Here is an 81,210-nt window from a genome sequence, read left to right as displayed (position 1 = left end):
GCTTCCTCACGGAAAGCAGCATCATATTTTCTTCTGGGCCCGGTCATCTGAAGTCGATCTCCCATCAACCTGTCTCAGAAAACCATACGACCGCAGTTGAGCAAAAAGGGCTATTTGGTGAGAGAGCGTTGGGCAAAAGGGGGCATTTGGTGAGAGAGCGTTGGAAGGGGACGCGCGCCCGAGACCGCGCGGCGGGCGTCCGGCAGCGTGCGTCAAAGCGACGAAGGAGCAGCACGCCGAGGACGGCCGCCGCGCGGGCGGACCAGCCAACCGGCCACCCGCCGCGGCGGCGGACTCGACGGAGAACGCTTAGCCCTCCGCTTTGCCTTGGCGCCAGTAACCCATGAAGGCAACCTGCTTCCGGTCGATGCCGACGTCCCGCACCAGGTAGCGGCGCATTTCCTTGATCACGAAGGCTTCACCGGCGATCCACGCATAGAACGGCAGGGCACCGGCGGGGAGGGTGGGGTTCTTGGTGGCTTCGATGGCTGCGGCGTCCATGCGCTGTGGGGTTTCCCACAGGATGTCCTGGTCCACGTTGACGTCCTCCGGCTCAGGACCGGCCGCTGCGTCGGCACCCTTCAGGCCTACCCAACCCGGAACGGGGACAGCCTTTGCCACGGCTTCCTTGAGGAGTTCACCGTGCGGGCGGGAGCGTCCAATCGCGGCGCCACGGGCAAGCCACGTAATTTCGATGTCGGCCGCCGTGCTGATGTCCTGGAAATCAGCCGCCGAGGGGACTTCAAGGAAAGCGTGGCCCGTCATGTCAGCGGGAAGGCTTTCCAGGATGGCGCTGATGGCCGGCACGGCAGTCTCGTCGCCGGCGAGCAGCACACGCTGGGCAAGGCCGGGACGCCATTCGATGCCACCGTAGGCACCGGCGGTGGTGCATTGGGCCGCGCGGTTGTTGGGGCCGATGATGGTCAGCGCATCGCCCGGCTTGGCTGCCACTGCCCAGTTGGCGGCCGGTCCACCGTGGCCGGAATCGTCAAAGTGCATGACGAAGTCGATGTCGATTTCCGGGTACACGGCGTCGAGGCGCTCGGACCGGACGGTGTAAGTACGCATGGATCCGCGGACCGCTGGGTCCATGGCGAGCCACTCCTGGTACCAGCCGGCCTCGTCCATCTTGAACTCCGGGAGCGGGATGATGCCGCCGTCCTGGTCCAGGGAAGGAATCATGAGTTTCACGCGCAGGTCAAGGGTGTCCCCTGCCACCCCGAAGTCGCGGAGGGAGTAGCCGCCGAAGGTGATGCGGCGGAAGTTGGGGCTCAGCTCCTGGACCGCGGTGACGGTCACGTCGAAGGCCAGGGTCATCGGTTCCACTGCGGCGCTCGCTTTGGCCCGGGTGGGTTGTGCACTCATGAGGCGATCTCCAGTTCGTTGGCGTGACGGGCGTGATGTTCGGTACGTGTCGGAGCTTGGGCGTGGTGGCGGCCAATGGGAACGATCAGCGGCGTGCCGGAGATCGGATCCGGAACCACACGGGATTCCAGGCCAAAAACGGTGTGGACCAGTTCCTCGGTGACCACTACCGGGGCCGGACCTTCGGCGACGATGCAGCCGCCCTTCATGGCAATCACGTGGTCCGCGTAGCGCGCCGCGAGGTTGAGGTCGTGGAGCACGATCGCCACCGTGGTGCCGCGGCTGCGGTTCAGGTCCGTGACCAGGTCCAGGACCTCTACCTGGTGCGCGAGGTCCAAGTACGTGGTGGGCTCATCGAGCAGCAGGACCTCGGTCTCCTGTGCCAGGGCCATTGCGATCCACACGCGCTGGCGCTGTCCACCGGACAGTTCGTCGACGCTCCGCTCAGCGAGTTCCAGCGTTGCGGTGGCTTCAAGCGCGCGCTGCACAGCGGCGTCGTCCGTGGCGCTCCAGCTGCGGAAGAAGCCTTGGTGCGGGTACCGCCCGCGGCCCACCAGGTCCCGCACGGTGATGCCGTCCGGCGCGGTGGGGTGCTGCGGGAGCAGGCCGAGGGTCCGCGCGAGTTCGCGGGCGGGGCGCGAATGGATGTCCTTGCCGTCCAACGTCACGGCACCGCCGGCAGGCTTCAGCAGCCGGGACAAGCCGCGGAGCAGGGTGGACTTTCCGCAGGCGTTGGCGCCCACGATCATGGTCACCTTGCCCTCCGGAATCTCCGTGGTGAGGCCTTCCACCACCTTTCGCTGCTCATATTGGAGCGTCAGGTCCTTGGCATTAAGGATCGCCATGTCAGGCTTCCTTTCGGTTCGACGTGAGCAGGAGCCACAGAAGGAAGGGGGCGCCGAGGGCACCCGTAACGACGCCAACAGGGAGGACGGTTCCGTCGAGGATAACCGGCGCGATGTTGGAGGCAAAGAAGTCGGCGGCCAGCACAATCAGCGCACCGGTGAGGGCCGACGCCGGAAGGCTGGGTTTGCGGACGATGCGGCGGGCAATGGGCCCGGCAAGGAAGGCGACGAAGGCCACGGGACCTGCCGCGGCAGTTGCGACGGCGGCAAGCCCGACGGCGGTCAGCACGAGTCCCAGCCGCGCGGCGTTGACCTTGATCCCCAATCCAGCGGCAGCATCGTCACCGAGTTCGAGCATGCGCAGCGGTCCCGCGAGGGCGATAACGGCCGGAACGAGGATCAAGAGCGCAACGGCCAGGACGCCCGTTCGTTCCCAGTTGGCAGAGTTCAGCGAGCCGTTGAGCCATACCAGGGCATCCGCGGCCGTGCGGATGTCCGCCCTGGTCATGAGGAAGTTCACGACGGCATGGAGCGCTGCGGCGATGCCCACGCCGGCAAGGATGAGACGGTTTCCGGCAGCATTGCCGCGGCTGCCGGACCCGGAACCGGTCTTGCGGGAAATGGCATAGATGATGGCAGCGACGCCCAGTGCGCCACCCAGGGCAGCACCGGAGATCACGGCGCCGGAAGCACCGAACACCACGATCGCGGTGACGGCTGCAGCACTTGCTCCGTAGCTGATGCCGATGATGTCCGGGCTGGCCAGCGGGTTGCGGAGCATGGTTTGGAAGAGCGCACCGGCAAGGCCGAAGGCAACGCCGATCAGCGTCCCCACCATGGCACGGGGAAGCTTGTGTTCCATGACGATGAAGGTGGCGCCCGGAATCTTCTCGCCCCCGGTCAGGTGGTTGATGACGATCTTGAAGAAGTCGGGGATGGTCACGGTGTAGCTGCCCAGCAGGACGTAGACCGCGAACATCACTACGAGGGCCAGCACCAGGAAGATCGTGGGGCTGAACGCGCGGCGGGATGGCAATTGATGCGGATGCTCGCCGGAGCCATTGCCATTAGTTGCCGGCTCGGCGGTGGATTTGAGGGTGGTCACAGTCCGGCCCCCTTTCCGCGGCGGATGAGCCAAACGAACACGGGAGCGCCAACCAACGCGGTCATGATGCCCGCGGGAACTTCGCCCGGGAGGAGTATGACGCGGCCGATCACGTCCGCCACGATCAGCAGGATGGGCGCCGACACCATGGAGAACGGCAGGATCCAGCGGTAGTCCGGTCCGGTCAGCAGCCGGACGGCGTGCGGAATGACCAGGCCGAGGAAGCCGATGGGACCGGCCAGCGCGGTAGCGGAGCCACACAGGAGCACGATGCCCAGGCCGATGATGCCGCGGGACAACGCAACATTCTGGCCGAGGCCCCGGGCAATGTCGTCGCCGAGGGCAAGGCTGTTGAGTACGCGGCCACCGCCCACCACAATCAGGGCGCCAATCACCAGGAACGGCAGGGCGGGCAGGAGGACGGACCAGTCACGTCCGCCGATGCTTCCCACCTGCCAGAAACGGAAGCGGTCCAGGGTGTCCTGGCTGGAAACGAGAATGACGTTCATCAGCGAAAACAATCCAGCGCTCAGCGCCGCGCCTGCCAAAGCGAGCTTGACCGGCGTCGCACCGTCACGTCCGCGGGACGCAATGGCGTAAACGACGACGGCGGCCGCTGCGGCGCCGATGAAGGCGAACCAGATGTAGCCGGTCAGGGAGCCTATGCCGAAGACATAGATGCCCACCACCACGGCCAAGGCAGCACCGGCGTTGAGGCCGAGGATGCCGGGATCGGCCAGCGGGTTGCGGGCCACGCCCTGCATCGCAGCGCCGGCCAAGCCAAGGGCCGCTCCGGCAAGAAGACCCAGCACGGTGCGCGGAATGCGGGCGATAACCACCGCGTGGTCGCCGTCGGCCGGGTTGAAGTGCGTGATGGCTTCCCAGATGGTGGAAAGGGGAAGCCCGCGCGCGCCGATCGCCAACGACGCGGCGCACGCAGCTGCGAGTACGACGACGGCGACCAACAGCCAAGCGGTCCGCTTGCCTGCGCTCCGCGGCCGGGTTCCCCTTCCGGCCGTGTCGCTGCCTGGGGCGATGCCTCGCTGGTTACCCGGCACCGAAGTGCCACCAACCCGCCCCGCGGTAGCCGCCGTCGTCGTACTCAGTTTCATTGCTTTACTTGGCCGCGACCTTGTCGGCGGCGGCACCAAGCTGAGGCAGGAACGTGTCCAAAGCCCACGGGAGGCTCAGCGGCGACGACGCGGAGATGGACAGCGTCAGGGTCTGGTTTGCGTCGGCAACCAGTGCGCCGGACTTGATGGCCGGGATCTGGCTCAGGAGCGGGTCGGCCTTGATGGCATCTGCGGTTGCAGCCTCGGGAACCCAGGTGACGAAGACGTCGGAGGTCAGTTCGTTGGCTTTCTCAGCAGACCACGGGATGAAGAAGTCCTTGTTGGTCTTGGTGTTCTCGGTGACCACAGGTGCCAGCTTCATGCCGATTTCGGAGAGGAAACGGGGGCGGTTGTCGATGGCGGTGTAGACGTTGACGCCGTCACCCTTGGCGGGCTCGAGGTTGCCGTAGATGAAGGTCTTGTCCTTGATCTGCGGGTACTTGGAGACCTTGTCCTTGATGGTGGACTCGGTGTCCTCGATCAGCTTCTTGGCTTCGGCTTCCTTGCCCAGGGCCTTGCCGATCAGGGTGGTGCTTTCCTGCCACGGGGTACCGTAGGCGAGCTCCGGCTGGGCCACGACGGGGGCGATTTCGCTGAGCTTCTTGTAGTCGGCTTCTTCGAGACCCGAGTACGCGGCCAGGATGACATCCGGGCTGAGCTTGGCGATCTCGGTGAAGTTGATGCCGTCAGCTTCGGAGAACTGGACCGGCGCCTTGTCGGTACCGAAGCCGGCGCCGAGCTTCTCGAGGGCTGCGTCCTTCCACGGCGTGGAGCCCTTGTCGTTGTTGCCCCACTCGTTCTTCGGAACACCAACCGGGACAACGCCCAAGGCGATCGCGATGTCGTCATTGACCCACGAAACGGTAACTACGCGCTTGGGCTGTTCCTTGATGGTGGTCTCACCGAAGACGTTCTTGATGGTCACGGGGAAGGCAGTGGACTCGGCCTGCTGGGAGGCCGGAGTGGAAGTGGCGGGTCCAGTGGAGCAGCCAGTGAGGGTGAGGGCGACGGCGGCAATTGCGACCGTCGCAGAACCTGCGGTCTTCAGCAGGGCGCGGCGTGGGAGAAGGGAAGCCACGGGACTCCTTAAGTAAGTGATGCGAACCTAAGTAAGGCTAGCCTAGCCTCTCGATAATTACGAAACGTTTGCGTCGCCTAATCCCCTCATGACGCCAAAATACCGTTCAGCGTGCCCCAATTCACACCCTCTCTCACCGAACCGCCCCTTCCCACCGACCCTCTCTCACCGAACCGTCCCTTCCGGCCGACCCTCTCTCACCGAACCGCCCCTTCCGGCGAACCCTCTCTCACCGAACCGCCCCTTTCCGGCGACCCTCTCTCACCAAACACCCCCTTCTCGCCGTTCCTCTCGCAGTGGACAGTCCCCCGCGGAATTTGGGAGGATAGCGGCAGCGGACTACCGCTTCCAAGGAAATGACGAGGGGATGAGCGTGCGCACTGTTCCAGTTGCTGCAGCCATGGTTGGCGAGGTGGCCGCTTTGGCCTGCTTGGCACACCCTCTCGCGTCGGCATCCTCCAATTAGCACCAAGAGCATCGAACCCCAGCAACCGCTGGGGTTCATTGGCGCCCCTTGGTGCACTTCGGTGACCGACGCCTCCCGTGCCATGACGCAGCGCCAGGCGCGCTGCCGACGTCGTCAATTTCCGAAAGAAGCTTCGCCATGCAGAAAATCACTGCGCAACAAATCCGTTCATCCTTCATCAATGCCAGCCGCTCAGAAGCCGCCAAGCTCAACCTCCCCCGCGACTTCGACGCGATCGAGTGGGAATCCTTGGAGTTCCTGGGCTGGCGGGACGAGAAAATGCCCCAACGCGGGTACCTGGTCCTGCCGTCCAACGGCAAGCTGACAGGCATCATGCTCCGCGCCCCCGAGGGTGGCTCCGGCAAGAAGCGGGCTGTGCTCTGCGAACTGTGCCGGGACGTATTCTCCAAGGCCGATGTCTACCTGTGGGTCGCCAGGAAAGCCGGGCAATCCGGCAAGGACGGCAACACCGTGGGGACGTTGATCTGCGCCGAGTTTGGTTGCAGCGCCAACGTGCGCAAGGAACCACCGGTCAACGAGATCAATCCCGACCCGGCCGCCGTCGTCCTCAAACAAATCGCCGGGCTGGAGTTCCGCACTGCCCAGTTCCTGGACAGGGTCCGCGGGTAGGCCAATGTGGCTGGCAGTAGTGGTTGCTATGACGGCTCATAACAACCGCTACTGCCAGTCAGTTGGGCGGCGGAGGCCCTAGCGGAGCACGATGTCCACGGGATTGGCTTCCGAACGCCACGCGCCAGGGACGCCCGGTCCGGCGATCACCGGAGCGGTGAGGACACCGGACCGGTTGGTGCGCTTGTCGCGAAGGATTTCCGTGACGGAACCCAGGTGGCGCGAAAGATCGATCACGTTCTCGGGCGCCGCCAGCAGCAACTGGAAGCCGAACTCGTGGAGCGCCTTGATGCCTGCGCCAGCAAACTCCTCGGAGGCAAGCACGAAGGCCTCATCCATCATCACCGTGCCGTAAGTGGTGAACCCCTGCTCGGCGATGCCCAGCTGGTAGCTCAACGCCGCGGCCATAATGAAGGCCGTAAAACGCTGGCGTTCGCCGCCGGACATGGACCCGGTGTCGGCGTGCATGAAAACCTCGGTCTTCGGCTTGCCCGATTTGCCGGTCCTGCCCGGCACTTCGCGGTGTTCCTTGCATTGGATGAACAGGTGCCCGCGGACGTCCAGCACCTCCGCACGCCAGCGCCGGTCTTCGGGCGTCTGCGAGCCGAGCCGCTTCACCAGGGTTTCGAGCGACTTGTACCGGGCCGTGAGCTCGGCATCCTCGTCGGTTTCCGTTGCGGCCGCAGCATTGCGGGACGGCCGGGTGTGCTTCGCCTTCAAAGCGTTCTGGATAGCATCCTTGAACTGCTTCGCCGTAGCCGGCAGCGTCTGTTTGATGTCCAGCTCCAGGTAGCTGCCCTCGTGGAAATTCACGTCGGACAGGATCCCGTTCAGCGGCAGGATACGGCTGGTGATGGTGCGGCGTTCCTCATCGAGCAGGTGCAACAGCGTGCTGAAGGACTCGTGCGTCCGCTGGTTGAAGAACAGGCGGAATTCGGCTTCCTGGGCGGGCAGGCCGTCGTTCACGATCGCGTGGTACCGGGACTCGAAGTCACCGGCTGCACCGATCGACGTGCCGTGGTCGGCGCTGATGGCGCTGCCCCAGTCGCGCACGAACGCTTCGAAGATGCGGGTCAGGCGTTCAGCTGTGGCTTGCCCCCGCGACTCGGCAGCGTGAAGCTCGTCGAGCAGCGTGTTGCGGACGCCGTTGGCCAGATTGTCCAGCTCATGGAGTTCGGAAACGTCCGCGGCGCCGGCGAAGTACGGCTCCAGTGCCGCAACGGTGGAGCCCGACGGCGGTGCTTGCTCAAGCTTCAACCTCGCCGCGTCCAGCAGGCCGTCAGCCGTGGTCATCTGATGATCGAGCGCTTTGTACTCGCTCTGCAGCACAGCGGCAGAACCTGTGGAGGACTGGTGTTTTTCCCGTACGGCCTCAATGTTGGCGCGCAGGGGCTCAAGGTCGGCCTGGGCGGCGAGTGCATCGGCAAGGCGCTGCTCGATCCGGGCCAACTCGTCAGCGGCAACAGCCGCGGAAACCTGTTCCCACGGACGTTCGTCCTCGGCCACGCGGCGGAGGGCTTCCAACTGACGGGCCATTCCCTGGTGCGAATCCTCGCGGCTCTGCGCAAGTTCGGCAGCCTTGGCCAGCTCGTTTTCCAGCTCGCCCACGCGGGCAGCAACGAGTTCCAGCTTGGAGGCATTGTCGAAGCCGAGCACGTAATCCTGCCGGCTGGTGAAGCGATCGTCCTTCTCCACGGTGTGCCTGTTGCGTTTGACCACGCCGCCCAGGCTCAAGCCCTTGTCGAGGGAGGCCAGCTCATCAGGGTCCTCCACGCATGGGTACGCGAAGTCGACCGCGATCCGCTCGCGTATCCACTCCCCCGCGTCCGCATTGGCACCCGAGGTGAGGATGCTCAACTTGGTCAAGAGGTCGCCGTCGGACACGTCCTCCACAGCGAGCGCGCCGCCGGCCAGTGGCTTTGACACATCAACGGCGCGCAGGGCGCCGCGGACGGTGTTGTCGTTGAGGTACCGTGTGACGGCCGTGAAGTGTTCGCCCGGCACCAGGAGTGTGGTGGCGAGGTTGCGCAGTGCACGCTCGGCCGCCGGGCGCCATTGCTCCTGGCCTTCCGCGAGGTCGATCAGTTCGCCGCCGAAAGGCATCCGCTCTTCCGGAACGCCGGTCGCCGCTGCGATCGCCGCGCGGTTCTCAATGCTCGACGGCGGCAGGAGGGACTTGCGCGACCGCAGCGACAAGAGCTCCTGCCCGGCCGCTGCCAGTTCGCGCTTTTTGGTGGCGTGCGCATCGAAGGCTTCGAAGCGGAGCTCCTTCAGTGACTCCGAGTCATCCTGCAAAGCCGCTGACCGGGCTGCAGCCTGCTCGTGGGCTTGGTCCCAGCCCTCCGCCGACCATTCCAGGTCCAGGCCGGCATCGCTCAACGCCTTCCTGGCGGATTCCTCCACCTGCTGGCGGAGCTTGAGACCCACCCGCGCATTCTCCAGAGACTGCTCAATGGCGGAGATCGCGTTGCCACCGCGGTTGTTGTAGTCCGACTCGAGCTCACGCAGTTCCTTGGCCAAGGCGTCCCGCACGGTCCGCTCGGCCGCAAGCTCCTGGGCCTTTGACTGGGCCAGCTCCTTGAACCGGGCCAGCGTTTTGGCGTGCACCGTCACCGCAAGTTGCTGCTTAAAGGCGACGAACTCCTCCCCGGCGAGCTCGCGCAACCGGTTCGCGTCCAGGAGGGCCTGTGCGTAATCCTTGTTCAGCCCGGGAACCGGCGCCAACTGGTCGCGCTGCTGGCGGACGTCCTCCAGTCGCTGGCGGATGGACATCAGGTTGCTGAACTCTTCCACCACATCGTCGGCGGCGGCCAGCGTGGCCGGGGCATCGAGGACTTGGTCGCGGAAGAACGTGTTCACGCTGCCGCCCAGGCCCTTGCCGGCCTGGATCACGCGTAGCAAAGGGAGCGCCTGGTCCGAGTTGATTCCCAGGAGCCTGCGGAACCTCTCCGCGAAGGCCTTGTGGACGTCGAACACCTGGCCTTCGGGGAAGATCGACTCCAGCGCTCCCTTGGTAAAACGCTTCTGGGCGATGCCCTCAATGGCCTCCAGGTCCAGGGGCTTGCTGTCGATCACATAGAAGCGACCAACGCTGGACTCAGTGCCGTTCTTGGGCAGGTCGAAAAGCGCAGAGACCGTCACTTTGGTGCCGGCAGCGTTATCAAACGTCAGTGCGACGGCGGACCACGTGGCACCAGGGCGCTGGAAGGCACTGGCCGAGCCATCGCCGACAGCCTTGTCACCCACCTTGCCGCGCATATAGGTGAACGTGGTCCTCTTGTCCTCCACAGCACCGCCCGAACGCTGGGCAGCGGCCTCGTTGGAACGGGGACGGGCATCGAAAACGCGAAGCATCGCGTCAAACAGCGTCGACTTGCCAACACCGGAGTTACCGGTAAGCAGGGTGCCGTTGCGGTCCACGTGCATGGTGTGGGCGCCATGGAAGGTGCCCCAGTTGACCACCTGGACGAGCGACAAGCGCATCTGGCCCGGGTTCGTCTGTTCTCCCAACGGGAGCATGGTTGCGATCGTCACTTGGCTGCTCCTTCGCCGTCGGAGGTGGCTGAGTCCGCGGCGGTACTCACCGTGGAGGGCCCGTCACTGTCCGTGTCGTCGTCCAGGTCGTCATCTGAAGGGCTGGTTTGGTTTGAATCAGAGTCCAGGTCCAGCAGCGGCTCTGTTCCTGATTCGTCGGTTGCTACTGCTACCAAAGACTCGATGTGGGCCGGGATGTCGCCGATGTTGTCGAACGGGAGGGCCAGGGGCAGGGCGTTGCTGATGGTGTAGGTGTCGTCGAGTGGCGTAGGGAGAAGGAGTTGGCGCGCCAGGAGTTTGGTGATGGTGCGCGTGACTACGTCCGAGTCGCGCAACGCGTCCTGCTGGCCTGCGGGTGTGTAGTTCGCCACGAGGTCCGAGATCTCTTCGCGGGTGATGCTTGGGTCTGTCTGGGCTGTCACGTGGCGGTCCAAAAGAAGGCGCAGGCGCAGCAAAACGATTGTTTCCACGCGGCTGAGGGCCCTTTGCTGCCGCAGGATGCTCGAACGTGAGCTGGCTCCGATGATCTCGGGATCAACGGGGCGCAGGACTGCGATCTTGCGGTCATGGTCAAGCTGAAGGGTGAGGAACAGCTCCGAGAGGCGGCTGCGGAGGATCATCTGGTTGTCCAGGAGGGTGGTCCACAGTTTCTCGTCCCGGCCGCCGTCGATGTACGGACCCTTGAGCAGCTTGACCAAGGCGTGGCGTACCTTCATCGGCAGGACGCCGGTGTCCCCGGGGAACAGCGCGGCACCGTCCACGAACGTGTCGCGCGGGGTGATCCGGAACGGGTCCGCGGCGTGTTCAACGGGAACCGAACCAGCGGAGGCAGCCTCGTCGGTGACGTCTTCCGCTTCGGCGGCGTCCGTCGTCGTGATTTCCTCAGTCATCAGAATCCTCATTCAGCGAGACGACCGGCAGGTACGCCGTGCGGATGCTGCCGTCGATTTGTTCGAAGTCGATGTGTTCCCACGTGGCCCGGTCAAAGGCCGCACCTGACTGCAGCGCCATGGACAGGAGGGAACGGACAGTGTTGATGTGCCGTTCTTCGGGTGGCAGGTTCTCCCACGCCTCGCCGATGGTGGCCGAACCGGCCATGGCGGCACGCACGACGGCGGGCCTCGCCTTTCCGGTGCGGGCGGACTTCACGCGGTCCGAGTCGCTGAAGGCGATGGGGTCGGCCAGGCGCGGCGGAGTGGCAAACTCGTCGGGGTCGAAGAGTTTGACCATGGCGAGCGATTCGAACCCCGCGTTGTACAGGACGGGGCCGGGAACCAGTCCGGGCCGGTCGCGTTCGTAGGGCAGCGACCTGATGGCATGCTCGGCCTCGGCGAGGACCTTCCGCAGGCTCACGGATTGACGGACATCGTCACTCTGGATGTACGTGTTGAGGCTCTCCGAGAGCTTGCCGTAAATCCGCTGGATCTGGCTGTGCTGGGTGCGGAGTTCGGCCACGAGGTTCTTCAGCGTTTCGCGGTCCTCGTGCGAGAGGTCATCCGCGAACTGGCGGCTCAGCACCTCACCGATGGCTGAGCGGAAGCGCAACTGCTGCTGAGGGTCTTCCAGGAACGCCGTGAAGGAACGGAACGTACGGCCTTCCGGGCTTTGCCGGAGCCGCTTGTCCGCTTCCAGCACCTGGGCCATGGTGGCGCCTTTGCTGAGCGATTCCTCGATGATCTGGTTGCGCAGCTCGCCTACGAGTTCCTCGATGCGGTCACGCATCTTCTTGTAGTCGGCAGGCAGGCTCGCGGCGAGGTCGAGGATGTTGCCGGCTGCTTCTACGGCTTCGTCATCGTCAAGAAGACCATCGAACTCACCCGAGCTGATGTCCTCCACAAGCTGCTGCCGCTCCTGGATCTCTTCCTCGAGGGCCTCCAGGCGTGCGCTTTGGTCCGGGTTGGTCTCGTTGGCGAGCTTTTCGACGTCCCCGAGCAAGGTGCCCAGCCGGGAACCGTTAAGGGTGGAGCGTTCGCTGGAGAGGCTGTCCAGGAACGCGAGCACGCGGGCCGCGGCTTCAGTGACTTCATAGACGATCTGGCCGGACTGGTTGCGGCGCGTCAGGAACTGCTTCCGCGTCCATTCGTCGCCAAACGCCTTGCCGTTTTGCTGGCCGCCCAACGTTGGGTCCTGGCGGCGGAGCTGCTCAAGGAAAGCGTCGACGTCGGCATGGAACTCTTCGAGCGGAAGCTGCGGCCGGGTGCGGGTGAAGGAGGCCTGGAGAACGGCGATCACCCAGGGCGCCGAGCGGGTCAGCGCCCAGGCAGGTCCCTTGGTCAGCTGTTCGAGGTCGCGGAGCCGGGCACTGATGGCGTCGGCGGAGGACATGGCTGAACGGGACAACTACTCTCCTTCAGCTGCTGCGAAACCTGACCGGCAGCGAAAACTGCCCCGTACAAGGTTAACGCAGAGTGTCATCGCCCAAGTAAGTCGCAGTTGTGCGCGTTTTGAACCGTCAAAACGCGCACTGCTGCGACCCAGTTGGGCGGGGCCGCGCGCCCGAGTGCGTGCCGCCGTCGTGCCCTTTCCGTGACCTACCGTGCGGTATGGTTTCGATCCCGTATCAACAGCGTTTCCCTGCTGGCCGCAAAGGGCCGCCAGCCCTAAGGTCAGATCATCGACGCCGGCAACGCCGCGTCTACCCACGCACTGTCGCATAGGGGGGCACTATGAACTTCGACTTTACTGCGCTTGAAACCGGAACATACGTCTTTATCGGAACGCTTGGCTTCGCTGCACTCCTGGTCGCGTTCATCGCGGCGGCAGCCGTGGCCGCAATAGTTTTCATCGGCATCCTGAGCTTCGTTTGGTACGTGGTCAAGAGCGTGCTCGGAGGCCTGGTCCACGGCATCAACTTCGCTTGGGACAGCCTGGTCCACCACGCCGGACAGGTGGAAATTCCGGTGGAGTTCCAGCCCCAGGTTTCCACTGGTACGGGAAGCTACCCGCGGGTAGCATTGAGGGACAGCTGAAGGGTTCCCACCCGAGGCGGACCCTGGCTCCATCCGGCACAACCGGCTAGAGGAGTTATTCCATGACGTCCGCCACTGACAACAGTCTCTCCGCAGCAAGCGTCAACGCCACCGCCGAGGAAGCCCGCGCCGTCGCCGAAGCCGCGCGCGAAACCGAATGGAACCGCCCCAGCTTCGCCAAGGGCCTCTATTTGGGCAGCTTCGACCTGGACCTGATCCACCCCTGGCCACAAGCCAAAGCGGAGGATGTTGAGCGCGGCGAAGAGTTCATGGCCAAGCTTGAGGCGTTCTGCAGGACCATGTCCGGCCGGGTGATCGAACGTGAGGCCAAGGTGCCCGATGACTACCTGGCCGGGCTCGCCGACCTCGGCGTCTTCGGCATGAAGATCCCCCGCGAATACGGCGGCCTCGGCTTATCACTGGTGTACTACGGCCGTGCCCTGGCGCTGATCGGTTCCGTGCATCCAAGCCTCGGAGCGCTGATCTCGGCCCATCAATCCATCGGCGTACCGGAGCCAGTCAAGGTTTTCGGAACCCCGGAACAAAAACAGGAGTACTTGCCGCGCTGCGCCGCGGGAGCCGTCACTGCCTTCCTGCTCACCGAGCCCGACGTCGGCAGTGACCCCGCCCGGATGGGCGCCACTGCCGTATTGTCCGACGACGGCGGTTCTTACGTCGTGGACGGCGTGAAACTTTGGACCACCAACGGCGTGATCGCTGAACTCGTAGTGGTCATGGCCCGCGTCCCCGCCCACACCGATGCGAACGGCACCACGCACAAGGGCGGCATCTCCGCTTTCGTCGTGGAGATGGACTCCCCCGGGATCACCGTGGAGAACCGGAACACGTTCATGGGCCTGCGCGGCATCGAGAACGGTGTGACCCGGTTCCACCAGGTTCGTGTTCCAGTCGCCAACCGCCTGGGCCGCGAAGGCCAAGGCCTGAAGATTGCCCTCACCACGCTGAATACGGGACGCCTTTCCATTCCGGGGTTGTGCGTTGCGGCCGGCAAATGGAGCCTCAAGATCGCCCGCGAATGGTCCAACGCCCGCACTCAATGGGGCCGCCCCGTTGGCCAGCACGAGGCAGTGGGCAAGAAGATCGCGTTCATCGCTGCCACCACGTTTGCGTTGGAGGCCGTCTTCGAGTTGTCCGCGGAGATGGCCGACGCAGGTGCCAGGGACATCCGCATCGAGGCAGCCTTGGCCAAGCTCTGGTCCACGGAGTTGAGCTGCAGGATCGCCGACGAATTGGTCCAGATCCGCGGTGGACGGGGCTTCGAAACGGCGGACTCCCTCGAGGCGCGAGGCGAACGGGCTGTCGCTGCCGAACAGCTCCTGCGCGACCTCCGCATCAACCGGATCTTCGAGGGATCCAGCGAGATCATGAAGCTCCTGATCGCCCGGGAAGCCGTTGACGCGCACCTTGCCGCTGCCGGCGACCTCGCCTCAGCGGATGCGAGCCTGCAGGACAAGGCGAGGGCCGCCGTCGGGGCTTCAGGTTTCTACGCACGCTGGCTGCCCAAGCTTGTGGCCGGCGCCGGGATGGATCCGCGGTCCTACGCCGAATTCGGCAGGCTCGCCAAGCAGCTCCGGTTCGTGGAGAGGTCTTCGCGGCGGCTGGCGCGGCAGACCTTTTACGGCATGGGACGCTGGCAGGCGAAGCTGGAACACAAGCAAGCGTTCCTCGGCAGGATCGTGGACATCGGAGCCGAACTCTTTGCCATGGCCGCTTGCTGCTCCCGGGCGGAGAACCTGCTGGGCACCCAGCCGGAACAAGGCGCCGCCGCCTTTGAATTGGCCGAGGCCTATTGTGAGCAAGCCAGGGTGCGGGTGGACGAGTACTTCGACCAACTCTGGCGCAACACGGACGACGCCGATCACGGGCTCTCGCGCAAAGTCCTCGCCGGTGACTACACCTGGCTCGAGGCCGGCGTGCTGGACCAGTCCGAGGGAACAGGGCCGTGGATCGCGGATGCGTCACCGCATGAGTCCGCCAAGGAGAACCTGCACCGGAAGTATCGGTAGCGGGCCGTCAGGCTAAAGCACGTCGCCGTCCACGTAGTACCAACGCTTGTCCTCCCTGACGAAACGGCTGTGCTCGCGCTGGACTCCGCGTTGGCCGTCGTGCCTGTAGTGGGCAGCAAACTCAACCGTGCCCTGCGTGTCCAACGGACCTCCGCCAGTGGCGCCCAGGATGTCCAGGCGGCGCCACTGTATGTCCGGATCCAGCTCCATCGCTCCAGGGCGGGTGCTGGTGTGCCACGTGCGCAACAGGTACTCCGCATCCAGGACGACGAAAGCTGAATACCGGGAGCGCATGAGCTGTTCTGCAGTAGGCGCGTCGGCGTCGCCGCTGTGGAAGCGGCCACAACAAGCGGGGTACTGCTCGCCCGACAGGCAGGGGCAAGCGCCGTTGCGGAGGCGGCTGGTATCAGGCGTCAAAATGCCCCTTTCCGAGTCTGTAAATGAGAGCTGCGCAACATATTTTCCCACGCCGTATAACAGCTTCGAAACAACCGCGCCAGACCCCTGAGCCGCGCGTGATTCCGTCAGTGCTGAACCGTAGGCTGGATGGAGCAAGCTGGGTGGGCACCGCGCGCATCACAAAACGACGGCCAGGGGAGGCTAAGTGGAGGATCCGACAACACTCGCCATCAACCTGACGTATCTGGGTACTTTGGGGATGGCTGTCCTCATGTTCCTGGGACTCGGGTTGGTCATCATCATCACCCTGGTCGTGGCTGGAGTGGGGCGCCTGTTGTCGATTGTCCTGCTTGCCATGGTTGGGATTTTCCCCAAGAAGGACACCACTCCCATCGTCCGCTTGCCCCGTCGTCCGGCGCGTGGACCAGTGGAGGTGAGTCCCGGCGTCGTAATTCCCGCAGAGGTTGCCACAGAGGCGGCCGCATCCCCGCTGGACCAGCTGGCAACAGGCCCCCATCCGGACACCGCCCAGGTTGAGGCCGTCGCGGCTGCCGCCGTGGCGGACCCTTCGACGCCGCCGGCACCGGCGCTCGTGGTGGAAACGCCCCCTGCTCCCGTCCCGCCGAAGCGCGACCTCTTGGGAAATGCCCGACGCCGGATCGCAGAGGCGTCCGCGGCCGTCAAGGACGGCGCGTGGAAGTCAGCGATCGATCCCAGAAAGCTGCCGAACCCTGAACAGGTCAAGGATGCGGTGGAAAACCAGACCTCCCACCACCCCTTGCTCATTGCCGCCGCCAAAGAGCCGCCGGTCCTGGCCAAGGACTGGGCAGACGCCGTGGCGGAGGCCGACGAGCGCGCGGCCGCCCGGGCCAAGGCCGATCAGCCGCCGGCCATCAAGGTGACGGTCCGGGACATCGATGAGAACGACTCGCCCGCCAACCCCTCCACGGGGAACGGTTCCGCCCCCGACTCCAGCGCGGCGTCGGCAGCCAAGCCCACGAAGGATTCATCCGGGGGCAACGGAGCGAAAAAGCCCGAAGCCGCCAAGACAGCCCAATCTGCCGGAAAGACAAACGGCGCCACTGGATCGGGCCCGAAGACTTCCAAGAACGGAAAGTCTCCGAGCCCCATTCGTAAAGGTTCGTTGAGCGGCGCGAGCCGCAACTCCTGACTGCTAGGCGGCCAGCCTGTTGAAAGCGGCGCCGTGGTAGATCAGCGGCTTCGATTCGTGGTTGACCGTGGTCGATTTGACCTCAAGCACCACAATCGCGTGATCCCCTGCCGGCGTCTCCGAAACAACTTCGCATTCGAACCCGAGGACAGCGCCGTCGATCAGGACCGCGCCCGAGTCGGCGACGCTGGTGGACAATCCTTCAAAGCGATCACGGGTTTTTGAGGCCAACTGGAGTGCCGCGGTTTCCTGCCCCTCCGCCAGCACGGAGACCCCAAGCCTGCTCGCCTGCCGCAACTTCGGCCAGGTAGTAGAAGAGTTCTGGACGGCGAACATCACCAGCGGCGGCTCCAGGGACACTCCCACAGTGAAGGATGACGCCACCAACGCTTCCGGGGTGAAGTCCACCATCGCACTGAACGCAGCCACGCCGGACGGGAACTGCGCAAAGGCAGCCTTGATGGCGGCGGTTTCTTCCACTGTTGTCTGCGTCATTTTCGCTGTCCCCTTCGTGCGTCGTTTGAACTCATTTCCCATGATTCACGCGATCCACAGAAGCTCCATATTTGTTGATTCCCGCGTCATTTGTATTGCCGAATGTCAAGAAATATCGCGAAGTAAGGCTCGTTCCATTACTTCCCAAGACGAAAAACGAAGAAGTTCTACCGCTTGCGTTTCTGCCCACGGCACCGCTGTGTAGCCTCGATGGGACATCCAGACCCACCACAGGAAGCCAACATGAGCCTCAATGAGCTACGGACGCTTGGACGCACTGGCGCCCTGATCAGCCCACTGACCCTGGGCACCCTGAACTTCGGCACGGGAACCGCACCCACCGGCCCCGCGGACAGCATCCGCATTATCAAGGCCGCACTCGATGCGGGCATCACGAGCATCGATACCGCCGACATCTACTCGCAGGGCGAGGCCGAAACCGTGGTGGGACAGGCCATTCACAGCCGGCGGGACGACGTCTTCCTTGCCACCAAATTCCACGGCCAGATGGGTTCCAACCCGGCCCATGCCGGTAACTCGCGCCGCTGGATTGTCCGGGCCGTCGAGGACAGCCTGCGCCGCTTGAACACGGACAGGATTGATCTCTACCAAGCGCACCGGCCGGACTACAACACCGACCTGTTGGAAACCATCACGACCCTCAACGACCTCATCCGGCAAGGCAAGATCCTCTACTACGGCACGTCCGTGTTCAGCCCCGCCCAGCTGGTGGAGGCGCAGTGGATCGCCAACACCAACCACCTCACCCCGCCCGTGGTGGACCAGGTCCCTTATTCGCTCCTGGTCCGCGCCAATGAACGCGACGTTTTCCCCATCACCCAGCAGTACGGCGTCGGGGTTTTGAGTTACGGACCGCTCGACGGCGGCTGGCTCGCCGGAGGCTACCGGGTGGGCGCCGGCCAGCCGGAGAGTTCGCGATATTCCGCGCTGCCGGGCCGTTTCGACGTCACCCAGCCCTTCAACCAAGGCAAGCTCCACGCCGCCGATGCCCTGGGCCAGCTTGCCGCCCGGCACGGGCTGACGTTGATCCAACTCGCCGTTGCTTTCGCTTTGAACCACCCCGCGGTGACCAGTGTGATCATTGGGCCGCGCACGGAGGAGCACTTGACGGACTATCTGAAGGCCGCCGACGTGGTGCTGAGTGAGGCCGTCCTGGACGAAATCGACGACATCGTTGCTCCCGCCGTCAACTTCCTGGAGCGCGATGCCGGCACCGTGGCCCCGCACCTGGAGTATCCGGAACTCCGACGCCGGTAGTCTCCTTGCGTTGTGTGGCCCGCCCTGCGTGCTTGCCCGCTTGTTTGAAACGTTCAGCGGGCTCGCAACGGGCTATTGACGGCATTCGGGTGCGGCGTGATCCTTGACCTAAGTGCTGCTGGTCCCGCCGAGGCGTCACGCCCGCAGCGTCAGGTACCAGTAGAACGCCGCCGCCCATGTCCACACCCCATATTGAACGTGGCGTCGCAGCCACTCCAGGCCAGCCGACGCAAGACGCCTTGACCCAAGAAGAACTCCAACTCGCGGGGCGCAACCACTCCATGCCACTCGAAGCGTTGCAGGAGGACATCACCCCGGCAGGCCTGCACTACCTGCTGGTCCACTTCGACGTGCCGTTCCTTTCCGCGGAATCCTGGCGGTTACGGCTTGGCGGAGCGGTCTCCAACCCCTTAGAACTGAGCCTAGAAGACCTCAAAGCCCGACCTGCCGTGACCATGCCCGTGACGTTGGAGTGCGCAGGAAACGGGCGGGCGCTCCTGCAACCCCGGCCCCTCAGCCAGCCATGGACGCTCGGCGCCGTGGGCACCGCCGAATGGACCGGGACTCCCTTGGCGCCCCTGTTGGAGGAGGCGGGGTTGGCGAGTGACGCCGTCGAACTTGTCTTTACCGGCGCGGACCGCGGTATCCAGGGAGGTGCCGAAGAGCAGTACGCCCGCAGCCTGACCGTAGCGGAGGCCAGGCACCCGGAAGTCATGCTGGTCTATGCGATGAACGGGCAGCCCCTGCCGCCGCAACATGGATTCCCTGTGCGGCTGCTGGTGCCGGGTTGGTACGGGATGGCGAGCGTGAAGTGGCTGACGTCGATCGAGGCTGTGACGTCGCGGTTCATGGGATACCAGCAAGCGGTCGCCTATCACTATCTGCAGGGTCCTGACGGTCCGGGCCTTCCCGTTTCGCACATCAGGGTTCGGTCGCTGATGGTTCCTCCGGGTATCCCCGATTTCTTCACGCGGCGCCGGGTGGTGGACGCGGGTCCCGTGATGATTCGTGGCAAGGCGTGGTCCGGGCACGGTGACATTGAACGGGTCGAGGTGGGGATCGACGGAGAGTGGATGCCCGCCCACCTCGATGATCCGCTGGGCGACTTTGCCTGGCGATCCTGGTCCATGGTGTGGGTGGCAAGGCCCGGTGAGCACGTGCTGCGATGCCGGGCGATGGACTCCTCCGGCGCGCTGCAACCCCGTGAGCAGGTGTGGAACTACCAGGGCATGGGGAACAACATGGCGCAGCGGGTTGAGGTGACCGTTCGGTAGTCCTTGGGCTGCCTTGCCGCCGCGTTCGCGGTGCCTGGCCGCAGCGTTCGCGGGAAGCCTGCTTGTTCGCTGGAGCGTTCCGGCGATCTCGAGTGGTTTCCCGCTGTTTCGTGACCTCCCGCCCTTCGCTAGACTCGACTGAATCATGAACAGCCTGCCATCCTCCCCCGCGACCGTCCGGGTCGACGCCTGGCTGTGGGCCATCCGCGCCTACAAGACCCGCTCCGCCGCGACCGCTGCCTGCCGCGCTGGACACGTGCGACTCAATGGCAACCCGGTGAAGGCATCGCAGACCGTGATCGTTGGCGACACTATCCGTGTCCGCGAATCCGGGTGGGAGCGAATCTTCGAGGTACGCCGGCTCATCGCGAAGCGCGTTGGCGCGGAGGCTGCGTCACACTGCTTCACCGACCACACGCCTGCGCGGCCGGTTCTTCCCGCGTTGGGCCTCCCCCAGCGCGACCGCGGCGCTGGCCGTCCCACCAAGAAGGACCGCCGGGACATGGAGAAGCTGCGGGGATAGTTCCTGGCCTGGAGTTATCCACAGGGCCCTCATTGCTGCGTGATTCTTGTGTTCCCTCCTGCCTAGACTGACGGGCACTACGCCAAAAACAGTCACTGGGGAGTCTGATGTTCCGCCGTTCATTTGCCCTAATTCCGCATGCCCATTTCCGGTCCGTCGCCGTCGGAGCCTTGGCTCTCGTGCTGCTGAGCGGTTGCCAAGGCGGCAGCACACCTCCCGAAACGAGCACGACGACGGCGACACCCACCTCGAGCGCGTCGGAGGCGGGAACCCGGACACCCCCGCCCACATCTAGCGGCCCATACAAGCCAGCGGATGCGACGGGCAAGGCTCAGAACGTGCCCGTGCCGGTGATGCCTGCTCTGGCGAAGGAGAACACGAAGGAGGGGCTGGAGGCGTTTATCCGGTATTGGTACGCGGTCGGCAATTACGCTAATGAAACAGGCGACATTTTGGAGCTCCGCTCGCTCAGCACACCCGAGTGTCAGCCCTGCGCGTACTTCCAAAGGGCATCATCCGATGGCTACACGAATGGCCGCTGGCTGGTTGGTGGACGCGTTCACCTACCAAGTGTCAACGTTATTTGGAATGTCGAAGATGAAGAGCACCAGGCGACCGTGCAAGTAGTTCAGGACGCAGTTTCTTACTACAACGCCGATGGCTCACCCGGTCGACTATCGGACCCGCCCAGCAATGACGCGTTCGTGATTGTTGCGTCCTTCCAGTCGGGATGGAAGGTTGTTGATACAGGTGTCATTCGTTAGAGGGGCACATGGAATCGTTGGCGCCGTGATTTTGTATGGCTTCTTGACCTCGGTGTCAGCGCCGGGCGCGATAGCAGACGGATCGAACGAGTGGGCCACGGCAAATAAAGCGGCCGGAACCCTCGATGTCGGGTCTACCTGGGAGTTCGATCCGTCGACCGGAAAGTCAACTCGCCGAACCGGGTCCACTGACGCCGCCGATGATCCCTATCAATACAAAGCAGACCACCGCTGTCAGCTTGGTGGCCCCGGCGCCAAGGAAATGGGCTGCCTCACGCTCGAATGCCCAGCCATCACGCCCGGCGGCGAAAAGGGTTCGCCGGTCATATGGATGAAAGCACCCAAGGGAATCACCAACCCGACCTACACAGACTGGCAACCTGTTTCCGGGAAACCAACGTGTCTCTACGCAGCAGAACCCCAGAACGTCCTCGCCGACATCGCAGCCCGGATCCTCACCGACTTCCAACAACTCCCCGTCAACCCAGGAACCCTCGAAGCCCAACCCTTCCCCAACACCCTCAAAGGCGGACCCACCAACTTCTACACCACCACCACCGAACAGCAATTCGACACCACCATCCTCGGCCAAGCCGTCCACCTCACCGCCACCCCCACCACCCACACCTACACCTTCGGCGACGGCACCACCCTCGGCCCCACACCAGCCACCGGCTACCCCACCCCAGCCAACACCTGGCTCACCACAGAAACCCGCACCAGCCACACCTACACGGCCACCGGCAACTACCCCACAACCCTCACCACCACCTACACCGGAACCTACTCCGTCAACAACGGCCCACCCCTGCCCATCAACGGAACCCTCAACCTCACCACACAACCCAAAACCATCCACGTCTGGAAAACAGAAACAGCCCTCGTCGCCGACACCTGCGAAGAAAACCCCAACTCCTGGGGCTGCCCCGGTGTAGACACCCCAACCAAGCACTGACGAAGCGCGCCAACCACCAAGAAGACCGGCCGCTAAGGGCACCAACCACAAAGGGAGACCAACACTTAAAGAGACCAACCGCCAAGGGAAACCAACAACCCACCAAAAACCCCGGACCCCCGCCACCCACATTGACCCCGAAAACCACCCAAAACACCGGAAAACCCCACATTCAGGCCCCAAAGTGGGTCGCGAAGGAACATCGTGGCGTGGCGTGACGTTCGCCCGGGTCCATTTGCGTCAGAGGAGCCCGGACGACTTTGCCGCGGGCAGTGGACGACTTGTCCACATAGCTCACTTCGGCAGTTCCAGCCAAGACCGACCCTTCATAGCGTGGATTCGTGATCCCACCATTTCCCAACCCGATCGATGTCAACCTTCACAGTGGCCCCGCCGAGTGGTGGCAATTCCTTGCAAGCCTTACGCCTCTGGCCGCTTTGATAGCAGCCGGCATTGCGGGGTGGATTGCGTGGAAGTCCCTCCGTCAGAAGACCGCAGCTGACAACCGGGCAGAATGGTGGCGACGCGCCCAGTGGGCCTTCGATAGCATCCTCTCGGACGAACCGCGACGGGCGCAGACAGGCCTCCGGATCATGGCCGTTCTCGCTCAAGGCCCTCCAAGCGCGGAGGAACTAAAGATCATCGAAGGCGCAACTGACGATTCGCTGGGGGTTGCCGAGGGGCCAGCCCTTAGACCGTTCAGCCGTCACGATTACCCGGTTGTCGACACAAGCAATATGGAATCAAATGCCCGCCCCGAAGTCCCATCGGCCGGTTCCGGGCGGGACAGTTGCGAAGCGGGAAGACAACCCGACTAACGAGGAGTGCAAAGAATGGAGTCTCAAGGAATGCATGCCGACGGAGCCGCGGAACGAGAATCCAAGTATCCCATCAAACATCTGGCATCCTCATACGACCGCGGTGTTCAAATTGCCGCTGCCCGGGTCCGCATCATCACAGATCGGGGGCTGGGCAAACGGACCCCCGACTGGATCCTCCAACTTGCCGCGGAGAAATTGGCCGGCGACTACTAAAGGTTCTCCCCGCCGCTGTTTGTCACAGCGGACGAAGCGGCCCCTACGAGAACCACGTATCCGGCGGCCCCATGTACAGCAGGAAGCTGAACACGGCCGCCACACCAACAAGCACTACACCGGCAGCCAGAATCGGCTTGGCCAAGATCCAGGCCTGAAGCTTCTCCAAGGCCCCAACAGGCTCTGCTCCGCCAGCGGCAAGCCGCCATCCGCCACGCAGCAGGCCGCGACGATCGAGTGATTTCTCAACCGGGATCGTAGCGTACGGGATCACGGCGGACGATACAGCCAAAAGCCCGGTACCCGGCGACCACTTCTGGTTGACCCAGGTGAACGCTGCCGTAAAGGCGTAGCAGAGGAACACAAAGCCGTGGATTCCACCCGCGATGCTGACTCCAACATCCGTTGTCTTCGTGACGTATTTGAGGAAGAGCCCTATCAACAAGAGCGTCCACGTCACGGCTTCGGCAAAGGCAACAGTACGGAAGAGGGCGCGGGGCAGCATGGAAAACCTCACATCGGGAACAGGAGTCGCCTTAGACAACGGACGGAAGCGATGCCTCGTTCCTGATCCGCGAAGAACCGAACTCCAAAGCCACAGTTTCGAGCTCCAGGGGTTCCTGGTGCTTGGAGCGTGCCCGGCCGACGGCTACATGCGGTATCCAACGGGGCGATCTGTACCCGAGGGCCGGCGAACTCAGGATGAAGTCGTCGATGTTGTCCAGGCCGAGGTCGTCCAAAAGTACGTGGAGCCCTTGGACAAGCAGGGTTTGGTAGTCATGAACAGCTTGCGGAACCTCTACTTCCAGGCTGCTGACACGGCCGCCACCCAGGGTGACCAGCTTCGCGGATTTGCCCAGGAATCCGTCCAACACCGGCAGTCCTCTCAGCCAACTGGAGACTTCCCGAATCACGAAGTCCGTACTGGCAACGCCACCAGTCCAGGCAACGATGTCCGCGGCCAGCCGATCGAGGATGCCCACGTGCAACAGCGTCATGTGGAGGCCCTCCGGTTTTCGCACGGAGTCGACGTATCGTCCGAGCGACTCCAAAGGCGCCCCGACGTCGAGCACCGGCACCTCGACGGTAATGCGGGGTAAGTGTTCAGCAGTGGGGTGACCGGCCCTCATGCCAGCCATTATCCGCTTCCGACTCAAGCGTCAACAATGGGATCGTCCAGTTCAGCGAGCCACGCCGTCGCAAGTGCGTGGCCCGCCAGCAAGCTCGAGTTCAACCCACTAAACTCGCATGAGTGATCACAGGTGAAATCAAGTCCCAAGTAGACAAAGTCTGGAATACGTTCTGGAGCGGCGGCATCTCCAACCCGCTGGAAGTCATCGAACAGATCACATACCTTCTGTTCCTCAAACGCCTGGACGAGAACCACACGCGCGCAGAGAAGAGAGCAAATCTCCTAGACGAGCCCATCGAGAACGCCGTTTTCCCTGACGGCCTTGATCCTCTCGGACGCCCATATTCGGACCTCCGTTGGTCCAACTTCAGGGACTTCGGGCAAACGGAGATGTACACGGTCTTCCAGCAGAACATCTTCCCGTTCCTCCGCACTGAGTTGACCAAGCAGTCCAATGGCGAAGACTCCACGTACAGCCATCACATGAAGGACGCTCAGTTCAAGATTCCGAACGCAGGCGTCTTGAAGCAGGTCGTGGACATCATCGATTCAATCAAGATGGACGGACGCGACACCAAGGGCGACCTCTACGAGTACATGCTCTCGAAGCTGGCTTCGGCTGGCACCAATGGCCAGTTCCGGACTCCCCGTCACATCATCGACCTCATGGTTGCGATGACGGCCCCTCAACCGCTCGAGGCCATCTGTGACCCGGCCGCAGGCACCTGTGGCTTCTTGGTTCAGGCCGGGGAGTTCCTTCGCGAGAACAACGCAAATCTCCTCACCAATGATGAAACCAGCAAGTTCTTCCACCACTCTCAGTTCCACGGTTTCGACTTCGACTCCACAATGCTGCGCATCGGTTCCATGAATATGCTCCTGCACGGCGTGGAAAACCCGGACGTCTCCTACCGCGACTCGCTCGCCGACCTCCATTCCAGCGAGGAGGAGAAGTACCACGTCATCCTCGCGAACCCGCCCTTCGCCGGCAGCCTGGACTACGAGAACGTGGCAAAGGACCTCCTCAACGTCGTTAAGACGAAAAAGACGGAACTTCTGTTTTTGGCACTCTTCATCAAGCTCCTCAAACCGGGCGGCCGAGCCGCCGTCATCGTGCCCGACGGCGTTCTCTTCGGATCAACAGGTGCCCACAAGTCACTGCGCAAGACATTGGTTGAGGGCCACAAGCTCGATGCTGTAGTAAAACTCCCCTCGGGCGTCTTTAAGCCCTACGCAGGTGTCTCCACGGCGATCCTCTTTTTCACGAAGACCAACTCCGGCGGCACCGACAACGTCTGGTTCTACGACGTGAAGTCGGACGGCTTCAGCCTCGATGACAAGCGCACTCCCCTTGCTTCTTCCGACCTTAAGGACGTCCTCTCGCGTTGGAATCAGCGCACGACGGCGGAACTCGATCGGGCGCGCACGGACCAGTCCTTCTGCGTTCCCCTTTCCGAAATCGCAGCGAACGACTACGACCTGTCCCTGAACCGGTACAAAGAGATTGAGTACGAAGAAGTCGAATACGCCGCCCCGGAGGAGATCCTCGCCGCGCTTGATGACCTCGAAGCCGAAATCACGCAAGGTATGACCGAACTTCGGGAGCTGCTGAAGTGAATCATGTAACGCTTGGAGATGTCTCCACCCAGGTACGGGGGGTCAGCTATGACAAGTCCCTCGTACAGAAACGTCCGGAGGCGGGTTACCTCGCGCTCCTTCGCGGGGGCAATATCGGGGAACACGGATTGAAATGGGACGATCTCCAGTACGTACCCGAGAACATCGTTCGTGACGAACAACGGCTCCGCCCCGGCGACGTGGTTATCGCGACATCGAGTGGAAGCATTAACGTCGTTGGCAAAGCCGCTCAGTTTGGATCGCACAGTCCAACGACGTTCGGTGCATTCTGCCGAGTTGTTCGGCCGAATCATTTTGTGGATCAACGCTACTTCGGCCACTACTTCAAGACGAGTGCCTATAGAGCTCAAGTGTCGTCGCTCGCAGAGGGCGCGAACATCAACAACCTCCGGAACGAACACCTTTCTAAGCTCAGCCTCAAGCTACCGTCTCTGGACGAGCAGCGGCGGATCGCGTCGATTTTGGACAAGGCCGACGAACTCCGCACCAAGCGCCGCCAAGCCATCATCCTCCTCGACAGGCTGGCGCGGTCGATTTATGACGAATTGTTCGAGCTCGAAAGCCACGTCTGGCCGGAGGTGGAGCTGCGGGAACTCTGCGCCGTCACTTCCGGTATCACGAAAGGCCGCAAGACAACGTCGGAGACTCTCACTGCCTACCCGTATCTCGCCGTATCCAACGTGCAAGACCGGTCACTGAGTTTGGATGTTGTGAAGCAGATTGAGGTGACTCCGCAGGAGGCAGCTCGATACCGGCTACAGCGCGGAGACCTACTGCTTACTGAGGGCGGCGACCCAGACAAGTTGGGTCGAGGCACAATCTGGAATGACGAACTTGCCTGGTGCCTTCACCAGAATCACGTCTTTCGAGTCCGCCCGACTTCAAATCAGGTCATCCCAATATTCTTGAGCTGGTATCTGTCAGCGCCAGCGGCGAAGTCATATTTTCTGCGGATGGCGAAACAAACAACGGGAATTGCCTCGATCAACAAGTCCCAACTCAGTGCTACGCCTGTACGGTTGCCCCCTTTCGAAATGCAGCAAACCTTCGCAAAGCGACTTGGCGCCGTCGAGCGCTTGAAGGAAACTCACCAGAAACACCTCACCGAACTCGATGCGCTTTTCGCTTCACTGCAAAGCCGCGCGTTCAAGGGAGAACTCTGATGACCGAAGAATCGACCCAGGCACCGTCGACGGAAGTGCCCATCTGGCCAGCCCTCATAGTTCCTGTTCTCCAGGCGCTCTCGGACGGGGCGACTCTCCACCGCAAGGATCTGTTTCATCAGGCGGCCGATCAAGCTGGCCTGTCCGAGACAGCACGTGAGGAGACCCTAAACTCGGGAGGGCTCCGTTATGAACAGCGCATGGGCTGGGTCCTGAGTCACCTGACGCGGGCCAGTTGGATCGACCGCCCCGTTAAGGGCCACTACTGCATTACGGACACGGGTCGACAGTGGCTGCAGGACAATCCAGATGGAATCAACTACAGCCAGGCTCACACGATCTTCGCTCAATACTGGCCTAAATCCGAAAACCCGGGCGCGCCCACGGCAACCGCTCCGGTGGACGGGCTGTCGGCGGCGGAAGAGCTGGAACCCGTCGAACAGATCGAAGATGCAATCAACCGTATCCATGAGGAGGTTGGCGCCTCACTGCTCCAGCGCCTCCGGGACGGACACCCGGACTTTTTTGAAGACGCTGTTGTGAAACTCCTACTCAAGATGGGCTACGGAGGTGCCGAGCAGCGCGGCCGACGGATCGGAGGCTCCGGCGATGGCGGCGTAGACGGCGTCATCGACCAGGATGCCTTGGGGCTGGACCGTGTTTATATCCAAGCGAAGCGTTATAGCGCCGATAACGCTGTTGGCAGGGAAGCAATCCAGGCTTTCGTTGGCGCACTTCACGGCTTCTCAGCTTCGAAAGGTGTCTTCATCACCACCAGCAGGTTCTCTCAAGGCGCTAAGGACTACGCAGCAGGCGTGGGGACTCGCACGATTCTCATAGATGGCGCGCGTTTGGTCAGCCTCATGATCAAGTACCGGGTTGGCGTGCAGGTCAAGCGGAGCTACGACGTAGTGGAGCTCGACGAGGACTTTTTCGAGTAGCGATGGAGGCAGCCGAGGGCTTCGTCGACCTTACGGGGTGGATGCCCGCAGAAGATGAGCCTGCGGGCGAGAACGAGAAGACGTGGTTCGTCGCACCCGATGGATCCAGATGGATCTTCAAGCGCAACCGACCGCAAAGAAGTCCCAACGAGCACTCATCAGAGTTTGTAGCGAGCAAAGTAGCCCTACTATTGGGAATCCCCGCTGCAGAGATCCGGCTCGCCACGATTTCGGGTGAACTCGGGTGCATCTCCCGGGACGTGAAGTCGCAGCCCCGTCATCAGCTGAACTCAGCATCGCTGTTCATAGCGGAGTATGCGAACGATTTCGATCCCCGGGCACGGGACGGTGTGGGGCATTCGTTGGAGAACATTCAACGCGTCCTGCAGGACGTCTCGCCGCCAATCGGACACGAGGGTGAGGGACTCACGTCCGCGGCCTGGTTCGCCGGCTACCTTGTCTTCGATGCACTGATCGGCAACCAGGACAGGCACAGCGAAAATTGGAGCTTGGAACTGGACCTCAAAGGCACCTACCATCTGGCGCCCTCATACGATCATGCAACCAGTCTGGGCATCGTACAGCGCAACGACGAAAAACTTGGACGACTCCTTGGCGATCGCGAGGCCCTCAACACCTTTGTGGCACGAGCACGGGGCACGCGTTTTGAGAACCAAACAAAGACCAGCTTGGTGGATGTAGCTGCTGCGTTCTGTGAAATACCCGGCATCGATGCAGGGATACACTGGGGCCAAAAGGTTGACGAGATCGATCTCCTCGAAGTCGAAGAAATCGTTGCGTCCTCAAGAATGTCGGTGCCCAACGATAAGTTGGCTATAGAAGTTGTTCGACTCAACAAAGAGAGGCTCATGAGATGTCTGCTTCCGTGATGGATCTTCGGCCTGCGGCAGTCCAACATGGAGCCCCGGCCCTACTCATTGCCTGGCAACATCCCGAGACTCGCCGTTATCGACTCTTGGGGCGCGCGGTTGCAGCGCCTGAGGGGTACGAGTTTTCATACTTCCCAGCAGCTGTGGAAGCCCAAGACTTCCGGCCCATACCGGGATTCTCTGATACAGCCCGCACGTACACGTCCGCGGTTCTATTCCCTCTGCTTTCAGGACGCATCATGAGCGCCTCCCGTCCAGACCGGGAGGAGTGGCTGCATAAGCTCGATCTTCCCGCGGACGCAGCGCCCTTTGAAGTCCTGGCCCATTCATTCGGCAAGCGCGCCTCGGACACGTATGAGTTTTTTGAAGAACCGTCCGTTGATCTCGTTCAAGGAACCCTCACATTTGTTGTGCCCGTACACGGTCTCCGTTACATGTCTGAGGACGCTCTTCGGCATGTGGATGACGCGGTTACCAAGGGGCAGGATTTGGATACTGTGCCGGACCCCGAGAATTACAACGATCCGCGCGCTGTAGGTCTTTGGTCTAATGGGCATAAGATCGGGTTCGTTCCAGCACCCGTCTTGGACTACATCGAAATGATGCAGACTGCCGGACAATTCTCGGCGCGGGTGATCCGAAAGAATCCTAAGTCCGACGGCGCTCACCTTCGACTCATTGTCGAGCTTCGGTGGACTCAGATCCGCTGACACAGTCGCTTTGTACTAGGCATGTCCGCTTGGATGTCGGAGCCTCTTCCTACGATCGGTGCAACCTACAAAGGAGCACCATTTCATGCCGATCATCGACGTCAACGATTTCTGGACCCAAGCGCTGGCCGCCATTTTTGCTGCGGCAGTCATGCTGTTGGTCAGACCGCAATGGCTGAAGCGCCCAGACAAGCCGAACGCTGCCCCAGAAAATTCGAGCCCCCAGGTAAATAATCACGGAGGCAACCAGGCCGTGCTCACAAGCAACACGGTGAAGGGAGATATCCATCTCGATCAGAGCTACACGGATAACAGCCAGCAACTGACCATCATCCAGAACTTGGACTCGGCCCCTGCTCCCACAACGTCCGATGACTCCGGAAAAATGGTGGTGGCCTTTGTAGCTGCGATTTTGGCTGCATGCCTTTTCGTCATTGCATTGCCGATCTTCGCAGCTGTCTCAATAGGAACTGTTGGGGCGGTCGCGCTCATGGTCATTGTGGCGGCGCGCCGCACCAAACGCATGTCCGTCGTGGAGCCGGGCAAGCGGCCAGCAAAGTGGCCGAGAAAGACGTTGGCCGCCATCGTCATTGGCTCTCTTGCTTGCGCCACGTCGATGTTCACGTGGACGTCCTCTGTCTCTCTTGAGCGGGAAGGAATGTCGTTGAGCACCATCGCAGCGTCCATCCCCAAATTGGGCGCAGAAGCCCGCATCCAAGACTTTCCGGACTATGTCATGTCCGGCGTCCTCCCGGCATTCTTCGGCAATGGTGAACTCACACTGCCTTTTGTCTTGTTCTTGGTCTTGGGTGCGTTTAGTGCCTTTATACTGACCATATTGGCCTGGCGAGAAGCTTCGGAATGGCACTCGTTCCTGCGGTTCAATCTTGGTTCACGACAATCCAAGCGCACCACTGCCGAAGCACGAGCGTTTAGAGACGGCGGAGCAGCCAGCTCGGTCGTTGCAGCAGTGGTTACGAGTGGAGTCGCAATTCTCTGCAGCATCGGCATCCCGTATGACTTGCTGCGTCAACTCATGCGTTAGGACCCAAACAGTCACTCCCACGTGGTTGACTATTGCCGAAGCCGCACAAAGCAAAGGATCGGAGAGAACTGCATGGGGGCAGTGAACAGCAATTTTGGGTTCTTGCTGGGCGAATGGCCGGAGTTGGCTCAACAGGCCCGGCGTGCTGAGCAGTTCGCACGAATCGATCCTCGCGCTTCGGTGTTCTACGCCCGCTACACCATCGAACGCATCGTTGAGTGGCTGTATCAAATAGAGCCCGGGCTGGTGACGCCCTACAAGGACGATCTCAACGCCCTTCTGAACGACCCTTCGTTCAAGAACCTGGTGGGCAGCACCATAGGGAACAAGCTGACCATCATCCGCAAAGCCGGAAACAATGCCGTGCACAACTCAGTCAGCCCCACCAGCCAAGGCGCTGAACTTGTCTTGCGCGAACTGCACCATGTCTGCTACTGGCTGGCACGAAACTACGCCAAGACGGGAAGCCAGCTTCCGCCATCGTTGGCGTTCGACCCCAACGTTCTTGCCCCCAAGCCGAAGACGCCGGTACATCTGCATTCGCAGGAAGAGCTTCGGGAGTTGGAGGGCGAGCTCAAGGCCAAAGACGAGGCGCTTGCACAGGCAACGGCGCACTCTGCCGAACTAAAGTCGCAACTGGAAGCCTTGCAAGCCGAGATTGCTGAAGCCAAGAAGAAGAATCAGACCGTCCCGGACCACCACGACTATGACGAGGCCCTGACCCGTCGGCACCTCATTGATCTGGAACTCAACGAGGCAGGCTGGCCATTGAGCAACTCCGAGGACCGCGAGTTCTTGGTTGACACTATGCCCACGTCGACTGGAACACTCACGGGCGTTGGCTACGTCGACTACGTTTTGTGGGGCGCTGACGGACTGCCGTTGGCCGTTGTGGAAGCAAAGCGGACAACAAAGGATCCGCATGTGGGCAAACAGCAAGCCAAGCTGTACGCCGACTGCTTGGAACGGCGATACGGTCGACGCCCCATCATCTATTACACGTCGGGGTACGAGACGCGGATTTGGGACGACGCCATGTATCCCGAGCGCGAGGTGCAGGGTTTCCACACCCGGGACCAGCTGCAACTGCTCATTAACCGCCGGCATACTCGGAAGCCACTCACCGAACAGCAGATCGACAACTCGATCGTCGAGCGCCCGTATCAGCACAATGCCATTCGGGCCGTGACTGAAGCCTATGAGAAGGATTTTGAGCGCAAGGCTCTGGTAGTCATGGCAACGGGCACCGGCAAGACGCGTACCGTCGTCGCGCTCACCAAGCTTCTGCAAGAAGCCAACTGGGCAAAACGCGTTCTGTTCCTTGCCGACCGCATCGCCCTCGTCAAGCAGGCCGCAAACGCCTTCAAAACACACCTGCCCGGATCGGGTCCAGTGGTCTTGAGCGCCGACGAGGATGCCGAGAGCCGCATTCATGTGGCGACTTATCCCACCATGATGAACCTCATCAACAAGACCGAGGGGAAGCTTGGAAAACGAACATTCGGCATCGGCCACTACGACCTCATCATTGTTGATGAGGCGCATCGGTCTGTCTACCAAAAGTACCGGGCAATATTCGAGTACTTCGACTCGCTCCTCATCGGTCTGACAGCAACACCACAATCGGAAGTAGACCGAAACACTTACAGTCTTTTCGGCATTGAAGATAACGTCCCCACCTTCGCGTACGAGCTGAATGAAGCAATCGAGGCCGGCTACCTGGTGCCGCCACGGGTTGTGCCGGTCCCGCTGAAGTTTCCTGACCAAGGGATTACATACGAAGACCTTTCCGATACTGAGAAGGAACAGTGGGACGAGCTCGAGTGGGACGAAGACGGCGAAATACCGGATTCAGTGGATTCGAGCGTCATCAACACGTGGCTCTTCAACACTGACACCGTGGATAAGGCCTTGGAAGTCCTCATGACCCGCGGCCATAAGGTGGCAGGAGGGGATCGGCTGGGGAAGACCATCATCTTCGCCAAGAACAACCGGCACGCAGATTTCATTGCGGAGCGGTTCGACAAGAACTACCCCGCTTACCAAGGCCATTTTGCACGGGTGATCACTTACCAGGTGAACTACGCGCAAAACCTCATCGACGAATTCTCCCGGACGGAAAGCAACCCTCATATCGCCATCTCGGTGGACATGCTTGATACAGGCGTGGACGTTCCCGATGTGGTTAACCTTGTCTTCTTCAAGATGGTCCGGTCCAAGACAAAGTTCTGGCAGATGGTGGGCCGCGGTACGCGTCTCCGTCCCGAACTCTATGGACCGGGGGAGGACAAGAAAGACTTCTTCATCTTCGACCTCTGCCGGAATGCTGAGTATTTCAATGCGGATATGCCCAGCAACGAGGGGTCACTGGGCAAGTCCTTGGCGGAAAGCACCTTCGCGGCAAGGGTGCGCCTGTTAAGGACGTTCAGCGATTTGCAGTGGGATCCCCAGGACACGGTTGTCGCCGACCTTCGCGAGGCATTGAAGCACACCGTTGATCACCTTCCGTTGAATAACTTCCTGGTGAAGCCGGCACGGAAATGGGTGGACAAGTTTGCGGAAGAATCTGCCTGGACGTCCTTGAATTCGGACGACTTCGAAGCGCTCGAATCAAAGATCGCCCGGCTGGCTTCGATCGGCGCTCCGGCCGACACGGAAGAAGCGAAGCGGTTCGACTACCTCATGCTCCAAACCGAGCTGGCGTCTCTGCAGAAAGCGGCGATAGCTCCTTTCAAGGCGAAGATTCAGGCAGTCGCTTCCGCCCTGCAGGATCAGCAAAACATCCCGGCTATTGCCGCCCACTTGCCCCTGATCGAAACCATCCTGCACGACGAAGAATGGGAGTCCGTCTCACTGGAGTGGCTGGAGGAGATCCGCCGAAGGCTGCGTGGGTTGGTCCACCTCATCGAGAAGCGGAAGCGCAAGGTGGTGTACACAAATTTCCAGGACGAGCTTGGCGAGCTCCAGGAGGTCGAACTTCTGGGAGCCACGAACGGGATCGTGGACCTCAACCGCTACAGGGACAAGATCCGCACGTATCTGGCCCAGTACCAGGAGCACGCAACCATCCAACGACTCCGACGCAACAAGCAACTTACGGCCTTGGACCTCGCCGAGCTTGAACGCATTCTCCTGGAGAGCGGCCTGGGCTCAGCCGAAGACTTGAATCGCGCGGCTAACGACGGCCTTGGATTGTTTGTGCGAACCCTTGTTGGCTTGGACCGCGAGGCAGTCGAGGAGGCCTTGGCGGAGTTCGTAGCCGGGACCACCCTCACGGCCCAGCAATTGGACTTCCTCCAGGTGCTCACCAACCACTTGGTGGAGAACGGCAAAGTCAACCCGAGGGCATTGTTCGACTCCCCCTACAATGAACTGGCTCCCTCGGGGCCCGACGTCCTTTTCGGCGATGAGAAGATCGGACAGCTCATCACCATCCTTCGATCCATCGAAAATCACGCAAGGGTCAGCTAGGACCTGCACCCAACCCGCACCGTGGCAGCCCGCCAGCCAAACCCAACCACCCGCCGTCGAACCTCAGCCAAACGCCCAAACCGTGAAGCGGTTCTTTCAGCGTTGACAGCCCCTTGTGACCCGTGCCATATTCAATAACGTGAACCTGTCAGACAGCCGGACAGCCGGACAGCAAGGGCAAGAACAAAGCCGCGCAACGCCCACCCCCATCTCCCGCATCTCCGCAGCTGAGGCGGTCTTCGCGGCGCTCAGGCGAGCCATCGAGGGCGGGCAGTTCGATATCGGCACCAAGCTCAGCTCTGAAGCGACGCTTGCGGCGCAGTACGGAGTGAGCCGCTCGGTCATTAGGGAGGCGCTGCGGAGTTGCAACACCCTTGGCCTGACAATCACCAAGACCGGCAAGGGCACGTTCATTGTGGCCAACAAGGTTGCTAATGACCTTACCTTGGGCCAGTACAGCGCGCGCGATCTTAACGAAGCACGTCCTCACATCGAGATTCCCGCGGCAGGCCTCGCTGCCGAACGGCGCACCGACGAAGAACTCGAACACCTCAAGGACATCGTCCAGGAGATGCTCAACGAAAACGATCCCGAAGCCTGGGTGAACCTGGACGCGAGCTTCCACTCCGCCGTCGCGCGCGCCAGTGGCAACCGCGTGTTCGCGAGCGTCGTCCAGGATATCCGCGACGCCCTGGCCCACCAGTCCGAAACCCTTAACCTCGTGGCCGACCGCCAGCACCGCTCCGACGAAGAGCACGTCGCCATCCTCGACGCCATCGAGTCGGGCGATTCCCAGGCCGCGAGCATAGCCATGGCTGAACACCTGCAGGCCGTCAGCGTGGCCCTGGACACGATCCTCAGCAAATGAACCACCCAAAGGACACCATGCCCAGCCCCAAAGTGGCCCACCAAGCAGCGCCCAACCACGTCCCCCTCGTCGAGCAGACCCGCGACGGCTTGGTGGAGAGCGTCCACTACGGCTCGTTGATCGCCTTGAATAAAGACGGAAGCACGGCACTGGAAGCCGGCCAGCCGGATGCCCCGATGTATCCCCGGTCGAGCCTGAAACCGCTGCAAGCCGTCGCCCTCCTCAAAGCCGGCCTGGACATCCCGGAAGAACTCCTGGCCCTGACCGCGGCGAGCCATTCGGGCAGCAAGAAACACCGTGACGGTGCCGCCGAAATCCTGAAACTGCACGGCCTCACCGAAGCAGCGTTGGGCAACAGCTCCGACCTTCCCTATGGGGTCGAAGAACGCAACGAATGGCTGCGGGACGGCAACGGTCCAACGCAACTGGCGCAGAACTGCTCAGGCAAGCACGCCTCCATGACAGCCGTCTGCGTCATCAACGGCTGGCCTGTGGAGGGATGCCTGCACCCTGAACATCCGCTGCAGGTCCTGGTCCGCGACACCATCACCGAACTGACCGCCGAGGAAGCCGCCGCAGTGAGCACGGACGGCTGCGGCACGCCGCTCTTCGCCCACTCGCTCCACGGCATGGCCCGCGCCTACGGCCGTCTTGCCTCAGCAGAGCAAGACACCAACGAAGGCAAAGTCGCCCACGCCATGCGCCGCTTCCCGGAGATGGTCGCCGGTGAGGGCCGCGACGTCACCGCCCTGATGCGCGCCGTTCCGGGCCTGCTCGCCAAGGACGGCTTCGAAGGCCTCCAGCTGGTGGGCCTCGCGGACGGCCGTGGCTTGGCCGTAAAGATTTCCGACGGCGGAGACCGGGCGCGCATGCCGATTACCGTCGCTGCCCTGAAGGAGTTGGGGCTCGACGGCGGCAGCCTGGACTCGCTGCAGAGCCCACCCGTGTTGGGTGGCGGCCTTCCGGTCGGCGAACTCCGCGCGGCACAGATTTTCAGCACTAACTAAAGGACAGCTATGACCACCGTCGATCAAGCGATCCCCCTGCGTTCCGAGCACGACCTCCTGGGCGACCGCAACGTCCCCGCGGATGCGTACTGGGGCGTCCACACGCTAAGGGCCATCGAGAACTTCCCCATCACGGGGCAACCCCTCTCCACCAACAAACACCTTGTCAGGGGTTTGGCAGCGGTCAAGCAGGCGGCCGCGCGCACCAACCACGAGCTTGGTTTGCTGGATAAGGAACGGGCAAATGCCATCGAGCAAGCTTGCCAGGACATCCTGGACGGCAAGCTCCAGGACCAGTTCATGGTGGACGTGATCCAAGGTGGCGCGGGCACCAGCTCCAACATGAACGCCAACGAGGTCATCGCCAACCGTGCACTGGAAATCCTTGGCCACCCCAAGGGTGACTACGCGAAGCTGCACCCAAACGACCACGTCAACCTGAGCCAGTCCACCAACGACGTCTACCCGACGGCGGTAAACCTCGCCACAATCTTCTCCGTGAAGGAACTCCTGGAAGCCCTGGAGGAGCTGGAAGTTGCCTTCGCGGAAAAGGGGCGGGAGTTCCGGACGGTCGTGAAGATGGGCCGCACGCAGCTCCAGGACGCGGTGCCCATGACGCTCGGCCAGGAGTTCGGCGGATATGCCGTAACCATTGGTGAAGACCGGGCCCGCCTGGACGAGTCCCACATGCTGATCCACGAGATCAACCTCGGTGCGACGGCCATCGGCACCGGCCTGAACGCCCCGGCCGGGTACGCCGAAGCCGCCTGCCGGCACCTCGCTGAAGTCACGGGCCTGCCCCTCCTCACGGCGGCCGACCTCATCGAGGCCACCCAGGACGTGGGCGCGTTCGTCCACCTGTCCGGCGTACTGAAGCGCGTGGCGGTGAAGCTTTCGAAGATTTGCAACGACCTCCGCCTGCTGTCCTCTGGACCGCGTGCGGGACTGGGCGAGATCAACCTGCCGGCGGTACAGTCCGGCTCGTCGATCATGCCCGGCAAGATCAACCCGGTGATCCCGGAAGTGGTCAGCCAGGTGGCCTACGAAGTCATCGGCAACGATGTCACGGTCACCATGGCCGCGGAAGCAGGGCAGCTCCAGCTGAATGCTTTCGAACCGATCATTGTGCACAGCCTGCACAAGAGCATCTCCCACCTGGAAGCAGCCTGCCGCACCCTCACGGCACGCTGCGTCCGGGGTATCACCGCAAACACCGAGCGGCTACGGCTTACCGTGGAGCAGTCGATCGGTCTCGTCACGGCATTGAACCCGCACATCGGTTATGCCTCCGCCACAGCCATCGCCCAGGAGGCGTTGGCCACCGGCAAGGGTGTAGCAGAACTCGTCTTGGAACACGGTCTCCTGACCGCAGCCCAGCTTGAAGAACTGCTCAGCCCCGAACGTCTGGCAAACCTGAGCAAGTAGGCCAATCCGGCCAGTCAGCCCAGCGGCTTTGAAAGCCGTCCCGCCCGATGAGGCACCCACAAGAGGCTCTGAGCCGCGCCCGAAACCCCCAGAAGTGCGCGCCCATGAGACCCCCAACAGGACACCCGTAAGGATTCCCATGACCAACCCCATCACGGACCACACGGTCCCGGCCCAAGCGCATGCCAGCGAGAAAGCCCTCCACAAGGAGGACACGGGCTACCACAAGGACTTGAAGCCCCGGCAGATCCAGATGATCGCGATCGGCGGTGCCATCGGTACCGGCCTGTTCCTCGGCGCGGGCGGACGGCTCAATGCAGCCGGCCCCTCGCTGGTCATCGCTTATGCAGTCTGCGGTTTCTTCGCTTTCCTGATCCTCCGCGCCCTCGGCGAATTGGTGCTGCACCGCCCGTCGTCGGGCTCGTTCGTCTCCTACGCCCGTGAGTTCTTCGGCGAAAAGGCGGCGTTCGTTTCGGGTTGGTTCTACTGGATCAACTGGGCCACCACCACCATCGTGGACATCACGGCCGCAGCGCTGTACATGAACTTCTTCGGTAAGTACGTCCCTTGGATGGGGGCCGTTCCGCAGTGGGCGTGGGCCCTTATCGCCTTGGTGGTTGTGCTTAGCCTGAACCTCGTGTCGGTGAAGGTCTTCGGCGAGATGGAGTTCTGGTTCGCGCTGATCAAGGTGGCCGCGCTGGTGGCCTTCCTCCTGGTTGGCACCTACTTCGTCGTTTTCGGCACGCCCGTTGATGGCCAGACGGTCGGCTTCAGCCTCATCTCAGACAACGGCGGAATCTTCCCCAACGGCATCCTTCCAATGATCATCCTGATGCAGGGCGTGCTGTTCGCCTACGCCTCGATCGAACTCGTCGGCACCGCCGCCGGTGAGACCGCAAACCCGGAAAAGATCATGCCCAAGGCCATCAACTCCGTGGTCTTCCGTATCGCTGTCTTCTACGTCGGCTCCGTCATCCTGCTGGCTCTCCTCCTCCCCTACACCTCGTACGAGAAGGGTGTGAGCCCGTTCGTGACGTTCTTCGGCTCCATCGGTGTGCAGGGCGTTGACGTGATCATGAACCTCGTGGTTCTCACCGCTGCTCTGTCCTCGCTGAACGCAGGCCTGTACTCCACGGGCCGTATCCTGCGCTCGATGTCCGTCAACGGTTCGGCTCCCAAGTTCGCCCAGCGGATGAACAAGGCCGGCGTACCGTACGGCGGCATCGCGATCACAGCCGGTGTCTCCCTGCTCGGTGTCCCGCTGAACTACCTCGTCCCGGCCGATGCCTTTGAGATCGTGCTGAACGTCGCTTCCGTGGGCATCATCGTCACCTGGGCCACGATCGTCCTGTGCCAGATGCAGTTGAAGCGCTGGGCGGACAAGGGCTGGGTCAAACGCCCGTCGTTCCGGCTCTTCGGCGCTCCCTACACCGGCTGGCTATCACTGATCTTCCTGGCGGGAGTCCTGGTGATGGTCTTCATCGAGTCGCCACTCACCATGCTGGTCACCGCGGTTGCGTGCGGACTCATGGTCTGGGGATGGTTCCTGTGCCGTAAGCAGATCCACGAGCTTGCAGCCACGCGGGATGGCTACACGGGCAGCGCCCCCGTCATTGCCAACCGCCCGCTTCCCGGCGGCGATAAGTAACAAGACGTGCCCGACGGCGGCACCCGGGTTCCGTACCAACGGAACGTGGGTGCCGCCGTCGTTGGTTAACGAACCCAACTGAGTCGCAGAAGTGCGCGTTTTGAGCGCTCTAAACGCGCACAAATGCGACCCAGTTGGGTGAGAACGCGGCGAACGCAGACATCCGATCATTGCCGTCTACTATGGGTCCATGGCTGTCACAGATGAGGCGATCGGCAAGATCAAGGACATGCTGATCCGCGGGGAACTCAAGGCCGGCGACAGGCTTCCGCCGGAGAAGGAACTCAGCGAACGGCTGGGCTTGTCCCGCAGTTCGCTTCGGGAAGCCGTCAAGGCACTGGAACTCATCCGTGTGCTGGACGTGCGGCGCGGCGACGGCACTTACGTGACCAGCTTGGATGCAAAACTACTGAACGAAGCCGTTGCGTTCGTCGTGGACCTGCACCAGGACCGCTCCATCCTTGAGCTCTTCGAGGTCCGCCGGATCCTCGAACCCGCCACTGCGCACCTCGCCGCCGGCAAGATCACGCCGGAAGAGATCGACAAGCTCCGTGGCACCATGGCCGGCATTGACGAGAACACCCCAGTGGAGGAACTCGTTGCCCACGACTTGGAGTTCCACGGCATCATTACCGAAGCGGCCGGGAACGATTATCTCGGCAGCCTCTTGGAAGCCCTGTCCAGCAGCACGGTCCGCGCCCGGATTTGGCGTGGTCTCACGCAGGAAAAAGCCGTGGCGCATACTTTGGCAGAGCACCGGGCCATCGCGGACGCCTTGGAACGCGGGGACGCCGAACTCGTCAAAGCGCTTGTCACCGTGCATATCAGCGGCGTGGAGAACTGGCTGCGGCAGGCCCTTTAGCCTGCGCCGGCGTCCAGACCGTAGGCGCGGATCGCCGTCCCCTCAAGTATTGCTGTTTGCTCCGCCGGGCTCAGGGTTGAGACAAGCTCCAGGAGCACCTCGAGCGTCCGGCCATACGGTGCCCCCAATGTACTCACCGGCCAATCACTGCCGATCATCAGGCGGTCGGCGCCGAAGCACTCCAGCGCAAACCCGAAGAGCCAACGCAACGAATCCGCCGAGTACTCAACGCCGGGCAAGTGCAACCCTGACAGCTTGGCCACGGCATTTCCCGTGCTTCCCAGGGCACTGAACTCCGTCCGCCACAGCTCCATGCCGTCGGGGTCACCGAGAGGTGGTTTCCCCAAGTGATCCAGGACCACGGTCAGCCCGGGCAACTCCTGTGCCAGCCTGACGGTTGCTCCGAGATGACGGGGGAAAGCGTCGGGAACGTCAAAGGCAAGCCCTCGCCCAGCCACCAAACCAAGGGATTCGCGGACGGGTGGCAGATCCAGGAAATCGTCACGCGGATCATCGTGCACCAGATGCCGCACTCCCCTGAACACGGGATTCGCTGCAAAACGGTCCAGTTGGTTAGCTGCCTCGCCGGGTGAATCCAGCCGGATCCAGCCCACCACGCCCAAAACCCACGGCTGCCGCCCTGCGACGGCCAACATGCTCTCTGTGTCAGCCACCGTGTCATCGGCCTGCACCAACACCGCGCCCCGCATACCTGCAGCAGCAAGGACCTCGCCGGCCTCGTCCTCGTCGAAACTGCGGAACAACGCACCGTGCTGCGGCCCGAGCCACGAGTAGGGCCGGACCCCTCCGGTGACGAAAGTGTCAAGGCTCCACAAGTGCAGATGCGCATCAATCACGCGGCACGGCCTCCAACGCTGCCCACAGCTCCTCGGGTACGGATTCCTCCATGCGGACGGCGTTCTCGACCACGTGCTCCGGAGCGCTGGCCCCCACTGTCACATTGACGACGGCCGGATGCCGCAACGGAAACTGGAGTGCCGCCGTCGGAAGTTCGACGCCGAAATCCCGGCAGACAGCCGCGAGCGCCCGGGCACGATCCACCAAGGCGCGCGGCGCTTGATCGTAGTTGTAGTGGGCGTTGTCGGGCACTTCGGGGCGGGCCAGCAGCCCGGAGTTGAAGACGCCGACGTTCACGACGCCGGTGCGGCGCTCCTTGCAGCGGTCGAGCAGCGGGACGCTGGGCTGCTCAAGCAGCGTGTAGCGTCCAGCGAGCATCACGAGGTCAAGGTCCGCGGCTTCGACGCATTCGAGGGCGGCTTCGGCGGAATTGAGCCCAACGCCGATCGCTTTGACCACGCCCTCGGAACGCAGTTTTTCCAACACCGGAAGGCCCTGGGAGATCCCCAACTGCAGGTCATGAACGTCGGCGTCGTGGAGGTAGGCGATGTCCACGTGGTCCAGGCCCAGCCGCTCCAGTGAATCGTCGAGGCTGCGGCGGATGCCGGATTCGGAGAAGTCCCACACACGCCTCTTGTCCGCGGGGACGTCAAAGCCCTCTGGGTCGGAACCGCCACCGGACGAGGGCTCCAGAAGACGGCCCACCTTGGTGGAGACAACAAACTCGTCCCGGTGCTTATCCCGAAGGACTGCGCCCAACCGCTGTTCGGACAGGCCAAGACCATAGTGCGGGGCGGTGTCGAAGTACCGGATACCGGCGTCCCACGCTGCGAGCACGGTGGCAAGCGCTTCACCGTCAGGGATGGCACGGTAGAGGTTCCCGATCCCGGCCCCACCAAAGCCGAGTCTCCCGAGCTTGGGGATTTCAGCGGATTGAGTGTTCATGGCAATTCCCATACCTTCTGGATACCCGAATCGTCACCGGAGTAATCGTCCTGGACCTCAAGAAGTTCAGCCATCCGGGCTTGCCAGGGCACATTGGCGGGGTGGTCGGCGAGCGCGCGGCGCATTGCCTGATAATCGTCCACGTCCACCACATGGAAGAGGTCCTGGCCGCTGCGCCAAATCCGCCAGTTTCGGACACCCGCGTCCTTGAGCGCCTGAACCAAGGAGGGCGGGATGTTCGCGTGCGCGTCAGCGTACTCGGCTTCGGCCCCCGGCTTCAGACGGGTGTGGAGTGCGATCGACTCACCCATCGACGGTCTCCGGTGCAAGGAACAGCTCCAGCACGGGCACTGCCACATCGGGCCGTTGCACGGGGAGCTTGATGGTCAGGGTCCCCGCGGGCTGGCCACCGGGTGTCATGTTCATGGCTTGCTGTTCGGGATCGACCTCGCGAAGGAAGACCTCCGAAGCGTCGTTGAGGAGTTGGGCGTACTCCACTTTTCCGGCCAAACCGGGGAGGTGGACGTATTCGAAAGGCCACGCGAAGAGGTGAACATAGAGCCTGTCTCCGCGCTGCGTGTAGCGGGCATCCGGCGGCGCGGTCCAAGCAGAGGGACCGGCCCCGTAAATGGCGCGGGAATGCAGCTTCATCCATTCGCCGATCCCTTCCAAGGATGCCAAGGCCCTTGGGTCTAGATTCCCTCTGCCTGTGGGGCCGACATTGAGCAGCAGGTTGCCACCCTTGGATACCCCGTCCACGAGCATGCGGATGAGCAGGTCAACAGACTTGTAGTCCAGGTTGTCCCTGTCGTAGCCCCAACTGCCGTTCAACGTCTGGCAAGCCTCCCAGGTGACCGGGACGCCGTCGAGCATCATCGGCGCGGCCGGCTGGTACTGCTCGGGCGTGACGAAGTCTCCCGGAATGTCCAGCCTGTCATTGACGATGATCCCGGGCTGCAGTTCCCGAACCATGGCGAGCAAGGCTTCGGAGTCCCAGTCCTTGCTGCCTTTGCCGCCCCAAAAGTCAGGATGGCCGGCGTAGGAGAAGTCGAAGAACAGGTAGTCGATGGTGCCGTAGTTGCTGAGGAGCTCACGCACCTGGCCGTGCAGGTACTCGCGGTAGCGGGCCATGTCGCGTCCGCTGTTGAGATGTTCGACGTCGGCAGCGTTGCGTTGGGGGTGCACGCCGTCGATGGTGAAATCCGGATGGTGCCAATCGATGAGCGAATGGTAGAAGCCCACTTTGAGCCCCTCCGCCCGGAGCGCCTCGACGTAAGGCTGTATGAGGTCCCTGCCTGCGGGTGTGTTCGTGGCTTTGTAGTCCGTCAGCGCGGAGTCCCAGAGGCAGAAGCCGTCGTGGTGCTTGGTGGTCAGGACAACGTACTTCATCCCGGCCTTGCGTGCGGCACGGGCCCACTCGCGTGGATCGTAGAGGTCAGGATCAAAGCGCCGGAAATACTGTTCGTAGGCTTCGACGCCGAACTCTTCCCGGTTCATGACCCACTCGTGCCGGGCCGGGAGCGCGTACAGCCCCCAGTGCACGAACATGCCAAACCGGGCTTCTTCGAACCATGGTGCGTGCTTGATCAATGCTTGTCCTTCCAGACCGGGCCGTCGGGGAAGCTGTATTGGGCCAGTGTTTCACGGAGCATCTCATTCCCGGCGCCGGGCTTGGCGGGCGGCCAGTAGGCTCCGGCGTGGACGTCGACGGGGTCTACGAAGTGTTCGTGCAGGTGGTCCACGAACTCGATCATCCGGTCTTCCTTGGTCCCGGAAACCGCCACGTAGTCGAACATGGACAGGTGCTGCACGGCCTCGCACAAGCCCACTCCGCCGGCATGTGGACACACCCGCACGCCGAACTTAGCCGCGAGCAGCAGGATGGCGATGTTCTCATTGACTCCGGCCACTCGCGCGGCGTCGATCTGCAACACTTCCAGGGCCTGGGCCTGCAGCAACTGCTTGAACACCACCCGGTTCTGGACGTGCTCCCCTGTGGCCACGGGAATCGGAGCCACGCCGCGGGCAATGGCCGCGGCGCCCAGGATGTCGTCCGGGCTGGTGGGTTCCTCGATCCACGCGATGTCGTAAGGCGCCAAGTGTGCCATCCAGTCGATGGCGTCCTGCACATCCCATCGCTGGTTGGCGTCCACAGCAATCCGGATGTCCGGACCCACGGCGGCCCTGGCAGCCCGGACACGCCGGACGTCGTCTTCCAGTGACGCCCCGACTTTGAGCTTGATCTGCTTGAATCCGTCGGCCACGGCTTCCTTGGCCAATCGCGAGAGTTTCTCGTCGCTGTATCCCAGCCAGCCCGGCGTCGTGGTGTACGCGGGGTAGCCCTCAGCGAGCAGTCGCGAGCGGCGCGCATCCCGTCCCGGCTCGGCGGCCCGGAGGATGTCGAGGGCTTCTTCCGGGGTCAAAGCGTCCGTCAGATAACGGAAGTCCACCAGGGCAACGAGCTCCTCCGGGCTCATCCTCGAAAGCAGCTCCCATAGCGGTAACCCGGCACGTTTGGCCTTCAAGTCCCACAGGGCATTGACCACCGCACCGATCGCCATATGCATGACACCCTTCTCGGGTCCAAGCCAACGGAGTTGGGAGTCGTGGGCCAAGAGTTTCCAGGTGGCGCCCATGTCAGCAAGGAGTTCCTCGACGTTGCGGCCCCGGACGTGATCCCTCAGCGCGTCGATCGCAGCCTGTTCCACCTCATTGCCGCGACCGATCGTGAACACGAAACCGTGACCCTCATGCCCGTCTCCCGCGTCAGTGTGAAGAATCAGGTAAGCGGCCGAGTAGTCCGGGTCCGGGTTCATGGCGTCCGAGCCGTCGAGTTCCAGAGATGTAGGGAAACGGATATCGAAAGTATCCAGTGCGGTGACGATGCTCATGCGGCTCCTGGCTGCGCGATAGAGGAATTGTCACGAGCCTAAACATCCGATGTCTTAGTTGTCAACGGGTCACATTTCCGTATTATGGACGAAAACAGCACACTAGAGCTCGGATGTTAGTCCCGAACGCACGGAGGAAGCCATGACCTTGAAATTCGCCAGGCTGGGTACGGCCGGAAACGAACAACCGGCCGTCATCGCCCAGGACGCCCGCGGCACGGAGAAGTACTTCAGCCTCTTGTCACTGACCAACGACATCGACGGCCGCTTCCTCGCCGCCGATGGCATCGAACGGGCCCGCAAAGCGCTGGAATCCGGGGAACTGGAAGAAATCTCCGCCGAAGGGCTGCGCATCGGAGCGCCTGTTTCGCGGCCGGGATCCGTCATCGCCATTGGCCTCAACTACACCGCCCACGCTGCCGAATCAGGCGCCACCCCGCCCGAGGTTCCAGTGGTGTTCCTCAAGCCGAGCAACACCATCAGTGGCCCGTTTGACGCGGCTCCCATCCCGCCGTCGTCGGAAAAGTACGACTGGGAAGTGGAACTGGCCATCGTGATCGGCAAGGAAGCGTCCTACCTTTCGTCCATATCCGAGGCCGGCGAATGCATTGCCGGGTACGCCGTGGCCAACGACCTTTCTGAACGGGATTACCAGATTCCCGGCGCTGCAGGGCAGTGGACCAAGGGCAAGTCCCTTCCCGGCTCGACCCCACTGGGCCCCTGGCTGGTACCGGCCGCCGACGTCGACCCCGGCAACCTGCGTCTGCGGACCCTGGTCAACGGTGAAATCCGCCAGGACTCCAACACCTCGGACATGATCTTCGATGCCGCCACGATCGTCCACCACCTCAGCCAGTACATGGTGCTGGAACCGGGCGATGTGATCATCACAGGAACCCCCGAGGGCGTCGCATTGTCCGGACGATTCCCGTTCATCAAGCCCGGCGACGTGATCGAACTGGAAATCGATGGCCTGGGACGCCAGCGGCAGGAGTACTACCGAGCCGTGGCAGGTGCGGCACAGCCCGTTTCCTTCGTGAGCTCCAACGCCTAGGCCGTGGCAACCACTGTGGGCAACGACTTTGAAGGCCTCGCGGCACTCGTGACCGGAGGCGCTTCGGGCATCGGGGCGGCCATCGCGGACCGCCTCGCCGCCGGGGGCGCCCAGGTGGCCGTCCTGGACCTGAACCCGGAAGCCAGCCCGCACTTCGGCGTGGAATGCAACGTGGCCGACGACGCCTCGGTGCGTTCCGCCGTCGAACGTGTAGCCCAGCAGTTCGGTCGGCTGGACGTCGTGATCAACAACGCCGGGATTGGCGCCCAAGGCGACATCGCCACGAACGACGACGACGAGTGGCTCCGGGTGCTCAACATCAACGTCGTCGGCATCGCGCGTGTCAGCCGGGCCGCCCTGCCGTACTTGCGCGAGTCGCCGGCCGCCACGATCGTGAATACCTGCTCGATCGCGGCGACGGCGGGGCTCCCGCAGCGTGCGCTGTACTCGGCGTCGAAGGGTGCGGTCCTTTCCCTCACACTCGCCATGGCGGCCGACCACGTGCGTGAAGGGATCCGCGTCAACTGCGTGAACCCGGGCACGGTAGACACGCCGTGGGTTGGACGGTTGCTGGATGCCGCTGCGGATCCTGCTGCCGAACGTGCAGCACTGAACGCACGCCAACCTCACGGGCGGATGGTGGATCCCGCCGAGGTGGCCGGGGCCGTGGCCTACCTCGCGAGTCCGCTTTCAGGTTCGACGTCGGGAACTTCGCTGGCGGTCGACGGCGGCATGCAGGGTTTGCGGCTGCGTCCGGTCCAGTAGTGTCCGCGTAACGCAACGGTCCCGCAACCTCCTGTTGGCGCGGTTCGCCTATGCTCAACTCCAAGGCATCAACGGCGATCCACTTTGACCATTCAGGAGACATGGCCATGACCAACTGGCGTATCAGGGACTTCCACTCATCCGATCTGGACGGCATCCTGCATCTGTGGGAGTCGTTGAAGGCCGATGGCGTGGAGCCGGTGTACGCGTTGTCCGAGGTCCTGGCATCATGCGAAAAGGACCACGCAGTCGTGGCCGTGCAGGGCGACCAAGTGGTGGGCGCCGCCGTCGGACGTGCTGCGCACGACCAGGGCTGGGTGGTTTTCCTCGCGACGCTGACCGAGTTCCGCGGCCGTGGGATCGGCACCTCGCTGCTGTCCGCCGTCGAAAACCGCATGGCCCCGCACGGCCTGAACAAGCTCTCCGCGCTCATGCCGGAAACCGAAACCCGGGTGGAGGCCTTCCTTGGCCGCGGCTTCGTGGTGAAGAAGAATTTGCGCTACTTCGAACGGACCATCCCCGTTCAACGGCAGGAATTGGAACCGCTCAGTTTGCTCGGCGGTCGGATCCTGGCCCGCGATCTGTGGGAGAACGTCGCGGGCATGAAGCGGGAGAAGGAACTCCTGGAACGCAGGCTGGTGCTGCCCTTGGCCGAGGCCGATCTCGCCGATGAATACGGCGTAGTCCCGCCGCGGGCCGTGGTCCTGTTCGGCCCTCCCGGCACGGGCAAGACCACGTTCGCCAAGGCCATCGCGTCCCGGCTGGAGTGGCCGTTCGTGGAAGTCTTCCCCTCGCGTTTGGCGTCCGACCCCAAGGGCCTCGCCGGAGCACTCCGGGAGACGTTCCTGGAAATCGCCGAGCTGGAACACGCGGTGGTGTTCATCGACGAGGTGGAAGAGATCGCCTCCCAACGTGCCGGCGACCCACCCTCTCCCCTGCAGGGCGTCACCAACGAACTGCTCAAGATCATCCCGGCCTTCCGTGAGCAGCCCGGCCGTTTGCTGGTGTGTGCCACCAACTTCATCCGCGCCCTGGACACGGCGTTCCTGCGCCACGGCCGGTTCGATTACGTCATCCCCATCGGCCTGCCGGACATCCACGCCCGCGAAGCCATGTGGTAGCGCTTCATCCCGGCAACGGTGGTGGATTCTGTGGACGTCTCACTCTTGGTGGACCGGACCGAAGGCTTCTCGCCCGCTGACATCGAGTTCGCCGCACGCAGCGCCTCCCAGCGCGCCCTCGAAAAAGCCGTGTACGACGACGGTGCTGCCGCCGCCAACGGCCGGAAGGGACCGGTCACGCAGGACTACCTCGACGCGATCGCGGACACCCGCACCACCGTCAGCGACGAGGTCTACCAGGAGTTCCTCGAAGACATCGACGTCCTGGGCCGGGTGTAGGCAGGAGCTCCGGCGGGTTCGCGGGAAGCCTGCTTGTTCCTCCGGAAGTTTCCGGGGGTTTCGACGCATTTCCGCGACCCCGGCGCCAGCCACTTCTGCGGCGGTAACCTTTGAGCTATGTCCACGAATCCCCTTCGCCATGCCCTGGCACGTATGGGCGGACGCGATCCGCATGAAAAGCACCGCACCGCCACGCCCCTGGAGCTGTTCTTCGACCTGACCTTCGTCATCGCCTTCAGCGTGGCGGCGGGCCAGTTGGCGCACAACGTGGCCGATGCCCACTTCGGCGCCGGCCTGCTCGGATTTTGCTATGCCATGTTCGCGGTGATCTGGGCATGGGTGAACTTCACCTGGTTCGCGAGTGCCTACGACACCGATGACTGGGTGTTCCGCGTAGTCACCATGGTCCAGATGATCGGCGTACTGATCCTCGCGATGGGCATCGAGCCGATGTTCCATTCGCTGCTCGAGGGCGACCACGTGAACAACGTGGCCATCCTCATCGGCTACATCGTGATGCGCTTGGCCCTGGTGTTTCAGTGGTTGCGGGCAGCCAAACAGGACCCGGAACGCCGCGAGACGTGCCTCCGCTACGCCAAGTACCTGGCCCTGGTGCAGCTTGGCTGGGTGGCCGCGTTGGTCATCGAGACAGACGTCCTCACCACCTTCCTCCTTGCCGCACCGCTGTTCATCCTGGAAATGTCCGTCCCCGGGCTCGCAGAACGGAAGATGCGTACCCCGTGGCACGCCCACCACATTGCCGAGCGCTACGGCTTGTTGGCGATCATTGCCTTGGGCGAATGCCTGATTGGTGCCATTGAGACCCTCCGAGCGATCGTTGCCTTGCACGGTTGGTCCCTGGAGGCAGCCGTGGTGGGGGTCGGTGGAACGGGGCTGGCCTTCGGGATGTGGTGGATCTACTTCATCCTTCCCTCCGGCAAGTCACTCCACCTCCAGCGCCACCGCTCGTTCCTCTTCGGCTATGGCCACATGATCGTCTTCGCATCCATTGCCGCAACCGGCGCAGGGCTCCACGTCGCGGCCTACTTCATCGACCACGAAGCCCATATCAGCGCGGCGGCCGCCGTAGCCTGGATCGCAGTTCCCGTGGCAATCTTCAAGGTCTCGCTGACCACTCTCTATACCGCCATGCTGGGCGTGGACAAGCACGTACTGTGGAGCACTGCCATGGTGGTAGCCGTCCTTGCCGGAAGCATCGCACTGGCCGCAGCCGGAGCCTCGGTACCCGTGTGCATGCTGGTCATGGTCGCAGCCCTTGGCATCTCCATCACCCTCGACGAACGCTTGGGCCACAAGGGCCGCGCAGCAGCACTCCGACGCCTGGAGGCGGCAGCGGGCTGACCGCTCATTCCTCGAAGGAAAGCGTCCGCACCCCTGTAGTGCCGTCGTCGTACGTCACCATAACGTCCATGCCCGCAGACGAGGCGTCCCGGAGTTCCTCCCCAGGCAACCACAACGCGAAACGCCCCAGGGACACGGTGGCAGCCACCTCACCTTGGGTTTTGCTCTGGTAGGTCATTGCGACGACGGCGGAACCCGCCTCGCCTGCCGCAAGGGAAATATCTCCTGCGCCCATGGTTCCCGTGCCCAATGCCATGGAGCGCAGGTCCCGGGGCCCGAGAGGAGCGGTGTTTGCCGGACCGCCAATGGAGCCTATCCGTGACTTGCCAAAGAGGTGGAAGGAATCGTCGGTGATGCAGAGGGCTGAGAATCCGCCCTGTCCCGCAAGAACAACGGTTGTCCAGGCTCCCCGGCGTTCGGAAATGGCTACCTTGGCCATCGCGAGGTGATCCCTGTACATCCCTCCGCCTACGTCCTTGTTGGACGCCCTGCACTCCTCGGCCACGTCATGACGTTCCTTGGCACTCATGCCGGAGGGCACGGCCGTCCAGGTCGCGAACGCTTGGTCCCCTCCCGTCAGGCCCGGAAGAACCAGCAGACCGGCCGTCACCGCAGCCACGGCTCCGCCCAGCACGGCCAGGCGCCGGTACGTCCTTTTCTTCGGACTGGAGTGGGCTTTCGAGGGATCCGTTGAAAGGATGCGCACCAGATCCGACCGGGACCGGTGAGCATCGATTCGACTTGCCTTCGCGGGGTCCAGGGATTGCAGCAAAGTGTCGGTGTCTGGACGCGGGCTCATGGCGTTTTTGTCCTCATCAGCTCGGAAGTGAATTCCGCGGGAACCGCGGGCGGGTGGTCCATCAACAATCGAAGTGCCCGGCGTGCCCGGCCCAGCCTCAGCCGAAAGGCCACGGGGGATATACCCAGGACCACTCCGGCCTGTGTTGCATTGAGTTCTTCGAAGACGGCAAGACCCAGGGCTTCCTGGTGCACGGCCGACAACACGTTCCATGCCCGGCCCAAGTCAACCCTGTCCACAATCACGTCCATGCTTTCGCCCGGAGATTGCACGGCAGCCGCCACTGCCAAGCGGACTCCAAGGGCTTGGCGGCGCTGGTCTCCGCGCAGCGTATTGAGCAGGATGTTGCGGGCCACTCCAAAAGTCCATGCCCTCGCGTCACCATGCCCAGCGGGTACGTCCTGAAACCTCCGCCAGACTGCCAGGAACGTCTCGGCAACAGCGTCGTCAGCGTGGTCCGGGTGGGCCCTGCGCTGGACAAACTTGTGCAGGTCCTCATACAGGGACTCATAGAGCAGGCGAAAGCTGCTCTCTTGGTCCGACGACTTCGACGTGTGGCTCATACCTTGTACATGTCCCCCATGCGTTCAAGTGTGTCGCATGGGTTTTGAATTGTGTGGCCCGCTCTACGTGCCTCAAGGCCGTTGCGGAGCGCAAAGCGGCCCCGCAACGCTGTCAGTCCTGCACTGCGCGGGCGGCGATGGCAACCGTGAGCGCGCGCGGCAAACGCTGGGCGAATCCAGCGGCCACGCGGTTGGCCCAGCCGGACACCACACTGGCCGGAGTCGCTTTGCCACCAAGTGCCTTGAGCGCGGTCTCAACCACTTGTTCGGACGTCTGCATGACGCCAACAGCTGCGGACTCACTGCCCAGGACCTCAAAGAACTCCGTCCGGGTGGCTCCGGGGCACAGCGCCAGAACACGCAGGTCCGCGTCCTTGGTCTCGTGGGCTACGGCCTCCGTGAAACTCAGGACAAACGCCTTGGTGGCGCCGTAAACGGCCATGCCCGGAATTGGTTGGAAAGCCGCCGTGCTGGCAACATTCACCAGCGCCCCCTTGCCGGACGCCAGCAGTCCGGGGAGGAAGGCGCGCGTGATGTCCACCAAGGCGGACACGTTGAGGGCGATCTCCGAGGCGATGAGGTCAGCGTCCTCTTCCACGAACGGTCCCCGCGTTCCAAAGCCTGCATTGTTGACCAGCGTGTCCACTGCGATCCCGCGGCCGGAAAGTTCGTCCTTCAAGACGCGGCCCGCGCCGGGTCGGCCCAGGTCCAGGGGAAGGACGGTGATGGTCACGCCGTGCTTGGCGCGAAGATCCCGGGCCAGCTCCTCCAAGCGGTCGGCCCGGCGCGCCACGAGAACCAGGTTGGCGCCGCGGGCAGCGAACCGGGAGGCAAACTCGGCTCCGAGGCCAGAGCTTGCGCCGGTGATCAGTGCGGTGGTGCCGGAGTATGTCATGGTCATGGCAGATTCCATCCTTGTGAATTTGGGTTGAGACCACTTGGTCGATCAGAAGTAGCCAATGCCAACATCGTAGGCACTGCCTACATTGTTGTCAATGACTACTTAACGGCTAAACTGATGACATGACGGACCAGCCTTACCACCACGGCAAACTACGCGAAGCACTCCTGGAACGCGCCATGGAGACCTTGGAGACCTCCGGGGTTGAGGGGCTCTCACTCCGGCAGTTGGCCCGTGACCTGAATGTCAGTCATGCCGCCCCCGCCAAACACTTCCGGGACAAGCGGGCTTTGATCGATGCCCTGGCAATGGCAGGATTCGGCATCATGAACGGCCACATCCTTGAGGCCTCCCAGCCCGGCCGGGACCTGCAGGGCCGCTTTGTCAGCGTCGCGAAAGCCTATGTCGATTTCGCACTGACCCGCCCCGCCCTGTTGTCCGTCATGTACTCAACCAAGCACCAATCCGACTCCACCGATGAACTCCGCAGCATTGGGGAGCAGGGGATGCTGGTGGCCCTGGCACTCATTCAGGAGGGCCAGGATTCCGGAGCACTGGCAGAAGGCGACCCCGGAACCCTCGCCATGGTCTGCTTCTCCGGCCTCCACGGCACAGCCATGCTGGCAGCAGGCAAACATCTGGAGGGCAGCAGTACCGAGGCAATCGTCAAAGCTGTGACGGATACGCTCTGGGCAGGGATGGCCGCCGGAGTGCCCGCAGCCCAGGCTGCCGGACAGACCGTGGGCTAGACACCGCGTCGCGGGGGACTATAGCGCCGCGATGGCCTGCCGCACGGCTGAGCTGAGCTGGAGGTTCCGGCAACCGGCTCCCCCGGACTCGGCTTGCTGAGGAACGTAACCGAAGCCCAACTCGTAAGCCGGGTCCGCGTAGCCCAGGGAGGCACTCGCGCCATCGTGTCCGAAGGCCCGGTAGCTGCCAAAAGGCATCCGGCTGTGCGACTTCATGAAAGCCGTGGCAAAGCAGCCGGTTTCGCCGAACACGCGATCGATGCCAAAGACCTGTTCGGCTGAGACAACGCGGACGGTCTCTTCCGTCAACAAAGGCGCGACGGCGGCCGGCCCGCCTTCCGCTGAAGTGCCGGCCAACCCTGTCAAGGCGAGCGCATAGATCCGTGCCATCCCGTCGGCACTGGAAACTCCTGCCGCCGAACACAAGCCTGCGGCCCGGACCTCCGGAATATTGGGCAGGTCGAGGATGTCGCCCACGGTTGCGTTCGTTGTCAGGCCGAAATGGCTGGCCGGGTCCACCCATGGCCACGAGGGATCGGCAGCCCACCGGAACGGCGCAAACCTGCTCTCTTCGTCGGCCGGCAAACCGAGGTAGAAATGTGCGCCAGCCACGGACCTGATCCGTTGTTCGAATACCTGCTGGAGCGTCGAGCCCGTGATGCGGCGGCACAGCTCCTCCATGAAGATGCCAATGGTCAGCGCGTGGTAGCCGAAGGCGGCCCCTGGTTTCCAAAGCGGGGGAAGCTTCGCGAGCTTGGCGGCGGCCAACTCCGAGTTATTCACTTCCTCGAGGGTCAGCCCACCGTCGACGCCCAACAGTCCCGCTTGGTGTGACAGCAGTTGCGCCACGGAAATGGACGCTTTGCCTTCGACTCCGAACTCAGGCCAGTACTTGACCACCTCCGCGTCGAGATCCAGGACACCGTCTTGAACCAGCAAGGCGATGACCAGACCGGCCATCCCTTTCGAGCAGGAGAAGACGCCCGTCACCGAATCGGCGCGGATATGCGGACCACCGCTCAGGTCCAGGACTTTGACGCCGCGATGGTAGGCCGCAACTTGCGCAGAGTACTCAGGGTCTTGTTCAAGAAAGCTCTCGAAGAGTGCTGCGACGGATTCGAAACCTGGGGCGATCACCGATGAATGCATCCAGCCAGCCTAGCCGGATGCTGTCCCCGCCTTGGGAGTTATCCACACCCAGGGATCCCGCGGGAGCCCTTCAGGATGGAAGGCCGCCAGGGCTGTTTCCAGGCTCCCCTCGGGCAATCCCAGCGACCGGAGAATGATGTCCCGCACGGTGCCAGCGGCAATTCCGACGGCGGCAAGGTCGCCCAGCGTCACGGCGCCATCGCGCTTTGCCAGCCGCGCGCCGTCGTGATTAACCACCAACGGAACGTGCGCATATTCCGGGACCGGCAAGCCCAACAGCGTCGCCAGGTACGCCTGCCGGGGGGTTGAGGGCAGGAGGTCGTCGCCGCGCACCACCTGGTCGATGCCCTGGGCAGCATCGTCCACCACCACGGCGAGGTTGTACGCGGTGACGCCGTCGTTCCTGCGCAGCACAAAGTCGTCCACCACGCCTGTATAGTTCCCCTGCAACTGGTCCTCCACAGCCCACTCACTGACGTCGGCGCGTAACCGGATGGATGCCGGCCGGGACGCCCGGCGGATCTCCCGTTCCGCCTCGGACAAACGCCGGCACGTCCCTGGATAGGCGCCCTGCGGTGCGTGCGGAGCGGAAGGCGCGTCCTGGATCTCGCGACGCGTACAGAAACACTCGTAGGTGCGGCCTTCCGCGGTGAGGCTATCGATCGCTGCCGCATAAAGCCGGGTCCGCTCCGTCTGGCGAACGACGGCGGCATCCCACGTCACGCCCACAGCGTGCAGATCGCGGAGCTGCTCCGCCTCCGCGCCGGACCGTGCGCGGTCCAGGTCCTCGACGCGAAGCAGGAAGTTCCTCCCGGTGGACCTGGCGAAGAGCCAGGCGAGGATGGCTGTCCGCAGGTTGCCTACGTGGAGTTCGCCCGACGGGCTGGGGGCAAAGCGTCCTGCGGAAGTCATGGCCCAAGCCTATGCGGCCGCCCACGTGACGAGGGAACACAAGAGCCCCTCAGCTACCGCAACGATCCGGTGGCTCAGGGGCTCTTACTGTGCTGCCCGCGGGGCGGGCGAGTGCGGAATGACAATGCGTGAACAAGAGTCAATCAGCGGCTGCTTCCTTGCGGGAAGTCGTGGCGGACGCTCGGGAGGTGTTCCAAGAGCCCGGTGCCTGCAGGTTCCGGCGGTAGCCTTGCCCTGCTTCGTTGCCACTATTTCAGCAGCGGGCATACAGTTGGTGCAACAGACTTGATCTCAATTGATCGATCTGACCAGTCTGGAAACAAATCACCGGCAGGAAGTAGTCACATTGCAGGAACTGGACGCCACCGACCGTCGAATCATCGCTGCACTGGACGAGGATCCGCGGGTTCCCATCATGGTCCTGGCGCAGAAGCTCCACCTCGCGCGGGGAACTGTCCAGTCCCGATTGGAACGCATGGCCGCATCCGGTGCCCTGCGGGCCAACAGCAGCCGCGTCCTGCCTACGGCGCTTGGCCGCGGCGTGGCTGCTGCCGTCAGTGCCGAACTGGACCAAAGCCACCTCAACGAGGCCATCGCCGCACTGAGGGAAATCCCGGAAGTCCTCGAGTGCCATGCGCCCGCCGGCGACACGGACCTCATCATCCGCGTGGTGGCCAAAAGCCCGGATGATCTCTACCGCGTCTCGGAGGAGATCAGGCTGTGCCCGGGAATCGTCAGGACATCCACCAGCATGTTCCTCCGCGAGGTCATCCCCTACCGGACTACGGGGTTGTTGAGGGAAAGTGCGGATTAGTCCGCTTCTGTTGTGCACATAGGGCAGGAGTCCCCATGGGCGGGCCTGCCGGGCACACCTAGGATGGTTTCATTCGATCACACCACTTGGGGGAAGCATGGCGGGCAATTTCTACGGCGCGGACGTCGCTCAGCTGCGGCAACTGGCCCAGGACCTTGCCCGCAGCGCAGACCGCTTGACGCAGTTGGGCCAACAGCTCAGCGGTTCCATCTCCTCCAGTCCTTGGCGTGGAGCCGACGCTGACAGATTCCGTCACGACTGGACCGGCTCACATCTTAGAGCCCTGCAGCAGGCGGCATCCGGAATTGAATCCGCCTCCCAGAGCCTGCGCAAGAATGCGCAGGAACAGGAGACAGCGAGCGGCTCGTCTGACGCCGGACCCGGCGGTTCGGGCGGCGGGAGCGGCCCCGCGGGCGGAACGGCCCAGGACCTCACGGACCTTCTCAGCGGCATGACCCCGGACGAACGCGCGGCTTACCTGCGCAGTGAAGCATTCAAGCAATGGGCCCTTGAGCATCCCGAGGAGGCCAAGGCTGCCATGGACGCAGCGGCCGACTCCGGGCTGATCGAAAAGAAGTCGCCGGAGTACGCGCAGTTCCTCAGCGACTACTGGAACCAGCAGGCCATGCGGGAAATGGGCATCGATCCGTCCACGTGGGATACCAGCAAGGGCACCGAGTACAACTGGGAAACCATCAAGAAGGTCTACGACTTCTACGGCCAGGCCTTCCTGTCCAACCCGGACCTGCAGTGGGCCGGGATGGCCAACATGATCGGGCCTTCCTTCGCGGGCGGTTTCCGCGACATGGCCATGCTGCGTGATCTTGCGCGGCAGATCGCCGACAATCCGGCCTCGGACGTCCCCATCCCTGTGCTCGACCAGATCGAACAACTGGCCAACATGACTGACGACGAGATCAAGTTCTACGAGACCTCCATGCTGGACATGAACAAGGAGATCTTCCTCGATCAGGCACGGCAGCACCAGGCCTACATGAACGGTGGGATCGACGAGATCAACAGGCTGCGGGACTCCGGCGCCATTGATCCGGGCACCGCCGAGGCCTGGGCCCAGATCGATTCCGGTGATCCTGCGCAAATCAAGGAAGGCAACACGGCACTGCTCTACCGCGAGCAAAACGAAATCATCGCGGACGACTACACCAACATGCGGAACCATCCAGGCGGCGAAGCCGTCACCTACATGGTTACCTTGGCCGGCGAACCCTCCATTCCCGGCGCCAAGAGCTACCCCGAAGTCTTCCCCTACAAGTTCAGCGTGGAGAGCCCCGGACCGGAGAACATCCCGTTCACCAACTGGGACAACCCAACGCAGTTCCGGACGGACTTCACCACGGGATTCCCGGACGGGAACATCGCCGATGCTGATGCGCGCTGGAACCTCATCAAACAGGACACCCTGCCCGCGTACCAGAATCTCCTGGCCAACGATCCCCAGGGTGCCAGGGGCATAGTCGGTTCCGACTTCAATGACCGGGTTGAGCAGTACCGGCCCACCAACAACATTCCCGGAATCATGAACCGGTTCCTCGACGGGTTCGACACCGAGGTGCACCAATGAGCCATACCCAGCGCAGTGCAGGCGCGTGGGGTCGGAGAGTTGCCGCCGTTCTCGCCATTGGCCTGGCCGCCCTTACTGCGAGCGGATGCCGGATAACCCCTACGCCCGCGGCCACTTCGTCCTCATCCACACCGTCCCAAGGGAGCACAGTGATCACCTCGGAATTCTCCACGCTGGATGCATCAGGCGTCGAACAGATCAAAGCCGAAGGGCGGGCACGCCTGGACATGAGCAGCGGCTCACTCCAGAAGTCTGCCGTCAGGGTGGATGACACCAGCTACGGCCCGGAGATCAATACGCAGGGTTCCGGAAAGATCCAGCTCAGCATTGTTGGACCCAGCGGAGAAGTCACCGGCCAAACGGACCGGATCCGGTTCAAGACCACTGACGCCAGCCCGGACTTCAGTGAGGTGACGTACTTCCTCACCGCCGACTCCCCCGAGGACCTCTTCGCCCAGATCAGGGAGGGCGTGAAGAAGTACGGCATCGACTCCGCTGACGCCGAACGCTGGATCACTTCCGCAGGCCAGGACGCGTCCGGGACAAGTGACTACTCACTGACGTCGGGCACCAGCACTGGCCTCAGCGTGAATTACGACATCCGGTTCGACGGCTCCAAGGACACCCAGGTCATCATTGTGCACGTGAGCCCCAGCGCCTGATCCCCTGAGGCCCGCTTTAACAACGACGTCCGCTTTAATGACAGGGCTCTAGACCGGTGGGCCGATGTTCGTCTTCAGGTTCTTCATCACCAGCGTGGAGGTCAGTCGCTCGACGGCCGGCAGCGCCGCGAGTTCGTCGTCGTAGAAGCGTTGATACGCCGGCAGGTCGGCCGCTATGACTTTGAGCAGATAATCCGGCGACCCAAAGAGGCGTTGAGCCTCTACGATGTTGCTGCTCGCCGCCACCCTGGCCTCGAAGGCTGCCATGGTTGCCCGGTCCGCGCGCTGCAGGGTCACGAACACAATTGCTTCGAAACCGAGCCCCACGGCTGCCGGATCGATGTCCGCACGGTACCCGCGGATCACCCCGGATTGCTCGAGATCCCGGAGCCGACGATGACACGGAGCCACCGTGAGTCCCACCTTTGAGGCCAGCGCCGTGGCAGTGATGCGGCCGTCCTCTTTGAGGTGCCGCAAAATACTTCTGTCGATTCCGTCAATCACGCAAGAATCTTACCGACAACCCCTGACCCAGAGCGAAATTAGCGAACACTTATCGACGCATTTTCCCTAGAGTTTTCCTACCCGCACACCCCGGAAGGAAAACCCGTGAATCCGCAGCTCTTCGTCGCCTTCCTGCTGGTATCGGCCAGCCTGGCCTGCACCCCCGGCGTCGACTGGGCCTACTCGATCTCCGCCGGCCTCCGCCAGCGCAGTTTCGTTCCCGCGGTGGCAGGATTGTGCAGCGGCTACGTGGTCCATACCCTGCTGATGGCCGCCGGCCTCGCTGCCCTCCTCGCCGGCGTTCCGGGTCTTCTTGGCTGGCTCACGATCGCCGGAGCCGCCTACCTGCTGTGGCTCGGCGTCGGAACCATCCGCTCCTGGCGAGGTGCAAGCTTCAGCGCGGAAGCCGGCGTCGTACCTTCCCGAACGCAACTCCGCACTTTCCTGACGGGCATGGGGACCAGCGGCATCAACCCCAAAGGGCTCCTGTTCTTCGTGGCACTGGTTCCCCAATTCGTCACCCCGGATGCGGCGCTGCCCGTGCCCGTGCAGTCGGGCGTGTTGGGCCTGACCTTTGTAGCCTTGGCAGGCCTCGTGTACACGGTGGTTGCCCTGGCCTCGCGGCGGCTGCTGGCGTCCCGTCCGGGTGCTGCACGCGTAGTCACGTTGACCAGCGGAATCATCATGGTGGGTCTGGGAACCGTGCTGCTTTCAGAGCAGCTTGTACCGCTCCTTGGCCAGGGGCATCCCTAGGAAGCGAGCATCTCGTCCAAGCGCTCGTATCCTTCCACCACGCCGTAGTTCATGCCGGTGGCGAGGGCCATGTCCCGGGCTTCAACCGAGGGGTAGACCTCGTGGACCACTATCCTGGTCCGGCCATCGGTTTCCTCGAAGGTGGTAGTGCTGATGCCCACCTGGTCCGGGGCGCCGTCGAACTCGAAGGTCATGATGATCAACGATTCGGGGTCCACTTTGTGGAAGACGCCACGGAAGCCGAACATGGCGTTGGCATCGCCGCTTTCATAATGCCAACTGCCACCTGTGGTCGCGTCGTATTCGGTGACGTTGATGGAGGTGGTCCGGGGGCCCAACCATTTGGCCAGGAGGTCCGGATCCACGTGAGCCTTGAAGACGGCACTGACCGGGGCGTCGAATTCGCGAACGGTGTCAACGAACGGAACGCCGTCGTCGGCGGTGATGGTTGTTGGATTGCTCATGTCAGTTCTTCTTTCCATTACCTGCGGTCCCTGCGGGGCCAGTATTTTTGGCGGGGTCGGCCAGGAGTTCGTCGAGCAACCGGAACCGTTGCTCGGCAATCAGCCTGTATCGGTCTATCCAGGCCGTCAGCCGCTCGAGGGCTGCTGCGTCCAAATGGACGGGCCTGCGTTGGGCGTCACGGGAGCGCGTGACCAGTCCTGCGTGCTCCAGGACCTGGATATGTTTGGAAACTGCCTGCTTGCTGATTTCGAAAGGCTCAGCCAGTTCGTTCACGGTGGCATCGCCGCGGGAAAGCCGTGCGACGATGTCCCGTCGGACGGGATCAGCCAACGCCATGAACGCTTTGTCCAGAGCATCGTGATCCATGAGGGGTACTGCCTTTCGTAATCAACCAAATGCTTTATCAACAATTTGGTTGATTACAAGATTACGCCTCGTCACCGCGAACCACAATGGGCCTATTCGCCGCCAAGCTGCCTGAAATCGTTCTCCCACAACCGGCGCATCTCCGCGTCCTTCCGGATCACCTCAAGCGTCTCCAACTCCGCCGGCGGTGCGGGACGCCGCGAGCGCGGAGTCAGGGACATCCGCCCTTGGTCCAGGGCCAGAAGCGCCCGGTCCGTCAGGGCATCCTGGCGCAGGGAAAGGCTGGTCTTCTTCCGCCTCAGGACCTCTTTCAACGCCGCCTGCGCCGAATCGAAGTCTCCGCGTGCCCTCTGGGCCCGCGCCCGGATCAGCAGCAGCGCGGCGGACAGATCGTCCGTATTGAGAAGGCCGTTGGTCCAAACCACCACATCGCGGTGCCGTTCGAGGGCCAGCGCGGCTGTGCACCGCGCCAACGCGGAAGGCAACGACGGCGGCAAACCCACCACGGCTTCCAGGGCGGCCTCCATCATGCCCATTTCCCGCAGCGAGTGGGACAGCGCCAGGAACACGGATTCTTCGCTGAACAGCACTGGAACCTCAACGCGCTCGGCGACCTCAACCCGGGTGACCACCTGCCCAAGGTACTGGGCCGAGAACTGGCTGGCGTCGTCGTCGATCCTTGTCGCCAAGCCGCGCTGCAGCAATTCCGAGGCCCGCAGGTGGCCGCCGTGCTTGTACACGAGCAAGCCCGCCATGACGTAGCAAAGCCCGGCCCAGCCAGGAAACTCGCGGGCCAGGGCAAGGAGCCTCTCCGGCTCCGTGGACGTGAAGACGGCGTCATGCAGGACTTTGGCCTGCCTGCTGGAGAGGAATTTCAAACGCGGAACATCGCCGGCAACCGAAAGCCGCGCGGCACCGCGACCACCCAGGACGCCGGAAACCGCACCACCCAAACCGTCCGTGAGCCCCTTGACCGGCGTACGGATCCGCCCCTCCCGGAACGGGGTCAGGTCACGGGAATCATGAAAGATCGAGGCGAATCCACCGCTGGGACCGTGAGTCATGAACCCATGCTATCGGGCGCTGAACTGGCCGTATCCCCTGCTATCAGGGGCATTTCAGGAGTATTATGGCGGCGTCGGCAAGGTTTTCCGACACCCCTTGCCGCGGGCCGGTTCTCCATGAGAAGAGCCGGATAACAGCGTGAAAGGGAGGACTTATGACCACCGCTTCGCACCCAGCACACCACCATGCGATGGGTTTAACGCTTCACAACACAGCCATGGGAGTTGGCATTGTGTTCCTGCTGGTCGGTGTCCTGGGCTTCATTCCAGGAATCACCACCAATTACGGCGCCATGACCTTCGCAGGACATGATTCCGGCGCCATGCTGCTTGGAGTTTTCCAAGTGTCCATACTCCACAACATTGTCCATTTGCTGTTTGGCGCGGCCGGTTTGGCCATGGCAAGGACGGGCCGCATGGCCCGCCTGTTCCTCCTGGGCGGCGGAGCCGTGTACTTGGTCCTCTGGATCTACGGCCTGGTCATCAACCAGGAAACCGGCGCCAACTTTGTTCCGTTCAACACCGCCGACAACTGGCTCCACTTCATTCTTGGCGTGGCCATGATCGGCTTGGGCGTTTGGCTGGGCAGGGACGCAATGGACGAGACGGCGGCGCGCAGGGCACCTTAGCCATCCGCGCACGTTTCAGATTAACCACGACGGCGGCCGCTCCCCTTGCGGGGGCGGCCGCCGCTTCTCTTCTCCGGGTCTTACTGTCCGGCGGGCACAGGAGTGACGTTCGTGAACACATTGCCCGTGGAGTAGCCATCGAACCGCCACGGATTCGCGCCACCGCGGACGCTTTGGAACGAGACGCCGTCAAAGGTGGAATCAGTCAGGCCTTTGATGTTGGTGGGATTCACGTTCCGGAAAACGATGTCCTGGAACGTGAAAGCGCCCAAGGTCGCCGTTCCTTGCCCCAAGGACGGGCCGGCCTGGATATCGATCACCGGTTTGCTGTCCGAAACCGCCATTCCACACGTGGGCGAGTTGTTTCCGTCCACAGAAACATTCTTGACGGTGACGCTCTTGAAGGTCGCCGAATCGGCGGCAACATACCCGGACGGCGACTGGTTGTAGCTGAGCGACATGATGAAGGCACTGCTGCCCATGCAAGCCATGGCCGTGTCCCGGAACAGGAAGTCCCTGCCGCCACCTGCCATGTCGGAGGTGCTCTTCATGCGGAGGCCGCCGGTTTCCACTTTGTACATGACGTTGTCTTCCGCGAGCACCCGCTGGACCCACGCCGCCGTGTTGGAACCTACCGCGACGCCGCCGTGGCCCATGCGCATGTAGTTGTTGAAGATCCAGACGGCCTCGCTCGGCCGCCCTTGGGCTCCGTACTTGCCCTGGCCCGCCGCAAAGTTCACTTGGTCATCACCGGTGTCGAAGAAATTGTTCAGCACCATCCCATTGCTGGTGCCGCCGAACTCCAGGCCATCGCCGTTATTGGTGTTGTAGGTGGTGTGCCGCATGGCATTGACGGTGGTGTTTTTGCTGTCCAGGATCATCACGCCGTGGAAAGCCGGGTTGTCTGCAGTGATTCCCTCGAGGTACAGATTTTCCACGCCCATGAAGGTCATCAGGCTTGAGCGGTACTGCCCATAGAACACTGAATCATCCGGCGATTCAGGCGGATTGATCGCGCCCGTGAGGAACTCGGGATGTTCCTTGGCGTTGCGGAACTGCGCGGCGGCCAACACGCCGTCGTCCAGGACCTTACCGGCGGAACTGGCCACGTACTGCGGAAGGGTGTTGCCCGCTTCGTCGGTAATGGAGCCCTCGGCCGTCCGTTTCCACCCATTGCCGTCCACCACGCCTTGGCCCGTGATGCGGACATTCTTGGCAACGCTTCCCGGCTCGCGGCTTTCGGCTGACCGGCCGTTGTCCCCCGGCAGCACGCCAATGAGCGACGGCGGCCTCCGGTAGTTCCGATACTCGGCCTCGCTGGGGAGCGGGTCGGGAACCGGATACAGGTAGTAGCCCTGTTCCAACGGGTAGTCTGCGGGATCGTCGGAGCCGAGCAGCCGGGCACCGTCTTCGAGCTCGAGCGTCATGTCCGAGTGCAGGAAGATGGCGCCGGTCTTGAACGTGCCGGCAGGGACCACCACCGTGCAGCCGGGGGTCCTGCAGGTATCGATCGCCTTTTGGATCGCCCTGGTATTCAAGGTTTGTCCATCGCCCACCGCTTTGTACGCGGGATGAGTAATGACCACCCTGTGGCGAGCAGGGGTGGTTGTCACGGTGATGGGGCCGCTCGCTGCAGACTCAGTCCCGTCAGCCCTGATGGCAGTGACGCTGAACTGGTAGGAGGTCTTTGGGGCCAGGCCCGTTACCGTGAAGTTGTGGGCGACCGTGCGGACATGGAACCCATCCTTGTCTGCGGCGCGGAAGGCATCGACGTACTCCTGGGCAGGCGAATGGCTGCGGGCGTTCTCCTCCGCAGTCCCCAGGGGCTGCCCATTCATGTAGACGCGGTAGTCCACCACATCTTCATAGCTGCCCGGTTTGTTCCAGACGAGGTGGGTCTTGTCCTCTTCCGTGGCCTGCGCCGGAACACAAAGATTCTGTGGGGAAGTACCTGCACCCTGAGTGAGTTGGACGCTGCTGCTGGAGCACGCCGGGCCGTCAGCCGCACCGGGCCTATTGCCCGGCGCGGCGGTCCCCGGCGAGGCTGTGGCCGGTGCCGCCAGAGTAGCCAGCCCCAACGCCGCAGCCAAGGCGACCGCTCCCACGCCAGGGCTGAGCTGTTTCTTACGGAATGTCTGCATGGATGATCCTTCCCGGGCACAACGATGTGACCCAGTCCTGGAGCGCACGGGCACTCCGGCAATGGATAAACAGGTAAGAAAACGTTTTCTCAGAACACCCTAGGAAGGAAGAAGGGTCAGGTCAAGCCTGCGTTCCGGAATTGCCGTTCATGGCATCTGGGCGAACAGCGCATGACAAGAGCTAGACCGGCGGGCGTCCACCCAAGCGCGTGGTGACCTTGGCGGCTGCTTCGAGGCATGCGTCGCCGAGGCTGTTGAGGGTGTCCTGCGAAACGCGGAATTTGGGGGCGGGAACGAGCACAGCCGCAACAATGTGGCCTCTATGGTCGTAAACGGGCGAGGCAACACCTACCTCCTCGATGGAGGTCTCCCCGAAGTTGACGGCCCAACCCCGCGCGCCGGCTTCCTCCAGCCGCTGCAGGTAGGCGTCGATGGAAGCTTCGTCCAACCCTGGCAAGGTAATCGAACCGCTGCGGAGCAGGCCCCGGACCCGCTCCGCATCCTCCGCAGCGAGGAAGACTTGGACGGACGAGCTCAGTGCCTCGTTGTACCGAGCCCCCAGCGGAGCAAGGTGCTTGACCTGATGGCGGCTGGGGATCTGCTCCACGCACATGGACTCGACGCCGTTCCACACCATGAGGGCGCTGGTCTCACCGGTACGTTCGGTCAGCTCGCGCAAAACGGGGTATGCGACGCGCCGCTCCTCGAGTTCCGCCAGGAGCGGGCCCGCCATCGCGATCATCCCCAGCCCCAAGCGGAACCGGCGCGAATCGACGTCGCGCTCCACTAAACCTTCTTGCTCCAAAGTGGCCAGTATCCGCGAAACGGTGCTCTTGTGGAGGCCAATCCTGCCTGCGATTTCGGTGACGCCCAGCAATGGTTCCTCGGCACTGAAGCTCTTCAGCACAGCTACGGCGTTGACGATGACGGAGGCACCTTTGCCTTCGCCATTGTTGTTGCTGCTGTCAGGAGTCGCGCTGGATTCCGTGGGAGTCATGGATTCACTATATTTCGCTGCGGGTGGTCCGCCGGTCCCGGCGCAGGGCCGGTGGACACTGTGCACCATGTCCACCGGCCCGTCACGCTAGGCTCCGATGATGTTGTACTCGGGGCCGAACGGGAACTTGGTGATGTTCTCCGCGCCGTCCTCGCCCACAACCAGGATGTCGTGCTCGCGGTAGCCACCGGCACCCGGCTGCCCGTCCAGCACCGTGATCATTGGCTCCATGGACACCACCATGCCCGGTTCGAGCACGGTATCGATGTCCTCGCGGAGCTCCAGCCCCGCTTCGCGGCCGTAGTAGTGGCTGAGCACGCCGAACGAGTGGCCGTAGCCGAAGGTCCGGTTCGCGAGGAGGCCGTGGCTGACGTAGATCTCGTTCAGCTCAGCGGCGATGTCCTTGCACACAGCGCCGGGCGTGATGAGTTCCAGACCGCGCTTGTGGACCTCCACGTTGATGTTCCACAGTTCCAGCGATCGGGCATCGGGTTCGCCGTAGAAGAGCGTCCGCTCAAGGGCCGTGTAATAGCCGCTGGTCATGGGGAAGCAGTTCAGCGACAGGATGTCGTGTTCCTGGATCTTCCGGGTAGTGGCCCAGTTATGGGCGCCGTCGGTGTTGATGCCGGACTGGAACCACACCCACGTGTCACGGATTTCGGAGTCCGGGAAGGTCCGCGCGATCTCGTGGACCATGGCTTCGGTACCGATCAGGGCAACCTCGTACTCGGTGATGCCGGCCGTGATGGCATTGCGGATGGCTTCGCCGCCGAGGTCGCCAATGCGGGCACCGTGCTTGATGACCGCGATTTCCTCGGCCGACTTGATCATGCGCTGGCGCATCGCGGCCTGGGCAACATCAACCAGAGCGGCGTCCGCGAAGGCCGCCTGGATCTTGTTGCGGTTGTCGAGCGGCAAGGAGTCGTCCTCGACGCCGATGCGGCGCGGCTTGATGCCGCGGGTGCGAAGGACTTCCTGGATGGCGTGGATGTAGTTATCCCGGCGCCAGTCCGTGTAAACGAGGTTTTCGCCGTAGCTGCGGCGCCAAGGCATCCCGGCGTCGATATTCGCCGTGATGGTGACCGTGTCATCCTTGGTGACCACCATGCCGTAGGAACGGCCGAAGTAGGTGAAGAGGAAGTCGGAGTAGTACTTGATGGAGTGGTAGCTGGTGAGGACTACGGCGTCGAGGTCCTTCTCCGCCATGATGCTGCGGAGGCCGGCAAGGCGACGCTCGAACTCGGCGTCGGAGAACGTCAGCGAAACCTTGTCGCCGTTATTGAGGACCTTGAGGCGCTCCAGTTTGGCGACGTCGTTGACAGCCTGGTCTTGGGTGATGGTCATGGGTGTTCCTTTCGATAGGTGTGGTTGTTTGTCAGTCCTGCTGCAGGGGTTTCTTGGAAGTCTCCGCGGCAAAGAGGACTGCGATCAGGGAAACAATGGAGGCGGCTACGAGGTACCAGCCGGGAGCCAACTGGTTGTGCGTCAAGCCGATCAGGAGGGTCGCCATGAACGGGGCGGTGCCGCCGAACAGGGCGTTGGAGAGGTTGAAGCTCACGGCGAATCCCGTGTAGCGGACCTTGGTGGGAAACAGTTCGGCGAGGAAGCTGGGCAGGGTGCCGTCGTTGAGGGTCAGCATGCCGCCCAACAGGATCTGCACCAGCACGATCACCAGGAAGTTCCGCGTATCCAGCAGCATGAACGCCGGCACGGTCAGCAGCACGAAGAGGATGGACGCCGTGAGGAGCATCCGCTTCCGGCCGAATTTGTCCGATGCGATACCGGTCAGGAAGATAAACCCGATGTAGCTCGCCAAGGCAATGGTCGTGGCCAGGAACGACTCCGTGGCACCGAACCCCAGTTCCTCCGACAGATACGTGGGCATGTAGCTGAGGATCACGTAGAAACCGACGGCGTTCAGCAGCACCGCACCGGTGGCGATGATCAACTGCCGCTTGTAGAGGCGGAACATCGCGAACGCGGGCGCCTTCACGGCGTGATCCTGGTCGGCGAGCTCGCGGAACGCTGGAGTGTCCTCAAGCTTGGTCCGGATGTACCTGCCGATCAGGCCCATAGGAGCCGCAAGCAGGAACGGCAAGCGCCAGCCCCACTCATTAAGCTGCTCGGGCGTCATGGCTGAACTCAGCAGGGCGGCCAGCAAGGAACCCAGCAACAGTCCCGCTGCGGTACTTGCAGGCACGACGGCGGCATAGAGTCCGCGCCGATGGGCCGGCGCATACTCCACGAGGAAGGCGGACGCCCCGGCGTACTCCCCCGCCGCCGAGAAGCCTTGGACCACCCTGACCAGCAGGAGCAGGATGGGGGCCATCACGCCGATGGTGGCGTACCCGGGTATGAGGGCGATGCAGAACGTGGCTATGGACATCAACAGGATCGAGAGGCTCAGTGCCTGCTTGCGGCCAAGCCTGTCTCCGATGTGGCCCCAGATGAAACCGCCGAGCGGCCTAACGAAGAAGCTCACGGCGAAGACACCGAACGTTGCCAGGAGTGCGGTCTGCCGGTCGGATTCCGGGAAGAAGACTGTGGAGATGATGCCGGCAAGGTAGCCGTAAACGGCGTAGTCGAACCATTCGACGAAGTTGCCGATGAAGCTCGCAGTGACAACTCGTCGTCGAGTGTCTTTGCTGACTGTGTGGTTGTTTGTGGTCTTGGCGCCGAGAGCGGTCGTTTGCTCGGCTGCCACAGAGGATTCATTGCTCATGTGTCCACCAAAATCATTTGGGTTGCATTCAACGCAACGCTGTTGCACCAGATTATGTGTGAGCGACGCCACGGTCAAGGGCTAAATTTTCGAAAGTTTTTATTGAGTTCCGACCGTAAAGAGCGAGGCGCGGCATTCAAGACCGCAAACCGGGGGAAATCACACTTGTTGCATTAAAATCAACTCAGTTGCCACCGACGCTCTCTCACCAAACACCCCCTACAGCCAAACGCTCTCCCACCAAACACCCCCACCCGCCCAAACGCTCTCTCAACGGCAAGAACGCTCGACGTCGGCACCCAGGCGGGTGTCGACGTCGTACGCCAGGGGCCAACCACCCGAGGACGGGAGAGCGGGATCGCCATAAGGGGCGATCGGCGAGAGAGGGAACGCCATTACGGGCGGTTTGGTGAGGGAAGGCTGGTAGGCGGGGGCATCCGGCAACGCGCGCCTAAGGGAGGAAGACCGAGCGCGCAGAGGATGGCGCCTCCGCCAGGGACGGGACAGAGGGACCCCTAGAACAGGCGGTTCGGTGAGAGAGGGATCGCCATAAGGGGCGATCGGTGAGAGAGGGACCGCCAAAAAGGGCGGTTTGGTGAGAGAGCGTCCGACAGGAAGGGCGGTTCCGTGAGAGAGCGTCCGCCAGAACGGGCGGTTTGGTGAGAGAGGGTCGGTTAGAGGACCTTGCGGATGGTCTCTTCGAAGCTCACCACGTGATGCAGGGCCAGGTTGGCGGCGCGCTCTTCGTCGCCGTCGGCAATGGCGGTGAGGAGATCCGCATGCTCGGAGATGTGGCCGGAGACCGAGGGCATCTTCTCCAGCATGTGGCACCAGATGCGGGTGGCGAGGTTGTCGTACCGGATCAGGACGTCCTCAAGGTGCGCGTTGGCCGAGGCTTTGTAGATGAGCCGGTGGACCTGGATGTCGTAACGCATGAGTTCCTGCGAGGAGGCATCCTGGCCTTCGAGATCCCGGATGGCCGCAGCAACGTCGCGGAGCTCTGCACGCATTGCCGGACTGGCCATGCGTGCGGCCTTGCGGGAAGCGAGGGGCTCCAGGAGCTCACGGATTTCGGAGACTTCGGCGAGCTGGGTGATGTCCACGCCGGTGGCGAAGGTTCCGCGACGGGGGTAGGACACCACCAGGTGGTCGCTTTCCAGTCGTTTGATCGCTTCACGGACGGGCGTGCGGCCGATACCGAGCTCGGTGGCGATCTGTCCGTCGTTGATGGGGTCGCCCGGTTTGATGTCCAGCATGATGAGCCTGTCGCGCAGGAGCAGGTAGGCGTTCTCCGCCAGGGATGTACCCTGCGGAGCTGTTTCCAAAGCTTCCAGTGCTGTAGTCATTGCCTTCTCCCCGGATGGTCGCCATCGGCCTGCTGGATAAGTTGCCGCAGACCTGTTGACGACTATGTGATGTCCAACATACTATGGCAATAATTCTAATATATCAGTTGGCTAATAGTCAGCAATCACACGTACTTCAAAGGAGAACACCATGGTTGAACCGCTGATCCGCCCGCTCGCCCAGGCGGACCCGGAGGTTGATCAGGCGATCGCCCAGGAACTCATCCGCCAGCAGTCCACGCTGGAAATGATCGCTTCGGAGAACTTCGCCCCCACGGCCGTCATGGAGGCCCAGGGCTCGGTGCTCACCAACAAGTACGCCGAGGGCTACCCGGGCAAGCGCTACTACGGCGGCTGCGAACACGTTGATGTGATCGAACAGCTCGCCATCGACCGCTTGAAGTCGCTCTTCGGCGCAGAATACGCCAACGTGCAGCCCCACTCCGGAGCACAGGCCAACGCCGCGGCAATGCACGCGCTGATCACGCCCGGCGACACCATCATGGGCCTCAACCTGGCCCACGGCGGCCACCTGACCCACGGCATGCGGATCAACTTCTCCGGCAAGCTCTACAACGTGGTCCCCTACAGCGTCCGCGAGGACACCCACACCATCGACATGGCCGAGGTGGAGCGCCTGGCACTGGAGAACAAGCCACAGCTGATCGTGGCCGGCTGGTCCGCGTACTCCCGCCAACTGGACTTCGCCGAGTTCCGTCGCATCGCCGATTCCGTTGGCGCGTACCTCATGGTGGACATGGCACACTTCGCCGGCCTGGTCGCTGCAGGTCTGCACCCGAGCCCGGTCCCGCACGCCCACATCGTCACCAGCACCACGCACAAGACCCTCGGCGGCCCCCGTGGCGGCGTGATCCTGACCAACGATGCCGACATCGCCAAGAAGGTGAACTCGGCAGTCTTCCCGGGCCAGCAGGGCGGACCGCTGGAGCACGTGATCGCAGCCAAGGCCGTAGCCTTCAAGTTCGCCTCGGAACCGGAGTTCAAGGAGCGCCAGTCCCGCGTCCTCGAAGGCTCCAAGATCCTCGCCCAGCGCCTCCTCAAGGACGACGTGGCAGCGGCAGGTATCTCCGTTGTCTCCGGCGGCACCGACGTCCACCTGGTGCTGGTTGACCTCCGCAACTCCGAACTGAACGGCCAGCAGGGCGAAGACGCGCTGCACCACATCGGCATCACGGTCAACCGCAACGCCGTCCCCTTCGACCCCCGCCCGCCGATGGTCTCCTCCGGCCTCCGCGTCGGCACCCCTGCCCTCGCCGCCCGCGGCTTCGGCGCCGGTGAATTCACGGAGGTCGCAGACATCATTGCGACGGCGTTGATCGCCTCGGCGAGCACCGGCACCTTGGACGAGGCGACCGCCGTCGAACTCCGCAGCCGCGTCACGGCGCTGGCGGACAAGTTCCCCCTGTACCCGCACCTTTCCACCAACGGCACCGGTGCCGAATCCGTACTCGAAGCAGAAATGATTGGAGCAGCCCAGTGAGTGTCGACCACCTCCCCGAACACCCTGACTTCCTCTGGCGCAACCCGGACCCCAAAAAGTCGTACGACGCAGTGATCGTCGGCGGCGGTGGGCACGGCCTGGCCACGGCCTACTACCTGGCCAAGAACCACGGCATGACCAACATCGCCATCCTGGAAAAGGGCTGGCTGGCCGGCGGCAACATGGCCCGCAACACCACCATCATCCGGTCCAACTACCTCTGGGACGAGAGCGCTGCCATCTACGAGCACGCCCTCAAACTGTGGGAGATCCTTCCGGAAGAACTCGAGTACGACTTCCTCTTCAGCCAGCGCGGCGTGATGAACCTCGCGCACACCCTGGGCGATGTCCGTGAGAGCATGCGCCGCGTAGGCGCCAACCGGCTCAACGGTGTGGACGCTGAATGGCTGGAGCCGGACCAGGTCAAGGAACTCTGCCCCATCCTGAACACGAGCGACAACATCCGCTACCCGGTCATGGGCGCCACGTACCAGCCGCGCGCAGGCATCGCCAAGCACGACCACGTGGCCTGGGCCTTTGCCCGCAAGTGCGACGAGCTGGGCGTGGACATCATCCAGAACTGTGAAGTCACCGGCTTCATCAAGGACGGAAACCGCGTGACCGGCGTCAAGACCACCCGCGGCACCATCAACACCGAAAAGGTGGGCCTGTGCGCTGCCGGCCACAGCTCCGTGCTGGCCGAGATGGCCGGTTTCCGCCTGCCGATCCAGTCCCACCCGCTGCAGGCCTTGGTGTCCGAACTCCACGAACCCGTCCACCCCACGGTGGTCATGTCCAACCACGTCCACGTGTACGTCTCACAGGCGCACAAGGGCGAACTGGTGATGGGCGCCGGCGTCGACTCCTACAACGGCTACGGCCAGCGCGGGTCCTTCCACGTGATCGAAGAGCAGATGGCAGCTGCCGTTGAACTCTTCCCGATCTTCGCCCGGGCCCACGTCCTCCGTACCTGGGGCGGCATCGTGGACACCACGCTGGACGCCTCCCCGATTGTGGGCGTCACTCCGGTGGAGAACATGTTCGTCAACTGTGGTTGGGGAACGGGCGGCTTCAAGGGCACCCCGGCAGCGGGCCTCACCTTCGCCCACACCATCGCCACGGGCGCACCGCACCAGCTCAACAAGCCCTTCGCACTGGAACGCTTCGAAACCGGTGCCCTGATCGACGAACACGGCGCCGCAGCCGTGGCCCACTAAGGAAGGCACGGACATGCTTCTTATCTCATGCCCCAACTGCGGGCCGCGCGACGAAACCGAATTCCACTACGGCGGACAGGCTCACGTCCCCTACCCGGAAAACCCGAACGACCTCACGGACCGGGAATGGGCTGAGTACCTGTTCTACCGCGAGAACACCAAGGGCACCTACGCCGAACGCTGGGTCCACAGCACCGGCTGCCGCCAGTGGTTCAACATGCTCCGCGACACCGTGAGCTATGACATCCACTCCATCTACGCGATGGGCTCGCCTCGCCCGGAGCTCGCGGCAGACAATGCCGCAGGCCAAGCCGGCGCATCCGGCCTCGCCCCCGGCGCCCCCACCACATCCACCTCCCCGGAAGGAGCCCAGAAGTGACAAGCCAGAACGCCCGCCTCGCCACAGGCGGCCGCATCGACCGCAGCATCACCTGGCGGTTTACCGTGGATGGCCAGGAATTCGTTGGCCACCCCGGCGACACCATCGCTTCGGCCCTCCTGGCCAACGGCCACGTCAACGCCGGCAACTCCCTGTACGAGGACCGCCCCCGCGGGATCGTCGCCGCAGGGGTCGAGGAGCCGAACGCACTGGTCAAGATCGCTCCGCGTTTCCCCGGCCACGTCGCCGAATCCATGCTCCCGGCCACGGCGGTGTCCCTGGTGGACGGGCAGAGCATCGAACTGCTCTCCGGCCTGGGCAAGCTTGACCCGGCCGAGGACAAGGCCGAGTACGACAAGAAGTACGTCCACACCGATGTCCTGGTGGTCGGCGGCGGTGTTGCAGGCCTCGCAGCAGCCCGCGAAGCCGTTCGCACCGGTGCCCGCGTCATCCTGATCGACGACCAACCCGAACTCGGCGGTTCGCTGCTTTCCGGTTCCACGGCTGAGGGCCTCGCCGAGCAGATCGAAGGCAAGCCCGCCCTGGAGTGGGTTGCCGATGTTGAAGCAGAGCTGGTCTCCGCCGAGGAATGCACGGTGCTGCACCGCACCACGGCCTTCGGCTCCTACGACTCGAACTACTTCATCGCAGCCCAGAACCGCACGGACCACCTCAGTGTTCCTGCCGCCCCAGGTGTTTCCCGCACCCGTATTTGGCACATCCGTGCTGCACAGGTGGTCCTCGCCCCCGGCGCCCACGAGCGTCCGCTGGTCTTCGAGAACAACGACCGCCCGGGCATCATGCTCGCCTCGGCCGTGCGCACCTACCTCAACCGCTACGCCGTCGCAGCCGGCCAGCGCGTTGTCATCAGCACCACCAACGACTCCGCTTACCTGCTCGCCGCGGACCTGCAGGCAGCAGGCGTGCCGGTTGCCGCCGTCGTCGACGCCCGTCCGCAGATCAGCGAAAAGGCCGCAGCCGCCGTCGAATCCGGCCTCCGGGTCCTGATCGGCAGCGCAGTTGCCGATACCAGCGCTGATGAGGCCGGTCGCCTGAACGGCGTGACCGTCCGCAGCATCAACGACGACGGCGAACTCACCTCGGGCGTCGAGCAGATCGCCGCCGATGTCCTCGCCGTCTCCGGTGGCTGGAGCCCCGTGGTGCACCTCCACAGCCAGCGCCAAGGCAAGCTGCGTTGGGACGACGACCTGGCCGGTTTCATCCCGTCCAGCGTGGTCCGCAACCAGCAGGTTGTTGGCGCAGGCCGCGGCAGCTACGAACTGCAGGACTGCCTGGCAGAGGGCATCTCCGCCGGTGCGGCCGCTTCGATCGCCGCCGGCTTCGAATCCGCCGTCACTCCGTCCGAGGTCAAGGTCCCCGTCGCATCCGCACCGACCCGCCAGCTGTGGCTGGTTCCCGCCCAGGAAGGCGAGCCCGGTGAGTGGCACAACCACTTCGTCGACTTCCAGCGCGACCAGTCCGTAGCGGATGTCCTTCGCTCCACCGGCGCCGGCATGCGCTCGGTAGAGCACGTCAAGCGGTACACCTCCATCAGCACCGCCAACGACCAGGGCAAGACCTCCGGCGTCAACGCAATCGGCGTCATCGCCGCAGCCCTCAAGTACGGCGGCGCGGACGCAGTTCCGGGCATCGGCGAGATCGGCACCACGGCCTACCGTGCACCGTTCACCCCGGTGGCCTTCGCAGCCTTGGCCGGACGCCAGCGCGGCGAGCTCTTCGACCCCGCCCGCGTTACCTCGATCCACCCGTGGCACGTTGCCCAGGGTGCCCTGTTCGAAGACGTCGGACAGTGGAAGCGCCCGTGGTACTACCCGCAGGACGGCGAGGACATGGACACCGCGGTGCTCCGCGAATGCGCCGCAGTCCGCGACTCCGTGGGCTTCATGGACGCCACCACCCTCGGCAAGATCGAGATCCGTGGCAAGGACTCCGGTGAATTCCTGAACCGCGTCTACACCAACGCGTTCAAGAAGCTCGCTCCGGGATCGGCCCGCTACGGCGTGATGTGCACGCTGGACGGCATGATCTTCGACGACGGCGTGACCCTGCGCCTGGACGAGGACACCTACTTCATGACCACCACCACCGGCGGCGCAGCCAAGGTGCTGGACTGGCTCGAAGAGTGGCACCAGACGGAATGGCCGGAACTCGATGTCGTCTTCACCTCTGTCACTGAACAGTGGAGCACCATCGCCGTCGTCGGTCCCAAGTCCCGCGCAGTGATCGCCAAGGTGGCACCGCAGCTCGCCGAGAACGGTGGCCTGGAAGCTGAGAACTTCCCGTTCATGACGTTCCGCGAGACCACGCTGGCCTCCGGCGTGCAGGCCCGCGTCTGCCGGATCTCGTTCTCCGGTGAACTGGCCTACGAAATCAACGTTCCGTCCTGGTACGGACTCAACACCTGGGAAGCCGTTGCTGCCGCTGGTGCCGAGTTCAACATCACCCCGTACGGCACGGAAACCATGCACGTCCTCCGCGCCGAAAAGGGTTACCCGATCGTCGGCCAGGACACCGACGGCACGGTCACCCCGCAGGACGCCGGCATGGAATGGATTGTCTCCAAGGCCAAGGACTTCATCGGCAAGCGCTCCTACCTCCGCGAGGATTCCAAGCGCGAGGACCGCAAGCACCTGGTGAGTGTCCTTCCCGTGGACCACTCGCTGAAGCTGCCCGAAGGCACCCAGCTGGTGGAGGCTGGCATCGCGGTCAACCCCGCGAACGGCCCGGTTCCCATGGAAGGCTTCGTGACCTCCAGCTACCACAGCGCCGCTTTGGGCCGTTCCTTCGGCCTGGCACTGATCCACAACGGCCGCAACCGCATCGGCGAGACCCTCCAGGCTTCCGTGGGCGACCAGCTGGTGGACGTGGTTGTTGGCGAAACCGTACTTTTCGATGCTGAAGGGACCCGCAAAGATGGCTGAGACAGCAACTCCCGCACAACCCGTAAACGCAGACCGCGTTCGTGAGGCCCGCCGCAGCCCGGCACAGCACCTCGCCGACGCCTTCGTCTCCGGTTCCGTGGCCGGCTCGGTCACGCTCCACGAAATCCCCTACCAGGCACAGGTGGGCATCCGGGTGGACAGGACGTCCGACGCCGGCACCCGGGTTGCGTCCGTAACCGGCGGCTTGCCTGCCACGTCCGGTGAGGTGGTCACCTCCGGTGCCATCAGCACCGTGTGGCTCGGCCCCACCGAATTCCTGGTCATTGCCCCCGAAGAGTCCCACGACTCGCTCGGTGGATCCCTGGTGGGCGACCTGACGTCCGCCCTGGGCACGGACTCCGGCCAGGTGGTGGACCTGTCCGCCAACCGCACCACGTTCGAGCTCTCCGGCAGCCGCGCCCGCGCAGTCCTGGAAAAGAGCTGCGCACTGGACCTGCACCCGCGGGTCCTCAAGGCAGGCACCGCCCTGTCCACGGAAATCGGGCACATCCCGGTGGTCCTGTGGAAGACCGGTGAGGACACCTTCCGGATCTTCCCGCGTGCCTCCTTCGCCGACTTCCTGGGACGCTGGCTCCTCGATTCAATGCGGGAGTACGCGTCGCCTGAGGTCCCGTAATGGCACTTAGCGTGCTTGATCTGTTTTCCGTTGGCATCGGGCCGTCGTCCTCACACACGGTTGGCCCGATGCGGGCGGCAAAGCAGTTCACGGACGGACTTGTTTCGTCCGGCCAACTCCCGGCAACGGTGCGCGTCCAGGCCGAGCTTTTCGGCTCCCTGGGCGCCACCGGCCGGGGCCACGGCTCGGACAAGGCGGTGGTCCTGGGACTGCAGGGCCACTCCCCCGAGACCGTGGATACGCGTACCGCGGACGACCAGGTGGCCGCGGCTGCCTTGGACGCCGAGCTGCGCCTCGACGGCAGCCACCGGGTGGACTTCAACTGGGAAGAGGACGTGGTCCTCCACCGCCGCAAGTCCTTGCCCGCCCACCCCAACGGCATGACCTTCCGTGCGTTGGACCACAGCGGCGCGGTGCTGCGGGAGCGGAGCTACTACTCCATTGGCGGCGGCTTCGTGGTGGACGGTGACGCCTCCGGCACGGACAAGGTGGTACCGGACACCACGGTGCTGCCCTACCCGTTCAGCTCGGGAGATGAGCTGGTTGCCCTCTGTCAACGCGAAGGCAAGTCCATCTCCGACATCATGCTGGCCAACGAACTGGTCTGGCGGTCCGAGGAGGAACTGCGCGAACGTCTCCTGGACATCTGGGCCGTCATGCGTGAGTGCGTGGACAACGGCTGCTCGGCCGAGGGAATCCTGCCCGGAGGCTTGAAGGTCAAGCGACGGGCGCCGTCGTTGTTCAAGAAACTGGCCGGGGCTGACGCTTCCAGCGGCAGCGATCCCTTGCTGGCCATGGAATGGGTGAACCTGTTCGCCTTGGCCGTGAACGAAGAAAACGCGGCAGGTGGCCGGATTGTCACCGCACCAACCAACGGTGCGGCGGGAATCGTGCCGGCCGTGCTGCACTACTACACCAAGTTTGTTCCGGGAGCGAACGACGACGGTGTGGTGCGGTTCCTGCTGGCGGCGGCCGCCGTCGGAATCCTGTTCAAGATCAATGCCTCGATTTCCGGCGCCGAAGTCGGTTGCCAGGGCGAGGTGGGCTCTGCCTGTTCCATGGCCGCGGCAGGCCTGTGCGAGGTCCTGGGCGGAACGCCTGGGCAAGTGGAAAACGCAGCCGAAGTAGGCATCGAGCACAACCTCGGCCTGACCTGCGATCCCGTGGGCGGGCTGGTGCAGATCCCGTGCATCGAACGGAACGCGATCGCCAGCGTCAAGGCGATCAACGCCGCCCGCCTTGCCCTGCACGGCGACGGCAGCCACAAGGTTTCCCTGGACAAGGCCATCAAGACCATGCGGGAAACCGGAGCCGACATGAAATCCAAATACAAAGAGACCTCCCGTGGAGGACTCGCCGTCAACGTAGTGGAGTGCTGACCATGACTGCCATCCAATCCGAAACCGCCGTTGCTTCCGGCGCGGGGACAACCGTGGAACACGTGCTCACGCTGGACTGCCCCGAAGGCCCCGGCATTGTGCACGCGGTCTCCGGGTTCCTGCTGGAGCACGGCTGCGACATCATCGACAACAAGCAGTTCGGCGACCGCGCGGAAGGACACTTCTTCATGCGCGTACATTTCGCGTCCGACGGCGACGACTCCACCGTGGATGCGCTGCGGGCGTCTTTCGCCCCCGTGGGCGAGAAATACTCCATGAACTGGCAGCTGCAGCGCCAGGGCTACAAGCGCAAAGTGCTGATCATGGTGTCCAAGTTCGGCCACTGCCTCAACGACCTGCTGTTCCGGGCGCGTATCGGCGAACTCCCCATCGACGTGGTGGGTGTTGTGTCCAACCACCTCGACCACAAGGGCCTCGCGGAGTGGCACGGCATCCCGTTCTTCCATGTGCCTGTCACCGCCGCCACCAAGCCTGCCGCCGAGGCACGCCTGCTGGAGATCATCGACGAACTCGACGTGGAGCTCGTGGTGCTCGCCCGCTACATGCAGGTACTCAGCGACGACCTTGCCCGGAAGCTGGACGGCCGGGCCATCAACATCCACCACTCGTTCCTTCCGAGCTTCAAGGGCGCCAAGCCGTACCACCAGGCTTATGCACGAGGCGTCAAGACCGTGGGCGCTACCGCGCACTACGTCAACGGCGAGCTCGATGAAGGACCGATCATCTCGCAGCAGGTAGTGGAGGTGGACCACACGTTCGGACCGGACGATCTCGTAGCCGCCGGTCGGGACACGGAATGCAAGGCACTGAGCAACGCCGTTCGTTGGCACTGCGAAGGGCGGATCATCCTGAATGGGAACAGGACGATCGTGTTGAAGTAAGGCCTTGCTTCCGCCTGCGTGCGGGGCCTCGTCCGTCGGTGAACGGACGACCACGCGGGTCCGCTGCCAAAACGCCGTTCCGCAACGGCGTACTGGGCAGCGGACCCGCGTTTTGGCGTTAAGGCAGCCGCACACTCAGTTCCTGGAGCAGCGCCTCTGCTGCTGCGCGGGACGACTCCGGATTCTGCCCTGTGATGAGCAGGCCATCCTGGACCACATGGGAACCCCAGTCCGGCCCGCGTGAGAAGAGTCCGCCCTTGGCCGTGAGCTCGTTCTCGAGGAGGAACGGCACCACCTCCGTGAGTCCAATGGCTTCCTCCTCCGAGTTGGTGAATCCGGTAACTTTCCTGCCTTCAACCAACGGCCGGCCGTCGGCGTCCTTCACGTGCCGCAGGACTCCCGGCGCGTGGCAAACGAGAGCTACGGGCTTGTTGGCATGGGCAAAGCTTTCGATCAGGGCGATGGAGTCCGGGTCCTCGGACAGGTCCCACACCACTCCGTGCCCGCCGGGATAGAAGACCGTGTCAAAGTCCTCCTGCGACACCTCGGAGAGCTTCACAGTCCGCCCCAGCTGGGCCAAGGCATCCCGGTCGGCAAGGAAACGCCGTGTGCTGTCCGTTTCATAATCCGGCCCGGCGCTGGCGGGATCAAACGGCGGGCGGCCTCCTGCCGGCGAGGCCAGCGTGATCGCAGCACCTGCCTCCTTGAAGGCGTAGTAAGGCGCCGCCAATTCCTCGAGCCAAAAACCGGTCTCGCGTCCGGTATCCCCCAATTGCCCGTGCGACGTCAGGACGATCAAAATCTTCATGGTGTTCCTCTCGGTTGGGTTTCACGCTGACTTCAGGTACGCATCCTTGCGGGCCACTTTGGTCCCGCGGAATTCCCAGTGGTCCACGCCGCGCACGCTGTGCTGTTGCCCGTCAGCGGTGGTGCCTGTCAGGAGCCATTCCGAGACACCGAAGTCCCCGCTGACAGCGTGCCGGTCGGCCGCATAATGGGCGTCCGGCATGGCTGCGAACCGGGCCGCGAAAGCCTCACGGAGCGCCTTCTTTCCGATCAGTCTGCGTCCCCAGGGCGCGGGGCCTTGAGCCAGGTCAAAGGAGCAATCGTCGGTGAAGAACTCCATGATGGCGTCCAGGTCATGGTCGTTGAAGGCTTCAAGGATCGCCTCGAGGGTTTCAACGGAGGCAGCCACATCTGCGGCGGTGTTGATGGTCATCAGAATTCTTCTCTCTGCCGAAAAGCCGTGGTGTAGCTCAACGCTAAGGAAAGCCGGCCGCGTAAAGCTTGCAGATTCCGCCCGTGCTGTTGCGGATTCCGCAGGAGGGCACCACACCGCAACCTTGACACCCCGAACCATCCAGCGCGTATGCTGGCCACCACTCCCCGCCCCCAACGACGTAGAGCCGGAGCCCCCTTGAGCCCAGCCCAGAACCCCCTCGAATTCCGCATCACGTCCGGCGACCTGATCGCCGAGCTCATTTCCCGTGCCCCCAGGACCGGAGCCAATGAAGGCGGGTTTCCGGGCTTGATGATCTACCGCTTCGAGGAGCCGGCCGCGCCGGTCTGGGAAGAAGTCAGCGAGCTCCACCTGTGCGTGATTGCCCAGGGCCGCAAGCGCATCACCATGGACGGCACGGACCACTTCTACGATCCGTTCACGTACTTGGCGGTCCCCAACGATGTCCCCTTCCAGACGGTGATCCTTGAGGCAAGTCCGGAGACGCCGTTCCTTTCCTTCGGCCTGCAGATCGATCCTGGCCTGGTCCGCGAGGTTTCAGCGGACATCCTCGAGGAACGGCGGGTGGCAGCCTTTGCCGAACCGGCGAGCCAGGAGAATCCGGCGTTCTTCTCTGCCCTGGACAGGGACATGATGGACGCGATCCTCCGCTTCCTCCGCTCCCTGAAATCGCCCACGGACCGCCGCGTACTGGCTCCGACGTACCTGAAGGAGATCGTGTACCGGGCACTCCAGGCCGGGCAGTATTCGCGCCTCGTGGAACGTGCTGCGAGCGAAAGCGCCAGGAATCCGGTCAGCGCGGTCATCGCCTACGCCAAGGAACACTTGGCCGAACCCCTGACAGTGGGCGAACTCGCCGGGCAGGCCCACATGAGCCCTTCGGCTTTCTCCCACCTGTTCCGGGACGTCACGGGCAAGTCGCCCTACCAGTTCGTCAAGGAACTCCGGCTGAACCGGGCGCGCGAACTGCTGGTGGAAAACAGGTCCACCATCACGCAGATTTCCCGGGCCGTCGGCTACGGCAGCGCGTCCCATTTCATCAACGAATTCCGCGACCGCTACGGGGCCTCTCCGCGGGCTTTCGGCGCAGCACAGGCCGGGTTGCTCAAACAGGCCCAGTGACGCGGAAAGCCCAGTGACGTGGAAAGCCCAGCGGCTTAGACGGCCTGGCTCGCATACCAGGCCGCCACTTGGGTCCGCGATGTGAAGCCCAGTTTGGCCAGGATATTTTCCAGGTGCCCATCCACCGTCCGCGGCGAGACCACCAGCTCCGCGGCGATGTCCTTGTTGCTGCGGCCTTCGGCCACGAGTCCCGCGATCTGGAACTCCCGCTTGGTCAGGGCCGGCCCCGCGGGTGTCCGGTAGGCAGCGCCCGACGGCGGCCTCCCGCCGTCGGGCTTCACGTCCCGGACGGCGCGTGGCTGCTTGGGTTGCGCCGGGGCTGTCACGGCGCGCACAAGCTCCAGCGCAATGTCGATGGCTTTGGCTTCCGCGGGCTCGCCGGTTTCCACGCCGATGGCTTCGAAACGGTCCGCGCCCAGTTCGCGTTTCAGGAGGACCGCCGTCGCGTCCTTGTCGCCTTCCAGATGCGGGCCGAACGCGGCAATCGACGTACCGAACCCCTTCCACACAGCCCTCGCTGCGTGGTGGGCGGTGGCGGCCTCCTTGTAGTGCTTGAGCGTCGCGAGGGTCCACGCGACATCGTCCATGGTGAGTGCCGTGCAGATCCCGTCCAGGAAGTCCCGCTCGATCTCCAGGGCCCGGACGTGCGCTTGCAAGGCGGAGTCGAGGTCGCCGAGGTGCCGCAAGCAGAGCCCCGAAACCCAGTGCGCGTACGCTTTGGCCCACAGCTCACCCAGTTCCCGGCTCTCCACGATTGCCGCCCGGCAGGCTTCAAGCCCGGCTCGAGCTTCCTCGGGTCCGGCAAAGGCCTGCGCCCAGGCCAGGTGGAACGTGGCGATGAGGGCGGACATGGTGTCCCCGGCAGCACGCTGTGCCGCGATGGCGTCCTTGAACATCCGGATGGCGGGTCCGAGGTCTCCGCTGAAGAGGTGGAGGAGCCCGTCCCAGTGATCGGCCTGCCCGTTGAGCAGTGCGTCGTTGCGGAGGCCCGCCACGTGCCGGCACTCCGCCAAATAGCCAGCTGCAGCGCTCTTCTCGCCTTGGACCAGGGAGATCCAGGCACCGGCCCAGAGCGCCTCACCGCGCTCGGCAGTGGGCTCCGTGGTCAGCGCGAGCATCCGGTCCAGCCACCGGCGCCCGTCGCTCAGGTTGCCGCCGGCATGCCAGTGGTACCGAAGCAGCGCCGCGAGCCGGGTGCCCGCCAGTTCCTCGCCGGGGGTGGACGCAGACCAGTCAAGGGCGGAGAGCAGGTTGGCGTGGTCCCGCCGGGCCGCCGCGAGCCTTTCGGCCTGGTCCGGCCCGCACCACGTGGCCACCATCCGCGCTGCCCGGTCCAGGTAATGGTCCCGTTGCCGGCGGCGGAGCTCCTGGGTCTCGCCCAAAGCGTCCAGCAGTTCGGCCCCGTACTCGCGGAATGTGAAGAGCTGGCGGTAACGCTGCCGGTTTCCGCCTTGGCTGGCCGAGCCACCCGAGCGCTCTGACAGCACCAGGGACTTGGCCACCAGGTGGTCAAGCAGGTCCAGGACTTCGCCACTGCTGATGTCCCCGAAGCCGCACACTTCCTCTGCCGCTTCGAGGTCGAAACCGCCGGGAAAAACGGTGAGCCGGGCCCACAGGGTCCGCTCTGCCGGGGTGCACAGCTCGTAGCTCCAGTCCACCAACGCCCGCAGTGTT

73 protein-coding genes and 1 pseudogene (1 of these 74 running past the window's edge) are annotated in these 81,210 nt (G+C 63.2%); 40 read left to right on the top strand and 34 right to left on the bottom strand.

The annotated features are described in order from the left end of the window. Positions 1–309: 309 nt before the first annotated feature. The 5 genes from ACIPY3_RS10805 to ACIPY3_RS10785 form a co-directional block, all read right to left on the bottom strand. A complete protein-coding gene (locus ACIPY3_RS10805) occupies positions 310–1,365 on the bottom strand; it encodes a siderophore-interacting protein (protein ID WP_400333691.1) in 1,056 nt (351 codons plus the stop codon). Then, positions 1,362–2,210, bottom strand: a complete 849-nt coding sequence (locus tag ACIPY3_RS10800) for an ABC transporter ATP-binding protein (RefSeq protein ID WP_397326685.1) — start codon at positions 2,208–2,210, stop codon at positions 1,362–1,364. The genes ACIPY3_RS10805 and ACIPY3_RS10800 overlap by 4 nt, the downstream gene beginning before the upstream one ends. Before the next feature lies 1 nt (position 2,211). Next, positions 2,212–3,189: a FecCD family ABC transporter permease gene (locus ACIPY3_RS10795; RefSeq protein ID WP_400333708.1), complete on the bottom strand. Its 978-nt coding sequence runs from the start codon at positions 3,187–3,189 to the stop codon at positions 2,212–2,214. A 122-nt stretch (positions 3,190–3,311) separates the two neighbouring features. Continuing rightward, complete coding sequence (locus tag ACIPY3_RS10790; RefSeq protein ID WP_397326686.1) at positions 3,312–4,427, bottom strand: FecCD family ABC transporter permease; 1,116 nt, start codon at positions 4,425–4,427, stop codon at positions 3,312–3,314. Positions 4,428–4,431: 4 nt separating this feature from the next. Continuing rightward, a complete protein-coding gene (locus tag ACIPY3_RS10785) occupies positions 4,432–5,505 on the bottom strand; it encodes an iron-siderophore ABC transporter substrate-binding protein (protein ID WP_400333688.1) in 1,074 nt (357 codons plus the stop codon). A 604-nt stretch (positions 5,506–6,109) separates the two neighbouring features. Here ACIPY3_RS10785 and ACIPY3_RS10780 point away from each other — a divergent pair. Then, positions 6,110–6,601 (top strand): FBP domain-containing protein, encoded by a 492-nt coding sequence (locus tag ACIPY3_RS10780; protein ID WP_400333685.1) that lies wholly within the window; start codon positions 6,110–6,112, stop codon positions 6,599–6,601. A 78-nt stretch (positions 6,602–6,679) separates the two neighbouring features. On the opposite strand, the gene ACIPY3_RS10775 is transcribed toward ACIPY3_RS10780, so the two are convergent. From ACIPY3_RS10775 to ACIPY3_RS10765, 3 genes are read right to left on the bottom strand one after another with little or no spacing between them, the layout of a single operon-like run. After that, complete coding sequence (locus tag ACIPY3_RS10775; RefSeq protein ID WP_400333683.1) at positions 6,680–10,135, bottom strand: ATP-binding protein; 3,456 nt, start codon at positions 10,133–10,135, stop codon at positions 6,680–6,682. After that, complete coding sequence (locus ACIPY3_RS10770; RefSeq protein ID WP_400333681.1) at positions 10,132–11,025, bottom strand: DUF4194 domain-containing protein; 894 nt, start codon at positions 11,023–11,025, stop codon at positions 10,132–10,134. Before ACIPY3_RS10770 ends, ACIPY3_RS10775 begins: the two co-directional genes overlap by 4 nt. Continuing rightward, entirely contained in the window at positions 11,018–12,475 is a 1,458-nt protein-coding gene (locus ACIPY3_RS10765) for a DUF3375 family protein (RefSeq protein ID WP_400333677.1), read from the bottom strand. Before ACIPY3_RS10765 ends, ACIPY3_RS10770 begins: the two co-directional genes overlap by 8 nt. A 326-nt stretch (positions 12,476–12,801) precedes the next feature. Here ACIPY3_RS10765 and ACIPY3_RS10760 point away from each other — a divergent pair, with 326 nt between their 5' ends. Together ACIPY3_RS10760 and ACIPY3_RS10755 are read left to right on the top strand one after the other, a co-directional pair. Continuing rightward, positions 12,802–13,104 (top strand): hypothetical protein, encoded by a 303-nt coding sequence (locus ACIPY3_RS10760; RefSeq protein ID WP_400333674.1) that lies wholly within the window; start codon positions 12,802–12,804, stop codon positions 13,102–13,104. A gap of 62 nt (positions 13,105–13,166) precedes the next feature. Then, on the top strand, positions 13,167–15,131 hold the full coding sequence (locus tag ACIPY3_RS10755; protein WP_400333671.1) for an acyl-CoA dehydrogenase family protein: 1,965 nt from the start codon (positions 13,167–13,169) through the stop codon (positions 15,129–15,131). A gap of 12 nt (positions 15,132–15,143) precedes the next feature. On the opposite strand, the gene ACIPY3_RS10750 is transcribed toward ACIPY3_RS10755, so the two are convergent. Further along, positions 15,144–15,548, bottom strand: a complete 405-nt coding sequence (locus tag ACIPY3_RS10750) for a YchJ family protein (RefSeq protein WP_400333669.1) — start codon at positions 15,546–15,548, stop codon at positions 15,144–15,146. A 187-nt stretch (positions 15,549–15,735) separates the two neighbouring features. On the opposite strand from ACIPY3_RS10750, the gene ACIPY3_RS10745 reads away from it, so the two are divergent. Continuing rightward, entirely contained in the window at positions 15,736–16,701 is a 966-nt protein-coding gene (locus ACIPY3_RS10745) for a hypothetical protein (RefSeq protein WP_400333667.1), read from the top strand. A 3-nt stretch (positions 16,702–16,704) separates the two neighbouring features. On the opposite strand, the gene ACIPY3_RS10740 is transcribed toward ACIPY3_RS10745, so the two are convergent. Next, positions 16,705–17,196 (bottom strand): flavin reductase family protein, encoded by a 492-nt coding sequence (locus ACIPY3_RS10740; RefSeq protein WP_400333665.1) that lies wholly within the window; start codon positions 17,194–17,196, stop codon positions 16,705–16,707. Positions 17,197–17,439: 243 nt separating this feature from the next. Here ACIPY3_RS10740 and ACIPY3_RS10735 point away from each other — a divergent pair, with 243 nt between their 5' ends. From ACIPY3_RS10735 to ACIPY3_RS10710, 6 genes are all read left to right on the top strand, one after another. After that, the gene (locus ACIPY3_RS10735; protein WP_400333663.1) at positions 17,440–18,474 is read left to right on the top strand and encodes an aldo/keto reductase; all 1,035 of its coding nucleotides are present in this window, start codon (positions 17,440–17,442) and stop codon (positions 18,472–18,474) included. 176 nt (positions 18,475–18,650) lie between these two features. Continuing rightward, entirely contained in the window at positions 18,651–19,748 is a 1,098-nt protein-coding gene (locus tag ACIPY3_RS10730) for a sulfite oxidase (protein ID WP_400333660.1), read from the top strand. Positions 19,749–19,893: 145 nt separating this feature from the next. Then, complete coding sequence (locus tag ACIPY3_RS10725) at positions 19,894–20,271, top strand: RNA-binding S4 domain-containing protein (RefSeq protein ID WP_400270185.1); 378 nt, start codon at positions 19,894–19,896, stop codon at positions 20,269–20,271. Between the two features lie 107 nt (positions 20,272–20,378). Continuing rightward, a complete protein-coding gene (locus ACIPY3_RS10720) occupies positions 20,379–21,035 on the top strand; it encodes a DUF6318 family protein (RefSeq protein ID WP_400333657.1) in 657 nt (218 codons plus the stop codon). Positions 21,036–21,087: 52 nt separating this feature from the next. Continuing rightward, positions 21,088–21,990: a hypothetical protein gene (locus ACIPY3_RS10715; protein WP_400333706.1), complete on the top strand. Its 903-nt coding sequence runs from the start codon at positions 21,088–21,090 to the stop codon at positions 21,988–21,990. An 833-nt stretch (positions 21,991–22,823) separates the two neighbouring features. Beyond that, entirely contained in the window at positions 22,824–23,024 is a 201-nt protein-coding gene (locus tag ACIPY3_RS10710; RefSeq protein WP_400333654.1) for a hypothetical protein, read from the top strand. 43 nt (positions 23,025–23,067) lie between these two features. Here the strand turns inward: ACIPY3_RS10710 and ACIPY3_RS10705 are convergent, their stop codons facing one another. Together ACIPY3_RS10705 and ACIPY3_RS10700 are read right to left on the bottom strand one after the other, a co-directional pair. Continuing rightward, positions 23,068–23,529, bottom strand: coding sequence for a DUF3817 domain-containing protein (locus ACIPY3_RS10705; RefSeq protein ID WP_400333651.1), 462 nt, complete (start codon positions 23,527–23,529; stop codon positions 23,068–23,070). 31 nt (positions 23,530–23,560) lie between these two features. Further along, complete coding sequence (locus ACIPY3_RS10700) at positions 23,561–24,154, bottom strand: hypothetical protein (protein WP_400333649.1); 594 nt, start codon at positions 24,152–24,154, stop codon at positions 23,561–23,563. Positions 24,155–24,276: 122 nt separating this feature from the next. On the opposite strand from ACIPY3_RS10700, the gene ACIPY3_RS10695 reads away from it, so the two are divergent. The 12 genes from ACIPY3_RS10695 to ACIPY3_RS10640 all read left to right on the top strand — a co-directional run bounded on the left by ACIPY3_RS10695 (position 24,277) and on the right by ACIPY3_RS10640 (position 39,824). Next, the gene (locus ACIPY3_RS10695; RefSeq protein ID WP_400333645.1) at positions 24,277–25,773 is read left to right on the top strand and encodes an N-6 DNA methylase; all 1,497 of its coding nucleotides are present in this window, start codon (positions 24,277–24,279) and stop codon (positions 25,771–25,773) included. Continuing rightward, on the top strand, positions 25,770–26,957 hold the full coding sequence (locus tag ACIPY3_RS10690; protein ID WP_400333641.1) for a restriction endonuclease subunit S: 1,188 nt from the start codon (positions 25,770–25,772) through the stop codon (positions 26,955–26,957). Before ACIPY3_RS10695 ends, ACIPY3_RS10690 begins: the two co-directional genes overlap by 4 nt. Further along, positions 26,957–27,898 (top strand): restriction endonuclease, encoded by a 942-nt coding sequence (locus ACIPY3_RS10685; RefSeq protein ID WP_400333638.1) that lies wholly within the window; start codon positions 26,957–26,959, stop codon positions 27,896–27,898. Before ACIPY3_RS10690 ends, ACIPY3_RS10685 begins: the two co-directional genes overlap by 1 nt. A 2-nt stretch (positions 27,899–27,900) precedes the next feature. Further along, entirely contained in the window at positions 27,901–28,788 is an 888-nt protein-coding gene (locus ACIPY3_RS10680; RefSeq protein WP_400333636.1) for a HipA domain-containing protein, read from the top strand. Positions 28,789–29,027: 239 nt separating this feature from the next. Beyond that, entirely contained in the window at positions 29,028–29,498 is a 471-nt protein-coding gene (locus ACIPY3_RS10675) for an HIRAN domain-containing protein (RefSeq protein WP_400333632.1), read from the top strand. An 85-nt stretch (positions 29,499–29,583) separates the two neighbouring features. Continuing rightward, a complete protein-coding gene (locus ACIPY3_RS10670) occupies positions 29,584–30,543 on the top strand; it encodes a hypothetical protein (protein ID WP_400333629.1) in 960 nt (319 codons plus the stop codon). Positions 30,544–30,624: 81 nt separating this feature from the next. Beyond that, positions 30,625–34,014: a DEAD/DEAH box helicase family protein gene (locus ACIPY3_RS10665; RefSeq protein ID WP_400333627.1), complete on the top strand. Its 3,390-nt coding sequence runs from the start codon at positions 30,625–30,627 to the stop codon at positions 34,012–34,014. 139 nt (positions 34,015–34,153) lie between these two features. Next, on the top strand, positions 34,154–34,882 hold the full coding sequence (locus tag ACIPY3_RS10660; RefSeq protein WP_400333624.1) for a FadR/GntR family transcriptional regulator: 729 nt from the start codon (positions 34,154–34,156) through the stop codon (positions 34,880–34,882). Continuing rightward, positions 34,879–35,889 carry an asparaginase gene (locus tag ACIPY3_RS10655; RefSeq protein ID WP_400333621.1) on the top strand — a complete coding sequence of 337 codons (1,011 nt, stop codon included), beginning with the start codon at positions 34,879–34,881 and terminating at the stop codon, positions 35,887–35,889. The genes ACIPY3_RS10660 and ACIPY3_RS10655 overlap by 4 nt, the downstream gene beginning before the upstream one ends. Before the next feature lie 9 nt (positions 35,890–35,898). Further along, the gene (gene aspA, locus ACIPY3_RS10650; protein ID WP_400333618.1) at positions 35,899–37,314 is read left to right on the top strand and encodes an aspartate ammonia-lyase; all 1,416 of its coding nucleotides are present in this window, start codon (positions 35,899–35,901) and stop codon (positions 37,312–37,314) included. Positions 37,315–37,453: 139 nt separating this feature from the next. Beyond that, positions 37,454–38,962, top strand: a complete 1,509-nt coding sequence (locus ACIPY3_RS10645; RefSeq protein WP_400333616.1) for an amino acid permease — start codon at positions 37,454–37,456, stop codon at positions 38,960–38,962. Between the two features lie 190 nt (positions 38,963–39,152). After that, positions 39,153–39,824, top strand: coding sequence for a FadR/GntR family transcriptional regulator (locus ACIPY3_RS10640; protein WP_400333613.1), 672 nt, complete (start codon positions 39,153–39,155; stop codon positions 39,822–39,824). On the opposite strand, the gene ACIPY3_RS10635 is transcribed toward ACIPY3_RS10640, so the two are convergent. Genes ACIPY3_RS10635 through ACIPY3_RS10615 form a run of 5 tightly spaced genes read right to left on the bottom strand, consistent with a single transcriptional unit; the run spans position 39,821 to position 44,518 of the window. Further along, on the bottom strand, positions 39,821–40,681 hold the full coding sequence (locus ACIPY3_RS10635; RefSeq protein ID WP_400333610.1) for an amidohydrolase family protein: 861 nt from the start codon (positions 40,679–40,681) through the stop codon (positions 39,821–39,823). The genes ACIPY3_RS10640 and ACIPY3_RS10635 overlap by 4 nt on opposite strands. Next, a complete protein-coding gene (locus tag ACIPY3_RS10630; RefSeq protein ID WP_400333608.1) occupies positions 40,674–41,627 on the bottom strand; it encodes an aldo/keto reductase in 954 nt (317 codons plus the stop codon). The genes ACIPY3_RS10635 and ACIPY3_RS10630 overlap by 8 nt, the downstream gene beginning before the upstream one ends. Next, positions 41,624–41,938, bottom strand: coding sequence for an L-rhamnose mutarotase (locus tag ACIPY3_RS10625; RefSeq protein ID WP_400333605.1), 315 nt, complete (start codon positions 41,936–41,938; stop codon positions 41,624–41,626). Before ACIPY3_RS10625 ends, ACIPY3_RS10630 begins: the two co-directional genes overlap by 4 nt. Next, entirely contained in the window at positions 41,931–43,217 is a 1,287-nt protein-coding gene (locus tag ACIPY3_RS10620) for an alpha-L-fucosidase (protein WP_400333602.1), read from the bottom strand. The genes ACIPY3_RS10625 and ACIPY3_RS10620 overlap by 8 nt, the downstream gene beginning before the upstream one ends. After that, a complete protein-coding gene (locus tag ACIPY3_RS10615; RefSeq protein ID WP_400333600.1) occupies positions 43,214–44,518 on the bottom strand; it encodes an L-fuconate dehydratase in 1,305 nt (434 codons plus the stop codon). The genes ACIPY3_RS10620 and ACIPY3_RS10615 overlap by 4 nt, the downstream gene beginning before the upstream one ends. Positions 44,519–44,660: 142 nt before the next feature. On the opposite strand from ACIPY3_RS10615, the gene ACIPY3_RS10610 reads away from it, so the two are divergent. From ACIPY3_RS10610 to ACIPY3_RS10595, 4 genes and pseudogenes are all read left to right on the top strand, one after another. Then, positions 44,661–45,572, top strand: a complete 912-nt coding sequence (locus ACIPY3_RS10610; protein ID WP_400333597.1) for a fumarylacetoacetate hydrolase family protein — start codon at positions 44,661–44,663, stop codon at positions 45,570–45,572. Between the two features lie 3 nt (positions 45,573–45,575). Further along, positions 45,576–46,337 (top strand): SDR family NAD(P)-dependent oxidoreductase, encoded by a 762-nt coding sequence (locus ACIPY3_RS10605; RefSeq protein WP_400333595.1) that lies wholly within the window; start codon positions 45,576–45,578, stop codon positions 46,335–46,337. A gap of 107 nt (positions 46,338–46,444) precedes the next feature. Further along, positions 46,445–47,737 (top strand): annotated as a pseudogene (locus ACIPY3_RS10600) (ATP-binding protein). A gap of 117 nt (positions 47,738–47,854) precedes the next feature. Beyond that, entirely contained in the window at positions 47,855–49,099 is a 1,245-nt protein-coding gene (locus tag ACIPY3_RS10595) for a low temperature requirement protein A (RefSeq protein ID WP_400333593.1), read from the top strand. A gap of 4 nt (positions 49,100–49,103) precedes the next feature. Here the strand turns inward: ACIPY3_RS10595 and ACIPY3_RS10590 are convergent, their stop codons facing one another. The 3 genes from ACIPY3_RS10590 to ACIPY3_RS10580 all read right to left on the bottom strand — a co-directional run bounded on the left by ACIPY3_RS10590 (position 49,104) and on the right by ACIPY3_RS10580 (position 51,362). Then, on the bottom strand, positions 49,104–49,898 hold the full coding sequence (locus tag ACIPY3_RS10590; protein ID WP_400333591.1) for a hypothetical protein: 795 nt from the start codon (positions 49,896–49,898) through the stop codon (positions 49,104–49,106). Next, positions 49,895–50,461, bottom strand: coding sequence for an RNA polymerase sigma factor (locus ACIPY3_RS10585; protein ID WP_400333588.1), 567 nt, complete (start codon positions 50,459–50,461; stop codon positions 49,895–49,897). Before ACIPY3_RS10585 ends, ACIPY3_RS10590 begins: the two co-directional genes overlap by 4 nt. A 112-nt stretch (positions 50,462–50,573) precedes the next feature. After that, entirely contained in the window at positions 50,574–51,362 is a 789-nt protein-coding gene (locus ACIPY3_RS10580) for an SDR family NAD(P)-dependent oxidoreductase (protein WP_400333585.1), read from the bottom strand. Between the two features lie 122 nt (positions 51,363–51,484). On the opposite strand from ACIPY3_RS10580, the gene ACIPY3_RS10575 reads away from it, so the two are divergent. Then, positions 51,485–52,111, top strand: coding sequence for a TetR/AcrR family transcriptional regulator (locus ACIPY3_RS10575; RefSeq protein ID WP_400333583.1), 627 nt, complete (start codon positions 51,485–51,487; stop codon positions 52,109–52,111). Positions 52,112–52,129: 18 nt separating this feature from the next. On the opposite strand, the gene ACIPY3_RS10570 is transcribed toward ACIPY3_RS10575, so the two are convergent. Both ACIPY3_RS10570 and gluQRS read right to left on the bottom strand, forming a co-directional pair. Then, positions 52,130–53,260: a serine hydrolase domain-containing protein gene (locus ACIPY3_RS10570; protein ID WP_400333581.1), complete on the bottom strand. Its 1,131-nt coding sequence runs from the start codon at positions 53,258–53,260 to the stop codon at positions 52,130–52,132. Positions 53,261–53,269: 9 nt separating this feature from the next. Beyond that, positions 53,270–54,172 (bottom strand): tRNA glutamyl-Q(34) synthetase GluQRS, encoded by a 903-nt coding sequence (gene gluQRS / locus ACIPY3_RS10565; RefSeq protein WP_400333579.1) that lies wholly within the window; start codon positions 54,170–54,172, stop codon positions 53,270–53,272. 346 nt (positions 54,173–54,518) lie between these two features. Here gluQRS and ACIPY3_RS10560 point away from each other — a divergent pair, with 346 nt between their 5' ends. The 3 genes from ACIPY3_RS10560 (at position 54,519) to ACIPY3_RS10550 (ending at position 57,230) form a co-directional block, all read left to right on the top strand. Beyond that, complete coding sequence (locus ACIPY3_RS10560; RefSeq protein ID WP_397326320.1) at positions 54,519–54,986, top strand: Lrp/AsnC family transcriptional regulator; 468 nt, start codon at positions 54,519–54,521, stop codon at positions 54,984–54,986. 97 nt (positions 54,987–55,083) lie between these two features. Beyond that, complete coding sequence (locus ACIPY3_RS10555) at positions 55,084–56,568, top strand: WXG100 family type VII secretion target (RefSeq protein WP_400333576.1); 1,485 nt, start codon at positions 55,084–55,086, stop codon at positions 56,566–56,568. Positions 56,569–56,717: 149 nt separating this feature from the next. Next, on the top strand, positions 56,718–57,230 hold the full coding sequence (locus tag ACIPY3_RS10550; protein ID WP_400333573.1) for a hypothetical protein: 513 nt from the start codon (positions 56,718–56,720) through the stop codon (positions 57,228–57,230). A 48-nt stretch (positions 57,231–57,278) separates the two neighbouring features. Here ACIPY3_RS10550 and ACIPY3_RS10545 read toward each other — a convergent pair whose 3' ends face one another. Continuing rightward, positions 57,279–57,734: an Lrp/AsnC family transcriptional regulator gene (locus ACIPY3_RS10545; protein ID WP_400333570.1), complete on the bottom strand. Its 456-nt coding sequence runs from the start codon at positions 57,732–57,734 to the stop codon at positions 57,279–57,281. A 105-nt stretch (positions 57,735–57,839) separates the two neighbouring features. On the opposite strand from ACIPY3_RS10545, the gene ACIPY3_RS10540 reads away from it, so the two are divergent. Beyond that, entirely contained in the window at positions 57,840–58,487 is a 648-nt protein-coding gene (locus ACIPY3_RS10540) for a LysE family translocator (protein ID WP_400333568.1), read from the top strand. Here ACIPY3_RS10540 and ACIPY3_RS10535 read toward each other — a convergent pair. From ACIPY3_RS10535 to ACIPY3_RS10525, 3 genes are all read right to left on the bottom strand, one after another. Then, the gene (locus ACIPY3_RS10535) at positions 58,484–58,951 is read right to left on the bottom strand and encodes an SRPBCC family protein (protein ID WP_400333565.1); all 468 of its coding nucleotides are present in this window, start codon (positions 58,949–58,951) and stop codon (positions 58,484–58,486) included. The two genes, ACIPY3_RS10540 and ACIPY3_RS10535, sit on opposite strands and share 4 nt — an antisense overlap. A 1-nt stretch (position 58,952) precedes the next feature. After that, complete coding sequence (locus tag ACIPY3_RS10530) at positions 58,953–59,318, bottom strand: ArsR/SmtB family transcription factor (protein WP_400333563.1); 366 nt, start codon at positions 59,316–59,318, stop codon at positions 58,953–58,955. Between the two features lie 92 nt (positions 59,319–59,410). Then, positions 59,411–60,382: a hypothetical protein gene (locus tag ACIPY3_RS10525; RefSeq protein WP_400333561.1), complete on the bottom strand. Its 972-nt coding sequence runs from the start codon at positions 60,380–60,382 to the stop codon at positions 59,411–59,413. A gap of 155 nt (positions 60,383–60,537) precedes the next feature. Here ACIPY3_RS10525 and ACIPY3_RS10520 point away from each other — a divergent pair, with 155 nt between their 5' ends. Beyond that, positions 60,538–61,011 carry a DUF4383 domain-containing protein gene (locus ACIPY3_RS10520; protein WP_400333559.1) on the top strand — a complete coding sequence of 158 codons (474 nt, stop codon included), beginning with the start codon at positions 60,538–60,540 and terminating at the stop codon, positions 61,009–61,011. A gap of 80 nt (positions 61,012–61,091) precedes the next feature. Here the strand turns inward: ACIPY3_RS10520 and ACIPY3_RS10515 are convergent, their stop codons facing one another. The 5 genes from ACIPY3_RS10515 to ACIPY3_RS10495 form a co-directional block, all read right to left on the bottom strand. Beyond that, positions 61,092–63,152, bottom strand: coding sequence for a glycosyl hydrolase family 28 protein (locus ACIPY3_RS10515; protein WP_400333557.1), 2,061 nt, complete (start codon positions 63,150–63,152; stop codon positions 61,092–61,094). A 181-nt stretch (positions 63,153–63,333) separates the two neighbouring features. Next, on the bottom strand, positions 63,334–64,149 hold the full coding sequence (locus ACIPY3_RS10510) for an IclR family transcriptional regulator (RefSeq protein WP_400333554.1): 816 nt from the start codon (positions 64,147–64,149) through the stop codon (positions 63,334–63,336). 87 nt (positions 64,150–64,236) lie between these two features. Beyond that, on the bottom strand, positions 64,237–65,493 hold the full coding sequence (locus ACIPY3_RS10505) for an aminopeptidase P family protein (protein WP_400333552.1): 1,257 nt from the start codon (positions 65,491–65,493) through the stop codon (positions 64,237–64,239). Positions 65,494–65,524: 31 nt separating this feature from the next. Further along, complete coding sequence (locus ACIPY3_RS10500) at positions 65,525–66,871, bottom strand: MFS transporter (RefSeq protein ID WP_400333549.1); 1,347 nt, start codon at positions 66,869–66,871, stop codon at positions 65,525–65,527. A gap of 674 nt (positions 66,872–67,545) precedes the next feature. Then, positions 67,546–68,217, bottom strand: coding sequence for a GntR family transcriptional regulator (locus tag ACIPY3_RS10495; protein WP_400333547.1), 672 nt, complete (start codon positions 68,215–68,217; stop codon positions 67,546–67,548). Between the two features lie 151 nt (positions 68,218–68,368). Between ACIPY3_RS10495 and glyA the strand changes: the two genes are divergently transcribed. The 7 genes from glyA to purU are packed head-to-tail and all read left to right on the top strand — an operon-like array spanning position 68,369 to position 77,174. Continuing rightward, entirely contained in the window at positions 68,369–69,718 is a 1,350-nt protein-coding gene (gene glyA, locus ACIPY3_RS10490; protein WP_400333545.1) for a serine hydroxymethyltransferase, read from the top strand. Beyond that, a complete protein-coding gene (locus tag ACIPY3_RS10485) occupies positions 69,715–70,935 on the top strand; it encodes a sarcosine oxidase subunit beta family protein (protein ID WP_400333543.1) in 1,221 nt (406 codons plus the stop codon). Before glyA ends, ACIPY3_RS10485 begins: the two co-directional genes overlap by 4 nt. A gap of 13 nt (positions 70,936–70,948) precedes the next feature. Continuing rightward, positions 70,949–71,314, top strand: a complete 366-nt coding sequence (locus ACIPY3_RS10480) for a sarcosine oxidase subunit delta (protein WP_400333541.1) — start codon at positions 70,949–70,951, stop codon at positions 71,312–71,314. Continuing rightward, positions 71,311–74,256: a 2Fe-2S iron-sulfur cluster-binding protein gene (locus ACIPY3_RS10475; RefSeq protein ID WP_400333539.1), complete on the top strand. Its 2,946-nt coding sequence runs from the start codon at positions 71,311–71,313 to the stop codon at positions 74,254–74,256. Before ACIPY3_RS10480 ends, ACIPY3_RS10475 begins: the two co-directional genes overlap by 4 nt. Then, positions 74,249–74,893 (top strand): sarcosine oxidase subunit gamma, encoded by a 645-nt coding sequence (locus ACIPY3_RS10470; RefSeq protein WP_400333537.1) that lies wholly within the window; start codon positions 74,249–74,251, stop codon positions 74,891–74,893. Before ACIPY3_RS10475 ends, ACIPY3_RS10470 begins: the two co-directional genes overlap by 8 nt. Then, on the top strand, positions 74,893–76,272 hold the full coding sequence (locus tag ACIPY3_RS10465) for an L-serine ammonia-lyase (protein ID WP_400333535.1): 1,380 nt from the start codon (positions 74,893–74,895) through the stop codon (positions 76,270–76,272). The genes ACIPY3_RS10470 and ACIPY3_RS10465 overlap by 1 nt, the downstream gene beginning before the upstream one ends. A 2-nt stretch (positions 76,273–76,274) precedes the next feature. Continuing rightward, complete coding sequence (gene purU / locus ACIPY3_RS10460; RefSeq protein ID WP_400333533.1) at positions 76,275–77,174, top strand: formyltetrahydrofolate deformylase; 900 nt, start codon at positions 76,275–76,277, stop codon at positions 77,172–77,174. 118 nt (positions 77,175–77,292) lie between these two features. Here the strand turns inward: purU and ACIPY3_RS10455 are convergent, their stop codons facing one another. After that, positions 77,293–77,982, bottom strand: coding sequence for a type 1 glutamine amidotransferase domain-containing protein (locus tag ACIPY3_RS10455; protein WP_400333531.1), 690 nt, complete (start codon positions 77,980–77,982; stop codon positions 77,293–77,295). Between the two features lie 21 nt (positions 77,983–78,003). Further along, positions 78,004–78,393, bottom strand: coding sequence for a nuclear transport factor 2 family protein (locus ACIPY3_RS10450; protein ID WP_400333529.1), 390 nt, complete (start codon positions 78,391–78,393; stop codon positions 78,004–78,006). Positions 78,394–78,591: 198 nt separating this feature from the next. On the opposite strand from ACIPY3_RS10450, the gene ACIPY3_RS10445 reads away from it, so the two are divergent. Further along, on the top strand, positions 78,592–79,536 hold the full coding sequence (locus ACIPY3_RS10445) for an AraC family transcriptional regulator N-terminal domain-containing protein (protein WP_400333527.1): 945 nt from the start codon (positions 78,592–78,594) through the stop codon (positions 79,534–79,536). A gap of 35 nt (positions 79,537–79,571) precedes the next feature. Here the strand turns inward: ACIPY3_RS10445 and ACIPY3_RS10440 are convergent, their stop codons facing one another. Then, positions 79,572–81,210, bottom strand: the 3' portion of a protein-coding gene (locus tag ACIPY3_RS10440; RefSeq protein ID WP_400333525.1) for a LuxR C-terminal-related transcriptional regulator. 776 nt of this gene lie beyond the right edge of the window; the window shows 1,639 of its 2,415 coding nt (coding positions 777–2,415); its start codon lies beyond the right edge, outside the window — the gene reads right to left on this strand; it ends in the stop codon at positions 79,572–79,574.

Origin of the sequence: Paenarthrobacter sp. NPDC089714, assembly GCF_044748905.1 — a bacterium.
Taxonomy (GTDB): domain Bacteria; phylum Actinomycetota; class Actinomycetes; order Actinomycetales; family Micrococcaceae; genus Arthrobacter.
This window is presented reverse-complemented; position numbering and strand designations above follow the sequence as displayed.

Coding starts and splice junctions, on each gene's coding strand:
- ACIPY3_RS10805 (WP_400333691.1), bottom strand. CDS start 1,365: ATGAGTGCACAACCCACCCGGGCCAAAGCGAGCGCCGCAGTGGAACCG.
- ACIPY3_RS10800 (WP_397326685.1), bottom strand. CDS start 2,210: ATGGCGATCCTTAATGCCAAGGACCTGACGCTCCAATATGAGCAGCGA.
- ACIPY3_RS10795 (WP_400333708.1), bottom strand. CDS start 3,189: ATGTTCGCGGTCTACGTCCTGCTGGGCAGCTACACCGTGACCATCCCC.
- ACIPY3_RS10790 (WP_397326686.1), bottom strand. CDS start 4,427: ATGAAACTGAGTACGACGACGGCGGCTACCGCGGGGCGGGTTGGTGGC.
- ACIPY3_RS10780 (WP_400333685.1), top strand. CDS start 6,110: ATGCAGAAAATCACTGCGCAACAAATCCGTTCATCCTTCATCAATGCC.
- ACIPY3_RS10770 (WP_400333681.1), bottom strand. CDS start 11,025: ATGACTGAGGAAATCACGACGACGGACGCCGCCGAAGCGGAAGACGTC.
- ACIPY3_RS10760 (WP_400333674.1), top strand. CDS start 12,802: ATGAACTTCGACTTTACTGCGCTTGAAACCGGAACATACGTCTTTATC.
- ACIPY3_RS10755 (WP_400333671.1), top strand. CDS start 13,167: ATGACGTCCGCCACTGACAACAGTCTCTCCGCAGCAAGCGTCAACGCC.
- ACIPY3_RS10740 (WP_400333665.1), bottom strand. CDS start 17,196: ATGACGCAGACAACAGTGGAAGAAACCGCCGCCATCAAGGCTGCCTTT.
- ACIPY3_RS10735 (WP_400333663.1), top strand. CDS start 17,440: ATGAGCCTCAATGAGCTACGGACGCTTGGACGCACTGGCGCCCTGATC.
- ACIPY3_RS10730 (WP_400333660.1), top strand. CDS start 18,651: ATGTCCACACCCCATATTGAACGTGGCGTCGCAGCCACTCCAGGCCAG.
- ACIPY3_RS10725 (WP_400270185.1), top strand. CDS start 19,894: ATGAACAGCCTGCCATCCTCCCCCGCGACCGTCCGGGTCGACGCCTGG.
- ACIPY3_RS10720 (WP_400333657.1), top strand. CDS start 20,379: ATGTTCCGCCGTTCATTTGCCCTAATTCCGCATGCCCATTTCCGGTCC.
- ACIPY3_RS10710 (WP_400333654.1), top strand. CDS start 22,824: ATGGAGTCTCAAGGAATGCATGCCGACGGAGCCGCGGAACGAGAATCC.
- ACIPY3_RS10705 (WP_400333651.1), bottom strand. CDS start 23,529: ATGCTGCCCCGCGCCCTCTTCCGTACTGTTGCCTTTGCCGAAGCCGTG.
- ACIPY3_RS10700 (WP_400333649.1), bottom strand. CDS start 24,154: ATGAGGGCCGGTCACCCCACTGCTGAACACTTACCCCGCATTACCGTC.
- ACIPY3_RS10685 (WP_400333638.1), top strand. CDS start 26,957: ATGACCGAAGAATCGACCCAGGCACCGTCGACGGAAGTGCCCATCTGG.
- ACIPY3_RS10680 (WP_400333636.1), top strand. CDS start 27,901: ATGGAGGCAGCCGAGGGCTTCGTCGACCTTACGGGGTGGATGCCCGCA.
- ACIPY3_RS10675 (WP_400333632.1), top strand. CDS start 29,028: ATGAGCGCCTCCCGTCCAGACCGGGAGGAGTGGCTGCATAAGCTCGAT.
- ACIPY3_RS10670 (WP_400333629.1), top strand. CDS start 29,584: ATGCCGATCATCGACGTCAACGATTTCTGGACCCAAGCGCTGGCCGCC.
- ACIPY3_RS10655 (WP_400333621.1), top strand. CDS start 34,879: ATGAACCACCCAAAGGACACCATGCCCAGCCCCAAAGTGGCCCACCAA.
- aspA (WP_400333618.1), top strand. CDS start 35,899: ATGACCACCGTCGATCAAGCGATCCCCCTGCGTTCCGAGCACGACCTC.
- ACIPY3_RS10645 (WP_400333616.1), top strand. CDS start 37,454: ATGACCAACCCCATCACGGACCACACGGTCCCGGCCCAAGCGCATGCC.
- ACIPY3_RS10640 (WP_400333613.1), top strand. CDS start 39,153: ATGGCTGTCACAGATGAGGCGATCGGCAAGATCAAGGACATGCTGATC.
- ACIPY3_RS10630 (WP_400333608.1), bottom strand. CDS start 41,627: ATGAACACTCAATCCGCTGAAATCCCCAAGCTCGGGAGACTCGGCTTT.
- ACIPY3_RS10625 (WP_400333605.1), bottom strand. CDS start 41,938: ATGGGTGAGTCGATCGCACTCCACACCCGTCTGAAGCCGGGGGCCGAA.
- ACIPY3_RS10615 (WP_400333600.1), bottom strand. CDS start 44,518: ATGAGCATCGTCACCGCACTGGATACTTTCGATATCCGTTTCCCTACA.
- ACIPY3_RS10610 (WP_400333597.1), top strand. CDS start 44,661: ATGACCTTGAAATTCGCCAGGCTGGGTACGGCCGGAAACGAACAACCG.
- ACIPY3_RS10595 (WP_400333593.1), top strand. CDS start 47,855: ATGTCCACGAATCCCCTTCGCCATGCCCTGGCACGTATGGGCGGACGC.
- ACIPY3_RS10590 (WP_400333591.1), bottom strand. CDS start 49,898: ATGAGCCCGCGTCCAGACACCGACACTTTGCTGCAATCCCTGGACCCC.
- ACIPY3_RS10585 (WP_400333588.1), bottom strand. CDS start 50,461: ATGAGCCACACGTCGAAGTCGTCGGACCAAGAGAGCAGCTTTCGCCTG.
- ACIPY3_RS10580 (WP_400333585.1), bottom strand. CDS start 51,362: ATGACCATGACATACTCCGGCACCACCGCACTGATCACCGGCGCAAGC.
- ACIPY3_RS10575 (WP_400333583.1), top strand. CDS start 51,485: ATGACGGACCAGCCTTACCACCACGGCAAACTACGCGAAGCACTCCTG.
- ACIPY3_RS10570 (WP_400333581.1), bottom strand. CDS start 53,260: ATGCATTCATCGGTGATCGCCCCAGGTTTCGAATCCGTCGCAGCACTC.
- gluQRS (WP_400333579.1), bottom strand. CDS start 54,172: ATGACTTCCGCAGGACGCTTTGCCCCCAGCCCGTCGGGCGAACTCCAC.
- ACIPY3_RS10555 (WP_400333576.1), top strand. CDS start 55,084: ATGGCGGGCAATTTCTACGGCGCGGACGTCGCTCAGCTGCGGCAACTG.
- ACIPY3_RS10535 (WP_400333565.1), bottom strand. CDS start 58,951: ATGAGCAATCCAACAACCATCACCGCCGACGACGGCGTTCCGTTCGTT.
- ACIPY3_RS10530 (WP_400333563.1), bottom strand. CDS start 59,318: ATGGATCACGATGCTCTGGACAAAGCGTTCATGGCGTTGGCTGATCCC.
- ACIPY3_RS10525 (WP_400333561.1), bottom strand. CDS start 60,382: ATGACTCACGGTCCCAGCGGTGGATTCGCCTCGATCTTTCATGATTCC.
- ACIPY3_RS10520 (WP_400333559.1), top strand. CDS start 60,538: ATGACCACCGCTTCGCACCCAGCACACCACCATGCGATGGGTTTAACG.
- ACIPY3_RS10515 (WP_400333557.1), bottom strand. CDS start 63,152: ATGCAGACATTCCGTAAGAAACAGCTCAGCCCTGGCGTGGGAGCGGTC.
- ACIPY3_RS10510 (WP_400333554.1), bottom strand. CDS start 64,149: ATGACTCCCACGGAATCCAGCGCGACTCCTGACAGCAGCAACAACAAT.
- ACIPY3_RS10505 (WP_400333552.1), bottom strand. CDS start 65,493: ATGACCATCACCCAAGACCAGGCTGTCAACGACGTCGCCAAACTGGAG.
- ACIPY3_RS10500 (WP_400333549.1), bottom strand. CDS start 66,871: ATGAGCAATGAATCCTCTGTGGCAGCCGAGCAAACGACCGCTCTCGGC.
- ACIPY3_RS10495 (WP_400333547.1), bottom strand. CDS start 68,217: ATGACTACAGCACTGGAAGCTTTGGAAACAGCTCCGCAGGGTACATCC.
- glyA (WP_400333545.1), top strand. CDS start 68,369: ATGGTTGAACCGCTGATCCGCCCGCTCGCCCAGGCGGACCCGGAGGTT.
- ACIPY3_RS10480 (WP_400333541.1), top strand. CDS start 70,949: ATGCTTCTTATCTCATGCCCCAACTGCGGGCCGCGCGACGAAACCGAA.
- ACIPY3_RS10470 (WP_400333537.1), top strand. CDS start 74,249: ATGGCTGAGACAGCAACTCCCGCACAACCCGTAAACGCAGACCGCGTT.
- ACIPY3_RS10465 (WP_400333535.1), top strand. CDS start 74,893: ATGGCACTTAGCGTGCTTGATCTGTTTTCCGTTGGCATCGGGCCGTCG.
- purU (WP_400333533.1), top strand. CDS start 76,275: ATGACTGCCATCCAATCCGAAACCGCCGTTGCTTCCGGCGCGGGGACA.
- ACIPY3_RS10455 (WP_400333531.1), bottom strand. CDS start 77,982: ATGAAGATTTTGATCGTCCTGACGTCGCACGGGCAATTGGGGGATACC.
- ACIPY3_RS10450 (WP_400333529.1), bottom strand. CDS start 78,393: ATGACCATCAACACCGCCGCAGATGTGGCTGCCTCCGTTGAAACCCTC.